Annotated in this window: 70 protein-coding genes and 3 other annotated features; of the genes, 6 read left to right on the top strand and 64 right to left on the bottom strand. The window is 38.4% G+C overall.

The annotated features are described in order from the left end of the window. Positions 1-58: 58 nt before the first annotated feature. The 11 genes from BANA01_RS17660 to BANA01_RS29965 form a co-directional block, all read right to left on the bottom strand. Positions 59-1,750, bottom strand: a complete 1,692-nt coding sequence (locus BANA01_RS17660; protein WP_063254163.1) for a glycerol-3-phosphate dehydrogenase/oxidase — start codon at positions 1,748-1,750, stop codon at positions 59-61. 167 nt (positions 1,751-1,917) lie between these two features. Beyond that, a complete protein-coding gene (gene glpK / locus BANA01_RS17655; RefSeq protein ID WP_063254162.1) occupies positions 1,918-3,408 on the bottom strand; it encodes a glycerol kinase GlpK in 1,491 nt (496 codons plus the stop codon). A 212-nt stretch (positions 3,409-3,620) separates the two neighbouring features. Beyond that, positions 3,621-4,166 (bottom strand): glycerol-3-phosphate responsive antiterminator, encoded by a 546-nt coding sequence (locus BANA01_RS17650; protein WP_063254166.1) that lies wholly within the window; start codon positions 4,164-4,166, stop codon positions 3,621-3,623. Between the two features lie 76 nt (positions 4,167-4,242). Next, a complete protein-coding gene (locus tag BANA01_RS17645) occupies positions 4,243-5,589 on the bottom strand; it encodes a sugar ABC transporter substrate-binding protein (protein ID WP_235847171.1) in 1,347 nt (448 codons plus the stop codon). A 147-nt stretch (positions 5,590-5,736) separates the two neighbouring features. Beyond that, on the bottom strand, positions 5,737-8,145 hold the full coding sequence (locus BANA01_RS17640; protein WP_063254161.1) for a glycoside hydrolase family 31 protein: 2,409 nt from the start codon (positions 8,143-8,145) through the stop codon (positions 5,737-5,739). Positions 8,146-8,184: 39 nt separating this feature from the next. Then, positions 8,185-9,714: an MFS transporter gene (locus BANA01_RS17635; RefSeq protein WP_063254160.1), complete on the bottom strand. Its 1,530-nt coding sequence runs from the start codon at positions 9,712-9,714 to the stop codon at positions 8,185-8,187. 316 nt (positions 9,715-10,030) lie between these two features. Then, complete coding sequence (locus BANA01_RS17630; RefSeq protein ID WP_063254159.1) at positions 10,031-11,572, bottom strand: response regulator; 1,542 nt, start codon at positions 11,570-11,572, stop codon at positions 10,031-10,033. Then, the gene (locus BANA01_RS17625; protein WP_063254158.1) at positions 11,573-13,330 is read right to left on the bottom strand and encodes a cache domain-containing sensor histidine kinase; all 1,758 of its coding nucleotides are present in this window, start codon (positions 13,328-13,330) and stop codon (positions 11,573-11,575) included. Positions 13,331-13,519: 189 nt separating this feature from the next. After that, positions 13,520-14,299 (bottom strand): Cof-type HAD-IIB family hydrolase, encoded by a 780-nt coding sequence (locus BANA01_RS17620; RefSeq protein ID WP_063254157.1) that lies wholly within the window; start codon positions 14,297-14,299, stop codon positions 13,520-13,522. A gap of 45 nt (positions 14,300-14,344) precedes the next feature. Then, positions 14,345-15,304, bottom strand: a complete 960-nt coding sequence (locus BANA01_RS17615; protein WP_063254156.1) for a LacI family DNA-binding transcriptional regulator — start codon at positions 15,302-15,304, stop codon at positions 14,345-14,347. A 114-nt stretch (positions 15,305-15,418) separates the two neighbouring features. Next, positions 15,419-15,583: a hypothetical protein gene (locus BANA01_RS29965; protein WP_169803714.1), complete on the bottom strand. Its 165-nt coding sequence runs from the start codon at positions 15,581-15,583 to the stop codon at positions 15,419-15,421. Positions 15,584-15,741: 158 nt separating this feature from the next. On the opposite strand from BANA01_RS29965, the gene BANA01_RS30655 reads away from it, so the two are divergent. Beyond that, entirely contained in the window at positions 15,742-15,876 is a 135-nt protein-coding gene (locus BANA01_RS30655; RefSeq protein ID WP_268875096.1) for a hypothetical protein, read from the top strand. A 431-nt stretch (positions 15,877-16,307) separates the two neighbouring features. Here the strand turns inward: BANA01_RS30655 and BANA01_RS17610 are convergent, their stop codons facing one another. The 19 genes from BANA01_RS17610 to bglB form a co-directional block, all read right to left on the bottom strand. Further along, entirely contained in the window at positions 16,308-16,676 is a 369-nt protein-coding gene (locus BANA01_RS17610; protein ID WP_063254155.1) for a hypothetical protein, read from the bottom strand. Between the two features lie 191 nt (positions 16,677-16,867). Next, positions 16,868-17,599 carry a CAP domain-containing protein gene (locus BANA01_RS30775; protein ID WP_082799575.1) on the bottom strand — a complete coding sequence of 244 codons (732 nt, stop codon included), beginning with the start codon at positions 17,597-17,599 and terminating at the stop codon, positions 16,868-16,870. Between the two features lie 612 nt (positions 17,600-18,211). Continuing rightward, positions 18,212-18,853, bottom strand: a complete 642-nt coding sequence (locus BANA01_RS17600; RefSeq protein WP_063254154.1) for a YesL family protein — start codon at positions 18,851-18,853, stop codon at positions 18,212-18,214. 114 nt (positions 18,854-18,967) lie between these two features. Next, positions 18,968-19,813 (bottom strand): carbohydrate ABC transporter permease, encoded by an 846-nt coding sequence (locus BANA01_RS17595; RefSeq protein ID WP_063254153.1) that lies wholly within the window; start codon positions 19,811-19,813, stop codon positions 18,968-18,970. A gap of 2 nt (positions 19,814-19,815) precedes the next feature. Continuing rightward, positions 19,816-20,760, bottom strand: coding sequence for a carbohydrate ABC transporter permease (locus BANA01_RS17590; RefSeq protein WP_063254164.1), 945 nt, complete (start codon positions 20,758-20,760; stop codon positions 19,816-19,818). Between the two features lie 101 nt (positions 20,761-20,861). Beyond that, positions 20,862-22,166 (bottom strand): ABC transporter substrate-binding protein, encoded by a 1,305-nt coding sequence (locus tag BANA01_RS17585; RefSeq protein WP_063254152.1) that lies wholly within the window; start codon positions 22,164-22,166, stop codon positions 20,862-20,864. A 187-nt stretch (positions 22,167-22,353) separates the two neighbouring features. After that, positions 22,354-23,649 carry an ABC transporter substrate-binding protein gene (locus BANA01_RS17580; RefSeq protein WP_063254151.1) on the bottom strand — a complete coding sequence of 432 codons (1,296 nt, stop codon included), beginning with the start codon at positions 23,647-23,649 and terminating at the stop codon, positions 22,354-22,356. A 22-nt stretch (positions 23,650-23,671) separates the two neighbouring features. Then, positions 23,672-25,231 (bottom strand): response regulator transcription factor, encoded by a 1,560-nt coding sequence (locus BANA01_RS17575; protein ID WP_063254150.1) that lies wholly within the window; start codon positions 25,229-25,231, stop codon positions 23,672-23,674. Next, positions 25,224-27,053 (bottom strand): sensor histidine kinase, encoded by a 1,830-nt coding sequence (locus tag BANA01_RS17570; protein ID WP_082799574.1) that lies wholly within the window; start codon positions 27,051-27,053, stop codon positions 25,224-25,226. The genes BANA01_RS17575 and BANA01_RS17570 overlap by 8 nt, the downstream gene beginning before the upstream one ends. A gap of 168 nt (positions 27,054-27,221) precedes the next feature. Then, a complete protein-coding gene (locus BANA01_RS17565) occupies positions 27,222-29,003 on the bottom strand; it encodes an ABC transporter ATP-binding protein (RefSeq protein ID WP_063254148.1) in 1,782 nt (593 codons plus the stop codon). A gap of 6 nt (positions 29,004-29,009) precedes the next feature. Beyond that, on the bottom strand, positions 29,010-30,752 hold the full coding sequence (locus tag BANA01_RS17560) for an ABC transporter ATP-binding protein (protein WP_063254147.1): 1,743 nt from the start codon (positions 30,750-30,752) through the stop codon (positions 29,010-29,012). A 131-nt stretch (positions 30,753-30,883) separates the two neighbouring features. After that, positions 30,884-31,198 (bottom strand): L-rhamnose mutarotase, encoded by a 315-nt coding sequence (gene rhaM, locus BANA01_RS17555; RefSeq protein WP_063254146.1) that lies wholly within the window; start codon positions 31,196-31,198, stop codon positions 30,884-30,886. Positions 31,199-31,209: 11 nt separating this feature from the next. Further along, positions 31,210-33,192, bottom strand: a complete 1,983-nt coding sequence (locus tag BANA01_RS17550) for a beta-galactosidase (RefSeq protein WP_063254145.1) — start codon at positions 33,190-33,192, stop codon at positions 31,210-31,212. A 29-nt stretch (positions 33,193-33,221) separates the two neighbouring features. Further along, positions 33,222-33,905, bottom strand: coding sequence for a rhamnogalacturonan acetylesterase (locus BANA01_RS17545; protein WP_063254144.1), 684 nt, complete (start codon positions 33,903-33,905; stop codon positions 33,222-33,224). After that, the gene (locus BANA01_RS17540; RefSeq protein ID WP_063254143.1) at positions 33,902-35,989 is read right to left on the bottom strand and encodes a glycosyl hydrolase 115 family protein; all 2,088 of its coding nucleotides are present in this window, start codon (positions 35,987-35,989) and stop codon (positions 33,902-33,904) included. Before BANA01_RS17540 ends, BANA01_RS17545 begins: the two co-directional genes overlap by 4 nt. A gap of 87 nt (positions 35,990-36,076) precedes the next feature. Continuing rightward, positions 36,077-37,108: a glycoside hydrolase family 88/105 protein gene (locus tag BANA01_RS17535; RefSeq protein WP_063254142.1), complete on the bottom strand. Its 1,032-nt coding sequence runs from the start codon at positions 37,106-37,108 to the stop codon at positions 36,077-36,079. A 73-nt stretch (positions 37,109-37,181) separates the two neighbouring features. Next, positions 37,182-37,331, bottom strand: a complete 150-nt coding sequence (locus tag BANA01_RS17530; RefSeq protein WP_169803713.1) for a hypothetical protein — start codon at positions 37,329-37,331, stop codon at positions 37,182-37,184. Between the two features lie 219 nt (positions 37,332-37,550). After that, complete coding sequence (locus BANA01_RS17525; RefSeq protein ID WP_063254140.1) at positions 37,551-38,870, bottom strand: Gfo/Idh/MocA family protein; 1,320 nt, start codon at positions 38,868-38,870, stop codon at positions 37,551-37,553. A 41-nt stretch (positions 38,871-38,911) separates the two neighbouring features. Continuing rightward, complete coding sequence (gene bglB / locus BANA01_RS17520; protein WP_063254139.1) at positions 38,912-39,997, bottom strand: beta-galactosidase BglB; 1,086 nt, start codon at positions 39,995-39,997, stop codon at positions 38,912-38,914. Positions 39,998-40,332: 335 nt separating this feature from the next. On the opposite strand from bglB, the gene BANA01_RS17515 reads away from it, so the two are divergent. The 3 genes from BANA01_RS17515 (at position 40,333) to BANA01_RS17505 (ending at position 45,957) form a co-directional block, all read left to right on the top strand. Then, complete coding sequence (locus tag BANA01_RS17515) at positions 40,333-42,894, top strand: rhamnogalacturonan lyase (RefSeq protein ID WP_034676675.1); 2,562 nt, start codon at positions 40,333-40,335, stop codon at positions 42,892-42,894. Positions 42,895-42,967: 73 nt separating this feature from the next. Beyond that, positions 42,968-43,181 (top strand) — a binding site (T-box leader). Positions 43,182-43,218: 37 nt separating this feature from the next. Further along, positions 43,219-43,438 (top strand) — a binding site (T-box leader). A 345-nt stretch (positions 43,439-43,783) separates the two neighbouring features. Beyond that, positions 43,784-44,004: a binding site (T-box leader), on the top strand. Between the two features lie 57 nt (positions 44,005-44,061). After that, the gene (thrS, locus tag BANA01_RS17510; protein ID WP_052106430.1) at positions 44,062-45,273 is read left to right on the top strand and encodes a threonine--tRNA ligase; all 1,212 of its coding nucleotides are present in this window, start codon (positions 44,062-44,064) and stop codon (positions 45,271-45,273) included. A 300-nt stretch (positions 45,274-45,573) separates the two neighbouring features. Then, positions 45,574-45,957, top strand: a complete 384-nt coding sequence (locus BANA01_RS17505; RefSeq protein ID WP_034676683.1) for a DUF1398 family protein — start codon at positions 45,574-45,576, stop codon at positions 45,955-45,957. A gap of 58 nt (positions 45,958-46,015) precedes the next feature. On the opposite strand, the gene BANA01_RS17500 is transcribed toward BANA01_RS17505, so the two are convergent. From BANA01_RS17500 to BANA01_RS17350, 31 genes are all read right to left on the bottom strand, one after another. Further along, a complete protein-coding gene (locus BANA01_RS17500; protein WP_034676681.1) occupies positions 46,016-46,633 on the bottom strand; it encodes an NUDIX hydrolase in 618 nt (205 codons plus the stop codon). A 129-nt stretch (positions 46,634-46,762) separates the two neighbouring features. Further along, complete coding sequence (locus BANA01_RS17495) at positions 46,763-48,061, bottom strand: TRAP transporter large permease (protein WP_034676678.1); 1,299 nt, start codon at positions 48,059-48,061, stop codon at positions 46,763-46,765. Continuing rightward, positions 48,054-48,512, bottom strand: coding sequence for a TRAP transporter small permease (locus tag BANA01_RS17490; protein WP_034676677.1), 459 nt, complete (start codon positions 48,510-48,512; stop codon positions 48,054-48,056). The genes BANA01_RS17495 and BANA01_RS17490 overlap by 8 nt, the downstream gene beginning before the upstream one ends. Before the next feature lie 151 nt (positions 48,513-48,663). Continuing rightward, positions 48,664-49,779 carry a TRAP transporter substrate-binding protein DctP gene (gene dctP, locus BANA01_RS17485; RefSeq protein WP_082799573.1) on the bottom strand — a complete coding sequence of 372 codons (1,116 nt, stop codon included), beginning with the start codon at positions 49,777-49,779 and terminating at the stop codon, positions 48,664-48,666. Positions 49,780-49,876: 97 nt separating this feature from the next. Beyond that, on the bottom strand, positions 49,877-51,055 hold the full coding sequence (locus BANA01_RS17480; protein ID WP_082799572.1) for an acyl-CoA dehydrogenase family protein: 1,179 nt from the start codon (positions 51,053-51,055) through the stop codon (positions 49,877-49,879). 69 nt (positions 51,056-51,124) lie between these two features. Then, complete coding sequence (locus BANA01_RS17475; RefSeq protein WP_063254136.1) at positions 51,125-51,877, bottom strand: SDR family NAD(P)-dependent oxidoreductase; 753 nt, start codon at positions 51,875-51,877, stop codon at positions 51,125-51,127. A gap of 216 nt (positions 51,878-52,093) precedes the next feature. Next, positions 52,094-52,963, bottom strand: coding sequence for a fumarylacetoacetate hydrolase family protein (locus BANA01_RS17470; RefSeq protein WP_063254135.1), 870 nt, complete (start codon positions 52,961-52,963; stop codon positions 52,094-52,096). A 132-nt stretch (positions 52,964-53,095) separates the two neighbouring features. Then, the gene (locus tag BANA01_RS17465) at positions 53,096-53,884 is read right to left on the bottom strand and encodes an ABC transporter ATP-binding protein (RefSeq protein ID WP_063254134.1); all 789 of its coding nucleotides are present in this window, start codon (positions 53,882-53,884) and stop codon (positions 53,096-53,098) included. 82 nt (positions 53,885-53,966) lie between these two features. Then, on the bottom strand, positions 53,967-54,947 hold the full coding sequence (locus tag BANA01_RS17460) for an electron transfer flavoprotein subunit alpha/FixB family protein (RefSeq protein WP_063254133.1): 981 nt from the start codon (positions 54,945-54,947) through the stop codon (positions 53,967-53,969). A 12-nt stretch (positions 54,948-54,959) separates the two neighbouring features. Further along, positions 54,960-55,793: an electron transfer flavoprotein subunit beta/FixA family protein gene (locus BANA01_RS17455; protein WP_063254132.1), complete on the bottom strand. Its 834-nt coding sequence runs from the start codon at positions 55,791-55,793 to the stop codon at positions 54,960-54,962. A 256-nt stretch (positions 55,794-56,049) separates the two neighbouring features. Continuing rightward, positions 56,050-56,895, bottom strand: coding sequence for an aspartate/glutamate racemase family protein (locus BANA01_RS17450; RefSeq protein WP_063254131.1), 846 nt, complete (start codon positions 56,893-56,895; stop codon positions 56,050-56,052). Between the two features lie 353 nt (positions 56,896-57,248). After that, complete coding sequence (locus tag BANA01_RS17445) at positions 57,249-58,625, bottom strand: FAD-dependent oxidoreductase (RefSeq protein ID WP_063254130.1); 1,377 nt, start codon at positions 58,623-58,625, stop codon at positions 57,249-57,251. A gap of 6 nt (positions 58,626-58,631) precedes the next feature. Next, on the bottom strand, positions 58,632-59,078 hold the full coding sequence (locus BANA01_RS17440) for a GlcG/HbpS family heme-binding protein (protein WP_063254129.1): 447 nt from the start codon (positions 59,076-59,078) through the stop codon (positions 58,632-58,634). 31 nt (positions 59,079-59,109) lie between these two features. Then, the gene (locus tag BANA01_RS17435; protein ID WP_063254128.1) at positions 59,110-59,838 is read right to left on the bottom strand and encodes an SDR family NAD(P)-dependent oxidoreductase; all 729 of its coding nucleotides are present in this window, start codon (positions 59,836-59,838) and stop codon (positions 59,110-59,112) included. 17 nt (positions 59,839-59,855) lie between these two features. Beyond that, positions 59,856-61,277, bottom strand: a complete 1,422-nt coding sequence (locus BANA01_RS17430; protein ID WP_063254127.1) for an FAD-binding protein — start codon at positions 61,275-61,277, stop codon at positions 59,856-59,858. A 17-nt stretch (positions 61,278-61,294) separates the two neighbouring features. Then, positions 61,295-62,167 (bottom strand): isocitrate lyase/PEP mutase family protein, encoded by an 873-nt coding sequence (locus tag BANA01_RS17425; RefSeq protein WP_063254126.1) that lies wholly within the window; start codon positions 62,165-62,167, stop codon positions 61,295-61,297. Next, on the bottom strand, positions 62,164-63,000 hold the full coding sequence (locus BANA01_RS17420; RefSeq protein WP_063254125.1) for an FAD synthetase family protein: 837 nt from the start codon (positions 62,998-63,000) through the stop codon (positions 62,164-62,166). Before BANA01_RS17420 ends, BANA01_RS17425 begins: the two co-directional genes overlap by 4 nt. A gap of 50 nt (positions 63,001-63,050) precedes the next feature. Then, a complete protein-coding gene (locus tag BANA01_RS17415) occupies positions 63,051-64,247 on the bottom strand; it encodes an acyl-CoA dehydrogenase family protein (protein WP_063254124.1) in 1,197 nt (398 codons plus the stop codon). Between the two features lie 188 nt (positions 64,248-64,435). Further along, a complete protein-coding gene (tcuA, locus tag BANA01_RS17410) occupies positions 64,436-65,935 on the bottom strand; it encodes an FAD-dependent tricarballylate dehydrogenase TcuA (RefSeq protein ID WP_157411822.1) in 1,500 nt (499 codons plus the stop codon). Between the two features lie 75 nt (positions 65,936-66,010). Further along, complete coding sequence (locus BANA01_RS17405) at positions 66,011-66,964, bottom strand: VOC family protein (protein ID WP_063254122.1); 954 nt, start codon at positions 66,962-66,964, stop codon at positions 66,011-66,013. Positions 66,965-66,985: 21 nt separating this feature from the next. Then, a complete protein-coding gene (locus tag BANA01_RS17400) occupies positions 66,986-67,825 on the bottom strand; it encodes an alpha/beta fold hydrolase (RefSeq protein WP_063254121.1) in 840 nt (279 codons plus the stop codon). Between the two features lie 162 nt (positions 67,826-67,987). Continuing rightward, positions 67,988-69,844: a V4R domain-containing protein gene (locus tag BANA01_RS17395; RefSeq protein ID WP_063254120.1), complete on the bottom strand. Its 1,857-nt coding sequence runs from the start codon at positions 69,842-69,844 to the stop codon at positions 67,988-67,990. Positions 69,845-69,966: 122 nt separating this feature from the next. Continuing rightward, the gene (locus tag BANA01_RS17390) at positions 69,967-70,743 is read right to left on the bottom strand and encodes a 2-keto-4-pentenoate hydratase (protein WP_034674443.1); all 777 of its coding nucleotides are present in this window, start codon (positions 70,741-70,743) and stop codon (positions 69,967-69,969) included. 222 nt (positions 70,744-70,965) lie between these two features. Further along, a complete protein-coding gene (locus BANA01_RS17385) occupies positions 70,966-71,445 on the bottom strand; it encodes a flavin reductase family protein (protein ID WP_034674445.1) in 480 nt (159 codons plus the stop codon). Positions 71,446-71,487: 42 nt separating this feature from the next. Beyond that, positions 71,488-72,441, bottom strand: a complete 954-nt coding sequence (locus tag BANA01_RS17380) for a VOC family protein (protein ID WP_034674446.1) — start codon at positions 72,439-72,441, stop codon at positions 71,488-71,490. A 64-nt stretch (positions 72,442-72,505) separates the two neighbouring features. Continuing rightward, a complete protein-coding gene (locus BANA01_RS17375) occupies positions 72,506-73,699 on the bottom strand; it encodes an acyl-CoA dehydrogenase family protein (RefSeq protein ID WP_034674447.1) in 1,194 nt (397 codons plus the stop codon). 34 nt (positions 73,700-73,733) lie between these two features. Continuing rightward, entirely contained in the window at positions 73,734-74,393 is a 660-nt protein-coding gene (locus BANA01_RS17370; RefSeq protein ID WP_034674449.1) for a GntR family transcriptional regulator, read from the bottom strand. A gap of 113 nt (positions 74,394-74,506) precedes the next feature. Beyond that, positions 74,507-75,355: an alpha/beta fold hydrolase gene (locus BANA01_RS17365; RefSeq protein ID WP_034674451.1), complete on the bottom strand. Its 849-nt coding sequence runs from the start codon at positions 75,353-75,355 to the stop codon at positions 74,507-74,509. A gap of 211 nt (positions 75,356-75,566) precedes the next feature. Further along, positions 75,567-76,823, bottom strand: a complete 1,257-nt coding sequence (locus BANA01_RS17360) for an anaerobic sulfatase maturase (RefSeq protein ID WP_034674453.1) — start codon at positions 76,821-76,823, stop codon at positions 75,567-75,569. A gap of 86 nt (positions 76,824-76,909) precedes the next feature. Further along, entirely contained in the window at positions 76,910-79,201 is a 2,292-nt protein-coding gene (locus tag BANA01_RS17355; protein ID WP_034674456.1) for an arylsulfatase, read from the bottom strand. Between the two features lie 172 nt (positions 79,202-79,373). Next, positions 79,374-80,564, bottom strand: coding sequence for an MFS transporter (locus BANA01_RS17350; protein ID WP_034674457.1), 1,191 nt, complete (start codon positions 80,562-80,564; stop codon positions 79,374-79,376). 512 nt (positions 80,565-81,076) lie between these two features. Here BANA01_RS17350 and serC point away from each other — a divergent pair. Next, entirely contained in the window at positions 81,077-82,174 is a 1,098-nt protein-coding gene (gene serC, locus BANA01_RS17345) for a 3-phosphoserine/phosphohydroxythreonine transaminase (protein ID WP_034674459.1), read from the top strand. A 26-nt stretch (positions 82,175-82,200) separates the two neighbouring features. Here serC and BANA01_RS17340 read toward each other — a convergent pair whose 3' ends face one another. Beyond that, positions 82,201-82,851 (bottom strand): protein kinase family protein, encoded by a 651-nt coding sequence (locus BANA01_RS17340; protein WP_034674461.1) that lies wholly within the window; start codon positions 82,849-82,851, stop codon positions 82,201-82,203. 125 nt (positions 82,852-82,976) lie between these two features. On the opposite strand from BANA01_RS17340, the gene BANA01_RS17335 reads away from it, so the two are divergent. Then, positions 82,977-83,552 (top strand): GNAT family N-acetyltransferase, encoded by a 576-nt coding sequence (locus BANA01_RS17335; RefSeq protein WP_034676697.1) that lies wholly within the window; start codon positions 82,977-82,979, stop codon positions 83,550-83,552. Positions 83,553-83,576: 24 nt separating this feature from the next. Here the strand turns inward: BANA01_RS17335 and BANA01_RS17330 are convergent, their stop codons facing one another. Continuing rightward, a complete protein-coding gene (locus BANA01_RS17330) occupies positions 83,577-83,777 on the bottom strand; it encodes a hypothetical protein (RefSeq protein WP_034676699.1) in 201 nt (66 codons plus the stop codon). A 115-nt stretch (positions 83,778-83,892) separates the two neighbouring features. Next, positions 83,893-84,438 (bottom strand): outer spore coat protein CotE, encoded by a 546-nt coding sequence (locus BANA01_RS17325; RefSeq protein ID WP_034676730.1) that lies wholly within the window; start codon positions 84,436-84,438, stop codon positions 83,893-83,895. Positions 84,439-84,702 lie beyond the last annotated feature (264 nt).

Genomic DNA, 84,702 nt, shown 5'->3' with positions numbered 1-84,702 from the left:
TGCAAAATCAAAATTATCCTTAACACAGCCTAGTTATCAAGCAGCTCCTCCTTTAAAGTTAATTACCATTTGCAGCTTTTTGGTAAGAATTTGTTTGATCTACAGGAATGACAGCGGCTTTTAATGCCTCTTCTACCGACGATGAAAATTTATTCTTGTCTTGACCAGACCAATTTAACCGATCAGCTAAATAAGCAATTACTTGCTTCTTCCAGTCTTTTACGGTTTGTATATCAAATAAAATGGCACCTGTACGGCGGTTTAAGAAATCTATAGGTGTGGCAATCATTTCATGTTCAACGCTATAAAGTAATTTTGCAAATAGCACTGCAGGTAATTGATATTTTTTTGCATCAGACATATTATTTTTCAACAATTCAAATACTGTATTACTATTGGACCCATATGTTTTCACTAATGCTTCAGCCTCTTCTTTAGTAAGACCAATTTCCATACCTCTTTTAACTGTTGCTGTAATGAAAGATGGAAATTGTTTTGAACCTCCAACATCACCACCTGAAATTGGGAGATACTTCGTTTGACACGATTTGAAACTTCTCCCCTCTTCTGATTGTAATTTTCCAGACAATAAATCAACCACCATTTCAGCCATTTTTCGATAGCCTGTTAATTTACCTCCTGCAATGGTAATTAACTCCGATTTCGATTCCCAGATTTCATCTTTTCGAGAAATTTCTGATGCATTCTTCCCTTCTTCGTAAATAAGCGGTCTTACACCTGCCCAACTCGATTCAACATCTTTTTCACTTATTTTTACTTCAGGGAACATATAATCAATCGCATTTAAAATATAACTACGATCACTTTCTGTCATATTAGGATTTACGGCGTCTTTATTATAGAAAGTATCTGTTGTTCCGACATAGACCTTTCTGTCACGAGGAATCGCAAACACCATCCGGCCGTCTGGTGTGTCAAAATAGACTGCTTGTTTCAAAGGAAAACGGGATTGGTCTATCACTAAGTGAACACCTTTCGAGAGCTGTAGGAATTTTCCTTTTTTCGATTGGTCCATTTCACGAATTTGATCCACCCATGGTCCGGCAGCATTAACAACCTTTTTGGCATGAATTTCATACCTTTCGCCTGTTAATTGATCTTCGACCATGGCACCAATTACCTTGCCATTTTCATATAGAAGCTTTGATACCTTTGTATAATTACAAGCTATTGCCCCTTTTTCCACCGCGGCCTTCATAACCTCAATGGTCAGCCTTGCATCATCTGTACGATATTCTACATAATAACCGCCGCCCTTTAAACCAGATTTTTTTATAAGCGGCTCTTTTGCTAATGTAGACTGAGAGGTTAGCATTTTTCTCCGTTCCGACTTTTTAACACCAGCTAAGAAATCATATACACGCAGACCAATGGATGTGCTGAATTTACCAAATGTACCACCCTGATGAAGTGGTAATAACATCCATTCAGGCGTTGTCACATGCGGGCCATTTTCGTAGACAATTGCCCTTTCTTTTCCTACCTCTGCCACCATTTTAACTTCAAATTGTTTTAGATATCTAAGTCCGCCGTGAACTAATTTAGTCGACCTGCTAGAGGTTCCAGCAGCGAAGTCTTGCATTTCAACTAGAGCCGTATTCATTCCTCGGGTTTGTGCATCAAGGGCAATACCAGCTCCTGTAATTCCTCCGCCTATAACTAACACATCAAAAACTTCTGTTTTAAATTTGTTAACAAATTCAGTTCGATTTAAGTTTGAAAATTTCATAATGTAACTCCTCCTGCTTATATAATAGAATTTATTTTTCAGACGAAATAAAAAGAGACCACAAAAGACATTATCAATATTGATAATGTTTTTGTGGTCTCTCCGACTTCTCCTGCCATGTATTAACTTGCTTTTAGTATAACACTAAGTAAGGAAATTGAAAATAATTATTTAAAAGCCATTGTGGCCTTGACCGCTTTTTTCCACCCATCATATAATCTAATCCGATTTTCATCAGACATTTTAGGTAAAATCGTTCGTTCAACCGCCCATTGTTTTGCAATTTCCTCTTGACTTTCCCAGAAGCCGACAGCAAGTCCCGCTAAATATGCCGCTCCTAGTGCGGTCGTTTCATTTACAACTGGACGCTCTACTGGAACATCCAAAATATCACTTTGGAACTCCATGAGGAAATTATTTTTCACCGCCCCGCCGTCAACACGGAGCGTCTTTAGTTCAATTCCAGAATCTGCTTCCATGGCTGATAATACATCTTTTGTTTGGTATGCAAGAGATTCTAACGTAGCGCGAACGAAATGTTCCTTTGTTGTACCGCGGGTTAAACCAAAAACGGCACCACGAACATCACTATCCCAATAAGGAGTTCCTAAACCTACAAAAGCTGGAACTACATAGACACCATCATTGGAATCAACTTTTGCCGCATATGCTTCACTATCCTTGGCATCTTTAAACATTCTTAACCCATCACGGAGCCACTGAATGGCAGAGCCCGCTACAAAAATACTTCCCTCAAGCGCGTATTCTACTTTTCCATTCAGCCCCCATGCTATAGTGGTTAATAAACCATGTTCTGAGCGGACGGCATTCTCACCTGTATTTTTCAACATAAAACAGCCGGTACCATAAGTGTTTTTGGCCATTCCTTCCTCAAAACACGCCTGCCCGAACAATGCAGCCTGCTGGTCTCCTGCAACCCCTGCAATGGGAATTTCATTGCCAAAAAAGTGATAATCAACCGTTTTTCCATATATTTCAGATGATGGTCTAACCTCAGGCAGCATGGATTTAGGTACACCTAGAATATCCAATAATTCATCATCCCACTCTAATTCATAAATATTGAACATTAAGGTGCGTGAAGCATTAGAATAGTCCGTTACATGTGCACGGCCCCCGGATAGTTTCCAAACCAGCCAAGTATCAATCGTACCAAATAATAATTTTCCTTGATTCGCTTTATCACGTGCCCCTTCCACATGATCAAGGATCCATTTTACCTTTGTCCCTGAAAAGTAGGGATCAATTAACAGACCTGTTTTGTTACGAAATAGGTCATGATAACCTTTTTCTTTCAACTCTTCACAAATCTCACTTGTTTGTCTTGATTGCCAAACAATGGCATTATAAACTGGATGGCCTGTTTCTTTGTCCCAGACTACAGCTGTTTCGCGCTGGTTGGTAATCCCTATACCTGCAATTTGTTCAGGTTTAATTTCCGATTCTGATAAAACCTCTGCAACAACCGAAAGGATTGAACCCCAAATTTCATTAGGATTGTGTTCGACCCAGCCTGACTTAGGAAAGTATTGCTTGAATTCCTTTTGTGCTGAATGAACAACTTCTCCATTTTTATTAAAAATAATTGCACGGGAACTGGTTGTTCCCTGGTCAATAGATAAAATGTATTTTTCCACTATTCATTTCCTCCCAGAATACTATCTTCTAAAAATATCAACTTAATTTGGATATAAAAAAGGAGATTCACAAAACAGAATTAACCACAAAAAGGGTCTCTGCGTGAATCTCCTACTCTCCGTCACATACTGTTAACTTGTTGTGGAAAGTATACAATTCTACTAAAACCCATGTCAATAACTTTTTTAACATGAGAATGTTGTTAATGAGTTTAAAAAAAATCCTCCCATAACTCTCGTTTTGAAGTGGTGATAGCTGTAGCTCCTGCATTTAGCGCTGCATATACATCTTCAGAATTTCGAATTAACCCCCCAGCCAAAATGGGAATTCCTACACTCTCCTTCACTTCTGAAATAATCTTCGGCATTGCCCCTGGCAGGACTTCAATGTAATCGGGCTGGGTTTTTGCAATTAATTTATAGCTTTTTTCAAGAGCATGACTATCAATCAGGAAAATCCTTTGTACAGCAATTACCCCTTTTTGCTTTGCTTTTTGAATCACACTAGATTTAGTTGAGATTAACCCGTACGGCTTGAATTCTTGACAAATATACTCTGTCGCATAATCATCATTTTTTATGCCGTGGATTAAGTCCACATGGTAAATCATTTTCTTCCCTTTTTCCTTAGCCATACTATTAATATGTTTTAACTGAGCAATATGCATATCTAAAAATACACCAATCTCGTAAGGACTTCTCAAGAAGGATTCGAATTCCTTCATATTAGAAGAGGCAGGGATGATTTTTTGGTTCATAAGATTAATCCTTTCATCTCTGTTCTTATTATTTTTTAGGTTATAAAACAAATCAATAGGACCCCTAGGTCTATATTCAATAACTGGCTGAATGGTTTGATGATTGAAGCTCATAAGGCGCCTCATTTCTATTTTCACTCGGATTATTGTGACTTCCCTCAATCGCTTCTCTAATTTTTTCTGCCACTTCGTCCATTGCCTCTTGTGAGGTTACTTCCCCATTTAGAGCTCTGATGATGAAGTCTCTCATAACAGTGGAAATCTGGGAAATGACCTCTTGATTTCGCCAATCTTCTGCTGCAATAACTGGCGTATTTTCTAATTCATTTGAAAATATTTTAAACATCTCTTTACCAAACTCGTAGTTTAATTCATTATTATCTAATCTTGAACTCAACAAAAGAGACTCTTGATTGAATTTTGCATTAACTTCCTTTGTTGATAAATAATTAATAAAATCAGCTGTTTCGTCTTCTACCTCAGTATTTTTGAAGCCCATGATATATTTTCCACCAGGAACAGAAGAACGAATCTCTTTTTTAGGAAGATAGGTTACCCCCCACTCGAAATTCTCAATATCGCTATAGTTGCTTAGCATCCAGTTTCCAGATAAGTGAGCAGCAGCCTGTCCTGAGCGGAAAAGTTTAATTGGATCTTCCACACCTAGCCAAACCGATTCAGGAATGATCGCATCTTTATGAAGTTTGATAAAATAATCTAATGCTGCTACGCCTTTTTCATTATTGATTGCTGGTGCAGAACCATCTTCTGTCATGAGGCTTCCGCCAAATTGATAAACTAAAGTGGAATATCTGCGAGGGGTAAAATCAACTAACAGCCCGTGTTTTGCCCCGCCTTTTTGTTTCACCGTTTTAAGAGCGTCGGCAAATTCATCCCAGGTCCAAACTTCTTCAGGGGTTTGCGGAACTTGCACTCCTGCTTTATCGAACAATGATTTGTTATAAATGATGCAGGTTGCCGTAACATCCATCGGTGCTGCAATAATTCTATTCTCCTTTACATAATAAGGTTTAATTGCTGGGAGAAATTGAGAAGTAAATTCTTCCTCTCCCTCAACATATGGTGTTAGATCAAATGCAAAATCAGCAAAATTCCCAGTATCTGTTATTCGCGCTAATGCTGGAGGTTCCCCTCCTGCAATCATTCTTTTTAATTTGGTATCTAAATCTTGATAAGCCACTTCTATTAATTTAATTTCAACATTTTGATTTTTTGCCTGATAATCCTTAATAATCTCTTTCATTACCTTTCCCTCGACACCGTCACTAAACCAAAGGAAATCCAAGGTAACTTTCTTTGAATTGTCAGATCCAATTGAATCTTTTGGACTTGGATTGTAAGCACAGGCAGATAGTGTAAATAATATAACTGATGTTATTAAAATAATAGAAATCTTTTTCAATGATTCTTTCACCTTTCTATGATCGACCTTATTTGGGATGTGAAATACATAACCCTCACTATCATTATACAAAAAAGACCCTATAGTTAGACTTATTATGTATATCTATACTATAGGGTCTTTATTAGGGATAAAACCCTTTAAATTTTATAGATCATAAACAAAACTTCCATCTTCTGTTTGTTGTAAAGGCTGTCCGTTCACCAATAGCTCTCGTGTTTCACCTTTTGGCAAATGGAATGTAATTTGCTTATATGATAACTCGAAGACTCCTACTTTTTCTAAAGAAACTTCCAATCGATCACTGGTTGTTTTCATGTGAACATGAAGTTTAGTATGATTTTCTTGATAATTTGAAGTGATTCCGTCATCCTCGTACAATACATAATCTGATGTACCTGTTAGTTGGTGAGGGAACAACTCAAATCCCCGTTCATCGTTTGTTTTTGTTAGAAATGAACAGTCTGCATCATTCACTGGAATGATACTGCCTGCTTTTACAAGGAACGGTGCATACGTTAATGGTGCAGGTATCGTGACAGTTTGTCCACCTTCATACCAGGTTGATGTATGGTAATCGTACCACCCGCCATCGTACTTTGGTAAATACACTGTTCGCTCAGTTGCTCCTTCTTCTACCACTGATGTAACTAGAATAGAATCACCTAACATAAAATCATCACATTCTTCATACGTCTTTTTATCATGACCAAACTCGTAGAAAGTTGGTTTTATGATTGGTTCATACTGATCGTGAGCATTGTATAACAAAGTATATAAATATGGAGTTAATTTTTGTCTAAACTTAATTAAATCTCTAATAGCATCCGCTGATTCTTCATACATCCAAGGAACATTAACCGTTTGGTCATCATTCCATGAATGTATCGTAAACCTAGGATAGAAAATTCCATTTTGCACCCAGCGGACAAATAATTCCGGTGACGGAGCAGGACCAGAAAATCCACCAATATCATGACCGATATTATATATCCCTGATAAGCTTAAACCAATGGCCATTTTAATATTGTATTTTACGGTTTTCCAGCTCGTATAATTATCACCTGTCCATGTTTGAACATATCGCTGCATCCCTGGACTACCAGAACGTGAAATTAAATACGGCCTTTTTTCTGGTGAAAATTCCTTTTGCGCCTCATAGGAAGCCTTCATCATTAACAATGGCTGTAATGCACGTAAAAGTTCAAAATCTACCTCTTGTCCAAACCCATTGCTTCGGATGTTTTTCGTCCAAATTTCAAACTCATTGTTATCATTCCATGTAGAATCAATACCATATTCCAGTAATGCTTCCGTTACCTGCTTTTTCCACCACTCATACGTATCTTTATTTGTAAAATCGAGGTAGGCTCCAATTTCATCCCAAAACTGTGCCATTTCAGGCGTCTCGCCATCCAGTGATTTAATAAACATCCCTTTATCTTCTAATTCTTTGAATAATGGATGGTCTTTTAACAAGCAAGGCTTGATGTTCGCACAAAGATGCACATTCTTTTCATGATACCCTGCTGAGAACCCTTTAGGATCTGGAAACTTATCTCTATTCCAGTTAAATACATAACGTTTATCCCCAATAGATGTATAGCCTGATGATAATTGGAACGAATCACAAATAATATCATGTTCTTCACATAATTGCAGAAACTCATTTAATCTTTCTTGGGACTTCGGTAAATCTGTATACGTCATTGTAGATCCCGAATAACCCAAGCTCCATTTTGGCTGGAAAATCGTTTTCCCTGTTAACCAAGTGTATCTTTTTACAACATCCTTCACTTCTGGACCAGCTATGATATAGTAATCTAAATCTCCCGCATCTGATTGGAAATAGCGATACCAGCCATGATAATTATCCATTTCATTCCCCATATCAAATACTGCTTTTGACATATTATCATAGAATATTCCAAATGTAATATTTGTCTGTTCATTTCGGGTGATATAAAACGGGATATGTTTGTACAATGGGTCGGTATATTGGGCATCGTATCCCATTGGATCAACATTCATCATTCGATAGCGCTTACCATAGCGATCAGTTTCTCCCGCCTTTTCCCCTAAACCGTAATAGCTTTCTTCCTTCGTTCTCTCGATATAATGGAATATACCTTCTCCTAGTGAACCATCAAAATTATAGGCTTGAGTTTTCCGATCATTCATAAGGTGAATATACTCTGATCTTTCGGAATCTCTATAATACCAATGTATAATGAACCCATTTAAATCAATTTCAACCTTTAATGATGACGTTTCAATATAAAATACTTCTTCTTTTTCATACGAAACATAGTCTGGCAGACTAAATGGACTAACATCCAAACGGTCTCTGCCTTCCATTGGGACATCATCCATCCCCGGTGCCACTAACCATGTTTGTGGCAGCGATAGCTTATCGCCCTTTGTCATTAGAACACGAACAATATCATTTTCTAAAACTAATACCCTAGCAATAACATCACAATGATTTAATTTAAATGATAAGCAATTATTTTCTTCATTGATAAACTCGAACATGTATTTTTCACGGATTGACATAATTTTTTCACCTTACGCTTTCTATTGAGTGACTTTAACTTAAGCAGATTTTATTTTACTTCCATCGTTATTATCCTTCCAGATATCCTCATACTTATAACCAGTAAGATTTTCAACCACTTCTTTTGTTTGTGGATCCACTTTCAGTTTTGAACCATTATTTTTTAATCTATCAATCTCATCGACTAGTATTTTATGAGTTTGTTTATTTAATTTAAAGGAGAAAACAACTAGTAAGGCTGCAACCAGAAGTACAGAAGCACCAATGACCATTGTATAGACGATTGTATGAACTGCCTCTATAGTCTGTGTTTTTTCTCCAGCAACAAAGCCGCCCCATTGTAGTACAAGTCCCACAACCATAGTAGCCAATGCAACAGAGGTTTTTCTAGCGAATGTCATAACGGCTGCAAATAATCCTTCCCGTCTTTGTCTAGTTACAATTTCATCAATATCCGGAATGAAAGGGAATACATTCCACGGTGTAAAGTCCAAAATGGCTCTGCCAACTTGATAAAATGCAGCGATTACAAACAGCATGACGACCATTGAATCAGGCTTCGTTAAATAGACTGCATAAAACGCTCCCAAACAGATAAGCATGACAGAATACGAGATTTTGTACAGATTACCTGGGCCTACTTTTATCATTAAGAATCCAGCTACCAGCATAATTGGCACCCCAATGATACTAAGTGAGAGCAAGTCTGCAGCAAGGGATGATGAAATGCTAAGTGCAAACACACAGAAATAAACAAATACAGCATTAAATACGTCTTTAGCAGTAAACGATAATAAATAAATTGCTAAATGTTTACGAAAGCTTTTTATTTTCAAGGTAGTTCCATATTCCTTTAAAACAGATCCAATCGTACTAAGTGTTTCACCAAAACTCTTAGATTTGCCGGATTGTGCGATAAACTCTCTTTCTTCTTCAGGTGTAAGCTTCTTTTCCCATGTTACTTTATAAGAGATAAAGATACAGATTGCAAAAAGTATCGCAAAAAATACAGCATTGATAAAATAAGCATACGCATTATCCTCACCAAAGTAAGCGATTAAACGGCCAGGAACAAACGTGGCTAAAAATACACCTGTACCAGACATAAACATTCTTGCTGTGGATAATTTCGTTCTTTCATTAAAATCCTTTGTCATTTCGGAAGGAAGCGTTTCCCACGGAATTAACACTAAAGCCATGACGATTTCAAATAACAAATAACTGATTAAGTAGTACCAATAATTCATTCCTGTAAACCAGAGCAACACATATGTTGCCATTAACGGTGAACCAATTAATAGGAAGAAACGGCGTCTGCCAAACTTTCGACCCAATTTAAATTTAAAGAAGTTATCTGTGATACTGCCGATAGATAAACTCACTACGGCATCCACCACACGAGCTATAGCAATAATGGAGGCACCTTCAACAGGAGTTAAACCCACAAATGTTGTATAGTAATACATTAACCAAGCGGCAATAACGGTAAAAGCACCGCCACCCATGATGTCCGTCAATCCATAACCAATGGCTCTAGGAATGGTAATCTTTTTCTTACTGTTTGTCATATAATCCCCTTCTCTCTCCTCATAAAATGTAACTACTTTTCTCCCTGTCCCAAGCCAACGGTTTATTGGAGGGATAAAAATTAGCGATAATGTGTCTTTTCGTATATTCTCTCCTGCAATTGCAATCCCTTACAAAAGTAGTTGAAAGTGCTTTCTTGTTTTTAATTTTACCTAACTATCATTAGACAGAAATGTTGAAATTTTTGATGTAGTTGTTGAAAATGTTGACTACCGTAAATAAAAAAACCGCAGCACATGAATTTCATGTGATACGGCCATGAGTGAAAAGTTGAAATTTTGATGTTGAAAGATTTGATTACTTATATTTTTTATATTCAGAAGGTGTTGTTCTCATAATTTTCTTAAAAACTTGACCAAAATATCTTGCATCAAGAAAACCTACCATTGTTGAAACTTCGTTTGCTTTTAAATCAGTAGTAGTTAAGAGTTTTTGTGCCACCTGAATCCGTTTTTCGGTAAGGAAATTACTTAGGTTTTCTCCTGTATCCTTTTTAAAGGTCCGGCTTAAATAACTAACACTAACATCTAGTTGTTCTGCAATAAACTGTGCATTTAAATCTGGATTACCATATTGTTGTTCAATAATTCGTTTTGCCTGCTCTACTACACCTAAGTTATTTTTATTCATTGTTTCATAAAGATGTTTTTTCACCTTCACACAGGTTTGCTTCATAAATTCAAGTAGTTGTTCAAAGGTTTTACACCGTTCAAGTTGTTCATACCCAACGGTCATTGAAAAATTTTTATCCCATTTTGCAACGGTCAATCCTAATTTAATTAATAACTCTAAGCAAAGATTTAATACTAACTGTCTATCAAATGTGTATTTTAGCTCCTTGAATAGTCCCTCAATTTGAAGCAGTATCTTCTCAAGTTCCAATTCTTCAAACTTTTCAAGAAAGCTCGATAATTCAGCTGAGAAATTATTGTTATAATGTTCCGTACTAGATTCAGAATAAATATGAATCTTCCCTTTTCCAACAAAATAACTCCGTGATAATGCTTTTATTGATTGTAAGTAAGAGGAGTGTAAGGTATTGATAGAAGTAAACATTCCTCCAATCCCAATTGAAACATGGATGCGATCCTCATAAGAAAAATAACTCAATATATGTTCAGCAATATCTTTTAATCGTGTTTCTACCACTTTATCTGGCAATAATAGTGAGAATGAAGGTATTACCAAAAATTGTTGATTATGGGTTACAAATCTTGCTTCCATATTTTTTGTTCGTAATAAGTCCTTGATTGATTTTGTAACCGTATCATTTTGTATCTCACTATCCATTTCTACTGTTATCACGGCACCTTTTCCAGGCGTAAAATCGATGCTTTGATTTATATTTTTTGTCGGTACTATGCCCTTAACCGTCATTTCATATAATAAAGATTGTTCTATAATGGGTATACTCTCCTGAAGAGCATTTTCTAAATATTCATAATTTTTCTCTTTATCTCTTTTTTGTTCTATGGTATTTACTGCATTTTTTATCACAACCATTACTTCTTCGACGACTGTTGGTTTAAGTAAATAATCAAAAACGCCATATTTAAAGGCTTCTTTAGCAAATGTAAACTCATCATATCCTGACAAAAGAATCATTAAGATATCTTTATGATTTTGATGAACAAACTCCGCCAATTCTAGGCCTGTATGTCCCGGCATAACAATATCCGACACTACGATATCTGGCTTAAGTTGATTAATTAGTTCTTTTCCTTCGTAACCATTCGAAGCCATTCCACAAATTTCGCAGCCAAGAGCTGACCAATCGATTTTTTCAGATAATCCTTTACTAATAAATGGTTCATCGTCAATAATTAGTACTTTCAACATTTAGATTCCCTCCCCTCTTATAGGTAAAGTCAGCACAAACGAGGTTCCCACGTTAATATTACTTTCAATCTTTAAACCATTATCATCACCAAATAATAATTGAATCCGGTTTTGAACATTTAATATCCCATTTCCTGTTCCTCTGTTGTCATCAAGACTTACATATCTACCCTCGGAAAGAGCGGCGACTTTATTTTCATCCATACCCACTCCATTATCTAAAACTTCAATGTGTAATTTGTTATCTTTAATTTTCCCATTGATAAATAAGTATCCGTTTCCAATTTTCTTTTCTATTCCATGGATCATAGCATTTTCAACAATTGGCTGCAGAATCAGTTTTGGAACTAGACAATGTTTAGCCTCTGGATCAATGCTAACAGAATAATGAATTCTATCTTGAAACCTAATTTTTTGAATCGTCATATAATCATCAATATAATTAATCTCTTCTTCAAGTCTAATGAACTCACCATTATTCGTTATACTTTTTTTCAACAGCCTGCTTAAAGAGGTGGTCATTTTACTAACTTCATCTGATTTCCCAAATTGTGCCATCCAATTGATTGTGTCTAGCGTATTATACAGAAAATGTGGATTTATCTGGGCTCGAAGTGCTCTTAGCTGTGCGTCTTTTTCATTTATATCCTTCTGATAGATGTCTGAAATCAAGTTATTAATTTTACTCATCATTCTATTAAAGCTTTCGCCAACTCTACCAAGCTCATCCGAACGGTCGATTTGAAGCTGTACATTGAAGTTATCTTTTTCAACCTCATCCATCACCAAACTTAATTTGTTTAAAGGTCTGACAATATAATTCGTACTAATCCAAATGATAATGATACCAATAATAATCGCTACTATTCCGATTAGAAAGATGGTCTTACCAATAAGTGCAGGGCCTTCCGAAATTTCATTCATACTTATTAAAGAAATGATTTTCCATCCTGTTAATTCAGATTGATAATTGTTTATAATCATTTCCCCAGAATCCGGTATTTCTATTAAGGTATCGGAATTAGCTAAAGGCTTAGATGAAGTAGACAGCCATGATGTAACCGCACTTAATTCCCTTTTATTAGAATTAGACATAACCACTTTATTTTCTTTATCCAGTATAATGATATGTCTTTCTTCCGTTGGATCAAATTTCTGAATCCGCTCCTGTAAATATGCTTGATCCAAAGACATTGTTAGATAACCAATGACTTTCATTTTATAAGAGTGTATATCGTAAATCACCCGATTCGCTGTAATTACAGACTTCTCAACGCTCCAAGTGATTTTTCCACTTGAATCGTAAAGTTCGGGACGTAATGTATTAAGAAATTCATAGTTATGGTTATTGACACTTCTTCTAAAATTCACCCTTACGCCTTCAGTGTCATACAGATAGACAAGATCGACTTCATTAAACATGACAGTCTCATCTGTTATTTTGGATAATAAATTTTTATTTAGGAAATTTTTTTCTTTACTATTTTCGTATGCAGCTGGTAATAGCACTTGTACATCATTATTAAAAGTTACACCATCCATCACACGATTAAAGGATTCCACCATATTATCTATACTTTTACTAATTTGCATGACCATAACAGTATTATATCTAATTGCCTCATTAATCTGAATTTTTATAGCAATACTATAGGTAATAATTGCAGTCAACCCAATGATTAGGCTGATACTAAGAGCATTCTGGAATAACAATTGATTTTTCAAATGGCGAAATCTTAAGAAACGTTTAAACTTCATATTCCTGCACCGTTGCTTCCCATAATATATTTATTTATCTTAATATAACAAAATTATTTCAATTAGATAAGTTACTTTGTTCTTCGGAACTACGAACAAAACAAGGCCCAAGTGCTGATTATTCACTTGGGTCTTGTCAAATCATATTTAAATTAAAGTAATTGCGTTGAAAAAAAATTAAACCAAAAGTTATAAGAGGCCAACCATTTGAAGTCCATGAGTAATCCCATTGTCTTCCACTGATTTTGTAACATATTTTGCGACTGCCTTTACACTTTCTTCTGCATTTCCCATTGCTACACTATTGGTTACAGTTGAAAGCATTTCCATATCATTTAGTCCGTCTCCAAAGGCATATTGTCGTTCCGCAGGAATATTTATTGCCTCAACTATTTTTTCAATGCCTTTAGCTTTCGATCCTCCACTTGGGAGTATATCCACTGAAACAGGATGCCATCTCACAAAATCAAAATCAGTATACACCTGTTCATATTGTTTTTCTTCACCTTCTGGACAAAAAAGGAGAGTTTGATAGAGCTCCCGTCCTTTGTAATAAAGCGGATCATGGGTAGGGAAAACGTTAATTTTTAAGGTATCAATACTTTCCTTAATGTAAGCATGTTCTGGAACATTTGCTTTCATGTCCTCATGGTCCATAAAGACAACAGGATGATTGTTTTGAAGAGCTGCTGCTGTTAACTTTTCAAGAGATGAAATCTTTAATGGGTTTGTATACAAGACTTCGCCCCTATACACGACGTATTGCCCATTGTAACTAACGAAGGTGTTAATATCCAATTCTTTTCGCAAATCCTCGAACATAAAAGGAGCTCGTCCGGTTGCAATGGCTACTTCATGTCCTAGTTCCTTTAATTTAAAAATGGCTTCTTTGGTAGATAGAGGCAATTCTTTGTCATGAGTGAGTAAAGTTCCATCTATATCAAAGAATATAATACTTCTTTCTTTCATTATTGCTTCCAACTTTCCATTTTGTTTTTTTAAAAGAAAAAGCGGTTAAGCTGTTCCTCTTTCAATTAGTTTGACCGATATTTCCTTATTTAAGATATCACTATTTACTGCTTGCAAGAATAGGTTTTTTCCCATCTCTTCAAGTGGGATTTCTATGGTGGTAATATTCATCATTTTCGCAATAGGTTGATTATCAAATCCAATGATGGCAAGTTCATCTGGAATAGAGATATTTTGGGTCTTACAATAGGTAACGATTCCAGCTGCAACTTGATCGCCCGTCACCAACAATGCAGATGGCGGAGTATCCATATCTTTTAATTGTTTGATGACTTTCTCACCATCTTCGAAATAGAGGCACTCATCAATAATGTAATGGGGCTGGAATAGCATATTATATTTTTTAACAAAATCTCTATATGCTTTCTCTCGATAACTGCTACTTGTTCCAGTTTTTCTGCCTATACAATATCCAATTTTTCTATGACCTTTATCGTACAAATATTCTAAAGCACGAAAAAAGATTTTATAGTGGTCAACATAAGTAGATGATAACTTCTTCGCTTTATTAACTTCACATAATACAATTTGTCCAAATGGCAAATGCTCTTCAATAACAGATAACTCACACGCTCTTGAACAAATAATGAGGGAATCGATTTGTTTTTGTTTTAACATTTGTAACGCTTCTCTTTCCCTGCTTTCCATATAGTCTGTTTGAAATAAGACCAATTTATAGTTATGGTTGAATGCTTGCTTGGCTATTCCCTTTAATAACTGAGCAAAATATGGATGATCGGAGAACGGTAGCACTACTCCCATCAACTGTGTTTTCCCCGTGCTTAAATGAACAGCATTGATGTTTTTTTGATAATTGGTCGATTGAATTGCCTTTAAAACAGCATTCTTTTTTTCTTCACTAACATATGGGTGATTGTTTAGCACACGGGAAACAGTGGTTTTGGATACTCCTGCGATTTTAGCCAAGTCTTTGATATTTGCCATGTTCTCACCTAATTATTTCGAAATATAATGTTTTGGTTGTAAAATACCCGTTTTTTTTAGATTCATACAGAACAAAATATTCTACTGGTAAACCTTGTAGGTAATTCCTTTATTTTATAATTGTGGTTCATTAATTGTAAATGTTTTTTTTACAGTAGAATCGATGAAATAGTCATCAAATGATTGGATTGGTTCCACTTTTATCACTTGTTTAGATGACTTTAAGCAATAGAACGCCGAAACATAGACTAAAAAGCTAAGTAAAATTAATTCAAACATGCAATGAACTCCTCACTTTCTGTAATTTGTTTTGAGTGTAAATGATGAAACGCGTTCCATGTCAAATTCCATAATTAAATGTAACTAAGTAACCAGAAAACAACCTAAAACATAATTTTTAAAAAATGGAAAAGAATAAAGTTTTGGAGGTGAAAAAAATGGATGAGAATACGAAGAGCTATCCCAATGCAAGTTTAGGCGGAAAAAAGTCTAATGAAAAAGGTGAAGGTGATTCAGGCCATATGCGTTATGGTCAGGGGAACAAGGGTGAGAGTAAAGGTAGTAATAAGTAAAAGAACCTATTGAAGACTTGAGGTTCAAATCCTTTATCCATTGAGGACAAATCCTTACTTGGTGCTCGGGTGATTTGTCCCTAAGACCCTGTATTGAGGACATACCTTGCTTGGCGCTCATGCGATTTGTCCTTAAGTCCCTGTATTGAGGACAAATCTTTGCCTGGTGCTAAGGCCATTTGTCCTTAAGACCCTGTATTGGGTACATACCTTGCTTGCTGCTCACGCGATTTGTCCCCAAGATCCTGTATTAAGGACAAATCCTTGCTGCTGCTCACGCGATTTGTCCCCAAGATCCTGTATTAAGGACAAATTCTTGCTGCTGCTCATGCAATTCGTCCTCAATGCACATAGAAGTAAAAAATTGCCGAGAAAGATACCTTTCTCGACAATCTGAGAAGAAGCACGCCTAAGCGCGCTTCTTGTTTTAGCTATTGACGAAATGTCTGATGTTGAAAGCTATGCATCGGCTGTGATTGGAAGGATGGATTTACAAACGTTTGAGGTTGAAATCCAACTGAACCTGCCTGACCTGACAATTCCCTTTCCAGCTGATTACATTGAGCGATAACTTCCTGACATCTCTGAATCGCCAATTCATGTCCTTGGAGGCTTTGTTGAATCGTTTGAACTGCCAACCGTTCTTTTTGGATCATCTGCTCAAGCACCTGTGCATTATGCTGCTCATTTTGAAGCATTTGTTGATATTGCTGATTTGCCATTTGCGTTTGTTGAATTAACTGCTGAGCCAGCTGACGACATTGTTGGATATGAGTGATGGAATGTTGGCTTGTTTGCATTCGTAAATCCCTCCATTTTTAGGACTTTTCTTGACCTGCTTAGGGTTGAAATTCAACCCTCTATTATATTCCACATTTAGTCGCCGTCTCATTCTCTTAGCTAAATACCAAATAATAATGAGAATAGCCATTAAATTGTCTTTTACAGAAAAACAAGGAACCCTTTTTAGGATTCCTTGCTTTTGTCGATATTATTTTCCAATAAACATTTGTGTCCAGTGGTTACCAGACTTTTCGTACCCTACTCCAATATGAGTAAAGTTAGCACTTAAAATGTTCTTTCTATGCCCTTCACTGTTCATCCACGCATTTACGACTTCCTGAGGTGTACGTTGTCCTTGGGCGATATTTTCTCCAGCCGATTTATACGTCACGCCAAAGTCCCTCATCATGTCAAATGGAGAACCATAGGTTGGGCTAGTATGTGAAAAATAATTGTTTTGAGCCATGTCTACAGATTTCTTTTGTGCCACGCCGCTTAGTTTTGTATCGTGTAGTAAAGCTGGCAGACCGTTTTTACTGCGTTGTGCATTCGTTAAATCAATCACCTGTTGAACGTATGCACTGACGTCACCAGTTGCTGGTGCCGGTGCCGCAGGCTTAGGTGCTGGTGCTGCTGGTTTTGGTGCCGGAGCAGCTGGTGCTGGTGCCGGTGTAGCCGGTGCTGGTGCTGGTGCAGCTGGTCCTTGTTGTTGATTTGGTGCTTGTGCTGTTGGTCCTTGCTGTTGAGTTGGTGCTTGTGTTGTCGGTCCTTGCTGTTGGTCAGGAGTCATTCCTTGTTGGCCACCAAATTGGTACCATTGGACTGACCCGAACGGAATATACCTATACTGAGCGTGTTGGATTAATATCGCTTTTGTATGAGGGTAACTTCTACTGTCTAAAGTTGTTCGATCAGCAGAAATATTCAGGCCATCGTTCATATTGTTGTTATTGTTAATGTTATTGCGTACATTTGTGACATTACGGTCTATACCACGACTTAATGGATTGTAATGTACATTATTTGTGTAAATGTTTCGATTTGTCGTACGGTCGTTATTTACATTGGTCATATTGTTGTTTCGATTGTTTGTACGGTTGGTTCGATTGTTCGTACGATTATCATTTACATTGGTAATATAACCGTCATTGTTGTTCCGATAATTCGTGTTACGATCCCAATCCGGATCATTATTATCATTATTGGTGTAATCCTCGGTTAGAGGACCATTATGGTCAATACCGTCATCTCTGTTATTCCCAACATTTAAAAACGTATTGTCTCGATCTGCCCTGCTTGTACGTACGTCGTCTGCTGCATTATTATTGTTATTACACGCAGCTAGACCGAATGTCAAAACACCTGTTAATAGTAAGCCTAAAGGCTTTTTTATCAAACTGATTACCCCCTTGCAAAATTATTTTTTTGCCTTCTTAGTTTTGATTATTTTTCAATAAATATTGATGGAAAAAATCGTGTGTTTTTACATAAAAAAACCCGTATGGTAATGAAACCAAACGGATTTTTCTGTATTTAAAGGGGCAAATTATTGCTATATATTTTCTTGAATGAACAACTGTGATTTTTGATCAATTTTTTCAAAGGCATTGGTCGCTGGTTTCATAATAAATAGTGCTAACAGGTTGCCGCTATACAATAGACAAATCGGCGGCGCATAGGATAATACAAATAATATGCCGAAGCTGCCAATCAACATATAAAAGGTAGATAGTGGATTCATAATCATTACAAAGAAAGAGTTTTTAATGACCTGACTGATTTTCATATCATAATGCACAAAAATGGGAATGACATAAAACATCATTGAAATAAAAATCAGTGTGATAATAAATAATGGAACATTAAGAACAGAGACGAATGGATTCGTTGCCTGTTGGATGAATTGAAAATCAATATACAAGATTAAGCCAATGGCAACAATCATCGCACCGAGTAGATTACTCTTTAGAAATTCCCGTTTATATGCAGTCCAAAAAGTCTTAAAAATAGACATTTCATCGTTTCCTAGCATCCATTTACGAGCAACTGCGAACATCGCCACTGTTGCAGGAAAAAAACCAAAGATGATGAGACCTAGGAGCGAAAATGAAATCCATAGTAAATTTAAAAACGCTAGTCTTGATATCCATTCAAGCAATTTATTAAAACTGCCTAAAAATCCTGAAGTGTCCATTTGTAATCCTCCTTGAACCGTTATACCCTGCGTTTTAAAAACATTGTTACTTTGCCACTTCCATTAAGGGGGTCGAAGTGGCAAAGTTAAAAGGTTGGGATATTCCTTACCATGTTACCCCTTTAACCCACTCGTACTGATTCCTTCAACCACATGACGCTGAAAGAGGAAAAAGATCACGAATACAGGTATTAGTGTAACAACTGACATCGCAAACATTGCACCCCAGTTGGATACTGTCTCATTACTCAAGAACATATTTAACGCCATTGAAACTGTGTATTTGGTTGGACTATTTAAATAAAGAACCGGTCCTAATAATGACTCCCATGTCCAATAAAATGAGAATATTGCAGCCGTAGCTAATGCTGGTCTAATTAATGGCAAAATAATTTTGGTGAAAATCTTGAAAGTTCCACAGCCATCAATAATCGCGGCTTCATCGAGTTCCCTTGGAATGGTCCGAATAAACTGGACTAATAGGAAGATGAAGAACGGATGTCCAAAATAGGCTGGAATTGCAAGTGGTTTTATAGAGTTGAGCCAATCAAGTTTTGAGAAAATTATATATTGAGGTACCATTACTACATCATGCGGAAGCATTAAGGTAACCATCATAATTCCAAACCAAAAGGCTTTTCCTTTAAACTCAAGACGTGCGAACCCAAAAGCAATAACTGCCGATGAGATTACCTGTCCGATTAAAGTAATAACAACTAGAATGGCTGTATTTTTAATGAAGACACCAAATGTATTACCGCCAATCCCTTTCCAACCGTCTACAAAGTTCGTCCAAATCCATGGATCTGGGATAAGTGATTTTGCCGTGACAAAAATGGTATCACTAGGTTTAAATGAACTCATTAAGAGCCAAATAACTGGGTAAAGCATCAAAATCGCAAAGCCGCCGACAAGTATATGATAGATCCACCATCTTGGTGATTTTAATTTTACTGCCATTGTTATCTGCCTCCTTCCGATTCATAGTGAACCCAATATTTCGATGTAGTAAAAATAATGGCCGTTAATATTCCGACAATAATCAGCATAATCCAAGCCATTGCTGAAGCATACCCCATGTTGAAGAACTCAAAGCCTTGTATGAATAGATATAAAGAATAAAGTAGAGTTCCGTCTAACGGACCGCCTGTACCCTTTGAAATAATAAAGGCAGGTACGAATGTCATAAAGGCTGCGATCGTCTGCATTACAGTATTGAATAGAATGACAGGACTAAGCATTGGCAGAGTAATTTTGAAGAACTTTTGAATTCCGTTTGCACCGTCAACACTTGCTGCTTCGTAATAACTTTTTGGAATACCTTTTAATCCAGCTAAGAAGATCAGCATGGAAGAACCAAATTGCCATACGGATAAGAAAATCAGCATCCACAATGCTGCCGTAGGGTTACCAAACCATCTGACAGTTGAAAGTCCTAGTACATCAAGAACAATATTAACAATCCCTAAATCACCAAAAACATTTCGCCACATAATCGCAACGGCAACGCTGCCGCCAATCAAAGAAGGTAAATAGAACAAAGAGCGGTACAGTCCTACAGCCCTTGAAGCTGTATTTAACATTAAGGCAATTAATAAAGCGAAGGCGAGTCTTAAAGGAACACCGGCCAACACATAAATCAATGTAACTTTTAAAGACTGCCAATAACGGGGATCGGCTGTAAACATTTTTATGTAGTTATCCATGCCTATCCATGTTGGGCTTGCAAACAGATTATAATTTGTAAAAGATAAATATAAAGATGCCAGTATAGGAATGAATGTAAAAGCTAGAAATCCAATAATAAACGGACTGATAAACGCATAGCCTGTCAGGTTTTCCTTAATAATACGGGAACGCTTGCTGATAGAAGTGATCGTGACATCTGCTTGTATATTTTCCTTCATCACACGTGTATTCATTTATTCATCTCCTCTTTCTTTGGACTCTTTCCTAAGATGAAAGGACGATAGCTGATCGTTGATGTGATCAGCTATCGAAGTGGAAATTATTTTTTGTTTTGTGCTAAGACACTTTCAGCTTGTTGTCTAAACTGTTTAGCAGCATCTTTCACAGATAGATTTCCATAAGCCATTTGTTCAGCTAAACTATCAAGCGTTTCAATTACTTGGCCGGCACCAACTGGGTCTGGACCATCGAATTCAGAGCTATTTCCTTCTGCCCAATCCACATAATCAAAAACTTGGACTTGTGCTGGTGAAAGCAGTGGCTTCAATGCTTCTTTTACAACGGAAGAACCAGGAACACCACGGTCACCAAGATTTAATTTGTTTGCTTCGATATCATTGATCATGAAATCGATAAACTTTGCAGCCTCTTCTTTATGCTTTGAATTGTTGCCAACTGACCAGAACATACTCGGTTTTAAATATAAACCTTTTTCGCTGTCAGGACCTGGCATTGGAGCAATAGCAAGTTCTCTATTCGCAACTTGTTGAAGACCTACAAACTGGTTAGACCATTGCCAAATACCAATTGCATTTTGAGTTACGACAGGATCATCTTCAATCCCTTTCAACTGGGCTAAGAAGTCAGGTGTTGGAACCGCTTTATCTTTTACTAATCCAGCTGTCATATTGAAGAATTCTTCGAACAATTTATCATCTTTATACCCTAGAGAAGCACCATCTTTGCTATAAAGTGACTTTCCTTGTGTTCTTAAGAAATAGTTGAAGAATACATCTGCTTTCATTCCTGTGTCGATAAATACGCCAGCAGCTTTTGCTTTTGCTGCGATTTCTTTGTAATCGTCCCATGTCCAATTTTCAGGGATAGAATCTACACCAGCTTTTGCAAGTACAGCTGGATCATGATGGAAACCAACAACGTTTACACCAGCGTTAATTCCAAAAAGCTTGTCGCCAAGTTTACCGCCATTGATGATATTTTCAGCAATATCTTTTGTATTAATTTGTTTATCCAAATATGGAGTTAAATCAGCAATTTGGTTGTTTTGCGCGTACTGTGAAAAGTAAGATAGATCCATTTGAATGATATCAGGAAGCTCATTTGCTGCTGCCTGTGGAGCTAGCTTTTTCCAGTAATCATCCCATGCTGCATATTCTGCTTCGATTTTTACATTTGGATTTTTTTCTTCATACATTTCAATTATTTTAAGTGTATAATCATGTCGCGGCTGTGATCCCCACCAAGCAATACGAAGAGTAACTTTTTCATCTTTTTTGTCTTCTTTAGGTTTAGTTTCTTCACTGCCCGTTGAACTGCTGCTATTACATGCTGCTAATGTAAAAACTAAAACAAAAGAAAACAATAGCGTTAAAAATTTCTTCATTCTTTATTTCCCCCTTCTTTTTTCACACTTTTATGTAAGTGTTTACATTCTTAATTATGCATTGAAATCAAAATAGTCTGAATCCAATTTTCCGCTTTGTTTGTTTAAAAATCAGACATTTAAAAAAGCTCTCTTGAAACAAGCAGGTGCGTGCTTGTTTTTAAGAGAGCTTTCTTTTGTATATAGATTAGTTATTGGTAGTGAGGATTTTGTTTGCTTCCATTCTAAATTGCTGCGCACCCTCAGTTGGTGTAATTTTCTTAAACAAGATTTGTTCGGAAACATCTTGTAATAGTTTCACAACCTCATTACTGCCAAGAGGATTTGCCTTTTCGACGATATTGTTTTTATTTTGTACTTTATTTACATAGTCGAATACCTTTTTCTGATTAACAGATAAATCTGGTTTCATTTTCTCTGCAACCTTTGCAGAAACAGGCACTCCTCGTTCACCTTTTATTACTTTATTTGCCTCGATATCATTTATGAAGAAATTAATAAATTGAGCTGCAGCTTCTTTATGCTTTGAACTTCTTGACATCGAAAAAAGCATACTAGGCTTTACTGTAAGACCCAAATCCTGTCCCGGTCCTGGAGGAGGAAAAAGCTCGAGCTGTCGGTTTGTCGCTTCCAAGAAACCGATGTATTGGTTCGAATATACCCATTGCATCGCTGACTGCTGCTTTACTAGCAATTCATCTTCGATACCTTTAATCTGTTCCGTAACATCTGCTCTTGGAAAGGCACCTTGGTCGAGGAGCCTCAATTGCATGTCGAAATACTCAACAAATAATTGATCATCATCATACCCTAATCCAGTTCCAGATTTATTATATAAATCCATTCCTTTTGTACGTAAGTAATACGAGAAAAATACATCTGGTGACTTCATCCCGTTCGTACCATAAATTCCCTTATCTTTATGAACCTGTAGAACAATTTTTTCAAAATCACTCCAAGTCCAATTATCTTTTGGCTGATTACCCGCTCCTGAAGAAAGTAAATGGGGGTCAACAATAATTGCAGGGGCATTTAACCCTAAAGGAAAGCCATACAAATGCTTATTGATTTTCCCGCCTGAAAGGATCGTCTGATTAATTGAGTCTGTCTTAATTAGCTCTTGATTCACATATGGTATTAAATCTTCAAGCAAGAAATTTTCACTATATGTTTTAAGATAAAGCATATCCATTTGGATAACGTCAGGAAGTTGATTCCCGGCTGCCATCGGAGCTAATCGTTTCCAGTAATCATCCCAATTTGAATATAGCGGCTCTACATTAATCGTTGGATATTTTTCCTCAAACAATTCGATTACTTGCAAGGTATAGTCATGACGGGGTTTTTCGCCCCACCAGGCAATTTTTATGGTTATTTTTTCTTTCCCTTTACTCTCGGCAGAATCTACTAAATCGAAATCTCCACATCCACCAGCAAAAAGTACCATTACTAGGGATAAAGTAGAAAACAAGAGTTTTTTCATTTTTTTCCCCCTTAAACATTTATCACAAACCTTGTAACGATTCTCTTTTGTATTCTGACGGAGTAAAACCTGTATGTTTTTTGAATACCTGACTGAAATATTGAGGGTTTTCGCCATAACCTATTTTTTCAGCAATCTCGAATACTTTTACATCACTTTCTTTCTCTATCATACTTATGGCTAATTCAATTCTTAATCTCGTAATATAATTTGAAAACTTTTCCCCTGTTTCTTTTTTAAAAAGTTTGCCAAGATAATCGGCATTCATATATAACATCTCGTTCGCAACCCAATGCAGTGATAAATTTTCATTGCTGATATATTTATCAATCGTTTCAATAACCTTCTTAATAATCGTTGAATGCTTATTATTATTTTGATTAAAAAATGTTAAGGTGATTTCCTCGGCAACGCTTTCAAAAAACACCTTCAAATTTTGAATCGTGTCAATTGCTAAGAGTTGATTTAATTTTGTTAAATAAATATTCATCGCTTTTGGTTCACATAGACGAATCATCGCATTAAATAATTGGATTACATAGGACTTGGTGATATTGATATCAAGCCTTAGCTCGATTAACTGATTAAAAAATGTTTCTATTTCCGAATTAACTTCAACCCAGGAGCCTGATTTCACCAATCGGCAAAAGGTTTGATCATTATAATAGAATTCTAATTCCTCTGATGGGTTTTGATAGGTAATATCTTTTTTAGTGATAACTCCGCCTTCTCCTAAATAAAAACGATAAGCTAAACAATCGAGTGCTTCACTGTATAATTTATTCGCAGTACTTAATTTCCCTGTATCACTGATTGCGACTGTAGAATCTAGTTGGTAATATTGATAGAATGTTTTTTTTATCTTCTCTATTTGAGTGAGTAGTATTGAGTAGCTGCAATCATCCTCGATAAGAAACAATATTGTTTCCCCTGCCATACAACTTAAAATATAAGAATCAAAAATATGTTCAGCAATATTTTTTATGGCAAACATATGCTCAAATTCAAAATTCCCTTCAAGTTGAAATAAAACCAGCCTAACGTTCGGTGTATGTAAATCGATATTAAAAAGCTTTTGATAATAAAATAGATCTTTGTTTTCGTAACGGTTAGTAATGAATTCTTTTAACAGTTGTTCTTTAGCATAGGGCAGAACACTGTCTAATGTTCCTTTCATCTTTTGAATGAATTGTTCCCGAATTTGGTTTTGTTTCAAATCCTCACAGATTTCTGATACCGCATCCATAATGGAATTCTCATTACAGGGTTTTAAAAGATAATGCTTCACCCCGTATTGCATCGCCTGTTTAGCAAAATCAAATTCGCTGAAACCTGATAACAAGATAAATCGTATATGGGGAAATACGCTATTTACCTTTGCAACAAGCTCGAGACCATTCATTCCAGGCATTTTAATATCACTAATCACGATGTCTGGCTGCTGATGTTCAATAATGCCAAACGCCTCTACCCCATTTTTTGCGGTACCAATTAAATTTGTCCCGATTGACCCCCAATTGATTACCTTTGACATCCCTTCTGTAATGATCCGTTCATCATCCACTAGCAATACCTTATACATGGTTCTCCCCCTTATCGAAAGGTAAAACAATGATCACTTTCGTCCCCTTATTCGGTTCACTTTCAATCTCTACTCCAAATCTCTCTCCATAGGCCAATTTAATTCTGTCATTAATATTCGACAAGCCTACACCCTGTCCTCTGGTTTTTACTTCTCCGCGTTTTAACTTTTCTATAAAGGCTGACTCCATTCCGGGTCCATCATCCTCAACAATTAGTTTAATATAATCTTTTTCAACGATTGAATAAACACTAATTTTACAAGGTTCAATCTTCGGCTCCAGTGCATAATGGATGGCATTTTCCACTAGAGGCTGCAACGTAAGCTTCGGAATATAGAAACCTCCAATATCAGAATCTACCTCCATGTGGAAATCCAATCTTTCTTCGAATCTATATTTTTGAATGATCACATAATTTCCCACAACATTAAGCTCTTCTTCAATCGTAATCAGGGGTTGTTTTAAACTGATTGAATTGCGCAGTAAAAATCCAAGTGCTTCTACCATTCTAGAAATTTGCGTCTGTCCGTTTCCTTTTGCTAACCAATTAATAGATTCTAACGTATTGTATAAAAAGTGAGGATTAATTTGGGCCTGCAGTGCCTTGAACTCTGTCTCTTTTATCGTAAGCTGTTTAGAGTAATTTTCATGAATAAGTTCATCGATTTGTTGGATCATTGTCTGGAAATTCTGCTGAAGTTTACCAACCTCATCCTCTTGGTTTATTGGCGTTTTCAATGCCTTCCTGCTTGCCTCCTTAAAATCCCCAACTTTTACATACTGCATACTAGCTACCAGATTCTCCAAGGGAATTGTAATGTTTCTGGCAAATCGAATTCCAACTATCGTTACAACAACAAACATGAGGATAAAGATTATGACCAAAATCGTTTTTACCATATTGATATTCTCAAAGATTTGATTAAAAGGAATAAGGTTCAAGTAACCCCAATTAAAGTAGGTGGATTTTATGTGAACAAGGAAATAGTTTTTATTGTTGATTTTTTTTATTTGATAACCTGAATCTGATTTTTGGGAATCTAAAGATATTGCTGCCTCTTTAAATAATGATTTCGTTTCTTTAGGAAAAAGAATATTACTGTCCCTGACAATTAAGAATTCCCCATCTATTTTTTTAGAGCCTTCTAAAATATTTGCAACCAGTTTGTCCATATTAATATAGATGATGAGTGTACCAAGATTGTCAAAGCTTAAGTTACGAAACTGTCTGATTTCTCGGGCAGTAGCAAATGTAAAATCATTCTTCTCAGGATTCAACCAAACATTACTGCCATTAGCATGTATGGCCATCTTGGTAATATCGGCTTTTTGCGCTGGGGTAAGTTTGACTGTCCTAGGTCCGACTACATATTCTTCTCCATTTACATCAACTAAATTAATCGATTGGATATATTCTTCTTTGTTTGCATAGCTTAAAAGCTTGTCTAACATGTTCGTTCGGATACGAAATTTATCATAGTCGGTACTATCTTCACTGATTGATGATAAATATTGCTGGATTTGGGAATCGGTCAGAATATTATAGGAAAGTTCCTCTAAATTTTTCAATTCACTCTCAATACTATTTGAGGAAGTACTTAAAACCTGTGATGACTTACTATAAATCTGTTCATCGTAAATCTGAAAAGCATACTGTAATCCAAAAAAAGTAAAAGAAAATGATATGATCATAATCCAGGATACTAGTAGAAAAAGTTTGTATTTAATTTGTAAATTATTGTACTTCATCTTTACTCTATCAAGTATCTTCTTCATTGAGGTTATTTCTCCATTTTCAATAGTAGCTGTAAGCGCAGTCATTCGTGGGAAGTAAAAATTATTTTCTTTTTACTAAAAATTTTCTGTGAAATTAATTAGATTTTAACATTTACTCTGTGTTTTTCCTAGTGGTATTTGTTTGTTTATGTCGTACAAGGTTAGTATTCATCTCAAAAAAATGGCCCTCAAAAGTTGAGGGCTTCTGTGCGTTTATCCAGCGTCCAGTGAGGAATAATGTGATGTATATAATTTCCAATAATAACCTCTCTGTTGAATCAATTCTTCATGTGTTCCTTCTTCAATAATTTTACCTTTCTCAATAAATAGGATCTTTGAAGCGTTTTGAATGGTTGAAAGACGATGGGCGATAATAAAAGAAGTTCTTCCCGAGAGCAGGGCCTCGAGTCCCTTTTGTAAAGCAAGTTCCGTCTCAGTATCAATCGAAGAAGTTGCCTCATCTAAAATTAGAATTTTAGGATCGGCTAGTAGTGCACGGGCAAAAGAGATTAACTGCCTTTGACCATTCGAAAGAACGGATCCCCTCTCATTTACCTCGGTACGATAACCATCCCTTAATCCCATAATAAATTGGTGGGCTTGCACTGCCTTTGCTGCTTCGATTACTTCTTCGTCAGTTGCATCCAACCTTCCGTAGCGAATATTATCCATTATGGTTCCCGAGAAAATAAAAGGATCCTGAAGCATCACTCCCATTTGTTTACGCAGCGATGAAATGGTTACAGATTTTATATCGATATCATCAATTTTTATTGCCCCGCTATTAATGTCATAAAAACGACTTATTAAACTGACAATGGTGGTTTTTCCAGATCCCGTCGGTCCTACAATCGCAATGGATTCACCCGGATTGGCCTTGAAATTGATAGAATCTAAATTCCTTTCACTCTCTTCATATCCAAAGACTACATTCTCGAATTCTACTTTTCCTTTTATCAGCGGCAGTTCATTCGCTCCAGGGACACTTGAAATGGTTGGTTTTTCATCCATCATTTCAAAAATACGTTCCAGATAGGCAGATGCATTAATAATCGCATTATAAAAGTTTCCAATGTTCGCAAGCGGTGTCCAAAACATCCAAATATACCCGATAAAAGCAACCAATGCGCCGACTGTGATTCCATCACCAATCATGCTGATCCCTATGACATAAACAAGTGAAACCGTTAGGACAGATATATTCTCAATTGACGGCCAAAGTAAAAACTGAATTTTGACCGCTCTTAGCCAGGCACCCCTGTATCCATTTGATACTCCATAGAAGATTTTTTTATTTTCTTCTTCCCGGACAAACGCTTGAGTCACTTTAATTCCATTAATGCTTTCATGTATATAGGCATTCATATTCGATTGCTTATTACTTAAATTTTGCCATGCCTTGCGCTGGGCGTTTTTAATGATAAAAATAATCCCTGCAAGAACCGGGAAACCAGCCATTGCATACATGGTCAGCTTCACATCAATCGCGAGCATAAAGCCGATGATGACAAATAAGCTGAATAAATCGGTAATCAAATTAATTAAGCCGTTCGAAAGCAGGTCACTTAATGAATTAACATAGTTCACAACCCTGACTAAAATTTTTCCATGCGGACGGCTGTCAAAAAACGAAAAGGAGAGCTTTTGTAAGTGGGTAAATAAATCTTTTCGGATATTTTTTATGACACTGTGACCAATTTGGGACATCATTCTGATTCTGTATTTCATACAGATTCCAGTAATCGTTAACGCACCTAAATAAATAACACCAAGTATGACCAGACCCTGAACATCCTTACTAGGAATTTCTTCGTCAATTGCCTGTTTGATTAAGTATGGGCCAATTAAATTGGCCCCGCTGGCAGCCAGCATTATTAGAACTGTCACCATAATCTTTGTTTTATAAGGTTTTAAATAGGTTAGTAACCTTTTAAGATGAACGAAATTAAAGGGTGTTTCCAGCTCTTCATCTACATTAAATTTATTACGTGCCAAAGTTTGTCACTTCCTTGCCATTAGGTGAATGTCAAAGTTCCCATACTGATTCTGAAAGACGTTGTAATAGTATCCTCTTTTCAAAAGTAACTCTTCATGGGTGCCTCTCTCGATGATTCTTCCATCATCCATGACGAGAATTACATCTGCGTCTTTCACTGAGGAAATTCGATGCGCAATAATAAAACAGGTTTTATTTTCCTGAATGGAATGTAACGTGTGTTGAATTCGTTCTTCTGTCTCCATATCCACGCTTGAAGTGGTATCATCCAATATAAGGATGTTTGGATCTTTAAGAAGCGCTCTAGCAAGAGCAATTCGCTGTTTCTGACCGCCTGATAGACCTACACCCCTCTCACCAACAATCGTGTCATAGCCCTCTGGCATCGAAGTAATAAAATCATGAGCCTCGGCTTTTCTGGCCGCTTCATAAACCTCTTCCAAAGTCGCAGTTGGATTTCCATATGCGATGTTCCCTTCAATCGTATCGGAAAAAAGAAAAATATCCTGCATGACCATTCCCATTGATGATCTTAATTTATGAATATCCCATTCCTTCACATTGATTCCACCTACTTTTATATCACCACAGGTACAGTCATAAAATCGGCTCAATAGATTCACTAATGTAGACTTTCCCGAACCTGTTGGTCCAATGATCCCTACTGTCTGCCCTGGTTGAGCAACAAAGCTAAGGTCTTCTAACACCATGCCATCACCATAGCTAAAATAAACGTTGTTAAACTCCACTGTTCCAACAGTAGCTTGAATATTTTGTTCATCTCCATTAGTGATTTGTGATTTGGTTTCAAGGAGATCCTCCACTTTTTCAGCAGACGCAATAAATCTTTGAACATCATTAATTAGCCAGCCCGCCATCCGCATTGGATTATTCAGCGCCCAAATCAAGGAATTAAAAACGACGAGTTCTCCAATGGTAAGTGACCCGGAAATAACCATCGTACCTCCGACTAAGATCATCACAACCGTTAAGACACCTGCAAGTGAATCCAAAACAGGTAAATTTTTCTCCCACACTTTTGCCGATTGAAGATTTCGATCCTTAAAGGCTTCGTTCTCGATTGAAAATTTTTCAATTTCATAGCTTTCTTTTGCAAAAGCTTTTACTACCCGATTTCCACTGATATTTTCTTGTACCACTGAATTTAGCCTGGCAAACTGATTTCTGATTTCTGTGAATGTTGGCTTCACGTCACGGGATAATCGGTAGGCAAAAAAGCCGATAATCGGTGCGATGGCTATAATGGCTACCGTTAATGGCGGATGAATCGTAAACATAAAGATAATAGCGAAAATTAAAATCGTTGCATTTTCAAAAATCATATAAATGGTCCATGCTGTAAAATGCCGAATCGCTTCCATGTCACCTGTCATTCGGGCCATGATATCTCCCGTTTTGGTACGATTATAAAAAGAAAAATCCAACTGAAGAAGACGATTATAGAGGTTTTCTCTCATGGTAAAAATAACGCTTTGGGACATTTTTTCAAACATGATCTGATATCCGTAGCGAACGCAGGTCCTGACAACGGTTATACCAATCATGGTTGCTAACAATGGCCATAACAAACCTGTATTTCCGGCGAACATGACATCATCGACGATTTTTCCTGCTAGATAAGGATTTACCATATTAAGAGCGGAAACCGCTAGCGCCAACAACAAACCACTATATAGCCTGAATTTATGGTTCCGAATATAACTCCATGCCCAACGCAAACTCTGCATACAACCTCGCCTCCTTTGAAACATAAATAAATCTTATTTAATAACTCTGCTAGTTATGCAAGAAAGACAAGTACTTTTCTTAAAAAAACCACCAAAGTTTGGTGGTTTTTTATCCGTCCCGAATTCAACTATTAATTTAAATAAAATACTTGCTTTAGTTCGGTGGAAACAGGGCTGTTATCAGGATTTGTTTCCATAATATCCTTCATATACGCCCACCACTTTTGACAAATCTCCGTTTCGGCCATTTTACTCCACTTTTCTTCGCTCTCAATTTCAACATACGCGAAAAGGGTATTGGTCTTTTCGTCTAGGAAAATTGAATAATGATGAGCGCCGTGTTTCTTTAGTTCTGTTGCCATTTCGGGCCATAACTCGTCATGGCGTTTTTTATATTCCTCTTGGAATCCGGGAAACAATTTCATGATAGATGCTTTTCGGATCATCGTAAATCCTCCTAAAATTTAATCATTTTATATTCAAATCTCCCTAGTATAAGTTTACCCGGTTCTATTGCTCTATTGGTCTGCAAGTCTATGCCTGCTTGTGGGATCGTGACGGAGCCGCCATTGCCGTCCATGTTGATAATAAACCAAACGGTGTAATCCTCACCATGTCTTGGAGCCACTATAGTACCTTTAGATACATCAGTTCTCAATGTAATACCTGCTTCTTGTGAATAGTGGTCAACAAGTTTCTGCAGCAGGAGGTCTCCAGCTCCCTCTACTGGCAATGAGCCCAACATGACAATTTTGCCTTCCCCCAGCCTTGTTTCTGTGATAAAGGCTTTGCCTTTAGAAAGACCCTCTTCAATAGTTCCAACAGCACTATTGGCATCTGCTTCAAAAACGGAGCTCCATAATCCTAATGGCGCAGAAGTACCAAACGCATGCCCAATCGTTCCTGTTCCATCCATTGGGTAAGTGTAGAGCACTTCAACACCTGCAAGTTTCTCCAGCTTCCCTAATGCCCTATCTGTATGCACCGTATGGTGTCCGGTTCGCCCGCCTGTTAATGGTCCGGCAATCCAAATGCCGCCATTTTCCACAAACTGCTTCGCACGTGCGAGATACTCAGAAGATAAATAGTGAATAAACGGTGTGAACAATAGCTTATACCCGTTTAGGCTTGCTCCTTCTGGAATGACATCACGGTGAATCCCCATTGATACGATACGTTTATAAAAATCAGTCATTAATGTTCGATGATTTAAATCACGGTGAGGTTCGGTTTTTAAAAATGCCTTGCCTCGGTCAGAATAGGTAATCGCCAATTCCGCCTGAGATGGTTGAGTCGAAGTGATAATCTCTTCTATTTCCTTTCTCATCGCTTCTACTTCTAACACATTCGCATAACCAACTGTAGGTTTCCCCCATGCACTAATCACAGATCCATGAGGCTGTTCACAGCCCGCACGCTGCTGTCTCCATAACCAATAACAAAACGCTTCTGCACCTAATGCGTAGGCGGCTGCCGCTTCTACTTTTAAATATCCATTTGGATGAGGACTTGCATAACTTTCTAATGAAGCTGCATAGGATGGACTCGTCTCCATCACCCAGTAATTTCTGCCTTTTTTGAAGTTTCTCCACAAATCGTTGTTAATTAAATAATTTTCGACGTAATCAATGGTGGCATAGGTATCAAACGAAGCAAAGTCCAAGTTTTTGAATAGTCTCTCATTGTCTACACTAAAAAAAACAGAACTATTATGTGTAATTGGCGCAGCTGTATATTTTCTAATAATTTCTGCTTGATCATCGGAAAACTCAGCTATTTTTTCCATTGAAAAGATTTGGTACATCGTACTTAATGATGAGTTGTGTAAAAACGGTGCAGGTCCTGGCTGCGGTACCTGTTCAAAGCGATGATAATATTCACTCCAAATTTTTGTACCCCAAGCGTCATTTAAATTTTCTACCGTTTCATAACGATTCTTTAACCACTCATGCCATTGTTTTTTGCAGGTGTTACACATACATTCGCTGACATGACATTTGAACTCATTATCAATCTGCCAGCCTATCACTCCTGTCAAGCCGCCAACTGCTTTGGCTAGATTTTCAGTAATCAGTGCGGCTCTTTCTCTAAAATAAGGATTGTTGGTACAAGCATGCTGCCTGGAACCATGTCCCATTACCTTTCCATCCCGATCAACATACATTCGCTCGGGATGTCCATCACTGAACCAAATTGGAGGGGTGGGCGTCGGCGTACACATGACCGTTTCAATGCCATTTTCATAGAGCTTTTCTATAGTGGTAACAAAAAAGCTATAATCAAACTTATTCTCTTCCGGCTCCATTGTGTGCCATGCAAATTCACCGATTCTAACCACATTTATTCCGGTTTCCTTCATTAATTTAATATCTTCTTCGATCACCTTTTCGTCCCATAGCTCCGGATAATAGGCAGCTCCATGATATAACTTTTTACCCATATTTATCACCTCGTCAGACTATCAATCTATTATTTTATATAAGGCACTATTGGCAGCTGGAGTTCCTTAATTCCCTCAATTACTAGCTTTCCAACTTCCAGTGCACCATGTTCGCAAAAGTGTGTATTATCCTCGATACCATTCGGGTAATTTGGATGTTCATTGGCGGCGAATTGCGTAAACAATTTCCTTGACCCTTCAACACCTAACGTTTCATAAAGCCTTTCTGTTTTTTCCAAAAGATTGATCAGCTGGACATCTAATATCTGAGCCAGCTGTATCATCGACGTAGGATAGTCCCCTAGCGTATTGACTATTTTTCCCTGTTCATCAAAATTTCTTCGATGTACAGAAGTAACTAAGATCGGGATTGCCCCTTTCTCTCTGGCCCCATTAACATATTCCGTCAGATACGACTCGTAGGTTGTAAATGGTTCCGTACCGAATGATTTTTGGTCATTATGACCAAATTGAATAAACAGGAAATCGTTGGGACCGATGAACTCAAGAATGATATCTAAATACCCTATTTCAATAAAGGTATTGGTACTTGCTCCACCCTTGGCGATATTAAGAACTTTTACTTCCTCAGAAAAAAAGGATTGGAACAATTGTCCCCAGCCCGCCATCGGTGCCTCATTACGTGGACAGCTCGCCACGGTTGAATCCCCTGCTAAGAAAATATGGATGGGTTTACTTTCATTATTTTTCATCTATTTTCCTCCTTTGCGAAGAATTTCTCTGCCAGCCTTTTGGCTAATTCATCATCTGACAACGGATTTCGGTGAGTATTCTCCAAATAAATATATTTTTCCGTTTCCGGCATCAGGTATTCTTTGTACCAAAGGAAGAAATCAGGACAGTCCCCCTGCATCCGTAGGAACCTCCGCAATGCTTCCAGCGAATAAATGGTACTGTCTATGTTGGTTAACCAATCTCCCCGATAAAAATGTTCCCACTTCCCATGTTCTGCCCGTTTTAAAGATCGCTTAGATTCCTTGTAATAATCAATGGATTTAGAGGCATGGACAAAAGCAAGTGGATAATTTTTTTGGGTAAAAGAAAGATAGGCGTTACAAAGAGAAATAAACCCTTTACAACCGGAGGCATGTAATTCACCTTGCATTAAAAGCTGATCATCAAAACGCTGTCGGTCTTCTTCTAGTAACTGTAAAGAAAGGTCCCTGCACTGTTGTAAAAACTCTTCCCAGCCGGTTAAACCACTCTGACATTTTCCCATAAACCAGTTCACTTGATCGATAAAAGAAATTTCACCCGTAGCCCAATACAATTTTTCCAGCGGAAAATCTGTTTTTCCTTGAAGCCAATGGCCCAACATCTTTCTTGCTGGATGGTGGTAAAACTCGTCTCCAGCTTTGTCATCTCGATTAGGACCATAGGAAATACTCTTTTCAAAATAACTTCTATAGAGCTGGGCAATTTCCCTCGTATTCTTTTTATATAGACGCTCAATAAATGCCATTAGGTGTTCTTGAATATCAATTTTACCGTTATTCCATAAATGACTGACAATATCCAGCGGGTAAAGATGCATGCGGATATTACCGCTATTAAGCAGCAGGTAGGAACATGCACCTGCTTCAAACGCCTTTTCCAGCTCTTCTTTTAACATCTCCGGCGGAGACGTAAACATGGTTAAATGATTAGAAGCCTGTAGGTCATGGAAAGTGATATGATAATAAATTCCATGTTCCCCGCTGTCACCAGCGGCTGGAAGAGAAGGAATCCGGTAATTTTCATTTCCCTGTCTCCTAGACACCATCTTGCCATAACCGTTATCTGCCCATATTTTTATAACATTCTCAGGAACCTGTATATGACCTGCTTTGTAAAGTTCGGAGATTTCTCCATATAAAGCCATGGAGCAGATAGGATGGTCTACTGATTCTTTTATCATTTCATATTGCCTATGGATGACCTTGGAAATCATGGCACCTCTTTTTTCTGGTGTATCAAATTGAGGATCATAATGCCAAAACGGGGCATCTCCCTGCCCGCGGAACGAAAGGACCCACACTATTTTCTGATTTTTTTGTTTTTGAATAGCTTCCTCCCATAAGGACTCAAATAATTCTGGATGTTCCTTATAGCTAGGTGTTTTACCTGGAAATGCCCTTAAAAACATTTCAGCACCTAACGGTTCAGCGTGATGGTGAGTAACCCACAACCCCATTTCAGATGCTAAATCTGCATGAATCCCATGCTTAGGAAGATCGGTGCCAGGGATAACCATGTTTCCCCCGCATCGTAATAAAGCTTCGAAAACAGGAAACCATATTTCTTTTGATGGCGGGTATTCTTCCTTCCATCCAAGGAGGCAGACCTCATCATTTACAAACCAGCCGCGGTACCTTACCGTTTTTTCAGGTGAATTGAAATCGTTTGCTGATATATGTACGTTCGTCTTTTGTTTAACAGGAATATCGCCCCAATACCAAAAAGGGTCTACCTCCAAATATTGACGGCTATATTCAAGCAAACCATAAATAATTCCTAAATCATCATAACCGATAATATGGAATGACCATTTTCCATTAGTTTCTACAAAGCGATAGCTATAAGCTTCAGGTCTTACGGGACATTCTTTGTCAGTTAATGCATATCTAATTACCAAATCGGCTTTTTCGTTCAAGGATGTTTCCAGTCTTGGCGGTTTTCCGAATACGTTGGTATGATCTCTCATGATCATATCCACAGCATGCTTGACAGAAGTTGGTATATTTTCTGGTACGGATATAATAGAATTACCATCAATCACAACATAGGAAGACTGCATATTCCCCCTCCTTTTACCTTAGTAAATAATAAGTCTATTATTCAAAATAACCTGTGGATGGTTGCCGCATTCCACAGGTTATTTTATTTACAAACTCTTATTTTCTCTTTTTAATAGTAGTGATAAAAAGGCTAAGACAAGCCCTTGTCCCCATCCTTGTACTCGTTTATAAGGCACTTCTCTATAACCATCCGCATCAAACATGACAGCCGTTCCTGCAGATACTCCCATAACCGAACCGTCTTCTCTTATTTGAGCAAGGATTCCTTCGACTGATCTTTGTATATATTTGTTATATAATTTGCCGCTTGTTAACAGTGCTGCGGCAATTCCAGCTGAACCTGAAGTTTCAAGATAAGAATCAGGGTCGTCTAAGATTGTATGCCAAAGTCCTGTTTCCGATTGCAAGCGAACCAAAGCACTTAATTGATCACGTAAGGATCCTTGAATAATCATAAACGAAGGGTGCTGAACCTCAATTAGTTCAAGTGCCCGTGCCATAGTGTACGCCGCCCAGCTGTTTCCTCTTGCCCAAAAAATTCCTGACATATGATTTTGCGCAAGGTTATCCCAGCCATGATAATAGAGGTTTGTTCTATCATCCTGGAGAAACTCTTCATGTCCATGATATTGCTTTAATCCAAAGTTGAAGTAATCTTCCCGGTCTAACAGGTTCCCGATTCTCAGTAAGAAATACCCTGCCATAAACATGGTATCGACCCATGCCTGCTCAGGGAATTGATATTTATCGCCGTTTACGGTATGCTGCAGAACACCATCGGCAAATCGCTCGGCATCATGAAGCAGATAATCTGCCATTTTAACGGCGGTCTCTATATACTTTTCTTCATTTGTCGCTTTGTATAGTGTTAATAGTACGTGACCGATGGAAGAAGCATTTACCGTTAACCGAGGCAGCCCATCTTCTAATTCTGAATCAACCCAAGCCTTTATCGCTTGTAGATATTTCTCTTCACCGGTTGCTTCAAAAGCTTCAGCCACACCGAAAAAGGCAACTCCACCTGGCCAATCCCAACCGAAATCCATGTTAAACGTTCGCTCAACAACCCGATCAATTGCTTGAGAAATCTTGGTTTCCTGAAGTACTAATTGTGTCATGTTTATCCTCCTTTATCTGGAACTAATAGGCTCCTATGTTTCCCGCTATCTTGATTTCCTGCTTGAACGGTGATCAAAACGCCTCTTTGATTCCCGCTACTTTGATTTTTCTGCTTGAACGGTAATCAATACGACTCTTTGATTCCCGCTTTCTTGATTTCTCTGCTCCAACGGTAACCAATACGACTCTTTGGTTCCCGCTATCTTGATTTTCCTGCTTCAACGGTAACCAATACGCAACTTTGGTTCCCACTTTCTTGATTTCTCTGCTTCAACGGTAACCAATACGACTCTTTAATTCCCGCTTTCTTGATTTTTCTGCTCCAACGGTAACCAATACGACTCTTTGGTCCCGCTATCTTGATTTTCCTGCTCCAACGGTAACCAATACGACTCTTTGATTCCCGCTATCTTTATTTCTCTCCTTCAAAGGTAACCAAACTCAAAAAACAGCCTTTTGCATAGAAAAATCTACGTTACTTTTCAATAATTCCTTGATCTTCATTGGCTTATTTTCTTTAACAGAACGCCATACACCCTCACCTACTGCAATGGAGTATGCTCCTGCCTCTGCACCTGCTAAAATGGAGTAAGAGCGTGTCTGATCGACTCCCATGAAAAGGTCCTCTAACAACACAGGGTCGCCGCCTCCGTGTCCCCCTCCAGTTTGGAGAACTTGAATGGTCTCTTTTGCCCCGCCAAACAACGGAAAGAACTCAATGGTTTGTTCTGGAACAGAAAATGGAATTCGGCTAGGTTCGTGAAATTCAGTGGTTTCAATTCTTCCTTTCGTTCCGTTGATGGCTAAACGATAGCCTTCATATGGAAGTGAAAAATTCACGGAATAGCTTAAGAATGCACCTTTATCATATTTAACAGTCGCTACATACGTATCTTCGATTTCAATTTCGTGGTCAAAGATACAAGAATCAGGACGATAATGGGTATAATTTTGAGCTGACTTTTCTATGCTATCCGCTTTAATGTGGTCATCTTTAACGGCTAAATTATTTCTGCGGTTCGACCAGCGCATATAGTATGCACATGATAGCTTCTCATCGCATGTACTACAATAACGATTGTCATTTGGGCTTGGATTAAATTCCCCGTCTTTACCGAAGTAATTTAAGGCTCCATAGGCAAACACTTCTTCAGGATTCTGATCGATCCACCAATTGACTAGGTCAAAATGGTGTGTCGACTTATGAATTGATAATCCGCCTGAAAAATTCCGGTTGCGGTTCCACCGTTTAAAGTAGCTGGCGCCATGAAAGGTATCAATATACCAATTCAAATCAACCGACGTGACTCTGCCAATTTTCCCTTCTAGTATCAGTTCTTTTATTTTTCGGTGAAACGGATTATAACGATAGTTAAAGGCGACAATTACTTTTCCCTTACTATTCTTTTCTGCTTCTACTACTCTTCTAGCATCATCTGCTTTTGTCACCATTGGTTTTTCTGTTATTACAGTTAAGTCATTCTCTAATCCTAGTAATATATAATCGACATGCGTATCGTCTCGGCTTGTCACAATCACGGTATCAGGATTTGTCTCATCAATCATTTGCTGAAACTGGTCTGGATGATATGCGGGAACAGACTTTAATTCTTCGAAACTATCCTTACAAATTTCAATTCTCCTTGAATCGCTGTCTAGGACACCTACAATTTGGTTATGGGAACCAAATTGATTCACAATAGAATGAATAAACATTCCTAATGCTCGATTACTTAATCCACAAACAACTATTTTATTCATTGTCTTCCCCCCATTACTGCTCTCTTTTTTATAAGATATTCTTATATTCTGTGATATAAGTACTCGACTAATGAGAGTATCGCCATTGATTGTCCATACGGCATAGCTGTGACAGGAATTTGTTTGTAAAATTCTTGTGTTTCCCCCATCGCTGTTCCAGCAGAAACAAGCTGTAGTTCACCAGTTTCATTAATATTTTCAATCACCGCCTGTATCGCCTTTAAGCCCATATCACTGTATTTCTTTTCCACATAGCGTTTACGAACTGCTCTTAATGTTCCAAAAGCAAAACCAGCTGTACAGGATGCCTCCACATAGGAGGTTGGATCGAGCAGCAGGGTATGCCATAAACCGTTTTCATTTTGGCATGAGACCAATGCTTCTAATTGTCTTTCGAGAGTATCGATCAACACTTGTCGCACCGGGTCATTCTCCGGAAGTTCTACTAAATCTAAAAATTCAGGGATGGCAATCGTAATCCATGAGTTCCCGCGTCCCCACAACGCTTCCGCAAAGTTATGATTTCCTTCAAACGTCCACCCATGGAACCACAATCCAGTTTTCTTATCAAATAAATATTTAATATGTATTAAAAATTGCTTCTTTGCCTCTTCCACATATTTCGGCTTATTTAGTAATAAACCAATTTTCGTTAATGGCAGAACACTCATCATTAAGGTGTCATCCCATAATTGCTGGTAATTTTCATTTCCAAAAACAACATGCTGGATTCCGCCATCCTTGGTTCTTGGCATATCGTGATACAGCCAGTCACCCCAGGTTTCTAAATATGGAAGGTAGGTGGGATTCCCTGTTTCTTCATACAAATATGCAAGCGTTAACATTTGTACCATCGTGTTAACATTTTTTTCGACAGGAGGTTCTTTAAATTGATCATCAAACCATTTGACAATAATCTTTAATACTTCTTCCTTTTTGGTTAATTTATAATATTTCATCATTCCATAAAGGCCGACACCCGCTGTCCATTCCCAATAGTTAAAACTCTTATTATCAATTTTCCTTCCATCTGCAAGGGGGATCGCATATTTCCCATCTGGATCATTTAGGTTTATTAAGTTATCAATTAGGAGCTCAATTTTCTGTTCGATTTCTTGTCTATGCATCTATGATTTCCTCCTCGCGGCTAACACATTTTAAAAGATTCCTAGTATATACTGTTTCATTATATTTCAACTATTTTTAGGATTTAATTTAAAATTCAGTTTTTATTTATTAAAAAACAGTGATTTCGTTATTTTTGAGCTGATTCTCATCGTAATAGCAGAGTAATAGGTCTTTTGGGCTGTGTTAATAGACTTAAACTGCAATTTTTGTTACTAGATAGCACTGTTTTTTTATTAAAAAGAACTGATTATTAAATTTATCGTTCAGAATATTTAAAATACAATTTCATTGTAAGCGTGTTCATAGTCAAACAAAAATAAGGAGGAAACCACATTTGAAGAAAAAATTTACGAAAAAAGTCCTTTCTACCGCACTCGTTTTTCCCCTGCTCTTAACAGGTGTATCAGGTGTATCTGCTGGCGAAACTCAGAAAATCAAAGTCACTAGTAATCTCCCAGGCATTCAATTAGAGTACCTTGACAGAGGCTTAGTTGCGGCACCAACATCACAAGGTGTCTTCCTAAGCTGGAGATTATTAGCAAATGAATTGACAGGTTACTCTGAAACTGGATTAACTGGCGTAAACTTCAATGTCTACCGAGATGGTAAATTGATTAGCACGGTAGAAGACAGCACTAACTTTGTTGATCCGGATGGTAAATCGGATTCACACTATTATGTTCGCTCTGTTTTAAACGGAAAGGAGCTTGATCAAAGTGCTTCCATCTCACCTTGGAAGCAAGGCTATGTTGATTTACAGCTGCAAAAGCCAGCAGATGGAGTAACTCCTGCTGGTGAAAGCTATACCTATTCAGCCAATGATATGAGTGTTGGAGATGTTGATGGAGACGGGCAATATGAGTATTTTGTTAAGTGGGATCCTTCCAATTCCAAAGACGTTTCCCAAGTAGGATACACTGGCAACACTTATATTGATTGTTATAAATCTGATGGAACTCTATTATATAGGATAGATTTAGGCGTAAATATTCGCTCTGGCGCACACTATACACAGTTCTTAGTTTATGATTTTGATGGTGACGGCAAATCCGAAATTATGTTCAAAACGGCTCCTGGGACTAAGGTTATGAAGTTTGATAAGAATGGAAATGTTGTATCGGAAGAATTTATTACCCTTCCGCAAAAGGACATCGTTGCTGGATATAGTAATGAAGATGACTACCGGATGAGCAGCGAAGATTATTATAATCATGTCGTTAACATGTTTATGGGCTGGCATCAGCATGAAGAAGTAGTAAATGGAAATTGGCCAAGCACACTAGAAGAGGCATTTGGTATGGATAAACAATATAGCTATCCATTATCAAAAGAAGATGCTGAGAAACTAACAAACTATTTCATGGATGTCTATGCACCTTCTCGAAGTGCCCGAAATAATTTACGGGCTTTCGAAGGATTTATTTTAGAAGGCCCAGAGTATTTAACGGTATTTAATGGGGCAACAGGCGAAGAAATGGATACGATTGATTATAAACCGGCTCGACATGATGATGGTCTCATGTGGGGTGACTATGCGATGGCTAGAATTGAACCAGGCAACCGTGTCGACCGTTTCCTAGCAAATGTCGCTTACCTTGATGGTGATAAACCATATGCGGTATTTGCACGTGGATATTACACTAGATCCAATCTCGTTACATATAGCTGGGATGGGGAAAACCTTAAGGAAAATTGGGCAATTGACAGCGGTTGGACACCCATGACCAATCCATTTAATGATGGCCCGCATGGCAGAGACGGAACTGATCCGGAATATGGCACTCTTACCACACAAGGTGCACACTCCCTGAGTGCTGCAGATGTGGATGGCGACGGCAAACAAGAAATTGTATACGGCAGTGCCACCATTGATGATGATGGCTCCTTGTTATACAGTTCAATGGGTACTATGCCTGCAGAAAGTGCAGCACCTGGTACCACAGCAAGACTTGGGCATGGCGATGCCATGCATGTAACGGATATTGATCCGAACAGGCCGGGACTGGAAATCTTTATGGTTCACGAAGGCGGAGCATGGGCACCGTATGGTTATTCATTACGAGATGCAAAAACCGGAGAAATCATTTATGGGGGCTATACCGGCAAGGATACTGGCCGCGGAATGGTTGGTGACGTGGATCCCGCGAAACCTGGTTTAGAAACTTGGGCAGTTGGATTATGGACTGCAGATGGAAAACGGATTTCTGCGAATGCTCCTGGGACGAATATGAATATTAAATGGGCTGCCGACATGACCACACAAATTGTGAATGGATCGGGCAATAATACGCCTACGATTGACGATTGGCAAAAAAGCAGAGTCCTAACTTCTACGGATACTAGAACGAATAACGGAACAAAGGGTAACCCAAGTTTAGTGGCAGATATTTTCGGAGACTGGAGAGAAGAACTGTTAGTAAGAACCGCTGATAGTTCAGCCATTCGTATTTATACGAGTACTGAGGTGACAAACCATAAATTGTATACGCTTATGCATGATGTTCAATATCGTGCGGAAGTAGCAAGACAAAGTACCACTTATAATCAGCCATCGTATACAAGCTTCTACTTTGGCTCAGATACAAACTGGGCAAATGTCCCTGTTCCAAACTTTTCAACACCTGGTGTGTTGTCAGTATTAGCGGGAGCGATGTCTGAATATCAAGCCAACGGAGAATTGACTGGACCGCTAGTTGCCAAACTAGAAAATTCACTTAGACAAGCAGAACACCACTTGGAAAAAGGTTCTGTAGTTCAGGCATTGAAATTTATTGAGCAATACCAATCTGAACTTAATCATAGCCGAAACACAGCTAACATTTCTGATCATGCTAGACTAAACTTATCACATAAAGCTGAATTATTAATGGGTATGTGGGAAAGAATAGATAATTAATTACAAAAATAGGCATTTTCCTATTGACCACTTGAAAAAATCATATTAAAATTTCATCAATATTCATTTACAAATTCAGGCAATGAAAAGGACATGAATCATTCGTAAACTTTCTTTTCCAGAGAACAGGGTCACCGGCTGAAAGCCCTGAAGAAAAACGAATTGATTTACCACCTTGGAGCTATTATGGGGAATCACAGTATCTATAATCGGTAAATCCGTTATCTTTTTGAGCGTAAGTTTACTTACGGAATTAGGGTGGCACCACGACCACACTCGTCCCTACTTTTGGGAAGAGTGTGGTCTTTTTTATTTAAAATTAATAGTCCAGCGTTGAAGAGGACATGAATCATTCGTACTTTTTCTTTACCAGAGAGCAGGGTCACCGGCTGAAAGCCCTGTAGAAAAGTGAATGATTTACCACCTTGGAGCTATTATGGGGAATCATAGTACCTATAATCGGGTAATCCGTTATCTTTTTGAGCGTAAGGTAGTCTATACTTTACGGAATTAGGGTGGTACCACGACCACACTCGTCCCTATTGCTGGGAAGAGTGTGGTCTTTTTTATTACTTTGTTAAAAACAGGTGGTGGATTTCACACGAAAATACATTATGAAGGACTAATCTTATTAAGGAATCTTATGATTTGTCTTTCATCGGGCTTATGAAGGACTAATCTCCTTAAAGAATCTTATGATTTGTCTTTCATCGGGCTTATGAAGGACAAATCTCTTTAAGGAATCTAATGATTTGTCTATCATCATACTTATGAAAGACAAATCCCATTGGGAACCCTTCCGATTTGTCCTTCATTGACCAATTACACCAGTGTACTACTAAATCAACAATGAAATTAAACAAAGCATTATTAATCTAAAAAATTATACAATCCAGCGTTGAAAAGGACATGAATCATTCGTACATTTTCTTTACCAGAGAACAGGGTCACCGGCTGAAAGCCCTGAAGAAAAGTGAATGATTTACCACCTTGGAGCTATTATAGGGAAATCTAAGTATCTATAATCGGATAATCCGTTATCTTTTTGAGCGTAAGGTGGCTAATACTTTACGGAATTAGGGTGGTACCACGACCACACTCGTCCCTATTTGCTGGGAAGAGTGTGGTCTTTTTTTTTATATAACTTAAACTTTAGGAGGAATTCACATGTCTATTCAATCAGAAGCAGAGCTAAGAAACCATAGGAAGTTAGGTCAGGAGTTAGAATTATTCACTTCCATGGAAGAGGCGCCAGGGATGCCATTTTTCTTACCAAACGGAATGGTAGTCCGGAATGAACTTGAAAATCTATGGAGGAAAAAACACAAAAAGGCTGGTTATCAGGAAATTAAAACACCTATTATGATGAAACAGGAACTTTGGGAACAATCGGGCCACTGGGATCATTACCACGAAAATATGTACTTCAGTAATGTCGATAACCAAAATTATGCGATTAAGCCCATGAGTTGTCCTGGGGCAATCTTAATTTTCAACAGCAAACGGCGAAGCTATCGAGAATTGCCGATTCGTTTTGCTGAGCTAGGATTAGTGCACAGGCATGAACTATCAGGTTCTTTAAATGGACTTTTACGGGTTCGTTCCTTTACTCAAGATGACGCGCATTTATTTGTCACAGTTGACCAGATTGAGCCTGAAATTGATAAAGTCCTTGATTTAGTGGATGAGTTTTACTCCCATTTTGGTTTTGACTATAAGGTAGAACTTTCTACTCGACCAGATGAATACATGGGAGCCGAAGTAATTTGGGATCAAGCAGAAGCAGCGTTGGAATCAGTTTTAAAAAAGAAAGGTATTAACTACCAGTTAAATCCTGGTGATGGCGCATTTTATGGTCCAAAAATTGATTTTCACATTCTCGATTCACTCGGGAGAAGCTGGCAATGCGGTACAGTTCAATTGGATTTTTTAATGCCGGAAAAGTTTAATTGTTCATATGTTGGTGAAGATAATAACCTTCATCAACCGGTTATGATTCATCGAGCCATATATGGTTCAGTGGAGCGTTTTATGGCCATCTTAATTGAACATTATGGCGGCGACTTTCCACTTTGGCTGTCACCGGTTCAGGCAAAAGTAATCCCTATTGCTGATTCACATTCTGTTTTTGCAGAACAAGTGAAGTCCCAACTGGAATCAGCAGGGATCCGAGTGGAAGCCGATTACAGAAATGAGAAGATGGGATTGAAAATTAGAGAGGCTGAAAAACAAAAGATTCCGTATATGTTTGTAATTGGCGATAAAGAGGTCGAGAACCATTGCTTAGCGGTAAGAAAGAAAAAAGCAGGAAACGTTGGCGTGATGAGCGTTGAAGCAATTATTGAACTGTTCATGGAAGAAATGAACCTTATTAGGTAAAATATCCTTCAGCCCAAAAGAATTCTAATTCTTTTGGGCCATTTTTATTACCTTTTTCCCTTAAATTTTCACCGTGCGGGCATGATTCTCCCAGTATCGTTACCCTATTCTCTTAAAACTCCCCCACATGGGCATGATACTCCGAGTATCGTTACTCTTTTTACTTAAAATTTCACCACACGGGTACGATTCTCCATCTATTATATTTTCCATCCTCATGTCCTTTTGGATTTACTCACATAAGCATAAGAGCCTGCTTTTGGGTAAAAATATGCAGAAACCCCAGAGGGAGGAACGATCATGAATGATAATCTAACGAAAAATGAGTTACATAAGATTATTGAAAGAAGAAGTACAGGAAAAACAAGCTTCGTTGAATTTTTGGAGGAATTATCTCAAATTGGGGTCGTTCGATACGATATCAATGTTGCTACGGGTCAGGCTGCATACAAGGGCGAGCACTCAGAAGTTAAAACAGACCCTCAAGTGGAATTCGTCATTTCGAATGATTTTAATAGAGACCAGGCAAAACAAGCCATCGCCAACATTACACTTCCCTTTTTAGACTTTCTTAGAGAGCTGGCTGCTGCAGGAGTTACAACCTATAACGTGGATATTATTGAAAAAAAGGCTACTTACGCTGGTATCAAAGGCGAACAAATTGTAGAACCGCTGCAACTATAGATGCGAAAAGCTCACAAAAAGCGTTAATCCTTTTAGATTAACGCCCCTGTAAAGAGAATTAAATATGGGCTCTCATTTTCTCAAGAACGGTTCTGTAAAATTTATTTTGATGGGGTACAAATTTTTCCTTTCCGACTTGCTCTTCAAAATAAATTTTATTTCCGTTTTCAGTTACTTCAAATCCTGTTATTGTAATGAATGGTCTTTCATCGAGCCAAAGTTCAACAAACTCATTAAATTCAACTTTTACAATACCTGCCACTTCATCTTGAAGGATAAAATCTTCAAAGTTTTTTTCACTTTTATACAAAAAAGTATGTGCGAATTCTTTATCTATAAAATCTCCGTCTAATACAGAATAGTCGATGATGCCTAAGGGGATTAATTCCTGAGGGGTGATATCAATCCCAACCTCTTCCTTAATTTCCCTTACACCATCCTCAACCGATTCGCTTGCCAATAAATGCCCAGCCGCTGTTATATCCAAAAGATTTGGGTAGTCCTTTTTGATTTTACTGCGAAGTTGTAAATAAAGATAATCCTTTTCCTGATCTTTGCTAATAAACCAACAATGAAACGTTTCGTGCCAATAACCAAGTCTATGTACCTCTTCGCGAGAAGCAATGCCTATGGGATTTCTGTTTTCGTCAAAAATTTTTAATTGTTCCGTTTCCATCTACTCTACCCCCTGCCTTTCCGGCTCAGTGTTTTATAAACCAACTATAACAAAAAAAATGACCTGTGTGATTCACAAGTCAATCATTCTCTTTCTTATTTAGTTTCCAACCTTCTCCATACTGCCCCGCTATAAATGACCTGGTAAGAGCAAGACAATTTCAGGGAAAATATAGATTAATACAATTAACACAAGAATAGGGATAGAAAAAGCTAATGCCCCTTTATAAATTTGCCCCAAACCTAAATCTGGTGCTACACCATTTAAGACAAATATGCTCATCCCAATTGGCGGTGATATCAATGCCAACTCCATTAATATACACATCACTACTCCAAACCAAATAAGATCGTACCCCAATGTTTCTATTAATGGCAAAACAATCGGGAACGTAACAAGCATAGCGGCCATTGCATCCATAAATGCCCCTAAAATAATATACATCAATACAATAATAATAAAGATATAAACAGGTGCTAGTGTCAAACCTGTTAAAAAATCATTTAGGTACGTTGGTAAACCGGACTGTACAATGAAACTATTTAAGATGAGTGCTGCTAATAAGATCCCAAATAAGGTACCGACTGTTTTTATCGTTTTCTCTAATACCTCGAAAATAACTTTAAATGTCAGCTTTCTCTTCATAAGCGCAATAACGGCCGCGCCTAAGGCTCCCATACTTGCAGCTTCTGTTGGTCCAAATAATCCAACGAAAAGCCCCCCAATCACGAAGGTGAACAGAATAACGATAGGCAAGATACTGGATAGACTTTTAAATCGTTTAGACCAAGTACTTCCCTCGCCTTTTTCCGCCGCATTAGGGTGTATTTTTACATAGATTACTACGGTTATAATATAAAGAAGTGTTAATAATAATCCTGGCATTAAGCCGGCTATTAAGAGTTTCCCAATATGCTGCTGTGCTAACACACCATACATAACCATAAAGGTACTTGGTGGAATCAAAATCCCTAATGATCCACCTGCGATTATGGAACCACTTGTTAATGCCTTACTATAATTACTTTTTATCATCTCTTTTGAGGCAATGGTTCCTAAAGAAGCGGTTGTAGCAATGCTTGACCCAGAGGATGCTGCGAACATTGCTCCTGCAGTAACGGTTGCCAATGCCATTCCGCCGCGAAGTTTACCAAACCATACTTTAAAGGTGTCATACAAACTATTGCTGATCCCCGAGGAATTCATTAATTCACCCATCAGGACAAACATGGCAATCGTTGTCATCGTATAACTTAGTGAGTTTTTCATGATCGTTAAATCGATAACATTTACTAAAACGACCCAGTCCCTCATATACAAAATTCCAACTATCCCTGGAACCGCCATTGCAATCGCAACTGGAACTCTTATTGCTAGTAAAAGAAACATAATAACTATGAATATGATTCCTATCATTTCATTAGACATCTGGTGACACTTCTTTCTCCGACGGTGGAGTTTTAAAGCTAATTTGACTAAGCGCAACTAGTCCCCATACAAAAAAGCCAATGGTTACAATGATTTTTAAAACCATAAAAGGAAAATCTAATAATAAACTCGTTTTTGTTTCTTCCATTGAAATTAAAAAGAAGATATAACTGATTACCATGCAAACACAAACCGTTAGTATATGTGCGATATTATCAAATAGTAATTGTACCTTTGGTGAAAAACGATCAACCAATAATCCTATGGAGATATGTTCCTTTTCTGCCTGTGTGTAGCCAAAGGCAAATAAAATAACAACAAAGTGGATAATTTCCGCTAGTTCAATAACCCCTAACAACGGTCTTCCCAATAAGCGTGAGATGACACCCACTGATATAATAAGCATTACTAAGGCCAAACAAATCATGCCGATGATTTTCAATATATTCATGATATAGAACACGCTCTTAGAGAATAGTTTCACTAAATCACCCTCAAGTTATATTTTTTAATCTATCAGTATAGTAAAGTAAGGAAAAGGGAAAATTATTAAACGAAGGTGTATGGATTACTTGGCATACACCTTCGTTACTTGCTTCTAATTATTTAAGGAATTCTAATTCCACTCCGTGTTTTTTAGAAATTTCAATATAGCGTTTAAGCATTTCATCGCCAGGGTAACCTTTTTCATTCGCGTTCTTTACCCACTGTTCCCAAACTGGAACGGCATATTGCTGTAACTCTAGTAATTCCTTTTCAGAGAATTTGGTCACAGTTCCGCCAGATTCTTTTGCCATTTTAGCCACTTCGTCATTACGTTCCATTACTTTTCTAGCATTCTCTTTATATAACTCTTCCCATTTTGGATTAATATCTTCTGCAAAGAGAGTTTGTAAATCTTTTGGCAATGAATTAAAGAAATCTTCATTCATTAAGGCTGTTCCAACCGCAATTTTTACAGGCTGATCCAAATAGTTAGGAGCAACATCTGCTAATTGCATGGCTGCAAATACATCTTTAGTAGTGAAAAATGTTTCAATCATTCCTTTATCCAATGAATTATAAAGTTCTTCAAAACTCACTTGTGTAGGTGCTCCACCCATACTTTCAACCAATAAGGCTTCTAGTTCTGTAGATGCACGGGCAGTTTTACCCTTCATATAATTCAAATTGTCAATTGGCTTTGTAGAGAAAGCATAGTTTGGCGGCGGGGAACCGACACCTACCTTAACAACCCCATCCCAAATTTCATCTAAATATTCTGCAGAGAATTCTTTCATAATTTCTGCTGCTTTATCTGGATCACCACCAGCAGCAAAAGGTAACTCTCCAATTGTTAATGGGAATAACTGTGAATCTTCATAGTAAAGTGCTATCGTATCACCAACATCAAACAGTCCACTTTTTACACCCTCTAATACTTCATTAGACGCTGCGAGAGCACCATTATAATGAACGGTTACCTTCACTCTTCCCTCTGTTTTTTCCTCCACATATTTTTCCCAGGGTTTCCAAACATTGTTCGGAACATCGGCATCGCTAGAAAACCAACTATTCACAACTAACTCAATCACATCATCATCTGACGCTTTTCCATCTGACTTACCTGATTCAGTTGAACTCTTATCCGAACTCCCACAGGCAGCAAGTGTTAAAACAAGTAAACTTACAAAAGTGAATAAAAACAACTTCCACTTTTTTTCTATTGGCTTCATCATTCGAATCCTCCTCTAAATTAGAAAAACTGCTTTCTTCTTTTGTAAACCCTTACAAATTAGATTTTTATTCACTGTGTTCAGCTAGCTTCACGGACTATTAACCTACCACATTATGTTCAAAACCGAATATTGACTTACCGTATGCCTCAATCGAATCCTCATATAAATTTGATCGATGAGCACTTACAGCATGCATATCTCTAAAGAATAATTCAACTGGGTGTCCCTTATATAACGCAAAACCGCCAAGTACCAGCAAAACTCTTTGGGCAATCTCGGTACAATTATGAATAATTCTCGCTCGAATTGCAGCGAATTCAGCCCGTTGATCTCCATCATTTGGATTGTAATTTTCTAGCATTTCAATAATACGGGACAATAAACCTTCTGCTTCAAAATAGCGAATATTTAATTCAGCTAATACACCTTGATGTCGGGATTCTTTGGCACTTACTCCACGTAATCTCGTGCGGTTTTCTGTACGTTCTTTAAATTCTTGTAAAAGGCGTTCTGCTCCGCCAAGTGCAACCATACTAAACCCTGCGATGAATGGCACAAAGAATGGTTTATTAAAAAAGAAATACTCTTCATCATAACCTGTCCCATCAAGCGGGCGCCCAACCCTATCAATCTCACTTAAGCGTAAAAACTGCTCTTTCGGAACATAGAGATTATCTACTACGACTTGGTTACTCCCTGTGCCTCTAAGACCTAACGTATCCCAATTCTGAATGATTTGAACATCTTTCGTTGGCAGATTAAAAGCGACATGTTCTTTTTGCCCGCTCTCTGACACCTCCATAAACGCCCCCACCGCTACCCAATCACTGTGCAAGACACCGCTTACAAAATTATAAGTACCTGATAAACGAAAGCCATCTCCCTCTGCCACTGCGTTTCCAATCGGTGAAAAAATATCTGCCAGCAACCCGCCTTGATTAATGACTTCTTCCCGGCCTTGTTCAGGTAAATATGCTGCCCAAATATTGTGGGTGGTGTATAAGAATGTCAGCCAACCGGCAGACATATTGTATTTTGATACTTTTCTAATGATTGCTGAATATTCTCTATAGTTTACCTGGGGACCGCCATATTTTTTTGGAAGTAATAGTTTAGGTATTTGTGTAGCTTTTAAAGCTTTTATCACATTCTCTGAAATGGTTTGGTTTTTCTCCATCTCTGCCACTTCAGACTCAGCAAGCTTACCTACTCGCTCTGCATCTATTAACAATTGTTGAAATTCAGTTAGTGTCCTCTCATTTGTCTGGCTTACCACGTCTTCCCTCCTCATTTTTTAAAGAATAATAGGATGATTCATTTAGCAGCACATCATATTTGACGAGTTTTAAATTCCAGTTACTCCGCCATCGGTAACAATGGATGACCCTGTCATGAATGAAGAATCCTCTGATGCTAAGTACAAAACAGATCTTGCCTGCTCTTCAGGTGTTGACATTCTTCCTAAAGGAATCCCTTTAGCCACCACAGGTGTTCTCGGGTTATCGGCAATCATTTCAGTATAAACAACCCCCGGTAATAAACAATTCACTCTAATCCCTTTATCTGCGTATTCTGCTGCTATAATTTTTGACATATGTGTAATTCCAGCTTTCGTAAAACTATAGAGTGCATGTGTTTTTCTAACATTAATTGCTGCTGCCGAAGTAATGTTTACGATACTGCCTGATTCTTGAGATACCATGTGTGGCAGGACAAGCTGCATTGCTCGAAAATAAGAGTATGAATTTAAGCGGACATAGTGATCCCAATCTTCCGATGTTAATTCTGAGAATGGTTTTTGAATGAGATTTCCTGCATTATTGACAAGAACATCCACTTTTTGAAAAGTTTCTATGGTTTTATTCACCATATTGGTGAGGTCCATTTCATTCGTTACATCGGTTTTTACAAAGATAGCTTCCCCGCCATTTTGACGGATTTCATTTACAACACTTTCTCCTCGTTCTTGTCTTCTTCCAACAATGACTACTTTTGCCCCTTCTCTAGCAAATAATTTTGCCGTTTGTTCTCCAATTCCAGATGTACTTCCGGTTATAATTGCAACCTTATTTTTTAATTTTTGGTTTACTCGATCCACCCGTTTCACCTAAATTCTTTCTAGTTATTCTAACTGAAATTTTAGAATATTCTATATAGTCTTTCTAGAGTAAAAACCATTTGTTTTTTCATTTATTTTCAATAATTTATTACTAAAAAATACCTAATGGAAAAATTAGTAAATAAAAAACGACTCAAAAATCTATAAATCGATTTTGAGTCGTCTATTTCCTACTACTAAATAAATTTATCTATCTTAGTCTTCTTTTCTCAATCTATTCACTAGACTTCCAAGACCCTCTATTTCACACACAATCTCATCACCAGACTTTAACCAGTTTTTTTCTTCCATTCCCATAATAACTCCCTCTGGTGTACCTGTATAAATGACGTCACCTGGCTGCAGCGTCATAATTTGCGACAAATCACTTATAATCTTTGCAGTAGAGAAAATCATATCCTCCGTGTTTGAATCTTGGCGTAATTCCCCATTGACCCAGCACTTTAAGTTCAGGTTTTGTGGATTAGGAACCTCATCGGCCGTTACGATATAGGGTCCAAGCGGCGCAAAACCGTCAATCGCTTTTCCATAGAGCCATTGATTACTTCGGAATTGAAGTTCCCTTACGGAGAGATCGTTGCCAACCGCATATCCAAACACATAATCTAAAGCTGCTTCAACCGAAACATTTTTTGCTGGTTTTCCAATTACCGCTACTAATTCTACTTCGTAATCCACTTCTACAGCCATTTGGGGTACCGAAATTTCCTCACGATGTCCAGAAAGACTATTGGCATATTTAGCAAAATAAATAGGTTCTTCTGGGATAGCAAGACCAGATTCTATAGCATGTTTACGGTAATTAGCACCAACACATATCACCTTTTCCGCATTCGGAATTGCCGGGGCGTATTGAATATTTTCTTCATCCAATTTCTCATCAGAATTTGTTATGATGGTCGTTAACGCTTGTAATGCTTCATCTCCACCTTCAATAACTTCTAAAACTGTATTTGGTGCAGCAATTCCTGTTTTCTCAGAAACAGCTTGGACATCAATTATTCCATTATCTGTTTTAATACCTAGTTTTACATGTTGATTCTCATAGTAAGAAAGTACCTTCATCTCATCCACCATCCTATTTACCTTATTAGACTTGCATATAATACTAGAAACTTTTTCACTGTCTTACTAGAATAAACACTATCTGTTTTTTTAAAATTTTCCAATAATTTTTTTCAGAAAACTTCGTTTATGCTAAACCTGCATTTGTAATCTTGTTACAAACGGCCGATGGTTTTCCCAATTAACCTGAACCGGAAGATCAAAAAATTGGGTAAGCTGATCATTTGAAATCATTTCACTTGTCTTGCCCGCAGCAAATACCTGTCCCTCTTTTAGTAGTAAAGTTTTATTGAAAACAGGTACTATTTCTTCAACATGATGTGTCACGTAAATAATCGTTGGAGCCAGCGGTTCTTTAGCAATTTTTTCAATGGATTCTAATAACAACTCTCGGGCAACAAAATCCAATCCGTTTGTTGGTTCATCTAAGATCAGTAGCTTAGGTTCAGCCATTAACGCACGGGCAATGAGAATCCGTTGTTTTTCCCCTTGGGAAAGCGTTTCATATCTTCGGTTTGCATAGTTGGTTGTTCCAAGCTGTTCCATCAAATTTGCTGCCTTTATCCTCATTTCTTCTGTTGGTGTTTCATAAAGACCGATAGATGCAAATGCACCACTTAACACGACTTCCAAAGCAGTATCACTAGGATAAAATTTTTCTTGCAGCGAAGCAGAAACAAAACCGATTTGTTTTCGTAATTTTTCACCGAGGTAGGTTCTTCCAAATTCCATTCCAAGAACGGTAACATTCCCTTTAGTTGGAAAGTAGAAGGCATTTAACAGATTTAGAATCGCCGTTTTGCCTGATCCATTTAATCCAAATAGTACCCAATGTTCACCCGTATCAATTTGCCAATTAACATTACCTAAAATCATATTGCCTTCTCGGTATAGGTAGACATCTTCTAGCTTTACCACCATATTCTTTTATCCCACCTTTAAAAAAGAACATCCTCAACCTATTTCAATTGAGGATGTCTTTATTATTTCATGCGGAAAATTCCTAAACAAGTACCTTTTTTAGTTTTTCTGTTAGTGCTTGAATGACAGTTTTATAATCTGCAATCACACCGATATTTGCTCGTTTAAAGATAGGAGCTTCTGGATCTGTGTTAATTGCCACCACACTCTTGGCATTTGTAATTCCAGCCAAGTGCTGACTGGCACCAGATATTCCAACTGCAATATATAAATCAGGAGCTACGACTGCACCCGTCTGACCTACCTGAAGGTTTGAAGGAACCCATCCGGCATCACATGCCGCACGTGAAGCACCGACAGTACCTCCAAGTACATTTGCCAGCACTTGAAGATCCGTAAAGCCTTCTGATCCACCAAGCCCTCGGCCGCCTGCGATGATGATTCGAGCGTCCTCCAAACGAATATCCGATAAGGCAGCTTGAATTTTCACAACCAGTTTGCTGACGATCATCTCTTCTGAAGGGGCATAATCGACTTCAATGATTTCACCTTTATTTGTCTCATCCGGCACATTCACATCCTGGCTCTTTTTACGAATACCCACTACTACCTTCTCACGAGTAGTGGTGTACTCACCAAACGCCTTATCTCCGTAAATTGGCCGAATCCAGCTTATTTTATCACTGTTGGCAGTATAATCAACTACTTCCGTAATAGCAGAGGCACCATTTCGTGCAGCTAGTCTGCCAACTAAATCCTTCCCAATCTTGTCAAAGGACAGGATAAGTATCTCGGCCCCAGACTGCTCGAAAACAGTATGAATGCTATTAACAAACAGTTCAATATCATATTCAGCTAAAAGAGGATTAGTAATGGTGTATGCGATACTTGCCCCACTGGCAATTGCTTCTTTAGCTCCAGCCTCTGCGAAAGGTCCAAGAGTGATGGAACGAACTTCGCCTCCAGTAGTACTAGCCAAGCGGCTGCCAAAGGCTAGAGCTTCCTTGGCACCTGAACTCAAGACATCCCCCTCTTGATTTGCAAAAACAAGAATTCTAGACATAGTTGAATCCTCCTATAAAATCTTGAGAGCCAAAAGCCGCTCAGCTAATTTGTCAGCAAGCTCTGCCCCATCCTCACCGGGCAAGACATCACAAGCAACCTCCCTATTCAGGACGTATGCCCGCTCGAGTTTAACACCTGGTTGACAGCGCTCAGTATCAAGATTAAGATCTTCTGATTCTAATAGAACAATAGGTTTACTCCTCGCAAGCCTAATATCCTTGACTTTAGGAAGCCTTGGAACGTTTGACTCAGAGCTGATGATGGTAAATACAGCAGGAGATGGAACACTGACAACCGCATATCCACCTTCAACCTCAACAGTAGCCTTTGCACGATTCTCTTCCACCTCAAGGTCTGAAACAAGTGTCACGCAAGGAATTCCTAGCTCTTCAGCCATAACAGGTCCAACGAGGCCTTCCTCGATATCACTAGCTTGATAACCTGTAAGTACCAGTTGTGCACCGCCTAAAGATTTAATGGTTTGTGCTAGAATATGGCCAACAGCCTGTCCGTCTAAATCTTCCCAATCTTCATCCCACACCCTTACCGCCGCATTCGCGGTAAAGGCGAGTGCCCTTTTCAGTACCTCCTCCGATTGGTCGTCTCCGAGGCAAAGTGCGGTAACAGTAGCACCAGGAACCTTGTCACGAAGCTGTATAGCAAGTTCAAGCGCATTCTCGGCGAACGAGTCGAGCACCAAATCACTGTCACTGTTATCTGGACGATTGGTTTCGGGATCTATTTTAAAATACTTCGGTGTAATTTCTGGGTCTAGTACCTGTTTAAGGCAGACAACGATGTGCATATTTATTTTCACCTCACGATTGTTAAGATGGTATATCATTTTTGGTTCCCTTCAGTGAGCTTTTTTCCTGTACTGGGAACCAAAGCCTTCCTTTGATTCCCTTTAGCGGGCTTTTTTCTTTCCGAAGGGCAACAAAAACCTCTTTTAATTCCCTTCAACAAGCTTCTTTTCGTCCAAAGGGCACCAAACACCTCTTTTAATTCCCTTCAGCAAGCTACTTTTCCTCCGAAGAGCACCAAAGACCTCTTTTAATTTCTTCAGCGAGCTTCTCCTCGTCCGAAGGGCTCCATTAGCTCTAAACGCCTACTCCCTTAACCAACAAACCATGATCGTCTTTAGGATCAGGAGAAGGAATCATTCCGTACATTTCTCTCAGTCTTTCCACTGCCTCTGCAGGTGGCTTTGCATTGTAGAATCCTCTGCGTGTCATATAAACACCCGAGTTTTTACGCAAATCTACTAGTGATTCGCACATCTTGATTCCTGCTGCAAAGGAGTCGACCACTGGTACATCGCCAATTCTAGAAATCCCATGCGTCGCTAAAAAGACATTCATCGGGCCCTCTCCAGGAATGATGACATCGGCTCCATCTGCAATCGCCTGCTCTGCTGCTTTTTTGAAAGATTCAATAATCGGTTCAGGATCATTAAATCCAGCCATAATATCATCAAAGCCCGCTTCTGTCTGAACGATTGGTCCAAGCTTATTTCCTAAACCATACTTATCAGCATTCTGACGGAGCTGATCGGCAAGCGGTGCTAAGAAGTTCACCACTCCAATCCGGTCCCCAAGCATGGAAGCCATGTGGAAGGATGCTTGACCGTACCCAACTACAGGAATATCTACCAGCGTACGTGCTTCTAAAAGCCCTACATCAGGTATTGTTGCGATGAACATGGCGTCGTACCCGGCTTTTTCGGCGGTAAGCGCAGCACGCACGAACTGTTCCCGGTGGAGATTTTGCAGATAGGAATGAGTAATAAAAATTCCGGGGTAATGGGAAGGATATGTCTCTTCCGACATACCATGTAAAACAACCTCTACATCCGGGCGGGCAATTCTGCTAACATGTTTGATGATTGCATCCCGATAATGCGGGACCCGATCAATCGTTGTAAGACTTTGATGCCAGATTTTCATCTTAATGACCTCCTTTTTTCGTATTTTTAATACTGTTATAACTGAATGTTGATTTTCACTCCGTTTGAAAAATAAACGGAAAAATTCCAACTAAATCTGGAAATATCCATATTTCCTTAAAAATAAAGGAAGTTTTTCCGTTTAAATTATCCAAATCATTTGATTTTGTCTTATTTTAAACAGTTAATCGGAATTTCTCCGCTTATATCAGCCTCTTAAGGTTCCTCTATATACATTAGCCGGAAAATCTCCGCCTATGGATTTTCATACCTACATGAATTCAACAATGAATAATAACAGGGCCTTAATAAAAGAAACTTTGATAGTTATCCGCCTTATATAACCTGAACCACTCAAACTACCGCGTTCTCAGAAACAGCAGCCTTTACTGCCAGCCGCCCAAAAACAGCAGCTTTCCCTAACGAACTTCCCGTCATGTATCCTGCTCCGTGAAATCCACCTGTTACTTCTCCCGCTGCATACAATCCAGGAATAGACTCACCATAAGGGTTCACGACCTGGGCCTTCGCATTTACAGATATACCTGCATAGGTAGCAAGCATTGCAACTGTTGATTCAAATGCATAGAAAGGCGCTGTTTCAATCGCTGTTGGTTTTCCATAGTTATGGGTCAATGACTTTCTGCCAAAATCAGGGTCTTCCCCATTTTGAACGCCTTGATTGTACCTGGAAATGGTGTCTTCCAGTACTTCTACAGGTACGTCAATACAGTCTGCCAGTTCTTCTAATGTATCCGCTTTGTACAAAAGTCTGCGCTTCTTTAGCAATTCAAAATCATAGAGCGGATCATCTAGCACACCCTTATCCATTACGGTCTGATCCCATACTTGATAGCTAATCTGCTCAGGCTGATTGAATGCCGCTTTTCCTAATAGTTTATAAGAAATAGATTCATTCACAAACCGCCTACCAAGCTGATTAACCATAATAGCTCCTTTATAAAATGCCAATCCCTGTGACTTTAACTTCCCTGCCGCACTTGGATGAAATCCGTATGTTCCATTCAAATAGGGAAGGTCCTTCATCCATGCACCATGTTCCCAGGCCATTCGAATCCCGTCACCCTGATTGCCTGCACCGCCAATTCTTAAGGCACCCTTTAATTGAGGGGCAAACTGTCCGAGCAACTCCTCGCTTTTGGCAAAACCGCCAGAAGCAATTAATACTCCTTTCGAAGCAACTGCCTTCCTTTCTTCCCCTTCACTTTCATATAAAACCGTATCAATTCGTCCTTCAGCGTTCTTTAGCAGTCTCCGTGCAGGAGCATTAAAATAAACCGTCACGTTAGCTAGCTGCTTCACTCTTTTGTATAGAGACTGGATAGCCTGATGAGGATCAATAATATGACCGCGCGGAACACTATGACCACTTACCGCTTCCAAGGATCTAAACTCGATATTGTGGTTAACCAGCCATTGGTAGGTATCGAGCTGATGCTTGCCATATTCAGCAACAAGTGTTGGATCATTTACCCCGCCGCCAACCTCCGTCATATCAGCTAGCAGCGATTCTGTAGAATCAATAATTCCTGCATTTTCCTGCATATCTGTACCTGCAAATGCCATATAACCTGAGCTGAGGACTGTACTTCCGCCGAGTTCATCCTGCTTTTCCAGGAGCAGGACATCTATCCCCTGCTCCCCAGCCTCAACGGCGGCACACATGCCCGCAAGCCCGCCTCCTAGAATGATTAAATCATAGCTTCCCATTCCTTATCACTCCTCAGATTCAAAGGCTTTTAACACTTCTAGGGCTGCTTCGCATACCTGCATGTCATGAGAATAATGACCGCCGCTAACACCAATTCCACCAATAAGTTCACTATTAATTTTAATTGGATACCCTCCGCCAAAAATGACTAATCGAGGTGTGTGAACAATACCATGAAGTAACGGTGGATCATCCTTTAATCTGTCATACCATTCATGTGTTGCCCGGTTATAAGCGGCAGCAGAAAACGCCTTATTTTGAGCGATTTCAAGGCTTAAAATTGGCGCACCATCCATCGCATTAAATGCTTTTAAATTTCCTGGTTTATCGACAATCGCAATACTAAACGGGATACCTAACTCTTGTCCCTTTGCTAAGGCTGCTTCAAGCATTTTATTTGCTAGTGCTAGACTGATATTTTTTGATTCGATTGCTGTTGTAATGTTTTCCATTTTCTTTCCCCTTTTCTATCAACAAATTAGTTTATAAATTTACTGGTCTTCCATTCCCAAATGCTTCAATTACTGTCGCGGATACGGCTTTCATTTTTGGCAGACACATGTCAACAATTACGTTTGCCATGTCAATTGGTTGCAGCCAATTATCTTTGTTAACATCCGGAGCAATATCTTCCATCATCTTTGTGTCAACTGGGCCTGGACAGACGGCATTTACCCTTACATTAAATGGTTTTAACTCTTCACCCAATGCTTTGGTAAACCCAATTACTGCCCATTTAGAGGTAATATAGGCACTTCTGTCCGGACCGCCTTTTGTTCCCCAAATCGATGATACATTGATAATGACACCATTTCTTTTCTCTTTCATTTGCGGTACTACTGCATTCGCACATAAAAACACACCGCGGGTATTGATTTCTTGGACAAAGTCCCACTCTTCAACACTCGTTTCATCGAATGGTTTTAGCAGCATGACACCAGCATTATTAATTAAAATATCAATACTACCGAGTTTTTCTACCGTTTCCTGAATTGCTTTGTTCACATCTTCATCAGAGCGTACATCACCAGCAAGAGCGATTGCTTCGCCAGCTAATTCCTCCCTAATATAAGCAGCCGTTTCCGAAATTTCTGCTAGACTGCGAGAAAATACAGCTACTTTTGCCCCCTGCTTTGCTAAAAGCAAGCAGGTTTCCCTGCCAATTCCTCTGCCGCCGCCAGTTACAAATGCAACTTTATTTTTTAATTCCAAAGGTCAACACCCCTTCTTTACACCCCAAGTTTTTTTAAATCGCTGACGTAAGACGCTGCATGCTCACCAGCACGTTTACCAAATACAAGGCCGCGAAGCACAGATGTTCCGCCAGGATATTTGCCATAATAAAGACCAGCTGTCTCACCTGCTACGTACAATCCTGGAATTACATCTTCATCCTGCGATAAAACCCTTCCATTTGTATCAGAAGCTATGCCTCCATTCGTGAAAACATTGGAGCAGACAATAGGGTAGGCAATATATGGCGCCTTATCGATTGTAATCGCCCAATTTGATTTAGCCGGATTAATTCCAACAGCCTGCTTTCCGTCCTTCTTATCCCAATGGAATTCACCTGGCTGTACAGCTGCATTGAATGCTATTACCGTTGCAGTCAACTGATCTGCATGCACCCCAATTTTCACAGCTAATTCCTCAAGTGTATCGGCCTCAATCGCCGGTTTATCTGTTTCGATTGCTCGTTCATAATTCGGAATGTCGTACATTTTTTGATCACTGATCATATAGGCGATATGGTCAGGGAGGTCGTAGAATATTTTGCGGGCTACCGCTTCATATTGCTCGTCTACTGTGGAAATACCTTCATCAACAAAACGGTTGCCATTTTTATCAACCAAAATTGCGTAAGGATAGGTCATAACGGCTGCTTCTTCCCGCTTACTTCTAGGGTCAACTGGTTCTGCATGAAAGGCGTCGAACTGGCCGGCTCCTTTAGCGCCAATTGCCATTGCCATCCGAATACCTTCCCCTTTGTTGTAAAGGCCGCCTTCGGCAACAGTGCGGATTTTATGTGCATCTCTGCCAACATACTGTGCCATCATCTCTTGATTTCCTTGGAATCCGCCAGCTGCAAGAACAACAGCGCCGACTTTCAGCTGAAGAGAATTACCACCCTTAACACGAACCATGAGTCCATTTATCGCACCTTCATCATCAAGGAGTAATTTCCAAGCAGTCGCTTCATAAATAATCTCGACACCAAGTCCGCCTGCACGGCGCGATAATGTATCAATGATTGCCCGGCCGCCGCCAACTGGGAGAAGGCGCGGTTTTGAAGAAGTTAAAAACATCGTTGGCAGGTAATCGAAATCTACCCCTTTTTCCTCGACCCAGCGCAGCGTACTTCCAGCGTTTTCTGCGAGAGTTTCTATGTACTCCCTATCGGAGAAATCATCTGAGAATGCCATCATATCTTCTACAAAGTTGTCTGCGATTTCATCAATATTCTTCATTCGCATGTAAGAAGCTGTCCATCTGGAATTTCCGCCCCGATGATCGTAATCTGTGCGTTCTAAGATTGCAATTCGTAAATTTCTTCCTTCCTTCTTGGCACTTTCCGCAGCGGACAAAGCTGCTGCTGTTCCTGCCACTCCACAGCCAATTACTACAATGTCATAATCCAATTCTCTCTCCACTTTCGTAACCTCCTAGATTAATTTTTATATAAATACTTCTTTTCCCACTCTTTGATTTGATCTAGCTTGAAAAGTGATTGTCTTTGCTCCCAGGTACAAATTAAAGGTAATAGATTTTCCTGAGAGCCTTCTTCTTTTAAAATTCTTAAAGATTCAGTGATTCCTTTAATAGCGGAACGAAGTGCAGTATTTGCACACAGCATGATTTTAAAACCTATTTCTTCTGCTTCTTTTAAAGAAATGAGTGGAGTTTTGCCGCCCTCTACTAAGTTAATAACCTGTGGAATTCCTTTTAGTGAACTAGTAATTTGCCGTAATTCTTCAAAGGTATTTGGTGCTTCGACAAAAATAATATCTGCACCCGCTTCGTAATAAGCAAAAGCCCTGTCAATGGCGTCTTCAACGCCATTTGTTGCAATTGCGTCAGTCCGTGCCATTATTGCCAGATTTTCATCTTTTCTGGCATCTAAGGCAGCCTTAATTTTTCCTACCATTTCTTCTTTCGAGATGACATCTTTTCCGTTAAAATGACCGCATTTCTTTGGTGATACCTGATCCTCCATCTGAATGGCAGCGACACCCGCACGTTCAAACTCTTTTACCGTCCGAATCACATTGATAGCATTTCCGAACCCAGTATCTCCATCTACTACGATCGGAACATTGGTAACATCGGCCATTCTGGCAACGATATCAACCACTTCCTTAAGAGAGGTAAGTCCCACGTCAGCCCAGCCAAGCTGTGCATTAGATATTCCAGCTCCCGTAGCATAAATCGCCTTAAAGCCAGTTTCTTCTATTAACTTTGCTGACATCGCATCATAGGCCCCAGGAAGAATAAAGGAACCTGGTTCACGAAGCAGTTTTTGAAAATCTTGACATTTATTCATAGAGATAATCCTCCAACTTTTAAAATAGGACGAGAAAAGGTAGCCTCCTCAGAAATACGCTGATGCCAAACAATCGATAGCCTCCCAAACATATATAGCGGCAGCTCTGTAACAGGTTTAAGAGATTTTTCTACCACATTCACTTCTGTAAGTATTGATAAATTTCCGATATTAATGCTTACCGCATACTTTCCGGGGGCAGGAAGTGTATAGTATGGATTCAGCTTGAATGTTTGACCATCCCACATTCCTTCTACTTCATAGCAGCAGCCAAGAAAATCTGGCAGTTCCTCTACATTGCCTGTAGCTAATCTTTCACGAATGCTGGTAGAGCTTATTTTCTCACCGCGGCATGCTACTTTTTCCACTTTTGTCACATCAATGATTCCACCACTATCAATCATCAAACGCTCTAAATTTCCGATTCCCCTAGAACCATAAGTAAAATCAAAACCGGCGACTGCATGGATAACCCCAAGATTAACCAGATAATCTTTAACATATTGTTCAGGTGAAAGAGCGGCAAATTCCTTAGTGAATTCAACAATATAAAACGTATCAACACCAAGCCCCCGAAGAATTTTCTCCTTAACAGAAAGCGGGATTAAATAATCAACTTGTTTTTCCCCATTGGACAAGACAGACTTTGGATGTGGAAAGAAACTCATAACAGCAAGGTGCACGCCCTTTTCTTTCGCTATCCGTAAAGCCGTTTTTATTACTTCTCGATGTCCGTAATGGAGTCCATCAAAAAAACCAAGGGCCATTACACATGCATTTGCTTTTCCCTGCCAATCTGCCAAATTATCATGGTTAATATAAATCGTTTCCATACAGTCTCCTTTCTTCTTGATTAAGAATTTTTTGATAGATTAGGAGTATCCTAATATCTTAGTGCATTTGATTCTAAGCCTGCTAAAACTCGGCCATAATTTTCTTTGGTGATTAACGGTGAAATCGTTCTGTGTGAATAGAGCGTCCAAAAATCACAGAAAATTCTTTGCAGCGGGTGACCTTCATATACATAACCAGAACCGCTGGCTAGAATTAAAATATCGAGTGCTTCCTTGCTTACTTGATTGGCATAACCGATATCTGCTAATGCCTTCACTCGTGCTGGCTTATCCATGAATGTACCGCTGCCAGCCCATGCATCTAGCTCATCCGCCACACGGTAATAATGCATGGAAGCGGTATCAATTTTCAAAGCAGCGTCCGAAAGTAATGCATGGAGAGTCGGTGAATCAATTAAATTTTCTACCCCAATATGAGCAGCTTTTCGATTAGGCAGTACTTGCTGGAAAAATTCTAACGCTGCCTTAACCAATCCTAAGCCTGGTAATGCCAATGACAATGCTAAGGCTGGAAAAAGTGCTGTATTGTAAAGTGGGATATCGCGTAAATGATCTGATTTAAATTGTCCGTTTAACACTTCTGCAAAAGAAACCACTCGGTGTTCCGGAATAAAAACGTTGGTCATTTTGACACTGTTACTGCCTGTGCCTTTTAATCCCATGACGTGCCAGTCATCCATAATCTCTACTTCTTCAAAAGGAAGTGTCATCAAAGCTTGATCTACTAGGTTCCCTTCATCATCCCTGATCGCCATTCCGAAGTATCCCCAAGTGGCATGAAGCGATCCTGAGCAGAACATCCAGAAACCTTCTTCGATTAAATAGCCACCTTCCACTTTTCGAGCAATGCATTTTCTAGGTTCATATACTCCAGCAAACAGGACATTATCTTCATTTTCTCCGAAGATTTCTTGGTGCGTTTTTTCTGTGAATGATTCCGCTACCATAAGTTCTCGAATCGCACATAGTGATAAAATCCAGCCTGTCGAAGCACAGCCGCGGGAGATTTCAACAATACAATCAGAATAGGTTCTCATGCTCGTTTGATAGCCGCCATATATTCTTGGGCGAAGTAACTTGAAAAGTCCTGCTTCCTTTAAGTCATTCATCGTTGCTTCTGGAATCCGTCGTATTTCTTCCGTCTCTTTTGCTCTATCTCTTAGCTTCGGAACGAGCGCTTTTGCTTTATCTACAAGATAGGTGTCACTAAAGGCAACTTTTGTCATTGTAAATTCTCCTTTTCAACTTAATTTCACTTATTCGTTTAAGTTCTTACTTAAATTTTAGAAAATTACAAAATCATTTTAAAGGGTAAAAACCTTTCAACTTTTAAACATTTTTAGATAATTTTTATTAGTTTTTGAGTTATAAATTTGAAGTTTTGTCCACAAGACTAATAAATAGTACAGATTTTTTACGAATTAATAATTTCCTTCGTTTTGATAAATTTCGCTGCATTTTCACCTGCAATTTTTCCAAAAACAGATCCAGCCATTAAACCTGCACCGCCAGGGTAATTAAAGAAAAATAGACCTCCTACAACCTCTCCTGCAGCATATAGACCTGGAATAGAATTGGATAACACATCTTGAACTTCTGTCGTTGGGTTAATTTTCAAGCCTCCAAAGGTAAAGGTAATACCGCAAGTAACCGCATAAGCTTCAAACGGACCTTCCTCCAATGTGTTTGCCCAATTGGATTTGCGTACTTCTAATCCTTCTGTACACCTTCCGTCCTTGATATTTGGATTAAACGGGATATCCTTCCGAATCGACGCATTGTATTCTTTGACCGTTTGTAAAAAGCCTTTAGCGTCCACACCTTCAAGTATTTCCGCTAATTCCTCTAAAGTGTTAGCTTTTACTTTCGTTACTTGCCTGCCCTTGTATTCTTCTCGTAAAAGCCGTGCTGTTTTTTGATCGAAAATTTGCCAAGCAAATTGCCCCGGCTGTTCAAGAATTAACCTGCCATATTTTGCATAGGTGTAATTACGGAAATCAGCACCCTCATCCACAAAGCGCTTTCCTTCTGCGTTTACCATAATTCCAAAAGGATAGCTTAGCTTTTGAAAGCCTTCTGTAAATTCCGGAAGATACCTGTCGCCGCCGACCGAATGACAGCCCGACCAATTACCACAAGCAAGTGCGCCAATATTTAATGCCATTTGTATTCCCTCTCCAGTATTAAAACGGCTCCCTCTTGCATGGGCTAAGTCCCATTTCGGTCCTAAATAACGCGTCCGCATTTCAGGATTTGCGTGAAAACCTCCAGAGGCTAAAATGACGGACTTAGCATATACCTTTGTTGTTTTACCATTATGCTTAAAAATCACTCCCTGCACGCCTTCGTCATCATGGATCAACTCCGTTGCCATGGCATTGAATAGAATTTGAACACCTAATGAAGATGCTTCTTTATGCAAAGCTTCTACTAATCCAGGACCCCCGCCGACCGATTCCACAATCATTCCGCCCCAGAACTTAAATTTACCGTCTACCTTAAATGCTTGACGACCATATATAGGCACCCAGCGGACTTTATGGGCGGTGAGCCATTTCATTGTTTCAAAACTTTTCCCTGTTAAAATCGAAGCTAATTCCGGGTCTGTACGGTAATTGGTGACCCGGCACATGTCTTCATAAAATTCTTCCTCAGAATAGACGCCAAAATCAGAAGTCTCTATATCCTCTTGGGATAAATCTGGCATAATTTCCTTTAAATCCTCGATACCATCGTAAGCAAATCGAATGGAACCATGTGTATAGGTGCTGTTTCCTCCCTTTTCAGCTTCTGGTGCTTTTTCAAGTACCAAGACATTCGCTCCATTTTCCTTAGCTGAGATTGCTGCGCACATAGCTGCATTCCCTGCACCAACTACAACTACATCTGTTTCATAAATTTTGCTTTCACTCATCACTATCAGCCTCACTTTTTAAGAAAATGTCTTTGAAAAAAGCTGACTCAATTGCATTTGAGTCAGCTCTCTAATTTAAGCCTCTATTGTTGGTTTGTTTATTTCTTTATCACTGACGGTTTCACCCCAATAGGTATTCGCAATGGAATGATCTTCCTCTGTCCATTCAACTGGTTCCCAGTCCGGTTCAAAAATTAAATAACCATTTGTAAACAGTTCAACACGGCAGCCGCTTCCGGGATCAAGCACATATAAGTATAGTGCTTGTGAAACTCCATGTTTACCTGGACCGATGAACTTAATACGTTCTTCAGCTAAAATATCTGCTGCCCGCAGCACGTCTTGTGCGTTATCAAGCCAATAAGATATATGGTGCAGCTGGTTTGGTGTCTCTGCCTCCGGCCTTGAGATAACAGCAATGTCGTGAACGAGCGGCGTTACACTCATCCAGCCGGCTAAAGTTTTTTCATTGTTGTATCTAACATATTCACGCAGCTTAAAGCCTAATTGTGTACCCAAGTAATCAAGGATTTCTTGAACATCCATGGAAGTAGCAATATTTACATGGTCAAATCTTCTAGGAGAGCAGCCACGTGCCCAAGCCTTGTATGTTTGATTTTTCAGGACTGAACGGCTTTTTTCATCCGCTTTTGGTTTTTCTACATCATAATAAATTTCAAATGAATGCTGACTTGGCAGTTTAAAACGAATGGCCCGTCCTTGACCTGTTTCTTCACCCGCTTCAATCCATTTTACTTCCGTACCAGCTTTATGAAGCAGCTGAGCAAAACCTTCAACATCTTCCGGACGTTTGGTTCTCCAGCCAATATGATCGACATAACCTTTATCCCCCGCTGTTAAGGAAAGGGAGTGGTGTTCGAAATCGCCCCATGCCCGTAAATAATAGGTACCGTTTACTTCCTCTGTCACTTCTAAACCGATCACATCACGGAAAAACCAAAGCGATTTTTCTAGATCTGGTGTTACGAGTGCAACATGCCCTAACTTTGCAATTTCAGGTAAAGTCATCTTTTATTCCCCCTCAAATAATTAGATTTTATTAGAAAAATAGTTTTGAATTAAATGATTAAAGCTCTCCTGCTTTTCAATTTGTGTCCAATGCCCACATTTACCGAATACATGCATTTGTGAATTCGGAATATGTTCAAGATAGTAATAGCTGGATTCCACAGAGCAGACCATATCATCTCTTCCATGGACAAGCAGTACAGGATGTTCAATTCTTCTAAGTGCAGTTACAGGTACAGGGACAGCGGCTGTTGCGAAAATCGAATCATTGGAAATTTGGACTTCTGGTTTCATCGCTGTTTCATAGCGATAATCTGTCACAGCGTCAATAATAGGAGCCATAGCCTCAGCGTCATACACAAACCAACTCATAATTTGACGTAATTTCTCTGGTGATGGATTGTTGTAAAACCCTTTAGCACGAGCGAGCTCAGGGCTTAATTTGGTATTTGGTGTTCCTCCTGGTCCCATCAAAACCACTTTATCAAATCGCTCTGGATGTTCTAACAATAGCTCAAGCGCAATTGAGCATCCGAGTGAATTACCTACTAAATGAGCCTTTTGAACATCTAGTTCATCTAAAAGCTCTATCAATTGATTAATCCATAAATCCATCCATTCCTGTCTATTCTTTGGTAATGTCTCTGGATGGCTGCTGTTTCCGAAACCTAATAGATCCGGAGCAAGACAGTCATACGATTCGCAGCAGGCATTTAACGCATAGCGCCAATTCGCAAATGATGTAACACCAGGTCCTGAGCCATGTAAAAATAAAATTACTTCTGAATTGCCTTTACCTGCACGATTTAGGTAGGTTTCATAGTTAGCACTTTTAATCGATTGTTGAGTAATGTTTGTCAATTTTTATTCTCCTCCTCGTACTATTCATAAGGAATGCCACCATATTGAAATCCCTTACATTTTATCCTTACTGAAATTTTAGAAAATTTCATCATCTTTATCTAGAATAATAACTATTTAATTTATTATTATTTTTTAGTAAGTTTTTATTGGATTTTCACTCTATATTTCTAGTTCTCCCAAAGCTAAAAGCGAATCTAGTATCAAAAGTAACTGGTAGCTTTGTGATGAGTCTCGTAAATCCTTATTTATAAGTGTTTCGATTTTGTTAATCCGATACATAAGTCCACTCATCGACAATGACAAATCATCCATCGTTTGTTGGAGTTTTCCGCCATTTGCTAAAAACACATAAAGTGTTTTCAATAATTCCTTTTGTTTGCCCTCTCCTAATTTATAAAGCGCACCTAATTCTTGTTTCGCAATTTTCTTGATACCGCTGACATTTTTTGAATTAATTAATATACCAACAATCCCCAAATCTTTAAAATGGATTATTTTCTTCTCGGTTGACATCCTTAGGCTAATTAGTGATTCATCCAAATACTCCAAAACCTGTTCAATTTCCTCAGCTTTATCACTGATTCCAATTTTATAGTTGTAAAATGAATGGGTCGTTTCTATATGTTTTAATATTTTTTCCATATTAAGCAGTATGTTTGACGACTCTGGTATCAGCATAATAATCTTACCTTCATATTGACCAATTAATGCTTTATATCCCTGAATGTCTAGATACTTAGCGATCGATTCTAAAATTTGTTCATAGTAATCATTACTATCTTTTGCCGTCTTGCCATTTTCTTTATAGTCAATTGCAGCAATATAAAACGGGGTTTCAAGGTCTACCCCCATATAACGGCCGCGATTGATAATTTCTTCCCTAGAGGAATATTGTCCCTTTAAGATTTGTTCTAAAAAATAGCCTTTCATCTTTTCAAGTGCTTCAAAGCTCGTCTTCTCATTTAAAAGGTACAAAGAGGCTGCATTTGCTACACGCTCGATAAACATAATATTATTTTCGGAGCTTTTCTCTGTTTCTTTTAAATAAAGGAATGTACAATAACCAATTACTTTTTTTTGGACAATAATCGGAGTGATGAGCCGCTCTTGATTTTCTGTTTTTAGTCTTGTTGTTTCTTTAAAATGCGGAAGTGGTTTATTATTTTTTCTATTTTTTCGAATTAGGCTCTCTTTCAGTTCTTTACTCAAACTGCTATATTCGTCTTCTTCCATTCCTGCGTAAACAATCTTTTGGAAACTTAAATCCTCGATTGAAATGGGTATTTTTAATAATCCGAAAGTGGTATCGGCAATATCCTGCAAATTGCTTCCGTTTGAAATACTTTCCGTTAATTTTTTATGGAATTTGGAAACCTTATCGATATAATTTCGCTGTTCTAACAATTGCTCGTAGGTATACTCTAATTCTTCAATAATATTGATTTCATGATAGAATTTGAGTTCTTCCTCGATCTCCAGTCCCCAATCCTCCTGGAGCTTCATTTCGAAGCAGCATTCGGGATCCCCTTTGGCCACACAACTAATTTCCTTAACAATCAAACTCTTTTTACAAATCGTAGACATATAGCCGCTTGCATACCCCGTTAAAATATGGCATACAGGCATATCAGATTTCCCATGATGTTTAAGGTGCTCCTGGGCTTCGAATGAATGAATCCATTTTCCTTTTCCGCTTATTGTTTTGATATTTTCTGAATCAACCCATTCAATAAATCTTTCAGATTGGATATCTCCGATATGACCTGTACTTAAATGGAGTACGGCGGCTTGTTTAATAAGATAGTCTATGGAGGTACTTTTTAACATGGCTTCTTCCGCATCACTGACACCCAAACTCCAACCATAACGCAGTAAAAAACCCTTGGCCCGCTGTAATCCTAAATTTTCAATAATTCCTTTACGTAATAGTCCAAAGGCTCCAGCGGTGGTTAGAATTTTTTTATTTCCTTCTTCTATGTAGTTTGGTTCCAGTAAATTGTCGAGATTACCCTTCATAAACTCACCTTTTCCCTCTAAAGATTAAAAATTAAACTGGTCTGATTCTTACAAATGTCAAAGTTTAAAATAAAGACTCCTTACATGTTGCATACAAGGAGTCTTAATCTTTATAGCGTGTTTTATTTCTTGAAGGTAGCGGTTACTGCTCCTAAATAGTCAAACTCAGCTGTGAAGGTATCTCCATCCTCAATTGGTATTGCTTTTGAAAGTGCTCCTGAAAGAATGACTTCCCCTGCATGGAGAGAGATTCCGTAGCTTCCAAGAGCATTGGCTAGCCAGGCCACTGCTTGAGCTGGGTGACCCATTACTGCGGCACCTGTTGCTGAGTCCAAATATTCACCATTTCTTGTTACTGTCATTTTTACCGAGGCTAAATCCAATTTATCTAGTTTAGCCGTTGTACTTCCAATAATGGCTCCAGCAGATGACCCATTGTCTGCAACTGTATCCTCAAATTTGATTTGCCAATCTTTTATGCGGCTATCAATAATTTCAAGGGCTGGAACGACATAATCCGTAGCCTCAACCACATCATTCATTGTCACACCTGGACCTTTTAGGTCCTTTTTTAAAACAAATGCAATTTCAAATTCAATCCTTGGCTGAATATATTTAGTAAGACTTATGGTTTCCCCATCTCTATACATCATGTTATCAAGAAGATGACCATAGTCCGGTTCACTAACATTAAGCATTTCCTGCATGGCTTTACTAGTTAGCCCAATCTTTTTCCCAACGATTGCTGCACCTTTTTCTACCTTTTGCTTGATTTGGTATAGCTGGATGTTATATGCATCCTCAACTGAAATTACTTCGGTTGAGGATGTGAATGGGGCAATCGGTTTTTTCTCATCTTCTGCTTCCATTAAAGCAGTCGCCGCTTTTTGAATATCCATTACAGCTGTCCCCTTTTCAATTGAGTGTAAAGCTGTGTTAGACTGGGCTGTTGATTTACGCTACAGGTGCTACGCTTTCCGCGGGCTCACCCGTGAGCCTCCTCGGTCGTTCCGACCTGCGGGGTCTCACTCAGCTCGTTCATCCCGCAGGAGTCGAGCGCCTTTCGCTCCAATCAACAGGTTCTAAAATCAACAGTCTTCTTCAACACAGCCATGTGTTCATTAAACCGAAACAGCTTTTTCTTCTGATAAAGCACGGTACTTTCCACTATAAAAAACGAGTGGTTCTGCATCTTCTAAATGTATATCTGTTACTCTCCCAATGAACAGCGTGTGATCGCCTTCAAGATGTTCTGCAGATACTTCACAGGCAATTTGTGCAACTGCTCCGTTTAGTACGGGTTTCCCATCTAATCGGTCAAATTCCACTTCGCGGTGTTCTTTCAATTGTCCCGCAAAAATCATCGAAAGTTCTTGTTGATTTGCTGCTAATATATTCACAGAAAACGTTTTGCTTTGTTTAATTTTCTCAAGAATTCTTGCTTTTTCACCAATTGAGATTACAACTAATTTCGGGTCAAGTGACACAGACATGAAGGCATTTGCTGTCATACCATGCACATCTCCATCCACATCAGTAGCAATTACAGTTACGCCTGTTGCAAATTTCCCCATCGCGGTTCGAAATTGACGATCATCCATTTTACTAACCTCTCTCTTCTATAAAGTTAATCTACTATACTCTTAAGCTTCAATGGTCGGATTGTTTTCAGGTAAGGTGTCTGTTTGATCACCCCAGAAGGTAAAGCCTACATCCATCTCATCTAAAGTCCACACAATTGGCTCCCAGTCTGGTTCAAAAATCAAATAGCCATTTGTGAATAATTCTACGCGTACTCCACTTCCTGGATCGACCACGTATATATACATTGCTTGTGAAATCCCATGTTTACCTGGACCTTTAAACTTAAGTCCATGTTCTGTTAAAATGTCCGCTGCGCGCAGCAAATCTTGAGCATTATCCAGCCAGTAAGACAAGTGGTGAATCTGATGTGTTGATGGCGAGAATGGATCATGGCTTACCGCAATATCATGAACCAAAGGTGTCACGCTTAACCATGCGCCAATTAATGATTCATCCGGAGCTTTAACGCATTCTCTCATTTTAAATCCTAATTTCTCCATCAAATAATCTGAAATAACGTTGGCTTTCAAAGATGATAGAATATTAACATGGTCAATTCTTCGAGGAGAACAGCCTTTTGCCCATGATTTATATGTCTGGTTCTTTAACACTGAACGTTTAGATGGCTCGGCTAGTGTTTTTTCCATGTCATAATAAATTTCAAAACGGTGCTCACTCGGCAATTTAAAACGAATGGCTCTTCCTTGCCCTGCTTCCACTCCAGCCTCCACCCAGCTTACTTCTGTGCCTGCCTCCTCGAGCAGATGAGCAAATTGCTCTACATCTTCAGGACGCTTTGCTCGCCACGCGATATGATCAACATACGACTTTTCCCCAGCTGTTATGGATAAGGTGTGGTGCTCAAAGTCTCCCCATGCGCGTAAATAATGCGTGCCATTTACTTCTTCTGTTTCTTCTAATCCTATTAATTCTTTAAAGAACCATAGTGATTTTTCAAGGTCAGATGAGACTAAAGCTACATGTCCTAACTTTGCGATTTCTGGTAAACTCATGTTTTTTTCCTCCAATTAATTTTATATTTGAATCTTCAGAAAACAGAAAGCCTTTTCATTTAAGTTAGACAAAATAAGTATTCGGTTCTTGGCCGCAAAGGACTCTTCCATATGTTTCTATTAAACTTGATGGCGTAATGAATCCATGTAAATGCATGGCAAAAAAATCACGATAGACTAATTGTAAAGGATTGCTATGGTAGGTAAACATAGAACCAACTCCAGCAACTAGAAGGTCGATTGCTTCCTTACACAATTGATTTACGTACCCAAAATCCGCCTTTACTTTTACTATTTCTGCGGTATCCATTACCTCACCGCGTTCTGCATAGCTATCAATTTTATCAACAGCACGGTATAAGAACATTTCAGCAGTATCAATTTTCAATTGTGCTTGTGCCACTTGGTGATGTGTTATTGGTGCTTCATTTTGTTTATGATAAAAGGTGTTACCGATTCCAGCCTTCGGAAGTCTTTCCATATAAAGGTCCATAGCTGCCTGCGCAAGCCCTAATGCCGGTCCTACAATTGATAAAGTAAGAGATGGCACAAAAGAAGATCTATATAAAGAAACGTCTTTCAGCGGTTCAATTAGATAATGACCTTTGCTTGCTAAGCGATCTAACGATACACGGTGTTCTGGAACGAAAACATTTTGAATTCTACAGCTATTGCTGCCGGAACCCTTTAATCCCATAACATTCCAGTCGTCAATAATCTCAATTTCCTCGCGCGGTACAACCATGATAGCCATTTCCATTCCGCCATTTTCATCCACTAATGGGAATCCAAAGTAGCACCAATCGGCATGTGGACTTCCTGAAACAAATGGCCACTGGGCTTCTTCAACAAAATATCCGCCTTCGACCTTTTTGATATTACATTTAATAGGTTTAAAGTTACCTGCTAATACAACATCTTTTCCTGTAGAATAAATCTCATTTAATGCTTTTTCTCCAAATGTATAGGAAATCATATAGTCACGTATATTGCTAAGGCAAACGAACCAGCCGGCTGAACCGTTACCACGGGAAATCTCTGTTACGACCTCTGTGAACGCTCTCATATTTGTCTGATAGCCGCCAAACATATGAGGTCTTAGTACCTTTAAAAGTCCCTCATTTTTCAAATCATTAACGATTTCTTCTGGAATTCTACTTTTACTATCAATATCTTGGCTAAACTCACGCAGTTTAGGAATTAGAGCCCTTGCTCTGTCGACTAATACATTTTTCGTTTCCAACACGCTTTGGTTCATATGAAAACCTCCCGTAATATGGTTGTCGTACCTTTTAAACTTCGTTAACCACTTCCTGAGCTATACCCATATTCTGATATTTCTCGCTGACGCTTTCCGCAATACGTGTTAAATGTTTTTCCATTAGCTTTTTCGCTAGTTTAGCGTCCCGCTCTTTTAAGCTAAAGTAAATCATCCAGTGCTCCGCCTGTGATTGTTTTCTTCGTTCTGATGTAAATAACATTGATGGATTTCCAACATAATTCAAGTAATCCCATAACTGATTTGCTAAAGTAAACGTATAGGGCAACTTAGCTGCTTGATAAATGATTCGGTGAAACTCAATGTTGAGAAGAGAATACTCTTCTTCGGAGATTTCTAGATTATCCATCTTAGTCAAAATCGAATACATTTGAGAGAGTTCATCATCAGTTAAATTTTTTATCGCATGCTCTGTCATTAAGGCATCCAGGTTTGCACAGACCAATAATCGCTCCATGACTTCTTCCATCTCAGGTCTCTTTACAAAAACACCTACTTGGGGAATGATTGACAAAAATCCTTCTTCTGCAAGTTTTGTCAAAGCCTTGTGTATCGGTGTCCGGCTCATATTTAAATGCTCTGAAACTTCATTCACATTAATCGCTGTATCAGGTATCCAAATTCCATCAATAATTTGTCTCTTAATATAGCGATAAGCCTGATCTATTTTCATCTTCATACACCTTCAATTCTCATTTATTGTTACCCCTATAATATTAGTAATTACTCTAGTAGTCTAGGTATCAACGGTGTATTCGTATGAACTTTAATGATCTACTATTATTTCTATATTTCACCGTTGAAAAAATCTGAAGTTAGTTTGATAAACCTTTCCTTTTGTTCCACCTGTGCCCAATGCCCACAACGTTTGAAGATATGTAACTGTGCATTTGGAAGATACTCCATAACGTAAAGGCTACTTTCAAGTGGTACGAATCGGTCTTGGTGTCCATGAATGAGTAACATTTCATGATCCATTTGTTTAAGTGCGGAAGGAGGAACAAGCATGTCGGACAAATGTGATTTCGTGAAATTTTCCTCGTAAGATTTGCGTACATCCGGTCTTAAGAACAACTCTAAACGTTCTGCAACAATATTTTCCAGTTTATCCTCTAAAATACTCTTATCGTATAAGAACCAGCTTAATAGATTTTTAAATGCGACAGGATTTGGATCTTTATGGAAGTTTGCTAACTTAGCAAGTTCTGGTGTAGGTTCTTTCAAGCCGCCTCCTGCCCCCATCAATACGATACGGCCAAATCTTTCGGGAGCGTACATAAGAAGGTGAAGTGCAATAACACCGCCCAAGGAATTTCCAACCAAATGGGCTTTTTTAACTTCTAAAGCGTCCATTAATGATAGTACTTGATTTACCCGAATCTGCATCCATTCCGCTCCATTTTGAGGATATTCTTCAGGATGTTCCGTATTACCAAAGCCATAGATATCTGGTGCCACTACGTGGAAATTCTCTTGAAAACGAGGTAGAATTTCTCTCCAATTCGACTGTCCGCTTGCCCCAGGTCCGCTGCCGTGTAAAAAAATGATTGTCTCAGATGACCTAGGATCTCCACCTTCATTAATAAAAGTTTGATAGTTTCCAGTTTGGATCCTTCGTGATATTACTTCAGCCATTCTTTTTACCTCCACTTTATTAAATGATTGATTCTTTCACTAAAATTTTAGTACTTATGATTTCCATCATGATAGTAGTATAAATCCTATAAAAAAGCGCTTTCATTAACTAACTATAATTTTACCTACTTCGCACTATTCTGTCAATTAATTCTAAAAATTTATTTAATTCAAATTTATCTGTAGTTTTTCACTGTTTATAAATAAACTATCACCTTTTAACAATAAGAGGTCTTTTAATAATTTCCATCACTTCTGAGGCTGGTAAACCATTTTCAATTAGTTGAACCATTACTTTCATGTATCTGTGAATATGATGGAAATACTTTTTGTAACCCGCACACAAATAGTTTAACCCTGGTTCCCCATCCGGAGTTAATAGGAAACGTTGTTTTGGACATTCTCCATTACAAGCAAAACGAACCTCACAGCTTTGACAGTACTTCGGTAGTGAGGATTTTTTATTTTCACCAAATGCCTGCTGCTTATTTGAATCAATCATCTCACTAAACATGTCATCAAAGATATTCCCTAGCTTGTATTCAGGATACATAAAGTGATCACAGGAATACACATCACCATTATGTTCAACAATTCCTGCCCTCCCACACGTTTCCGCAAAAAAACATGTTGTAGCTGGAAGTCCCAGCCAAGCCGTAAGCGCATGCTCAAAGTTCATTACATGAATTTTACCAACATCTTTTTTTACCCATTCTTCGAAAATGGCAATAAGAAAGTCACCATATTTTTCTGATTCTACTGTCCAGGAAGAAACGGCTTTCTGGGCTTCTTCCTGCTTTACTGAAGGTGGTGTGGCATGACGGAGCCCAAGCTTTAATGCTTCAGTATCTGGCATTCTCTCTACTATTGGGATAAACTGTATGTATTCTACCCCCTCCTTCTTAAAAAAGTTATAAATTTCTAGCGGATACCTAGAAGAATGGTTGGTTACACAAACCAATACATTAAACGAAACCTTGTATTTTTTTAATAAATGAAGTGCATTACGCACCTTATGAAAAGTCGGTTTCCCACCACGATCAACCCTATATCGGTCATGAATGGATTCAGGTCCATCCAAACTTAATCCTACAAGAAATTTATGTTTGGCCAAAAACTGGCACCATTCTTCTGTTAACAGCGTTCCGTTTGTTTGCAGTGAATTGGTGATTCGTTTTCCTGCCCCATATTTTTTTTGCAATTCAATGACCCGCTTGTAAAAATCAAGGCCCAATAAGGTTGGTTCTCCACCCTGCCATACAAATGGTATTTCATCAACAACTTGAGATTTTATGTATTGACTAATAAACTCCTCCAGCGTCTCCTCAGACATTCTGAACTTACTTTTTCCTGTAAAGAGAGCTTCTTTTTCTGTATAAAAGCAGTATTCGCAATCCAGGTTACAAATAGGTCCAGATGGTTTTGCTAGAATATGATAGCCTTTTGTTTGTGTTTTCGTTTGCTCCATTTTTCTTCCCTCGTTTCTTTATAATAAATGCCAGTAACACAGATGATCGGTTACTGGCTTTTTACTTTGCTTGGAACATTTTCCTTTTATTTTAGTTCGTAAACTACTTTTTCGAGGTCTCCTGAAAACTCAAAATTACCTTCATTTTCGTATGCCGGACTCACAGGATAATGTGTATCTCTTCCTATGTCCAATCCTTCAAAACTGATTTTAAATTTATGAGTTTGATCAATCATTACCTCCCCTGTTTTCTCTCCGTTAACATAAAGACTACCTATTCCTTTATGAAGTTCGGTAGGGTTAAACTCATATTTAATGGTGGATTGCCCAATAGGAGCATCCATTTCAATCCGATAAACCTTTGTTCCTATGTTGTACTCATAAACTAGTTTGTTATCTTTAATATAAAGGGTATAACCGCTCTCATAGTTTCCTAATGCCACTAGTACCCCTTCTTCAGTAGTGCTTTCCCGGTTAATTGGAACTGTTATCGAATATGGCCGGTTTATGATAAATGGTGCAGCACCTTCAGGCAGCAGTGACATGCCGGGATAGAAAGTAAAGGTGGTACGATTACGATTAGAATCACTAGGTATAACTAAAAATCCGTCTCCCATTATGTCAGTCATCGGGATAACATCATATTTCTTTGCTTCCTTATCCCATAACTTTTGGAGTTCTTTTAACCTTTTTTCCTCTTTTGCCGCAAGATTATTTGTTTCAGTAGGGTCTTTAGCTAGATGATAAAGTTCCCATACATCACTTTCGTATGGCTGTCCTTTTGTATGACGTGCGATTGCTTTCCAGCCGTCATGGTAAATGGCGCGCTGTCCATTATTTTCGAAATATTGGGTTTCCCTACCTGGTGCGCCTGTGTCTTTAAATGTTTCAGCGAAACTCTCACCTTGAAGCTGTATTTGTTTAACTCCCTTTATTTCTTGCGGCATTTCAATTCCGGCTATGTCATAAACAGTTGGGGTGATGTCACTCACGTGGACATACTGATCTCGGATTTCCCGTTTGTCCTTAATACCTTTAGGGTAATATACAATCAGCGGTGTTTTAGTGCCCGCTTCATACATCGTTGATTTATATAATTTAAAAGGAGTGTTACTTACCTGAGCCAAGCCAGCTGGAAATTCTACTTTTGCCTTATCCGTTCCAAAATGATCTATATTCTCGACAATATCGTCGAGTGTTTCTGGCATATCGTTATAGGCCATTGTATGATTGATTGAACCTGTAGCCTTCCCCATTGCACTTGCCCCGTTATCGGACAAGAAAACAATCATTGTATTATCTAACTCCCCAACAGAACGCAGGTGATTGATAAATCTTCCAATTTGCTCATCTGTATGCGTTAAAAATCCCGCATAAGTTTCCTGGAAACGCGTGAACGTTTCTTTCTCGACTTCTGTAAGTTGATCCCATGGTTTCACTCCTGGATTTAGTGGTGCAAGCACTGCAGAATCTGGAATAATTCCTAGATCTTTTTGCTTCTTAAACCTTTGTTCCCGGATTTTATCCCAGCCTCCATCATATACGCCTTCATATTTTTCAATGTATTCCTCCGGCACCTGAACCGGTTGATGCTGGGCACCAAACGCTAAATTCAAGAAAAAAGGCTTTTCTGGGTTTACAGATGCATGATCGGTAACATACTGATTAGCCTTGTCAACGATATCTTCTGAGAAATGATAGTTTTCCTTTTCCGGTACATCAATAAAACTATTATCTTGAACAAGTTCTGGTTTATATTGATCACTGGAGTCTTCCAGTATTCCGTAAAATCTGTCAAAGCCTTTACCAAGCGGCCAATTTTCATATGGACCGGCAGGAGTTACCTGATGGGATGGCGCTAAGTGCCATTTCCCTAATGTATAGCTACTGTAGCCTTCTTCTTTAAGTACCTCGGCTATCGTGCCCGCCTCTGGATAGATTCGTCCTCGTTTGTTTGGATACTCTGGACCCATATCAAAATTAGCTACAGTTGACATTCCTATATCATGAGGATTGCGCCCCGTTAGCAATGCAGCACGGGTTGGTGAACAAACTGGAGTTACATGAGAATTGTTGTAGCGCAGCCCATTCTCCGCCAACCAATCTAGATTTGGTGTTTGGATCTCTGAACCATAACTTCCCAGGTCGGAAAATCCTGAATCATCCAAAACAATGTACACGATATTTGGCTTCGAGGAGTCTTCTCCTTCCTTATGCTTCCCATTTTCCTTCTGTACCTTTGTCTTATTCGTTTCTGCTTTTACTTCCTGCTCCATAAAGTTTTTATACGAACAACCTGATAATAACGTTAAGGCAGATGCAAATACGGTAAACTTCTGAAATGGTGATTTATTCAATACTTTTAATCGATTATCCACACTATCATTCTCCTTTTCCAATCAAATATCAATTTCTATATATTCACACTGTATCAACAAAGCCTCGCCTTCTTATTTCTCCTTTAAAATAGGAGACACCCCTTTCTAATTTTGCAGTGAATGCAGTTATTCACTACCTAAAAGAATGGGGTGTCTTTAATTTTTAAGGAACTTATGAATTTAAGGTAACCTCTAAATCCTTTTTCGGTTTCATAACGGCTACCGCCCAAATTAGAGCTAAAAGAATTAATCCAACAGAACTAATTGCTATTGGGAAACGGCCAATATCTTGGTTAAAGATATTTTGAATGACTTGGAATGCAAATGGACCCATTATACCACCTAAGCCTTGACCCACTACAACTAACCCTACTTGAGGCGGCGCACCTGCTGGAGTAAGCTCAGATACTCTAGCAAATACCCCAGGAAGTCCAATTCCCATACCAGCACCACCGATGATACTGCCGATAAAAATCATTGTTAAAGTTGGAGAAAAATAACAAATGACCATTCCTAACCCCGTCACAAAAACTCCGACTGGAAGGTAGAAGTTTGGAAGTGCATGTTTTACCTTTCCAAAAACAAACCCTGCCAGCAGTGTCCCAAAAGTAAATATGGAGATTGCCAAACCAGCCTCCGTTGCAGTACCTAATTGATCACCTTGGATAACAACAGAAATGTTTGTTACATAACCAAAAATTAATGCAGAAAAAAGCACCTGTCCCAAGCAGACCCAATAGATTGCCTTAGGAAGCTTGACCTTAGCCTTTGAGCCAGTCGCTTCTGATACCTGTTTCTTCTCAGGTTCGGGAAGATAAACAATAGTCAAAGCCAGTATCCATATCGGGAAAAGGTAAGTAAGGAATCCATATTGCCAGCCAAAAGAATCTGCTAAAATCCCTCCGCCTAATTGGAAGAAAATCGCTCCAATACATGCAATCGTAGAGGTTCCAAAACCAATCAAGAAATCTCTTTCCCTGCCGTCAAAGAAATCTGTAATTACATCTATCGATAACGGCATTGTTATCCCTACACCTAACCCTAAAAGTCCTCTCATCGCAATTATCAATGGAAGGTTATCAATAAAAGTCGGGAGTGTTCCACCTATAATAAATAAAGTCAATCCGATAAATAGCAATGTTTTCTTTTTAAATACTTTGGTTAGTTTTCCATAAAATAACGCCGGTACGATTTGTATGAGACCCGGGAAAGTAGCTACCAACATGACAATGGTGGGATCATAATCTGGAAATGCCTTAATAATGTCGGCCATAATCGATCCTGCCACTCCAGCTGCAACATCTTGGAAAGCTAGAATGACGACCAAAAACTTAAGCATATTTCTACTGATATTTTTTGCCATTTTTTATCCCCCTTTTGTTTTTCAGTTCGCAAAAGACTTTTTGTAATCGTTTTCATTTAATAAAAGATAAAAATTCTTCTGCCCTGCTTGTGGCCTGCAAGCAACGACAGCTAAAATTTCAGTTTTACACAAACTAAAATTTTACATTACTTTTTTTCACGCTCTTACCGGAAAAAAACGTAAAAAATGCACTTCCTTTTGCTAACTGTAATTCTACAGTCGTACAAAATACTTGTCAATGTATTCATAATATTTTATATTTTCCGAACAATTATCTACACAATTTCTCTGTTAATTTAAAAAAGAACACTCAATTTCTACTATTTATTAGCTAATTTTTTTCTTGAATCTTTGTGAATGTATGAACTCTATTTATATTTTTTATTAGTGAAAGCACTTGAATTTTATTTATTTTGAGTTTTTTTAAATGTAAACGTCTTCACTAAATTTATTTGATTTATAATGTAAGAAAATATGTTATATTCTAATAAATGAAAAATGGGAGTGAAAATATGAATACACTAGTCCAGCGCGCCTATAACTTTAATGCAGGTCCATCTGCCCTTCCGTTAGCAGTTCTTGAGAAAGCTCAACAGGAACTTATCAATTTTCGTGGTACGGGCATGTCAGTCATGGAGCTCAGCCATCGTAGTGCTGTCTATGAAGAAGTACATAACAACGCCATTGCACTTCTAAAAGAATTGTTATCTATTCCGGAAAATTACGAGGTCCTTTTTTTGCAAGGAGGAGGAAGTCTTCAATTTTCAATGGTTCCAATGAACTTTTTGAAACCAGGAGAAAAAGCAGGATATATCATGTCCGGGTCATGGTCTGAAAAAGCATATTCTGAAGCTAAACTTTTTGGAGATGCTTATCATGTGGCTTCTACAAAGGAAGGACAATATAGCCGTGTCCCTCAATTTGACGAATTGAAATACAATCCGACAGATGCATACATTCATCTCACATCAAATAATACAATATACGGGACACAATGGAAGGACTTTCCTGATACGGGTGATGTACCATTGATTGCGGATATGTCCAGTGATATCTTATCCAAGCCTTTTGATGTTAGCAAATTTTCATTAATTTATGCCGGAGCCCAAAAAAATCTTGGTCCTTCTGGTGTTACAGTAGCAATCATTCGCAAGGATCTGCTTGAAAAAGCGAATCCTAACATTCCGACTATGCTAAAGTATAGCACCCATTCAAAAAACAATTCTTTATATAACACACCGCCTACATTCGGCATTTATATGCTAGGCGAAGTTTTGAACTGGATAAAAGAAACAGGTGGAATTAAAGAACTAACCAAACGAAACGAGGAAAAAGCAAAACTCATTTATGACGCAATCGATCAAAGCAATGAATTTTATATTGGTCATGCCGAAGTCGAAAGCCGCTCACTTATGAATATTACTTTCCGAGTGAAGGATGAAGAATTAGAGAAGAAATTCTTAGCTGAAGCAAAGAATGCAGGATTTATCGGTGTAAATGGTCACCGCTCTGTTGGAGGCTGCAGAGCCTCTACCTATAACGCTGTACCATATGAAACATGTAAAGCTTTCAGTGAGTTCATGATTCAATTTCAAAATGCAAATCAATAAGTAACACAAAAAGGGAGGTATTAATTTTATATACTTCCCTTTTTCATTTTTCTAAACAAACGATATCCTCTTCTGACATTGTTAACGATAAAGAAAGGAATCGGAATATTATATTTATAAATAAAAGGTAGATAAAATTTGTAATATGCCTTTTTTAGGTCATCCCACTTTCGGCATTTACCCTGCTTATAAAAATCTGAAACATCGACTATATACCCTCTCCCATTGCTCATCACGACATTTTTTCCGTGTACATCAAAAGGATTTAATCCAACCGACCTTGCATACGCAATCCCCTCATCTACATCGTGGATAACGGACTCTGGAATACGTAGTCCTTTTATCACTGCATCGAACAGATTTACACCATCTATCCTTTTTAAAATCAAATAATTATCCCCATAGTCAATTAACGAGGAAAAGGATGGATGATTCCCTAGTTTTTTATACACTTCCACTTCCTTTTTTAATTCCTCAGGTTTTCTTCCATACACCTTTACCACCCATTTCGGATTTGACCGATGCAAAAAGACACCTGCATAATTTCCACTTCCAATAGTTTTCCACGTATTCGAAAAATTTTTTACAATAATTGGTTCAAACGGACCTTCAGTTGATAATTGGATATTGGGTAATAATTCATTTCCAATTAATTTTGTATATTTCTCTATTTTCATTTGTACACCTCAAAACAAACTAAATAATTCTTTCCTTCAAGTATACATCTCATATACACTTAGAATAGAAAATATATTCTTAATTTTTATTTCATGTTATTACTTATTAATAGTGAGGTGTTCTTGTGTTATTCCCAACGTTAGAAACTGATCGATTAAAACTCATTGAGATTACTCCTATACATACTTTAAGCATATTTGAAATTTTATCATTAGATGAGGTAACCAGATATTACGGTACTGATCGATTCACCTCAATTGAAGAAGCAAGAAAGATAATAGAGGTGTTCCAGAAAAATTTTTATGAAAAACGGGCAATGCGCTGGGGAATAGTCCTGAAGGAAAATAACAAATTTATCGGTACATTAGGTCTAAATGGATTACAGCTAAAAAATAAAAAAGCTGAAATTGGCTATGAGATACATCCATCCTTTTGGAGAAAAGGCTACACTTCTGAAGCTATAAAAGAGGTATTACGATATAGCTATCAAGAGTTGAAATTGAACCGTATAGGTGCAGTTGTTTACCTAGAAAACGAGGCTTCTAGTAATCTCCTTCAAAAGTTAGGTTTTAAAAAAGAAGGGGTCCTGCGTGATTACTTATTTCAAAACAACTCTTATCATACCACCAGTATGTTTTCTTTGCTTAAGCGGGAATGGGAACTGCCTGCAGCTGAGTCTTTAGGTACTCATGCTAAATAAAAAAACGCCAGGTAATCCTGGCTTTTATTCTTCAAAGTAATCTCTAAACGCTTTGGGGTTATTGGATTCCTTCCCCTTATAATAAGGGTTATTCTCAGTGGAATCCTGCGGGTCAAGGTTTGTCTTAATAATTAAATGTGGTTCGGATGGCTGCTCAGCAATCATTCTGTCGTTTAATTGATCGAAATCAGGCAGTTTGTTATTTCCAGGTTGTCTAGGTTCCATATCTGTGACACCTCCTAAAAATAGGTTGCTGATTTTTCTTTTTTATCATACACTCTTTCTTTATTATAAAATAATAAAAAAGAAAAAACTAGGAAGTAGAGACTTCCTAGTATGTTTATTCTTCTTCGACGCCGAGTAAGAAATCTGGATTTAAGTCCTCGAATTCTTCGTCGTCAACATCCATTCCCCATTCATCGTCATCATCATGGCATCCCTTTGGATTAATGGCGACACATACTTTTGTTTCGCCAATGACTTCTACCAGGAATTCCCTTTCAACATGAACAATGATTCGATTGCCATTTGGGGAAATAACGGCTTCACAACAATTTGGCTGCTGCAGAACGCGAGCACAAATTTCATTGTCGTCCAAGCAATCATGGTCACGGTATCGTAACTTAATAACATCCGTATACTGAACCTTTTCAGTTACTACTTCTGTTCTGGTATTGTCATTAAATGAATACCAAGCATTAATGTCATACGAGCCGTGTATTTCTACAGTTTTGCCGACTTTTTTCGCGTTGTATTTATGGTTGATAATCCAACATCCAAGAATGCTTGTTGGACTATGTGCCGGGCTAATCGTATGATTGGACTGGGTGAATTTACGCCCTTTCGCTACTACGGCCTTCGTAATTATCTCTCTGTATTCTCCCATTTCGCGCGAACCCTCCTCATTCATTTTCATTTCATCCTATGCAAGATATTAGACTAGTGTGCGATATATTTCTGCGAATACTGGTTAAAAGTTTAGTCATAGTTCATTTTATGCGGGAGTTTGAGGTAGGTTCCTTTTTGGGCATGTACTTTACGTAAAGAGGCATTTTTCTGTAGGCTGTGTTAAATAAGGCTGTTGATTTGCGCTCCACTAAGGAAAGCTTCTTTGAATAATCACCGCAGGGACAGGCGGTCTTTGCCTGTT

It is taken from the genome of Neobacillus niacini NBRC 15566 (genome assembly GCF_001591505.1).
Lineage (GTDB): Bacteria > Bacillota > Bacilli > Bacillales > Cytobacillaceae > Neobacillus > Neobacillus niacini.
This window is presented reverse-complemented; position numbering and strand designations above follow the sequence as displayed.

Excerpts from the sequence above, each read along its gene's own strand:
- BANA01_RS17660 (WP_063254163.1), bottom strand. The coding sequence starts at position 1,750 with ATGAAATTTTCAAACTTAAATCGAACTGAATTTGTTAACAAATTTAAA.
- BANA01_RS17650 (WP_063254166.1), bottom strand. The coding sequence starts at position 4,166 with ATGAACCAAAAAATCATCCCTGCCTCTTCTAATATGAAGGAATTCGAA.
- BANA01_RS17640 (WP_063254161.1), bottom strand. The coding sequence starts at position 8,145 with ATGTCAATCCGTGAAAAATACATGTTCGAGTTTATCAATGAAGAAAAT.
- BANA01_RS17635 (WP_063254160.1), bottom strand. The coding sequence starts at position 9,714 with ATGACAAACAGTAAGAAAAAGATTACCATTCCTAGAGCCATTGGTTAT.
- BANA01_RS17630 (WP_063254159.1), bottom strand. The coding sequence starts at position 11,572 with ATGTTGAAAGTACTAATTATTGACGATGAACCATTTATTAGTAAAGGA.
- BANA01_RS17625 (WP_063254158.1), bottom strand. The coding sequence starts at position 13,330 with ATGAAGTTTAAACGTTTCTTAAGATTTCGCCATTTGAAAAATCAATTG.
- BANA01_RS17620 (WP_063254157.1), bottom strand. The coding sequence starts at position 14,299 with ATGAAAGAAAGAAGTATTATATTCTTTGATATAGATGGAACTTTACTC.
- BANA01_RS17615 (WP_063254156.1), bottom strand. The coding sequence starts at position 15,304 with ATGGCAAATATCAAAGACTTGGCTAAAATCGCAGGAGTATCCAAAACC.
- BANA01_RS29965 (WP_169803714.1), bottom strand. The coding sequence starts at position 15,583 with ATGTTTGAATTAATTTTACTTAGCTTTTTAGTCTATGTTTCGGCGTTC.
- BANA01_RS30655 (WP_268875096.1), top strand. The coding sequence starts at position 15,742 with ATGGATGAGAATACGAAGAGCTATCCCAATGCAAGTTTAGGCGGAAAA.
- BANA01_RS17610 (WP_063254155.1), bottom strand. The coding sequence starts at position 16,676 with ATGCAAACAAGCCAACATTCCATCACTCATATCCAACAATGTCGTCAG.
- BANA01_RS30775 (WP_082799575.1), bottom strand. The coding sequence starts at position 17,599 with ATGAACGATGGCCTGAATATTTCTGCTGATCGAACAACTTTAGACAGT.
- BANA01_RS17600 (WP_063254154.1), bottom strand. The coding sequence starts at position 18,853 with ATGGACACTTCAGGATTTTTAGGCAGTTTTAATAAATTGCTTGAATGG.
- BANA01_RS17595 (WP_063254153.1), bottom strand. The coding sequence starts at position 19,813 with ATGGCAGTAAAATTAAAATCACCAAGATGGTGGATCTATCATATACTT.
- BANA01_RS17590 (WP_063254164.1), bottom strand. The coding sequence starts at position 20,760 with ATGAAGGAAAATATACAAGCAGATGTCACGATCACTTCTATCAGCAAG.
- BANA01_RS17585 (WP_063254152.1), bottom strand. The coding sequence starts at position 22,166 with ATGAAGAAATTTTTAACGCTATTGTTTTCTTTTGTTTTAGTTTTTACA.
- BANA01_RS17580 (WP_063254151.1), bottom strand. The coding sequence starts at position 23,649 with ATGAAAAAACTCTTGTTTTCTACTTTATCCCTAGTAATGGTACTTTTT.
- BANA01_RS17575 (WP_063254150.1), bottom strand. The coding sequence starts at position 25,231 with ATGTATAAGGTATTGCTAGTGGATGATGAACGGATCATTACAGAAGGG.
- BANA01_RS17570 (WP_082799574.1), bottom strand. The coding sequence starts at position 27,053 with ATGACTGCGCTTACAGCTACTATTGAAAATGGAGAAATAACCTCAATG.
- BANA01_RS17560 (WP_063254147.1), bottom strand. The coding sequence starts at position 30,752 with ATGCAGAGTTTGCGTTGGGCATGGAGTTATATTCGGAACCATAAATTC.
- rhaM (WP_063254146.1), bottom strand. The coding sequence starts at position 31,198 with ATGATCCGAAAAGCATCTATCATGAAATTGTTTCCCGGATTCCAAGAG.
- BANA01_RS17550 (WP_063254145.1), bottom strand. The coding sequence starts at position 33,192 with ATGGGTAAAAAGTTATATCATGGAGCTGCCTATTATCCGGAGCTATGG.
- BANA01_RS17545 (WP_063254144.1), bottom strand. The coding sequence starts at position 33,905 with ATGAAAAATAATGAAAGTAAACCCATCCATATTTTCTTAGCAGGGGAT.
- BANA01_RS17540 (WP_063254143.1), bottom strand. The coding sequence starts at position 35,989 with ATGCAGTCTTCCTATGTTGTGATTGATGGTAATTCTATTATATCCGTA.
- BANA01_RS17535 (WP_063254142.1), bottom strand. The coding sequence starts at position 37,108 with ATGACACAATTAGTACTTCAGGAAACCAAGATTTCTCAAGCAATTGAT.
- BANA01_RS17525 (WP_063254140.1), bottom strand. The coding sequence starts at position 38,870 with ATGAATAAAATAGTTGTTTGTGGATTAAGTAATCGAGCATTAGGAATG.
- bglB (WP_063254139.1), bottom strand. The coding sequence starts at position 39,997 with ATGCATAGACAAGAAATCGAACAGAAAATTGAGCTCCTAATTGATAAC.
- thrS (WP_052106430.1), top strand. The coding sequence starts at position 44,062 with ATGTCTATTCAATCAGAAGCAGAGCTAAGAAACCATAGGAAGTTAGGT.
- BANA01_RS17505 (WP_034676683.1), top strand. The coding sequence starts at position 45,574 with ATGAATGATAATCTAACGAAAAATGAGTTACATAAGATTATTGAAAGA.
- BANA01_RS17500 (WP_034676681.1), bottom strand. The coding sequence starts at position 46,633 with ATGGAAACGGAACAATTAAAAATTTTTGACGAAAACAGAAATCCCATA.
- BANA01_RS17495 (WP_034676678.1), bottom strand. The coding sequence starts at position 48,061 with ATGTCTAATGAAATGATAGGAATCATATTCATAGTTATTATGTTTCTT.
- BANA01_RS17490 (WP_034676677.1), bottom strand. The coding sequence starts at position 48,512 with ATGAATATATTGAAAATCATCGGCATGATTTGTTTGGCCTTAGTAATG.
- dctP (WP_082799573.1), bottom strand. The coding sequence starts at position 49,779 with ATGATGAAGCCAATAGAAAAAAAGTGGAAGTTGTTTTTATTCACTTTT.
- BANA01_RS17470 (WP_063254135.1), bottom strand. The coding sequence starts at position 52,963 with ATGAAGGTACTTTCTTACTATGAGAATCAACATGTAAAACTAGGTATT.
- BANA01_RS17465 (WP_063254134.1), bottom strand. The coding sequence starts at position 53,884 with ATGGTGGTAAAGCTAGAAGATGTCTACCTATACCGAGAAGGCAATATG.
- BANA01_RS17460 (WP_063254133.1), bottom strand. The coding sequence starts at position 54,947 with ATGTCTAGAATTCTTGTTTTTGCAAATCAAGAGGGGGATGTCTTGAGT.
- BANA01_RS17455 (WP_063254132.1), bottom strand. The coding sequence starts at position 55,793 with ATGATATACCATCTTAACAATCGTGAGGTGAAAATAAATATGCACATC.
- BANA01_RS17450 (WP_063254131.1), bottom strand. The coding sequence starts at position 56,895 with ATGAAAATCTGGCATCAAAGTCTTACAACGATTGATCGGGTCCCGCAT.
- BANA01_RS17445 (WP_063254130.1), bottom strand. The coding sequence starts at position 58,625 with ATGGGAAGCTATGATTTAATCATTCTAGGAGGCGGGCTTGCGGGCATG.
- BANA01_RS17440 (WP_063254129.1), bottom strand. The coding sequence starts at position 59,078 with ATGGAAAACATTACAACAGCAATCGAATCAAAAAATATCAGTCTAGCA.
- BANA01_RS17425 (WP_063254126.1), bottom strand. The coding sequence starts at position 62,167 with ATGAATAAATGTCAAGATTTTCAAAAACTGCTTCGTGAACCAGGTTCC.
- BANA01_RS17420 (WP_063254125.1), bottom strand. The coding sequence starts at position 63,000 with ATGGAAACGATTTATATTAACCATGATAATTTGGCAGATTGGCAGGGA.
- BANA01_RS17415 (WP_063254124.1), bottom strand. The coding sequence starts at position 64,247 with ATGACAAAAGTTGCCTTTAGTGACACCTATCTTGTAGATAAAGCAAAA.
- tcuA (WP_157411822.1), bottom strand. The coding sequence starts at position 65,935 with ATGAGTGAAAGCAAAATTTATGAAACAGATGTAGTTGTAGTTGGTGCA.
- BANA01_RS17405 (WP_063254122.1), bottom strand. The coding sequence starts at position 66,964 with ATGACTTTACCTGAAATTGCAAAGTTAGGGCATGTTGCACTCGTAACA.
- BANA01_RS17395 (WP_063254120.1), bottom strand. The coding sequence starts at position 69,844 with ATGAAGGGTAATCTCGACAATTTACTGGAACCAAACTACATAGAAGAA.
- BANA01_RS17390 (WP_034674443.1), bottom strand. The coding sequence starts at position 70,743 with ATGGATATTCAAAAAGCGGCGACTGCTTTAATGGAAGCAGAAGATGAG.
- BANA01_RS17385 (WP_034674445.1), bottom strand. The coding sequence starts at position 71,445 with ATGGATGATCGTCAATTTCGAACCGCGATGGGGAAATTTGCAACAGGC.
- BANA01_RS17380 (WP_034674446.1), bottom strand. The coding sequence starts at position 72,441 with ATGAGTTTACCAGAAATCGCAAAGTTAGGACATGTAGCTTTAGTCTCA.
- BANA01_RS17375 (WP_034674447.1), bottom strand. The coding sequence starts at position 73,699 with ATGAACCAAAGCGTGTTGGAAACGAAAAATGTATTAGTCGACAGAGCA.
- BANA01_RS17370 (WP_034674449.1), bottom strand. The coding sequence starts at position 74,393 with ATGAAAATAGATCAGGCTTATCGCTATATTAAGAGACAAATTATTGAT.
- BANA01_RS17365 (WP_034674451.1), bottom strand. The coding sequence starts at position 75,355 with ATGGCTGAAGTAATATCACGAAGGATCCAAACTGGAAACTATCAAACT.
- BANA01_RS17360 (WP_034674453.1), bottom strand. The coding sequence starts at position 76,823 with ATGGAGCAAACGAAAACACAAACAAAAGGCTATCATATTCTAGCAAAA.
- BANA01_RS17350 (WP_034674457.1), bottom strand. The coding sequence starts at position 80,564 with ATGGCAAAAAATATCAGTAGAAATATGCTTAAGTTTTTGGTCGTCATT.
- serC (WP_034674459.1), top strand. The coding sequence starts at position 81,077 with ATGAATACACTAGTCCAGCGCGCCTATAACTTTAATGCAGGTCCATCT.
- BANA01_RS17340 (WP_034674461.1), bottom strand. The coding sequence starts at position 82,851 with ATGAAAATAGAGAAATATACAAAATTAATTGGAAATGAATTATTACCC.
- BANA01_RS17330 (WP_034676699.1), bottom strand. The coding sequence starts at position 83,777 with ATGGAACCTAGACAACCTGGAAATAACAAACTGCCTGATTTCGATCAA.
- BANA01_RS17325 (WP_034676730.1), bottom strand. The coding sequence starts at position 84,438 with ATGGGAGAATACAGAGAGATAATTACGAAGGCCGTAGTAGCGAAAGGG.